The organism is Quatrionicoccus australiensis, from assembly GCF_020510425.1.
GTDB lineage: Bacteria > Pseudomonadota > Gammaproteobacteria > Burkholderiales > Rhodocyclaceae > Azonexus > Azonexus australiensis_A.
In genome coordinates this window covers 1408023-1521347 of sequence record NZ_JAHBAH010000001.1, presented here as the reverse complement: position 1 = coordinate 1521347, position 113325 = coordinate 1408023, and the positions used below count along the sequence as shown (strand labels likewise).

108 protein-coding genes and 1 pseudogene (2 of these 109 running past the window's edge) are annotated in these 113325 nt (G+C 60.2%); 55 read left to right on the top strand and 54 right to left on the bottom strand.

Features of this window, described 5'->3' with window-relative positions; translation table 11 throughout:
• Positions 1–836, top strand: the 3' portion of a protein-coding gene (gene tssA, locus KIG99_RS07375; RefSeq protein ID WP_226459567.1) for a type VI secretion system protein TssA. It extends 250 nt beyond the left edge of the window; the window shows 836 of its 1086 coding nt (coding positions 251–1086); its start codon lies beyond the left edge, outside the window; its stop codon occupies positions 834–836.
• 30 nt (positions 837–866) lie between these two features.
• Here the strand turns inward: tssA and KIG99_RS07370 are convergent, their stop codons facing one another.
• The 6 genes from KIG99_RS07370 to KIG99_RS07345 all read right to left on the bottom strand — a co-directional run bounded on the left by KIG99_RS07370 (position 867) and on the right by KIG99_RS07345 (position 9017).
• Positions 867–1655: an OmpA family protein gene (locus tag KIG99_RS07370; RefSeq protein ID WP_226459566.1), complete on the bottom strand. Its 789-nt coding sequence runs from the start codon at positions 1653–1655 to the stop codon at positions 867–869.
• 1 nt (position 1656) lies between these two features.
• Positions 1657–2643, bottom strand: coding sequence for a type VI secretion system-associated protein TagF (tagF, locus tag KIG99_RS07365; RefSeq protein WP_226459565.1), 987 nt, complete (start codon positions 2641–2643; stop codon positions 1657–1659).
• Complete coding sequence (gene tssM, locus KIG99_RS07360; RefSeq protein WP_226459564.1) at positions 2640–6410, bottom strand: type VI secretion system membrane subunit TssM; 3771 nt, start codon at positions 6408–6410, stop codon at positions 2640–2642. The genes tagF and tssM overlap by 4 nt, the downstream gene beginning before the upstream one ends.
• A gap of 14 nt (positions 6411–6424) precedes the next feature.
• On the bottom strand, positions 6425–7729 hold the full coding sequence (locus tag KIG99_RS07355; RefSeq protein ID WP_226459563.1) for a hypothetical protein: 1305 nt from the start codon (positions 7727–7729) through the stop codon (positions 6425–6427).
• Positions 7730–7864: 135 nt separating this feature from the next.
• The gene (locus tag KIG99_RS07350; protein ID WP_226459562.1) at positions 7865–8131 is read right to left on the bottom strand and encodes a PAAR domain-containing protein; all 267 of its coding nucleotides are present in this window, start codon (positions 8129–8131) and stop codon (positions 7865–7867) included.
• Positions 8132–8150: 19 nt separating this feature from the next.
• The gene (locus tag KIG99_RS07345) at positions 8151–9017 is read right to left on the bottom strand and encodes a M15 family metallopeptidase (protein WP_226459561.1); all 867 of its coding nucleotides are present in this window, start codon (positions 9015–9017) and stop codon (positions 8151–8153) included.
• A gap of 11 nt (positions 9018–9028) precedes the next feature.
• On the opposite strand from KIG99_RS07345, the gene KIG99_RS07340 reads away from it, so the two are divergent.
• Positions 9029–9844: a hypothetical protein gene (locus KIG99_RS07340; protein ID WP_226459560.1), complete on the top strand. Its 816-nt coding sequence runs from the start codon at positions 9029–9031 to the stop codon at positions 9842–9844.
• 58 nt (positions 9845–9902) lie between these two features.
• Here the strand turns inward: KIG99_RS07340 and KIG99_RS07335 are convergent, their stop codons facing one another.
• The 8 genes from KIG99_RS07335 to tssJ all read right to left on the bottom strand — a co-directional run bounded on the left by KIG99_RS07335 (position 9903) and on the right by tssJ (position 14654).
• Positions 9903–10190, bottom strand: coding sequence for a hypothetical protein (locus tag KIG99_RS07335; protein WP_226459559.1), 288 nt, complete (start codon positions 10188–10190; stop codon positions 9903–9905).
• 24 nt (positions 10191–10214) lie between these two features.
• Positions 10215–10508, bottom strand: a complete 294-nt coding sequence (locus tag KIG99_RS07330) for a hypothetical protein (RefSeq protein WP_226459558.1) — start codon at positions 10506–10508, stop codon at positions 10215–10217.
• A gap of 263 nt (positions 10509–10771) precedes the next feature.
• Entirely contained in the window at positions 10772–11005 is a 234-nt protein-coding gene (locus KIG99_RS07325) for a hypothetical protein (RefSeq protein ID WP_226459557.1), read from the bottom strand.
• A gap of 29 nt (positions 11006–11034) precedes the next feature.
• On the bottom strand, positions 11035–11394 hold the full coding sequence (locus KIG99_RS07320; RefSeq protein ID WP_226459556.1) for a hypothetical protein: 360 nt from the start codon (positions 11392–11394) through the stop codon (positions 11035–11037).
• A gap of 87 nt (positions 11395–11481) precedes the next feature.
• On the bottom strand, positions 11482–11823 hold the full coding sequence (locus tag KIG99_RS07315; RefSeq protein ID WP_226459555.1) for a contractile injection system protein, VgrG/Pvc8 family: 342 nt from the start codon (positions 11821–11823) through the stop codon (positions 11482–11484).
• Between the two features lie 117 nt (positions 11824–11940).
• Complete coding sequence (gene icmH, locus KIG99_RS07310) at positions 11941–12717, bottom strand: type IVB secretion system protein IcmH/DotU (RefSeq protein WP_226459554.1); 777 nt, start codon at positions 12715–12717, stop codon at positions 11941–11943.
• A complete protein-coding gene (tssK, locus tag KIG99_RS07305; protein WP_226459553.1) occupies positions 12714–14057 on the bottom strand; it encodes a type VI secretion system baseplate subunit TssK in 1344 nt (447 codons plus the stop codon). Before tssK ends, icmH begins: the two co-directional genes overlap by 4 nt.
• 15 nt (positions 14058–14072) lie before the next feature.
• Positions 14073–14654, bottom strand: a complete 582-nt coding sequence (gene tssJ / locus KIG99_RS07300) for a type VI secretion system lipoprotein TssJ (RefSeq protein WP_226461800.1) — start codon at positions 14652–14654, stop codon at positions 14073–14075.
• A 209-nt stretch (positions 14655–14863) separates the two neighbouring features.
• Between tssJ and KIG99_RS07295 the strand changes: the two genes are divergently transcribed.
• The 16 genes from KIG99_RS07295 (at position 14864) to KIG99_RS07220 (ending at position 34216) form a co-directional block, all read left to right on the top strand.
• Positions 14864–15490 carry a tetratricopeptide repeat protein gene (locus KIG99_RS07295; RefSeq protein ID WP_226459552.1) on the top strand — a complete coding sequence of 209 codons (627 nt, stop codon included), beginning with the start codon at positions 14864–14866 and terminating at the stop codon, positions 15488–15490.
• Between the two features lie 76 nt (positions 15491–15566).
• Positions 15567–16082 (top strand): type VI secretion system contractile sheath small subunit, encoded by a 516-nt coding sequence (gene tssB, locus KIG99_RS07290; RefSeq protein ID WP_226459551.1) that lies wholly within the window; start codon positions 15567–15569, stop codon positions 16080–16082.
• Entirely contained in the window at positions 16079–17563 is a 1485-nt protein-coding gene (gene tssC / locus KIG99_RS07285) for a type VI secretion system contractile sheath large subunit (RefSeq protein WP_226459550.1), read from the top strand. The genes tssB and tssC overlap by 4 nt, the downstream gene beginning before the upstream one ends.
• Positions 17564–17594: 31 nt before the next feature.
• The gene (locus KIG99_RS07280) at positions 17595–18131 is read left to right on the top strand and encodes an Hcp family type VI secretion system effector (protein WP_226459549.1); all 537 of its coding nucleotides are present in this window, start codon (positions 17595–17597) and stop codon (positions 18129–18131) included.
• A 48-nt stretch (positions 18132–18179) separates the two neighbouring features.
• The gene (gene tssE / locus KIG99_RS07275; protein ID WP_226459548.1) at positions 18180–18659 is read left to right on the top strand and encodes a type VI secretion system baseplate subunit TssE; all 480 of its coding nucleotides are present in this window, start codon (positions 18180–18182) and stop codon (positions 18657–18659) included.
• The gene (gene tssF, locus KIG99_RS07270) at positions 18660–20492 is read left to right on the top strand and encodes a type VI secretion system baseplate subunit TssF (protein ID WP_226459547.1); all 1833 of its coding nucleotides are present in this window, start codon (positions 18660–18662) and stop codon (positions 20490–20492) included.
• Entirely contained in the window at positions 20456–21520 is a 1065-nt protein-coding gene (tssG, locus tag KIG99_RS07265) for a type VI secretion system baseplate subunit TssG (protein WP_226459546.1), read from the top strand. The genes tssF and tssG overlap by 37 nt, the downstream gene beginning before the upstream one ends.
• A 27-nt stretch (positions 21521–21547) precedes the next feature.
• Complete coding sequence (gene tssH / locus KIG99_RS07260; protein WP_226459545.1) at positions 21548–24268, top strand: type VI secretion system ATPase TssH; 2721 nt, start codon at positions 21548–21550, stop codon at positions 24266–24268.
• 30 nt (positions 24269–24298) lie between these two features.
• Positions 24299–24772: a hypothetical protein gene (locus KIG99_RS07255; RefSeq protein ID WP_226459544.1), complete on the top strand. Its 474-nt coding sequence runs from the start codon at positions 24299–24301 to the stop codon at positions 24770–24772.
• Positions 24773–24921: 149 nt separating this feature from the next.
• On the top strand, positions 24922–27813 hold the full coding sequence (locus KIG99_RS07250) for a type VI secretion system Vgr family protein (protein WP_226459543.1): 2892 nt from the start codon (positions 24922–24924) through the stop codon (positions 27811–27813).
• A gap of 13 nt (positions 27814–27826) precedes the next feature.
• A complete protein-coding gene (locus KIG99_RS07245; protein ID WP_226459542.1) occupies positions 27827–28777 on the top strand; it encodes a DUF4123 domain-containing protein in 951 nt (316 codons plus the stop codon).
• 11 nt (positions 28778–28788) lie between these two features.
• A complete protein-coding gene (locus KIG99_RS07240) occupies positions 28789–31482 on the top strand; it encodes a T6SS effector BTH_I2691 family protein (protein ID WP_226459541.1) in 2694 nt (897 codons plus the stop codon).
• The gene (locus KIG99_RS07235) at positions 31479–32210 is read left to right on the top strand and encodes a putative type VI secretion system effector (protein WP_226459540.1); all 732 of its coding nucleotides are present in this window, start codon (positions 31479–31481) and stop codon (positions 32208–32210) included. The genes KIG99_RS07240 and KIG99_RS07235 overlap by 4 nt, the downstream gene beginning before the upstream one ends.
• 66 nt (positions 32211–32276) lie before the next feature.
• Positions 32277–33008 (top strand): putative type VI secretion system effector, encoded by a 732-nt coding sequence (locus tag KIG99_RS07230; protein ID WP_226459539.1) that lies wholly within the window; start codon positions 32277–32279, stop codon positions 33006–33008.
• 66 nt (positions 33009–33074) lie between these two features.
• A complete protein-coding gene (locus tag KIG99_RS07225) occupies positions 33075–33830 on the top strand; it encodes a putative type VI secretion system effector (protein ID WP_226459538.1) in 756 nt (251 codons plus the stop codon).
• A gap of 110 nt (positions 33831–33940) precedes the next feature.
• Complete coding sequence (locus tag KIG99_RS07220) at positions 33941–34216, top strand: hypothetical protein (protein ID WP_226459537.1); 276 nt, start codon at positions 33941–33943, stop codon at positions 34214–34216.
• A 118-nt stretch (positions 34217–34334) separates the two neighbouring features.
• Here the strand turns inward: KIG99_RS07220 and KIG99_RS07215 are convergent, their stop codons facing one another.
• Positions 34335–34676, bottom strand: a complete 342-nt coding sequence (locus KIG99_RS07215; RefSeq protein ID WP_226441312.1) for a hypothetical protein — start codon at positions 34674–34676, stop codon at positions 34335–34337.
• A gap of 249 nt (positions 34677–34925) precedes the next feature.
• Between KIG99_RS07215 and KIG99_RS07210 the strand changes: the two genes are divergently transcribed.
• Positions 34926–37067: a UvrD-helicase domain-containing protein gene (locus tag KIG99_RS07210; RefSeq protein WP_226459536.1), complete on the top strand. Its 2142-nt coding sequence runs from the start codon at positions 34926–34928 to the stop codon at positions 37065–37067.
• 24 nt (positions 37068–37091) lie between these two features.
• Here the strand turns inward: KIG99_RS07210 and KIG99_RS07205 are convergent, their stop codons facing one another.
• The 3 genes from KIG99_RS07205 to KIG99_RS07195 are packed head-to-tail and all read right to left on the bottom strand — an operon-like array spanning position 37092 to position 39205.
• Complete coding sequence (locus KIG99_RS07205) at positions 37092–37526, bottom strand: DUF6691 family protein (protein WP_226459535.1); 435 nt, start codon at positions 37524–37526, stop codon at positions 37092–37094.
• The gene (locus KIG99_RS07200; protein ID WP_226459534.1) at positions 37526–37954 is read right to left on the bottom strand and encodes a YeeE/YedE family protein; all 429 of its coding nucleotides are present in this window, start codon (positions 37952–37954) and stop codon (positions 37526–37528) included. The genes KIG99_RS07205 and KIG99_RS07200 overlap by 1 nt, the downstream gene beginning before the upstream one ends.
• A gap of 9 nt (positions 37955–37963) precedes the next feature.
• Positions 37964–39205 (bottom strand): OmpP1/FadL family transporter, encoded by a 1242-nt coding sequence (locus KIG99_RS07195; RefSeq protein WP_226459533.1) that lies wholly within the window; start codon positions 39203–39205, stop codon positions 37964–37966.
• 204 nt (positions 39206–39409) lie between these two features.
• Here KIG99_RS07195 and KIG99_RS07190 point away from each other — a divergent pair, with 204 nt between their 5' ends.
• The 4 genes from KIG99_RS07190 to arfB all read left to right on the top strand — a co-directional run bounded on the left by KIG99_RS07190 (position 39410) and on the right by arfB (position 42793).
• Positions 39410–40384 carry a quinone oxidoreductase family protein gene (locus tag KIG99_RS07190; protein WP_226459532.1) on the top strand — a complete coding sequence of 325 codons (975 nt, stop codon included), beginning with the start codon at positions 39410–39412 and terminating at the stop codon, positions 40382–40384.
• Positions 40381–41706 (top strand): TAXI family TRAP transporter solute-binding subunit, encoded by a 1326-nt coding sequence (locus tag KIG99_RS07185; protein ID WP_226459531.1) that lies wholly within the window; start codon positions 40381–40383, stop codon positions 41704–41706. Before KIG99_RS07190 ends, KIG99_RS07185 begins: the two co-directional genes overlap by 4 nt.
• The gene (locus tag KIG99_RS07180; protein WP_226459530.1) at positions 41703–42329 is read left to right on the top strand and encodes a ParA family protein; all 627 of its coding nucleotides are present in this window, start codon (positions 41703–41705) and stop codon (positions 42327–42329) included. Before KIG99_RS07185 ends, KIG99_RS07180 begins: the two co-directional genes overlap by 4 nt.
• Before the next feature lie 68 nt (positions 42330–42397).
• Positions 42398–42793 carry an alternative ribosome rescue aminoacyl-tRNA hydrolase ArfB gene (gene arfB / locus KIG99_RS07175; RefSeq protein WP_226459529.1) on the top strand — a complete coding sequence of 132 codons (396 nt, stop codon included), beginning with the start codon at positions 42398–42400 and terminating at the stop codon, positions 42791–42793.
• A gap of 21 nt (positions 42794–42814) precedes the next feature.
• Here the strand turns inward: arfB and KIG99_RS07170 are convergent, their stop codons facing one another.
• From KIG99_RS07170 to KIG99_RS07135, 8 genes and pseudogenes are all read right to left on the bottom strand, one after another.
• Positions 42815–43186, bottom strand: a complete 372-nt coding sequence (locus KIG99_RS07170; protein ID WP_226459528.1) for a cyclic nucleotide-binding domain-containing protein — start codon at positions 43184–43186, stop codon at positions 42815–42817.
• Between the two features lie 146 nt (positions 43187–43332).
• Entirely contained in the window at positions 43333–43893 is a 561-nt protein-coding gene (locus KIG99_RS07165; protein WP_226459527.1) for a contractile injection system protein, VgrG/Pvc8 family, read from the bottom strand.
• A 167-nt stretch (positions 43894–44060) separates the two neighbouring features.
• Positions 44061–45181 (bottom strand): IS3 family transposase gene (locus KIG99_RS07160; RefSeq protein ID WP_226458416.1). Its coding sequence is split into 2 segments (ribosomal slippage): positions 44061–44929 and positions 44929–45181, totalling 1122 coding nucleotides; the frame shifts between segments, so codons are not numbered across the junction.
• A gap of 155 nt (positions 45182–45336) precedes the next feature.
• Positions 45337–45834, bottom strand: a complete 498-nt coding sequence (locus KIG99_RS07155) for a hypothetical protein (RefSeq protein ID WP_226459526.1) — start codon at positions 45832–45834, stop codon at positions 45337–45339.
• 1 nt (position 45835) lies between these two features.
• Complete coding sequence (locus KIG99_RS07150; RefSeq protein WP_226459525.1) at positions 45836–46792, bottom strand: 3D domain-containing protein; 957 nt, start codon at positions 46790–46792, stop codon at positions 45836–45838.
• Between the two features lie 2 nt (positions 46793–46794).
• A complete protein-coding gene (locus KIG99_RS07145) occupies positions 46795–49518 on the bottom strand; it encodes a type VI secretion system Vgr family protein (RefSeq protein ID WP_226459524.1) in 2724 nt (907 codons plus the stop codon).
• Positions 49519–49685: 167 nt separating this feature from the next.
• Positions 49686–49913 (bottom strand): annotated as a pseudogene (locus tag KIG99_RS20855) (transposase); the annotation flags it as partial.
• The gene (locus tag KIG99_RS07135; RefSeq protein ID WP_226459523.1) at positions 49910–50821 is read right to left on the bottom strand and encodes a LysR family transcriptional regulator; all 912 of its coding nucleotides are present in this window, start codon (positions 50819–50821) and stop codon (positions 49910–49912) included. The pseudogene KIG99_RS20855 and the gene KIG99_RS07135, both read right to left, overlap by 4 nt.
• A 104-nt stretch (positions 50822–50925) precedes the next feature.
• Between KIG99_RS07135 and KIG99_RS07130 the strand changes: the two genes are divergently transcribed.
• The 3 genes from KIG99_RS07130 (at position 50926) to KIG99_RS07120 (ending at position 53133) form a co-directional block, all read left to right on the top strand.
• Positions 50926–51633 (top strand): pirin family protein, encoded by a 708-nt coding sequence (locus KIG99_RS07130; protein WP_226459522.1) that lies wholly within the window; start codon positions 50926–50928, stop codon positions 51631–51633.
• A gap of 37 nt (positions 51634–51670) precedes the next feature.
• Complete coding sequence (locus KIG99_RS07125) at positions 51671–52225, top strand: flavodoxin family protein (RefSeq protein ID WP_226459521.1); 555 nt, start codon at positions 51671–51673, stop codon at positions 52223–52225.
• Between the two features lie 104 nt (positions 52226–52329).
• Positions 52330–53133: a response regulator gene (locus KIG99_RS07120; protein WP_226459520.1), complete on the top strand. Its 804-nt coding sequence runs from the start codon at positions 52330–52332 to the stop codon at positions 53131–53133.
• Here KIG99_RS07120 and KIG99_RS07115 read toward each other — a convergent pair.
• Positions 53111–53653 carry a hypothetical protein gene (locus KIG99_RS07115; protein ID WP_226459519.1) on the bottom strand — a complete coding sequence of 181 codons (543 nt, stop codon included), beginning with the start codon at positions 53651–53653 and terminating at the stop codon, positions 53111–53113. The genes KIG99_RS07120 and KIG99_RS07115 overlap by 23 nt on opposite strands.
• On the bottom strand, positions 53650–54735 hold the full coding sequence (locus KIG99_RS07110) for an exo-alpha-sialidase (protein ID WP_226459518.1): 1086 nt from the start codon (positions 54733–54735) through the stop codon (positions 53650–53652). The genes KIG99_RS07115 and KIG99_RS07110 overlap by 4 nt, the downstream gene beginning before the upstream one ends.
• A gap of 174 nt (positions 54736–54909) precedes the next feature.
• On the opposite strand from KIG99_RS07110, the gene KIG99_RS07105 reads away from it, so the two are divergent.
• A complete protein-coding gene (locus KIG99_RS07105) occupies positions 54910–57468 on the top strand; it encodes a GGDEF domain-containing phosphodiesterase (RefSeq protein ID WP_226459517.1) in 2559 nt (852 codons plus the stop codon).
• Here KIG99_RS07105 and KIG99_RS07100 read toward each other — a convergent pair.
• A complete protein-coding gene (locus KIG99_RS07100) occupies positions 57465–58253 on the bottom strand; it encodes an enoyl-CoA hydratase (protein ID WP_226459516.1) in 789 nt (262 codons plus the stop codon). The genes KIG99_RS07105 and KIG99_RS07100 overlap by 4 nt on opposite strands.
• Before the next feature lie 105 nt (positions 58254–58358).
• Here KIG99_RS07100 and dnaE point away from each other — a divergent pair, with 105 nt between their 5' ends.
• Positions 58359–61808, top strand: coding sequence for a DNA polymerase III subunit alpha (gene dnaE / locus KIG99_RS07095; protein ID WP_226459515.1), 3450 nt, complete (start codon positions 58359–58361; stop codon positions 61806–61808).
• Between the two features lie 77 nt (positions 61809–61885).
• On the opposite strand, the gene KIG99_RS07090 is transcribed toward dnaE, so the two are convergent.
• The 3 genes from KIG99_RS07090 to KIG99_RS07080 all read right to left on the bottom strand — a co-directional run bounded on the left by KIG99_RS07090 (position 61886) and on the right by KIG99_RS07080 (position 64837).
• Complete coding sequence (locus KIG99_RS07090; protein WP_226459514.1) at positions 61886–63403, bottom strand: methyl-accepting chemotaxis protein; 1518 nt, start codon at positions 63401–63403, stop codon at positions 61886–61888.
• 103 nt (positions 63404–63506) lie between these two features.
• The gene (locus KIG99_RS07085) at positions 63507–64094 is read right to left on the bottom strand and encodes a response regulator (RefSeq protein WP_226459513.1); all 588 of its coding nucleotides are present in this window, start codon (positions 64092–64094) and stop codon (positions 63507–63509) included.
• Positions 64095–64237: 143 nt separating this feature from the next.
• Positions 64238–64837, bottom strand: a complete 600-nt coding sequence (locus KIG99_RS07080) for a peroxiredoxin (protein ID WP_226459512.1) — start codon at positions 64835–64837, stop codon at positions 64238–64240.
• Positions 64838–65006: 169 nt separating this feature from the next.
• Between KIG99_RS07080 and KIG99_RS07075 the strand changes: the two genes are divergently transcribed.
• From KIG99_RS07075 to KIG99_RS07055, 5 genes are read left to right on the top strand one after another with little or no spacing between them, the layout of a single operon-like run.
• Positions 65007–66452 (top strand): complex I subunit 4 family protein, encoded by a 1446-nt coding sequence (locus KIG99_RS07075; protein ID WP_226459511.1) that lies wholly within the window; start codon positions 65007–65009, stop codon positions 66450–66452.
• Position 66453: 1 nt separating this feature from the next.
• Complete coding sequence (locus KIG99_RS07070) at positions 66454–69480, top strand: DUF2309 domain-containing protein (RefSeq protein WP_226459510.1); 3027 nt, start codon at positions 66454–66456, stop codon at positions 69478–69480.
• On the top strand, positions 69480–71006 hold the full coding sequence (locus KIG99_RS07065) for a proton-conducting transporter transmembrane domain-containing protein (protein ID WP_226459509.1): 1527 nt from the start codon (positions 69480–69482) through the stop codon (positions 71004–71006). The genes KIG99_RS07070 and KIG99_RS07065 overlap by 1 nt, the downstream gene beginning before the upstream one ends.
• A complete protein-coding gene (locus KIG99_RS07060) occupies positions 71003–72505 on the top strand; it encodes a complex I subunit 4 family protein (RefSeq protein ID WP_226459508.1) in 1503 nt (500 codons plus the stop codon). Before KIG99_RS07065 ends, KIG99_RS07060 begins: the two co-directional genes overlap by 4 nt.
• Complete coding sequence (locus KIG99_RS07055) at positions 72502–73959, top strand: complex I subunit 4 family protein (protein WP_226459507.1); 1458 nt, start codon at positions 72502–72504, stop codon at positions 73957–73959. Before KIG99_RS07060 ends, KIG99_RS07055 begins: the two co-directional genes overlap by 4 nt.
• A 4-nt stretch (positions 73960–73963) precedes the next feature.
• Here KIG99_RS07055 and KIG99_RS07050 read toward each other — a convergent pair whose 3' ends face one another.
• Genes KIG99_RS07050 through KIG99_RS07040 form a run of 3 tightly spaced genes read right to left on the bottom strand, consistent with a single transcriptional unit; the run spans position 73964 to position 76270 of the window.
• A complete protein-coding gene (locus KIG99_RS07050; RefSeq protein ID WP_226459506.1) occupies positions 73964–74194 on the bottom strand; it encodes a hypothetical protein in 231 nt (76 codons plus the stop codon).
• Positions 74195–74227: 33 nt separating this feature from the next.
• The gene (locus KIG99_RS07045) at positions 74228–74566 is read right to left on the bottom strand and encodes a zinc ribbon domain-containing protein YjdM (protein WP_226459505.1); all 339 of its coding nucleotides are present in this window, start codon (positions 74564–74566) and stop codon (positions 74228–74230) included.
• Positions 74567–74578: 12 nt separating this feature from the next.
• Positions 74579–76270 (bottom strand): SulP family inorganic anion transporter, encoded by a 1692-nt coding sequence (locus KIG99_RS07040; RefSeq protein WP_226459504.1) that lies wholly within the window; start codon positions 76268–76270, stop codon positions 74579–74581.
• A gap of 104 nt (positions 76271–76374) precedes the next feature.
• Here KIG99_RS07040 and KIG99_RS07035 point away from each other — a divergent pair, with 104 nt between their 5' ends.
• Entirely contained in the window at positions 76375–76569 is a 195-nt protein-coding gene (locus KIG99_RS07035) for a CopG family transcriptional regulator (RefSeq protein ID WP_226459503.1), read from the top strand.
• On the opposite strand, the gene KIG99_RS07030 is transcribed toward KIG99_RS07035, so the two are convergent.
• Positions 76570–76905 carry a hypothetical protein gene (locus KIG99_RS07030; RefSeq protein WP_226459502.1) on the bottom strand — a complete coding sequence of 112 codons (336 nt, stop codon included), beginning with the start codon at positions 76903–76905 and terminating at the stop codon, positions 76570–76572.
• A gap of 51 nt (positions 76906–76956) precedes the next feature.
• Here KIG99_RS07030 and KIG99_RS07025 point away from each other — a divergent pair, with 51 nt between their 5' ends.
• The gene (locus tag KIG99_RS07025; RefSeq protein WP_226459501.1) at positions 76957–78102 is read left to right on the top strand and encodes an ABC transporter substrate-binding protein; all 1146 of its coding nucleotides are present in this window, start codon (positions 76957–76959) and stop codon (positions 78100–78102) included.
• A gap of 473 nt (positions 78103–78575) precedes the next feature.
• Here KIG99_RS07025 and metG read toward each other — a convergent pair whose 3' ends face one another.
• A complete protein-coding gene (gene metG, locus KIG99_RS07020) occupies positions 78576–80678 on the bottom strand; it encodes a methionine--tRNA ligase (RefSeq protein ID WP_226459500.1) in 2103 nt (700 codons plus the stop codon).
• A gap of 195 nt (positions 80679–80873) precedes the next feature.
• On the opposite strand from metG, the gene KIG99_RS07015 reads away from it, so the two are divergent.
• From KIG99_RS07015 to KIG99_RS07000, 4 genes are all read left to right on the top strand, one after another.
• On the top strand, positions 80874–81560 hold the full coding sequence (locus KIG99_RS07015) for a response regulator transcription factor (RefSeq protein ID WP_226459499.1): 687 nt from the start codon (positions 80874–80876) through the stop codon (positions 81558–81560).
• Between the two features lie 77 nt (positions 81561–81637).
• Positions 81638–82729 carry an iron-sulfur cluster carrier protein ApbC gene (gene apbC / locus KIG99_RS07010; protein WP_226459498.1) on the top strand — a complete coding sequence of 364 codons (1092 nt, stop codon included), beginning with the start codon at positions 81638–81640 and terminating at the stop codon, positions 82727–82729.
• A 71-nt stretch (positions 82730–82800) separates the two neighbouring features.
• A complete protein-coding gene (gene dcd / locus KIG99_RS07005) occupies positions 82801–83367 on the top strand; it encodes a dCTP deaminase (protein ID WP_226407771.1) in 567 nt (188 codons plus the stop codon).
• Positions 83368–83577: 210 nt separating this feature from the next.
• Positions 83578–85806 (top strand): arginine/lysine/ornithine decarboxylase, encoded by a 2229-nt coding sequence (locus KIG99_RS07000; protein WP_226459497.1) that lies wholly within the window; start codon positions 83578–83580, stop codon positions 85804–85806.
• Between the two features lie 172 nt (positions 85807–85978).
• Here KIG99_RS07000 and KIG99_RS06995 read toward each other — a convergent pair whose 3' ends face one another.
• The 3 genes from KIG99_RS06995 to KIG99_RS06985 are packed head-to-tail and all read right to left on the bottom strand — an operon-like array spanning position 85979 to position 88893.
• Positions 85979–86497, bottom strand: a complete 519-nt coding sequence (locus KIG99_RS06995; protein ID WP_226459496.1) for a dihydrofolate reductase — start codon at positions 86495–86497, stop codon at positions 85979–85981.
• 2 nt (positions 86498–86499) lie between these two features.
• The gene (pgi, locus tag KIG99_RS06990) at positions 86500–88089 is read right to left on the bottom strand and encodes a glucose-6-phosphate isomerase (RefSeq protein WP_226459495.1); all 1590 of its coding nucleotides are present in this window, start codon (positions 88087–88089) and stop codon (positions 86500–86502) included.
• Positions 88090–88098: 9 nt separating this feature from the next.
• The gene (locus tag KIG99_RS06985) at positions 88099–88893 is read right to left on the bottom strand and encodes a thymidylate synthase (protein ID WP_226459494.1); all 795 of its coding nucleotides are present in this window, start codon (positions 88891–88893) and stop codon (positions 88099–88101) included.
• Between the two features lie 178 nt (positions 88894–89071).
• On the opposite strand from KIG99_RS06985, the gene KIG99_RS06980 reads away from it, so the two are divergent.
• Entirely contained in the window at positions 89072–90619 is a 1548-nt protein-coding gene (locus KIG99_RS06980; protein ID WP_226459493.1) for a hypothetical protein, read from the top strand.
• Here KIG99_RS06980 and mog read toward each other — a convergent pair.
• The gene (gene mog, locus KIG99_RS06975) at positions 90616–91200 is read right to left on the bottom strand and encodes a molybdopterin adenylyltransferase (protein ID WP_226459492.1); all 585 of its coding nucleotides are present in this window, start codon (positions 91198–91200) and stop codon (positions 90616–90618) included. The two genes, KIG99_RS06980 and mog, sit on opposite strands and share 4 nt — an antisense overlap.
• Positions 91193–91729: a ribosome biogenesis factor YjgA gene (gene yjgA / locus KIG99_RS06970; protein WP_226441273.1), complete on the bottom strand. Its 537-nt coding sequence runs from the start codon at positions 91727–91729 to the stop codon at positions 91193–91195. The genes mog and yjgA overlap by 8 nt, the downstream gene beginning before the upstream one ends.
• A gap of 69 nt (positions 91730–91798) precedes the next feature.
• Here yjgA and pmbA point away from each other — a divergent pair, with 69 nt between their 5' ends.
• Both pmbA and KIG99_RS06960 read left to right on the top strand, forming a co-directional pair.
• Positions 91799–93142, top strand: a complete 1344-nt coding sequence (gene pmbA / locus KIG99_RS06965; RefSeq protein ID WP_226459491.1) for a metalloprotease PmbA — start codon at positions 91799–91801, stop codon at positions 93140–93142.
• 97 nt (positions 93143–93239) lie between these two features.
• A complete protein-coding gene (locus KIG99_RS06960) occupies positions 93240–94328 on the top strand; it encodes a TRAP transporter substrate-binding protein (protein ID WP_226459490.1) in 1089 nt (362 codons plus the stop codon).
• A gap of 66 nt (positions 94329–94394) precedes the next feature.
• Here KIG99_RS06960 and KIG99_RS06955 read toward each other — a convergent pair whose 3' ends face one another.
• The 3 genes from KIG99_RS06955 to KIG99_RS06945 form a co-directional block, all read right to left on the bottom strand.
• Positions 94395–94859: a Dps family protein gene (locus KIG99_RS06955; protein WP_226459489.1), complete on the bottom strand. Its 465-nt coding sequence runs from the start codon at positions 94857–94859 to the stop codon at positions 94395–94397.
• Positions 94860–95051: 192 nt separating this feature from the next.
• The gene (locus KIG99_RS06950; RefSeq protein ID WP_226461799.1) at positions 95052–96530 is read right to left on the bottom strand and encodes a TRAP transporter large permease; all 1479 of its coding nucleotides are present in this window, start codon (positions 96528–96530) and stop codon (positions 95052–95054) included.
• Complete coding sequence (locus KIG99_RS06945; protein WP_226459488.1) at positions 96527–97120, bottom strand: TRAP transporter small permease subunit; 594 nt, start codon at positions 97118–97120, stop codon at positions 96527–96529. The genes KIG99_RS06950 and KIG99_RS06945 overlap by 4 nt, the downstream gene beginning before the upstream one ends.
• A gap of 101 nt (positions 97121–97221) precedes the next feature.
• On the opposite strand from KIG99_RS06945, the gene KIG99_RS06940 reads away from it, so the two are divergent.
• The 4 genes from KIG99_RS06940 to ribD all read left to right on the top strand — a co-directional run bounded on the left by KIG99_RS06940 (position 97222) and on the right by ribD (position 100791).
• Positions 97222–97878 carry a histidine phosphatase family protein gene (locus tag KIG99_RS06940; RefSeq protein WP_226459487.1) on the top strand — a complete coding sequence of 219 codons (657 nt, stop codon included), beginning with the start codon at positions 97222–97224 and terminating at the stop codon, positions 97876–97878.
• A 39-nt stretch (positions 97879–97917) separates the two neighbouring features.
• Positions 97918–99168 carry a serine hydroxymethyltransferase gene (glyA, locus tag KIG99_RS06935; protein WP_226459486.1) on the top strand — a complete coding sequence of 417 codons (1251 nt, stop codon included), beginning with the start codon at positions 97918–97920 and terminating at the stop codon, positions 99166–99168.
• A 73-nt stretch (positions 99169–99241) separates the two neighbouring features.
• The gene (gene nrdR, locus KIG99_RS06930; RefSeq protein ID WP_226459485.1) at positions 99242–99706 is read left to right on the top strand and encodes a transcriptional regulator NrdR; all 465 of its coding nucleotides are present in this window, start codon (positions 99242–99244) and stop codon (positions 99704–99706) included.
• The gene (ribD, locus tag KIG99_RS06925) at positions 99703–100791 is read left to right on the top strand and encodes a bifunctional diaminohydroxyphosphoribosylaminopyrimidine deaminase/5-amino-6-(5-phosphoribosylamino)uracil reductase RibD (RefSeq protein WP_226459484.1); all 1089 of its coding nucleotides are present in this window, start codon (positions 99703–99705) and stop codon (positions 100789–100791) included. Before nrdR ends, ribD begins: the two co-directional genes overlap by 4 nt.
• On the opposite strand, the gene KIG99_RS06920 is transcribed toward ribD, so the two are convergent.
• The 4 genes from KIG99_RS06920 to KIG99_RS06905 form a co-directional block, all read right to left on the bottom strand.
• A complete protein-coding gene (locus KIG99_RS06920; RefSeq protein ID WP_226459483.1) occupies positions 100706–101533 on the bottom strand; it encodes a HesA/MoeB/ThiF family protein in 828 nt (275 codons plus the stop codon). The two genes, ribD and KIG99_RS06920, sit on opposite strands and share 86 nt — an antisense overlap.
• A 62-nt stretch (positions 101534–101595) precedes the next feature.
• The gene (locus KIG99_RS06915) at positions 101596–101997 is read right to left on the bottom strand and encodes a hypothetical protein (RefSeq protein WP_226459482.1); all 402 of its coding nucleotides are present in this window, start codon (positions 101995–101997) and stop codon (positions 101596–101598) included.
• Between the two features lie 17 nt (positions 101998–102014).
• On the bottom strand, positions 102015–103433 hold the full coding sequence (locus tag KIG99_RS06910; RefSeq protein ID WP_226459481.1) for a S41 family peptidase: 1419 nt from the start codon (positions 103431–103433) through the stop codon (positions 102015–102017).
• The gene (locus tag KIG99_RS06905; RefSeq protein WP_226459480.1) at positions 103430–104776 is read right to left on the bottom strand and encodes a murein hydrolase activator EnvC family protein; all 1347 of its coding nucleotides are present in this window, start codon (positions 104774–104776) and stop codon (positions 103430–103432) included. The genes KIG99_RS06910 and KIG99_RS06905 overlap by 4 nt, the downstream gene beginning before the upstream one ends.
• A gap of 222 nt (positions 104777–104998) precedes the next feature.
• Between KIG99_RS06905 and KIG99_RS06900 the strand changes: the two genes are divergently transcribed.
• From KIG99_RS06900 to KIG99_RS06875, 6 genes are read left to right on the top strand one after another with little or no spacing between them, the layout of a single operon-like run.
• Positions 104999–105268, top strand: a complete 270-nt coding sequence (locus tag KIG99_RS06900; protein ID WP_404817902.1) for an ArsR/SmtB family transcription factor — start codon at positions 104999–105001, stop codon at positions 105266–105268.
• 3 nt (positions 105269–105271) lie between these two features.
• Positions 105272–105703: a rhodanese-like domain-containing protein gene (locus KIG99_RS06895; RefSeq protein ID WP_226459479.1), complete on the top strand. Its 432-nt coding sequence runs from the start codon at positions 105272–105274 to the stop codon at positions 105701–105703.
• Entirely contained in the window at positions 105700–105966 is a 267-nt protein-coding gene (grxC, locus tag KIG99_RS06890; protein WP_226459478.1) for a glutaredoxin 3, read from the top strand. Before KIG99_RS06895 ends, grxC begins: the two co-directional genes overlap by 4 nt.
• 27 nt (positions 105967–105993) lie before the next feature.
• On the top strand, positions 105994–106455 hold the full coding sequence (secB, locus tag KIG99_RS06885) for a protein-export chaperone SecB (RefSeq protein ID WP_226459477.1): 462 nt from the start codon (positions 105994–105996) through the stop codon (positions 106453–106455).
• A 3-nt stretch (positions 106456–106458) separates the two neighbouring features.
• Positions 106459–106902, top strand: coding sequence for an SH3 domain-containing protein (locus KIG99_RS06880; protein WP_226459476.1), 444 nt, complete (start codon positions 106459–106461; stop codon positions 106900–106902).
• Positions 106899–107888: an NAD(P)H-dependent glycerol-3-phosphate dehydrogenase gene (locus KIG99_RS06875; protein ID WP_226459475.1), complete on the top strand. Its 990-nt coding sequence runs from the start codon at positions 106899–106901 to the stop codon at positions 107886–107888. Before KIG99_RS06880 ends, KIG99_RS06875 begins: the two co-directional genes overlap by 4 nt.
• On the opposite strand, the gene KIG99_RS06870 is transcribed toward KIG99_RS06875, so the two are convergent.
• Both KIG99_RS06870 and KIG99_RS06865 read right to left on the bottom strand, forming a co-directional pair.
• Positions 107885–108349 carry a tRNA (cytidine(34)-2'-O)-methyltransferase gene (locus tag KIG99_RS06870; RefSeq protein ID WP_226459474.1) on the bottom strand — a complete coding sequence of 155 codons (465 nt, stop codon included), beginning with the start codon at positions 108347–108349 and terminating at the stop codon, positions 107885–107887. The two genes, KIG99_RS06875 and KIG99_RS06870, sit on opposite strands and share 4 nt — an antisense overlap.
• Positions 108350–108388: 39 nt before the next feature.
• Positions 108389–109120 (bottom strand): ComF family protein, encoded by a 732-nt coding sequence (locus tag KIG99_RS06865; protein ID WP_226459473.1) that lies wholly within the window; start codon positions 109118–109120, stop codon positions 108389–108391.
• 83 nt (positions 109121–109203) lie between these two features.
• Between KIG99_RS06865 and bioB the strand changes: the two genes are divergently transcribed.
• Together bioB and KIG99_RS06855 are read left to right on the top strand one after the other, a co-directional pair.
• Positions 109204–110190: a biotin synthase BioB gene (bioB, locus tag KIG99_RS06860; RefSeq protein WP_226459472.1), complete on the top strand. Its 987-nt coding sequence runs from the start codon at positions 109204–109206 to the stop codon at positions 110188–110190.
• On the top strand, positions 110187–111062 hold the full coding sequence (locus KIG99_RS06855) for a methyltransferase domain-containing protein (RefSeq protein ID WP_226459471.1): 876 nt from the start codon (positions 110187–110189) through the stop codon (positions 111060–111062). The genes bioB and KIG99_RS06855 overlap by 4 nt, the downstream gene beginning before the upstream one ends.
• Before the next feature lie 31 nt (positions 111063–111093).
• Here KIG99_RS06855 and KIG99_RS06850 read toward each other — a convergent pair whose 3' ends face one another.
• The 3 genes from KIG99_RS06850 to KIG99_RS06840 all read right to left on the bottom strand — a co-directional run bounded on the left by KIG99_RS06850 (position 111094) and on the right by KIG99_RS06840 (position 113065).
• A complete protein-coding gene (locus KIG99_RS06850) occupies positions 111094–111762 on the bottom strand; it encodes a protein-methionine-sulfoxide reductase heme-binding subunit MsrQ (protein ID WP_226459470.1) in 669 nt (222 codons plus the stop codon).
• A 109-nt stretch (positions 111763–111871) separates the two neighbouring features.
• Entirely contained in the window at positions 111872–112303 is a 432-nt protein-coding gene (locus KIG99_RS06845; protein WP_226459469.1) for a CBS domain-containing protein, read from the bottom strand.
• 126 nt (positions 112304–112429) lie between these two features.
• A complete protein-coding gene (locus KIG99_RS06840; RefSeq protein ID WP_226459468.1) occupies positions 112430–113065 on the bottom strand; it encodes a c-type cytochrome in 636 nt (211 codons plus the stop codon).
• Between the two features lie 108 nt (positions 113066–113173).
• On the opposite strand from KIG99_RS06840, the gene yihA reads away from it, so the two are divergent.
• On the top strand, positions 113174–113325 hold the 5' end (the start) of the coding sequence (gene yihA, locus KIG99_RS06835) for a ribosome biogenesis GTP-binding protein YihA/YsxC (protein ID WP_226459467.1). It continues 541 nt past the right edge of the window; 152 of the gene's 693 nt are visible here — the first part of the coding sequence; the start codon lies at positions 113174–113176; its stop codon lies off the right edge, out of view.

Here is a 113325-nt window from a genome sequence, read left to right as displayed (position 1 = left end):
GCCAGACCCAGGGGCTGGCCGGGTTGGCTGAGGGCTATTCCCTGTTGAACCAGTTGTGCGAGAGGTTCTGGAGTGAAATTCATCCGTTGCCGGAAGATGGCGAGATGGAGCAGCGGATAGGTAATTTTGACTGGCTGGTTGGTCAGACTTCGCGCCTGATTCGGGAGATTCCGCTGACCAGTTCGCCCAAAGGTTGCTTTTCGTCGCTGGTGCTTGAGTCGGCGCGTTCGATGGCCCGGAGTGTAGAGCTCAACCCGGGCCGGGCGGAGGAGTTTGCCCTGGCTTCCAAGGTTTCTTTGGATATGTTCGAGGCCGCACGCAAGGATACGCCTGCCGCGTATTTCCTGAGTTGCATGCGGGATGCGGAGCTTCTGAAGGTCTCAATGACTTCGCTGCAAGCACTGCTTGATCGCCTGATGGAAAATAGTTCTCCGGCATTTGGCAGTACTTTTGAACTGCTGGATGATATTTTCCGAAATTTTCGTCGCTATGCCGTTGAAGCGGGGGGGCTGAAAATTGAGTCTTCCGCGACAGTTTTCGCTGGTGGTGAAGAGAGCAACGAAGCTACAGGGGAAACGCAGGAAGCGGGAATGTCTGTTTCGGTGGGGCCGGTGCGTTCGCGTGAGCAGGCGATTCAGCAGTTGCAGGATATTGCTGCGTTTTTCAAGCAGACCGAGCCGCATAGCCCGGTTGCCTATCTTGCGGAAAAGGCGGCCAAGTGGGGAAACATGTCACTTCACGAGTGGCTGCGTGCCGTCGTCAAGGATGATGCGGCCTTGTCGCGGATGGAAGAGCTTCTTGGTGTGGAGATGCCACCACCAAATGGTGGTGGCTGATATTCAGGAACGGAGGTAACTGCGCTGTGCTTAATTGACCAGATGAAACTCGATGCGGCGGTTCTTTGATCGTCCTTCAGGCGTGTCGTTGGAAGAGAGCGGGCGGTCCGGACCTGCGCCAACCGTGCTCAGGATGTTAGCGGGAATGTTCTTGCCGATCAGGTAGGAGCGAACACTGTTGGCTCTTGCCAGACTGAGCTCGATATTAGACATACGATTCCCGCTGCTGTCAGTGTGGCCGATGATCTGAACCTTCGCATTGCTGATCTGTTTGATGGCTACGGCCATTTCATCAAGGATGGCGCTGCCGGCAGGGGTCAGTGTTGTCGAACTGCTCTGGAATTCAACGACACGATTGGACAGCGTGCTGTCAAGGAGTGTCTGGGCAGGGGCTGCGCTGGCGACGGCCAGGCCGTTGTCAATGGTATAGGTCGGATTGAGGGCCGTTGCCATGTCGCTGACAACTTGCTGGCGCTGGGCTTCATTGGCGACATTCCCCTTGAGCGAGATCTGCGTGCCATTGACCTGCAATTGTCCCTTTCGTACCTGCTTGAGATTTGCATTGAGAATTTTTGCCATATGCTCGCTCCAGTTGGGCGGCGGTACGACACCACCAACTTCCAGTCGGTCGTCGACAGCCGAAGCGCCATAAATGTCGCGCAGCTTACCTAGTATGGCTGCTCTGGATGCTTCGTCGGGCACGACACCAGAGGCGATGACTTTGGTGGATTCTTCGTTTGCAGGCGTCTGGGCAGTTTGTGCAATAACGTAGGAACTGAGGAGAAGAAAAAATATGGCGATGATTGAGCGGATGGTCATGCTATTCCCCGAGAAAAACTTCTCTGAATGTATTAATGGCGGATTCGAGCGTCATGGTCGGTTGTGCCAGGTAGGCAGAAAGCTTGGCAAGACCATAGTCATTGGTCAGGTCGGGGTGGTCGTCGATCCATTCAGGGTTGTCGAGGGAAATGGTGTATTCAGCAGTCGTTTCGGGTAGAAGCACTGAGAGCAGGGTGCGCGGCGAAGCGCCGTTAAAGCCCAGGACCAGGCGGTTGGCTTCCGGTTGTCGAGAAATCACGAGCTGCAATTCGACCGACGTTTTGCGGAGGAATGCGGAAACGAGGTAAAGCCACAGACCTGCGACAAGATTCCGGTAACGTTCGTCGGCCGGCAGAGGAAAGGAGATTTCCTTATTGATGGAAACCGATCCCTGACCTAATGCCGGCCGCATCAATAAGCCGAGGGCAAGGATGATGCGCCGGATGCGATCGGAGGATTGCGGGGGGGCGAGAATTTCGGCAAGCGCTTCGACCGATGTCCGACGAACGAAATTGCCAAGGGGGTCAGCTTGAAGGGCAAGTTCGAAATCAGCGGCGCAGTTGAGCTGTTCCAGATCTGCAAAAATTTGCCCCACTTCGGCTCCCGTTACTCCGGCCTCGGCTATCCTGGCTAACGTGCCGAATGAATGGGGCAGGCCTGCAGGCGCACAGCGGAACATCAAGGAATCATCACGCTCAACGGTCGTTGCCGTAATAAATGGAAAGCGGCGCCCGGAGGAGTCTTGGCTGGGTTTGAGGTGGCCAACAACAGAGATTCGACTGCGTGAACCGACAAATGCAAAGTCTAGGGAGGGGGCGTTGTCGTAGGCGGATTTCCAGCGAGGGTCTTCAGACAGTTGTTCCATGCTGAGTGATACCCAACGGTCCAGTGTGCCAATCAGCTGGTGTTGTCCATTGCCTTTGACAAAGTCGCCGCGTGTGGGAACTTTGCCAAAACAGGTGGCTGGTGTGGAGACAATGCCGTTCATTGTGCTACTCCCCTCGGCGCAATTGCCGTGGTTCCCGGGGACTGCACCGGAGCCGCATTCGCTTCGTTTGTTGTGGATTCCTCGGCTACTGTCCGTGGCAGCATTAACCCGCTGAGCCCACGCGAACCGCTGCCTTCCGTGGTGGTGGCCTGTGCCTGGGGACTGCTGACGAGCCGCAGGTCGATGCTGATCTCTATCCCTTCCTTGGCCCAGGTCAGACGGAATGTACCGTCAGCTTGCCGGCTTCGTTGGGCTGAATTGATCAGCTTTTCGAGACCGAAGCGGCCGGGGAAGTTGATGATCTCAATGGCTTTTCCATCAAATGTCGTCGTGGAAATGCGGACGCCCGGTGTGCCGACTGTGCTTGGCCAGACAAAATTGGCCCATTGTGCCGGACCGTTCCGGTAATTTAGTTTTTGACCGTCAATCTCGATCACGTAACCTGTCGTCCCTGGCGAGGCCTGAGGACGGAGCATGAATACCGTCTGGGCAAGGCCGGTATTGCCAACTCCGGAACTGGCGGCAGCTCCGCCTTCAAGCGGCGATACCCAGCGGGCAAATTCACTCTTGAATTCCGGTTGAAGAATGATTCCGAGGTCACCCCAGGTTCTTGGTTCGACGGTATTGCCTCGCCTGACGACGAGCGATCCCATCGTACTTTCGACGTACTTGGCAATCGCGCCGTCCGGGCCAAAGATTTGCGCAATTTCGGCTGGCGAGGCTTCTATGTTTGATTTTGTAAATGGGTACTTGATTGCCAGTTTGCGGTTGAACGGCTCATAAACCTGGGCTTCCCAAGTTTTGTTCAGGTCCATGGCAGATGGTTTGATGATCGCGGCAAACGATTGCAGTAACGGACGCAATAACAGCGGGCGAAGGACCATACGCTGATTGTCCGGCATGCCGGTCAGCATCTGCTCATCAACAAAGTGCAGCGTTTCGGCGAGCTCGGACGTTCCTCCGTCAATCGTTTCGCGCATCAGCTTGATTGAGCCCGGGCCTGGGTCTCCCTGATTTTTCAATTGATTGAGGCGAGTCCGGATCTTGGAAAGTTGCTTGAGGTAAACCTCGAACAAGGATTCCGAGTTGTCGCGGGGAGTCATCAGTCTTCCGAATCCGGCAAACTCCTTGCCGACGGGGCCCATCGGTACTTCGGCCTGTTTGCTTGAAATATTGACATCCAGTTGTACCGAACCGGGTGACATTTGAAGAATGGAGCGCTTGAACCACTCGACAAATCCTTGCTGGGCTTTTTCCAGTCTGACGTTGGCGAGGGCGGGGTTGTCCCAGGATGTTTGTTCGAAAATGACCTTGACGAGCGTGCCGATCGGGGATGTATGGGGATCGCCAAGACGGTTCATGGCGTTGATTGCTTCCGTGAATGATTCGAAGGAGGTGACGCTGACACCCTGGACAAACTGCTTCCATTCTTCCGCATAATCGCGCTTGTACATGGCGACCAGGGATTTCTGAATTTGCTCGGGGCTGCCTTCCAGCGTCAGGTCATCCTTGGTGGAGGCCTGGAGCACCCAGTCCGCGTTCTTTTGTTCGCTGGTGGCGGCGTCCTTGATTGCTGACTGGATATATTCATGCCAAGCTTGGACGGTAAATGCGCCAGAGACGACATGGCTGCCGGCAACCAGACTGGCATTGTCCGGGCCGACTAGATTGGCGACAGTGATGGGTGGGAAACGAGTGGAGGCGCGTGCCTTGATTTCCGAGTAAACGCGCTCTGCAGCGGGCATTCCGCGAACAACATTGCGTAGTTTTTCGCGTGCCTCATCGACAATGGCAAGATTGTTGTTGATGGTCGGCCACGCCGGATCGTTGGTATGTTCCAGATGGAAGGAAAGAATGCGACCTGCAGAGCGGATCATCTGCTCTCGACTCATGGTGCCACGATTTGCCTCCAGCCAGCCTCGCCAGAAACGGGTCATTTGGTCGGATAGGTGGCCAACATCGATATGCTCATGGCTTGACAGCATTACGTAGGTCTTGAGGGCGTTGTAGGCATCTTCGGCATCGTTTGCTGTCGCACCTTTGTAGGGGGTCCTGGCCGGCGTGGTGGTTGTTCTTGGCTTCAGGTTTTCAGAGTGGGTAATGACGTCGCCGAGGAAGGTTTCAAGATTGGCTTTCACAGGCAGCAACATGAGATTTGTTACGCCATCGTAATATTCCTTGCGCAATTTGTCGGCGAGCAGTTCGCCTTGGTAAAGACCCAGGCCAATCGAAAGCGGGTGATCTTCATTAAAATGTTCAAGCTGGATCAGACGATCCTGAAGTATTTCCAGTGCTTCCAAGCGTGACTGGAGGTCGATTTTCCCTTCCTGCAAGCGAACGACCTTGACCAGATCCTGTTCGACATTTTCCAGGAGGCTGCGGTTGTTGATATATGACCAACTCCAGCCTCCCAGTGCCAGACCCAATAGGCCGAGCGCACCGAGCACCGCGATCTGGCGCATGCGGATTTTCATCCTGCTGGTGTGCTGCCGTACCAGATTTCGGTCGGGAAAGATGACCTTGGAAAAGAGTTCCTTGAGGAAATAGCCGTGATTTAGTGCTGTTCGTACTGGCGTCGCGTTGCCGCTGGAAAGCGCAAATTTCTTGATGATCCTGTCGTTTGATAGTGGCTGTACATCGCTGCTCTGGATGGCGGAAGAAATATAGAATCCACGGAAGACGGGCTTGAACTGGAAGGGGTTGTCTTCAAAGAGCGTTGCAATGAAGGCGCGAAGCGCTGGCTTGATCGCGATGAATTCCGACGGGAAGGTGAGTACTCCGGGAGGCGCACCTTCATTCTGAATTCTCGACATTTGTGCGACGCTCATCGAGCGAAGGCCTTTGTAGAGTTCTTCGTAGTGGTGATCAAAGAGCGAGATCAGGTCATTGCCATTGGCCTGCTCGTAGGGAAGGGTGGCACCCCAGACGTGATCTCTTTCATTCCAGTCGAGATCAAGGAAAAAATCACGGAAGCCAGGGATCAGGTCGGCTTTGGTAAACAGCACGTAGACTGGCGCGAAAACTTCAAGTTTTTCGGTGAGTTCCTGAACTCGTTGGCGCAGGTTTTTCGCCAAGTTGATGGCAAAACTTGGTGCATTACCAATCAACTCGCCAATATTGACAGTAACAATGATGCCGTTGATCGGCGCACGCGGGCGGTGTTTCTTCAGTAACCCGAGAAATCCCATCCATTCTTCTCTGTCTTCTTGGTGGATGGAGTAACGCCCAGCCGTATCAAGCAAAATACCTTCGCTTGTAAAAAACCAATCGCAGTTTCTTGTTCCTCCGATGCCCTTGATGACGGTGTCGCCACCGTCATCAAACGGAAATTTCAGGCCGGAGTTGACGATTGCCGTACTCTTGCCCGCAGCTGGGTTACCAATGGTTATGTACCACGGCAGTTCGTACAACGCGTTGGCGCCGGAAACCTGCCCGAGCTTCGAGGTTTTGATCGTTTTGACGGCGCTCAACAGGCGTTTTTTGACCACGTCGATTTCTGCGTTGGTTGCTTCTCCCGAGCGCCGATTGCCTTGCTCGCTTTGCTGCTCTAACATCGATTCGAGCGCGTCGCTTCCCTTTTTTGCCCTGTAGCGGCGTACCTGCCAGATGCCGATCCAGACAATCAGGAGCAGTATGCTCGCCAGCACAGCCCACATGATGGCCACTTTAAGGGTCTTAGCGCCGAGGAAGAAAAGGGCAGTAATTGCTGCGACGCCAACGAATGAAAGGAAGCGGGAGTCGGTCAGCAATGATTGGATTCTGGACATGGGTTTAGGCTTTTTTAGGTGCTCGTGGTTTCGGTACTGAGTTTTGCAATAAACGGCATGGTGAGGAGGGCTGCTCTCTCTGTGTCATGCTGGTTGCTGATACACAGAACCGGGCCTTCCGTCATCAGGACTTTTTCTCGCGCGCAGACAAGTGCTAACAGACTTCCGGTGGATAGGTTGGAGCCGGTAACAGTGCCGGTCGCAAGACAGTCTTTCATTGGGTCAAGGTGCTCAAAATTTGACTCGATTCCTGCCAGTACTTCGCAAATATGGTTGGCGCGATGATCCGAATCCGAGACCAGTGCTTGTATGCCGGATGCCTCAAGTGAGTGGACATTCAATAACCCGTCTACTAGGTGTCCAATCAGCGTGCCGTTAGTTTTGCCCGCCGCGTTCACGCTTTTGTCCCGGCTGGCGTGGCTGACGCGGCTCATTACAACGACGTCGTCGATGGCGTGGCTTGTTGCGGTCTTGTGGCTGGAGAAGAGGAGGCACACCGCGCTTTCGCCGGGTATTTGACCGTTCTGGTTGCTAGCGGAGAAGAGACGCTTGCGAATGGAAAGGGAGTTAATGCTAGCTTCGTCTACTGCTGAGGTCGCTGCGATGAGCAGAATCAGATTGTCGTCCAACTTTTCCCGGTTGGTTTTCAGAACTAATTCGTCAACCTGCCTTAAGGCACCTGCTTCACTGGTTATGGGGGTCATCATGATTTCGACGCGGCTCTTGTCAATCTCCGACAAGTGTTTGTCGTTCAGCCAACTACGCATGGCTGGAAAATGATTGCTTTCGATATTGCTTGGCACCAGCCAGTGAATATTCAGTCGGGCGTTGGCCGGTGCTTTTTTAAGCTGGGCACGTGTTTGCATTTCGGCATCCGGCAAGATGCTATTGAGTAGTGCCAGCAGTCGGGTGACTTGAGTGTTCGCTGAGAGCGCGCTAAGGCCTTCATTCTCGGAGGTAAGTGTTTCAGTAAATTTATCTATATCCAAATCCTTGACGTCGGCGAGGAAAACCGGGAATCCGTCGTCGTCCTTTTGCTTCTCACTGGGTTCGGGACGAACGCCTGCATCTATGTTTTCCAGGATTTCTGCGGCAGTCTTGCCGGAGGCGGTATTAAGCCATGCACCAATCAGGCAGATTGAAAATGTTCTTTCTGCTGCCGAAGTCTTTGCTTTGGCACTGACCAGAGGGTCATCATCCGTTATTTCCTTGATTGGCGCCTCGTCCGGGAAAGGAGCCTTCAGATGCTCGATAAAACCACGGAGAAGCAAGAAGCCGCCGATCAGGGCGAACGGCAGGAAAAACAGATAGAGCAACAAGTCCGAACTGCTCGGCTGGAAATTGTTTGTCTGCCACCATCCTAGGATGAGGGCCCAGACGAGTGAAGTTGTGAGTACGGTGCCGCCCAGGACCTTGAGTGTTGTTGAACGCATAGTTGACGCGGTTGGTCTTGGTTAGTCAGTGGTTAGCGATTGGCTTGCGATCAAGGTGGCTCCACAGGAGGTTTGGTCACCATGGCGCGCTGCTGCCCGCCCATCAATAATGGCGGTGGGGTCTCCTGTCACAATGGTGGTGACGTTGCCGTGGCCATTTTTCGGACATTTGACTTTGTCGCCAACACGGGCAATGCCTTTTCCATTGCAGTCGCTGGTTTCAGAGGCTGTTATGACAACGCCCCCGTGGTTAGTCTTGTCGCCTAAAAGAATAAATGGTCTTGACATTTAATGGCTCCGGATTGTCTCAATGGCTTTCGTTGATGGCTGACGGCGGCGGGTGCCCCAAGATACCCTTGCGATGGAGCTCCACATGGCCCAGGTCGCGCATCTTCCAGCGCCCCCCCCAAGTTAATTCGACTTGCTCGGCAATCTCGCCAAATAGCTCGTAGCCGCGCATTGCCCATGGGTCTTGTTCTGAAATAACAATTTTTCCATCGCGGAAAAATGCGCAATCCGCTGCCAGACCAAACTGGTGATAACTCATATAGGGACCGGCCTGTGTTACCTGGCTTCCCAGGGCTGCGAGCTTGGCTTGGCGTTCGGGGCTTCGGTATCCTTCAATTAGCGCCATTTCATACCCATAACGCTCTCGCATCAACTTGAAGGCAACCAGCAGCCGCTGGGTGAATATTGGATCCAATTGTTTCCAGTTCCGGCTGGCAAACGCAGCTTCCGGAACAATCAGCTCAACTTCCCGGGTGGTAAATACGTCGGGGGGGAGCGATGGCGGAGGGGCTAATTGCTCGCCTTCTAGCAAAATCGCAATGCGTCGGTCAGGGATGTGACTATCGTCATTAAAGTCAAACAAAGTAGGGCCACGAATGACTAGTGCAAATAAAGCTGGTGCAGTAATCATTAACAATGCTATGCCGCTTAATAATGGCTGATTTTTTAGGAATCTTAAGCTGCCCTTGCTTGCATTTATTATGCTATTGGCGTACCCGTGTGTGCTTGCTGCCTGTTTCTGAATATGCCTTGATAGAGGGGCGTATCCGTTGCTGATGACGACACCGATTGCAGCCAAAAGGCGCGTGCGGTAGTCAGGGAAAACCACGATTAACAAGCAAATTGCTATTAGCAAGAAGTATGAAATTAGAGTAAATTCTACCATGCGAGCCCCTTTTGGAAATGACAAACGGGTTGCTTGTTGGTGGGGTTACTAAGGCGCATGATGAAAGTTGTGAATTTGTTTTTTTCTGGCAGGCAATACCCAAATTAGATATTGAACGTCCAATTATAATGAAATTAAATTCTTACTGCATTTTTTCTGAACCCTCTACGTCTCGGCAGGCGGCGAAAAATTCTGATGGTGACCATATGAGTGTTCTTAGTGACCTTGATCCCAGTTCCGCGAGATTTTCTGATGGCTTTAGATCCAATAGAGGCCGGAGTTTCCTCTGGGGGGGCGCTTTTTTGCTTTTGGGTGGAGGCCTGGCCTGGTTGCTAATTTCTGTCCAAAAAAGCTCAGATTCACTTATTGGTGGAATTGAGGCAAAAAATGAGGTCATGGGCATTCGTTCTGAGGGCGGTGGCGCACAGTTGCAGGAGAAAAGGGATGGAGCAAGTAATCCCGTCAATCCTGTCTTTTCTGCTGCATCAGTCGTTTTGCCTACACCTGCCGTTATTCTGGGGGGGGCGCCAAGTTCGCCAGTTCAGGAGAGCTTGGCTAAAGACAACTTGGCCTCGATTCCCGCTGACAAAAAATCAAATCGTACTGAAAAAAGTGATCAGCTAGCTCCCCCTGTTTCGGGCATATTGCCAGTTGCCAGCGATGGGCATCATGAAAAGAAAAGCGCTTCAGATTCGCGAGATTCCAAGCAGATCACACTGAAATCTACGAAAAGCAAGACCTCTGTGACAGTAGGAAACCATTCTTTGTCGAGCGAGAAACAGGCTACCGAGCGTGACGTTGACATAATTACGGCCTTGGTAAAGTAGGTAATTATTGCTCGGCCCGATGGGGTCTCAGCCCGCTTACTCGCGAGTGCTGTTTAAATCAAGCTGCCACTTCTGTCGGCTTAACGTCACTTTTGGTTTCAATCTCGCCTCGATATCCACATAAAAAAGTCCAGCAGCGCGGTAATGCCGTTCGGTTAAGGATCTTTCGGATATTTGATGACATAGCGTTTTGGCAGGGCTTTAACGACACGGGGGCATTGACGCCCCCGTCGTTTTTCCACGATGGCGAACTGACGCTGTAGGCGTAAGCGAGGCAGATGGGCTGGTAGCTTTCCTGGTTGGCCTTGTCTCGCGCTTCAGTGGCTGTTTGAATCTCTTTTTCCAACTCCGCCTCCCGAATCGGATCGGCCTAGTTCGGGTTGGGTTTTTTTGGGGCGAGTAGCTGGAGGCGCAGGGTCACTTCTTCGCCAAGCAGCGATCCAAGATCGAAAATAGCATTGGTCGAGACACAATCGATTTCAAAGCGAAAGGGCTCGGAGATGGCTTCGCGGCCGTTGAAGCGTTCGACGATTAGCGCAGCATCGTGCAATGCAGTCTTGAGTTCGAGCAGGCGGGCGTGCTGGCTGAACAGGGGAAAAAGTGAAATGCTGCGGTCAACTGCAAATTTCGGCGAAATTTGCAGTTGACCGTAAGAAGATAGCATCAGAAATTAATCGATGAACTCACCGCGCTTGAAGTCGCGATCCGGAAACATTGGTTGTTTCTTGGGTGGCTTTGGAACCAGCCAGCCATTTGCCGTGGCCTAGGCCATGATGCCCGGTGCTTCGCCGTTGGGGTATTCGTGGAGGCAGACCCAGACCTTGCCGTGTTTGCCGATGGCAGGTTTGGGAGACACGTCGAAGCGGCCCCAACCGATGACCGGGCGGATGTAGGAGAATGGACCGTATTTGTCCTTGCCGTAGGAAGTCACGTTAATGTAGGGGTGCTTGTCGCTTTGCAGGTAATAGCCCCATTCGCGGCAGCCGAAGTTGCCGTTTGTTGAGTGGCTTTTTGCGGAGAACTTTTTTTGTGGCGTTCGTCATCCCCTTGGATCATGCTGCAGATTGCCGGAATGTAGGCAATCTCGGAATCGCTGCTGCCGGTATACCACTCGCCCAGCAAAAACTGCATATCCTGCGGATGGTTGCCGGGCGCCAGCACCAGATTGCGAATGCGGTTGAGATGGCCGCTCAGTTTGTGAGGCCAGGAATAATGCGAGGTAACTTCCGCTTTTGGTTGAAGGTGACGAGTACCGTGCCGATGGCATGATTGTCTTGGAGAGCGCCTTCTTCCGCATCGGTGAGGATGGAGGTAGTAAGCGGAAAGATCGGTTCCTGGTCTTGAGTTACATTAACGTCGCCTTTATCGAATTCGTTCTGGCCGAATTTGCGCCATCTTTTGTAGTCGTAAGGGCTTTCAATCTTGATCACATAACGGAATTCCCACTGGCGTTCGATCCATGTATGTGACCCCGGTGTCTCGTTCGCTGAATACGCGACAGATGATGCGGTGCAGAACAACACGGCGAATAGCAATTGCAGGTGCTTCATCCAGCAAGATTCTGCGCGGGAATAACAGAAACTGAGTGACATAGAGTTTGTTCCTTAACGGATCTTCGGTTCATGCTTCTGCGTGACCTAGCTGGTCCAATTCGCCTCCGGATAGTCGGCGAAGATCTGGCCGATGATGTCGATCACGGTTTTATCCTGAAACAGATAGCAATCCCGACGCTGTGCCAGGAAAGCGAGGAAGGGTTCCATGATCAGACGATAACGGGCGAGACCGCCATCGGCGCCGAGTTGCATGGTCTCAGTGACGTAGCCGTGCCAGGCGCGCCTGCTGCCATCGGCCAGCAGGAGGCGCAGGGTGATTTCTGCGCCAAACAGCGATTTGAGGTCGAAGAAGGCATCGGTGGAGATGCAGTCGATTTCGAAGCGGAAGGGCTCGGAGATGGCTTCCCGTCCGGAGAGTCGTTCCACAATCAACGCCTGCTCGGGCAGTGCGGTCTTTAGCGTCAGAAGACGGTTTTGCTGGGAGAGAAAGGTCTCAAGGTGAGAGTTCGTTTAGGGGCGGTTGTGTCGAAAAGTCGACGAAAATTAGGGGAGAGTTATGCTCAGCGTTGGAGCTCGTGGTGCCAACTGAACGATAGCGTGATAAGGAGAGAGTGCCTGCTCGATTTTGCGCTGTGCATGCCAGTTCAGGCCAACGTAGGCGATCAGCCCGAACAGCGCTAGTACGGAGCCGATTACCCACATTGGTATTTCTCGCTTGAGTGCATTCGAAATGGAATCCGGTGCTTCCCAGTGCGCGGCAAAGGGTGTCGGTTTTCCTTTGATATGAGCGATTTGTTCGCCCAGTTGGGAGGTCAGGTACTTGAGTTTCTCTGGTCCTTCCAGTAGAAACTTTCCCTTGAATCCGGCCAGCAGGCACATGTGGAATACTTCGAGCGAATTAATACGATTGGCTCCACCATTTCGGGCCACTTCTAGCTTGCTGAAGAAATGCTCCCCTGCCAACTGATCGCCGAACAAAACGAGTTGCAGCGGTCGACGTTCCCAGGTATCCCGAATGTTCATGTTCGATGACAGGATGGTTTCGTCTATTGATGCGCAAAGGGCATATTTTGCGTCGAAGATGTCTTCGCTGTTGAAATTACCCTTCTTGGCCACTTTCTCGAAATTGTCGAGAAAGTTCTGGATGCGGGAGGAAAATTCGGCTGCATCGCTTGGCCTACTTCGATTGTGCAGCAGGATCAGCAAATAAAAGCCGTCATACAACAAATCGACGAGGCTGTTGGAGGGGCCGGGGAGTTGATAGTCTCCACGGGCAGGAGAGGGCGCATTCGCGAACAGGCTGGGGGCAATGGAAGTCATGAGGTCACGGCGATCATTTCAATGTTCAGGTCTTGGTAGCTTTCCGGTATGTAAATCATGACCGATTGCGCTTTTTGCATGCGTTCGTAAAGTGCGCCATGCGCATCAAGGGAGAAATAACAAGCTCCGGGGCGGACAGGGATTGCAGCAGGCATTTGCGCGGCATGGCTTAGACGAACCCCTGACATGGCTGATAGAACGAGTTTTTCGACATCGTCCGGTGCGCCAACCTTTATGCGCAGCGGGACAGATTCGATAATTTCCGATTGAGGGTGTGAGGCCGAAATGGACAGGTAAAATGCGGTATCGTCGGTGATTTTTTCGGAATCAAAATGCCCTGAGTAGAAGGATCGCTTTGCCTGAGTCAGAGCGATAGCGAAATATTTCGTTGAAATGACCGTGTCAAGGAGTTCCCTCAGTATCGTGTCGATACGCGCAAAGCCAGGGGCGGGGTGTAAATGGTCATAGGCGGGAAGATCATTCAGAGAGTGGCTCTTTGAGAAGGTCATCAGGCCGCCGGCCAATCGCAACAATTCCTGGAATAGGCGTTCGGGGGGGCTTTCGGGAGTACGAAACAGATGCGTCAAGCTTGCGCAGGCGCTGCTGGCCGTGTGCAATAGCCAGAAAGAAGCAATGTCACCCGAACGAAACTCGATGATGTTTTTTGAGGGTTCCCGATGGAATCCGTACAGGGCATCCACCTTGGCCAGAAGGGCGTCAATTTGGCGGCGCAACATCATGTACAGGGGTGGGGCACTGCGTAAGCTGATTGAGGGAGGGAGAAAATTCGGGTCGCTTTCAAAACCATTGCTTGGCGTCCGACGAATTCTGACGATAGGTATCGTCTGGAATTGATCGCGCGATTCGTTGGCTGATTTCAGATGGGAGATTTTGCGCAGCGTTGCAATCTCAGCTTCTGCTGCATCAGTAAAGAGGTCGTAGGACTCCTTGCCTACTATCAGATAGCGGGCCTGGCCCGTATTCGTTGCGGTTTCAGTGCAATTGCCACCATGAATGTTGATATGGTGAAGCGCCAAGAAGAAATCAACGGTCCCATCATTTTCCACAGCCAAGTCCAGTGCGACAGGCGGGGGCAACTGGTCAACGTCGGGGGCAATCAGGAAGTCCCCGTTCGGAAATACAACGTCGATGCGATTGAAATGAAGAACGCCATTCTTTAACGAATCTACGTCCAATTCAAGATCACGAACCCCCCAGGCGAAAGGCTGAGCCGTCAAGAGTGTGCGTTGGTTCAGTGCTTCACTGTATGCATCCTGCTGCTGGAAATGTTGCGGACGGAGAAAAAGTCCTTCTCCCCAAAGTGTCTTTGCATATCGCATATGTGTGTAAGGTAGCTATTTGTTGCACTGCACCCCGTTCAACGACTGCGCTGATTCGGAGCTGATGGTTGTTATCAATACGCCCTTGCTGGCAGTTAGAGAGCAGCTATGGGCGCCTATGGTGATTCCTTGGTCAACGGATTGTTTTGCATCAAATGCCAGTTTCCAGCGATTGGCATATGGTTCCCGAAATACGCCGACAACACCAATTGTTGTCCCTTCTTCTGGAACTTTTAGTATGAATTCATACGATTTTTCAGGGATCAAAGTGATTTCTCGGACGGAAATCAAGTCCTCTCCCAAGGCTTCTTTCTCGCTTTCTGGCGAAGAAATCTGCGAATACGACAAGGTTTTAAGACGTTCAGAAGCACGAAAAATATAGATTTTTAATACCAAGGACAGCGATTTTCGGTTGCTTGTGGTGTTGAGCTGCTCCCCAGCGAAAATTCGGATGGGGATGTCATATTGTTTGTTCTTGTTGCCGGAGTCTTTTTTGAGGACGCCGCTTGCTTCCAGAGCAATGCTGACGGCAGATCCGACTAGTTGAGCGCCTACCGAAGCACAGCCGCCAAGTGCCAGTAATGCGAGTAATGCAATTGCAGATGTGGTAGTGCGGATGGCTGCGCCCTCAATGGTGTTGTCATTTTAGCAAATCGGGTTGGGGATTTTGTCGATAGTGCAAAATGCATTTGTACTATATGCTATAGTGCTGAATTATGCATTTGGTAATTTACTATTTTGCCATTGTTAATGCAATCTGTATTGTATGCAATTGCAATTATGTTGAGTGTTTCGAGGGAGTCGCAATGTTGGGTCTCGGCAGATTTACCACTGTTTTTCTAGTGTTTCTGTGCATCATTTTGTCGGGCTGTACTACGACAGGTTCAAACAACAAGTTGGATTTTCCGACCTTGATGGAGCAATCTGACCTGAAGGTGGATTCCTTGCTAGCAAAGGGCAATCAGGAAGAAGCCATCGGGGTGTTGGCCGATGTCGCCAAAAAGAACCCGACCAGAAAGGAGCCTTGGCTTCGCATGGCGAAGGCCTATTTTGATGCGGAAAATTATGGTCAGGCGATTGTTGCCTCGGATGAGGTTTTGCAGCGCGATTCCACGGACCGGACAGCTAAGAGCATCCTAGCCGTCAGCGGATTGCGCGTGGCTACACGCTCCTTGACTGAACTTAGGGCTGATGCAGAACTGAGAGGAAATGCGCGCAGCGATGCTGTCAGTCTTGCTAAGGCGTTGCGGGAGACCTTGCAAGAGGATGTTCTGGTCCCTTCCGCCGATCTTGAGGCCAAGAGGAAACGGGATGCAGCGGCTAAAGCTCGCATGCTAGCAAACCCCAGACAAAAAGCGGTTGCTCCGGTTGCAAACCCAACCCCTGCCAGCGGGGGGGCAAGTGGCAGCGATCCGTTCAGCGTCCTTAAGTAAGGTTATCGATTGGGTTTCTGCAATGTAGGGCCAGAAAATCTGATCATGGTTTCGAATATTCATTTGGGAGAATTTTGTGGCGAAGAAGGAAAGTGTTCAGAAGAAGTTGCAAAAAATTCGTCCGCCTCGTGTTCAGTTAACGTATGACGTTGAGCGTGGCGATGCGATCGAACTCAAGGAGTTGCCTTTTGTGGTTGGCGTCCTTGGCGATTTTGCCGCTCAGTCCGAAGTGCCCCAGGGCAAGGTTCGAGATCGAAAGTTCGTCAATATCGATATGGATAACTTTGATGATGTGATCGACGGCCTGTCTCCGCGTATTGCCTTCCGGGCGAAAAATCGCTTGACCGTCGACGGCGGCGAACTGGCGGTAAACCTGACATTCAAGAAATTTGAAGATTTTCGTCCAGAGGCAGTTGTGGAACAGGTTGAGCCATTACGCAAGTTGTTGGAGGCGCGCTCTAAGCTGGCCGATCTTCGCAACAAACTGGCGGGCAATGAAAAGCTTGAAGATTTACTAAATGATGTTCTGAATAATACGGAGCAGTTGCAAAGCCTCGGTAGCAACTCCGATAACGGGGGGGGCGCTAAATGAGTGCCCAACAATCAGCATTGAGTGCGACTGCAGATGTGATTGAAACCGGCCTCCTTGATCAGATTATCGAAGAGAGTCGGGTTGCTCAGTCTGAGCAGGAAAAGGTGCGCGCCAAAGATATTATTAGCGAATTAGCCAATCAGGTTCTGGTCGGTGAAGTTGTCGTTTCCGAAAATCTTGCTGCCTCGCTCGACGCGCGCGTCGCTGAACTCGATAGCCTGATTTCCGAGCAGCTAAGTGAAATCATGCACGCGCCTGCATTTCAGGAGCTCGAAAGCGCTTGGACTGGCTTGCACTACCTGTGCAAGCAGACCTCGACTGGCGTGCAGCAAAAAATAAAGCTGATGAGCGCCTCGAAGCGCGAACTGGTAAAGGATTTCAAGTCAGCGATCGATTTTGATCAAAGTGCACTGTTCAAAAAAGTCTATGAAGAAGAATTCGGTACTTTTGGTGGCGCGCCGTTCGGTTCGCTGATCGGTCAGTACGAACTGACGCGGCAACCAGAAGATATGTACTTCATCGAACAGATGTCGCATATAGCAGCGGCTTCCCATGCGCCGTTTATCACTGCAGCGGCACCGCAGTTATTTGGTCTTGAAACCTATACCGAGCTAGGTAAGCCGCGTGATTTGGCTAAGGTATTTGATACCGTCGAATACGCAAAATGGAAATCCTTCCGCGAATCGGAGGATTCGCGCTATGTCGGTTTGGCTTTGCCGCGCTTCCTGGGGCGCCTGCCGTACAACCCGATTGACGGTGAGGTTACAGAAGGGTTCAACTTTGTTGAAGAAGTGGATGGGACCGACCACGACAAATATCTGTGGTGTAACGCTTCCTTCGCTTTTGCGGCACGCCTAACCGATGCTTTTGAAAACTATGGCTGGTGTGCAGCGATTCGTGGGGTTGAGGGCGGAGGGCTGGTTGAAGACTTGCCGACGCATACCTTCCGTACTGACGATGGTGAAGTGGCGCTCAAATGCCCGACTGAAATTTCGATTACCGATCGCCGTGAAAAGGAATTGAGTGACCTCGGCTTCATTCCTCTAGTGCATTGCAAGAATACGGATTACGCAGCCTTCTTTGCGGCCCAGTCGGCGCAAAAGCCGAAAAAATACGATACCGATTCGGCCAATGCCAATGCATCCCTGTCAGCACAGTTGCAATACATGTTCGCCGTTTCGCGGATTGCGCACTACATGAAGGCAATGATGCGCGACAAGATCGGCAGCTTTGCTTCTGCTGCGAATGTTCAAACCTACCTGCAACGGTGGATCGATCATTACGTCACTGCGGATGATTCAGCATCTCAAGAAACCAAGGCTCAATTCCCCCTGCGGGAAGCGTCCATCGAAGTCAGCGAAGTGCCCGGTCGTCCCGGTGTCTATCGGGCTGTGTCGTTTATCCGGCCGCACTTCCAGCTTGACGAACTCTCGGTGTCCCTGCGTCTCGTCGCCGAGTTGCCGCAATCTGGCAGAAACTGATGTTTCCTAACTTCCAAGGAGAAAGCACGACATGAAAGATATTTACGTTGAATTCAAGGGTAGCGACATCAAGGGCGACTCCCGCGATGCAAAGCATAAAGACCAAGTTGAGGTTTCGAGCTGGAGCCACTCGATGCGCCAGCCCAAGTCGGCAACGGCCTCAGGCTCCGGTGGTCATACCGCCGAACGCGTTGAACACGGTGAAATGATCTTCACCAAGGACATTGATGGTTCCAGCCCGAAGCTGTATCAGGCTTGCTCGTCAGGCTTGGTGGTCAATGACGTAATTGTCTATTTTTATCGTGCATTCGGTGGCAAAAATACGACTGGCAACCCGTCTGGTACGCAGAATCGTCATCAGTACCTGAAGATCGAACTGAAAAACGTCATCATCGCCTCCGTTTCGCCGTCGGTTGATGGTGAAGGCGTGCCGCAAGAAGTGTTCTCGCTGAAGTACTCCGCTGTTAAGTGGACCTACGACGAGCTCAATATCGATGGCACGAAGACGGGCAAGGTCAACATCCAGGGTGCCTGGAACCTTGCCAAGAACACGCCGAACCTGACCTGATCCAAATATTTGTGGAAAGTACGGCGGAAACGAGTTTCCGCCTTTTTTATGATCAAAGGTTTCGAACCTTCCCTGTTTGACAAGCTGTTTGACGATCTTCCCCTAGGAGCTGTCCGGCGTCGTTTGTCTCTGGAGCAACTCAAGGATTCGGTCGCCAGAGATCTTGAAGCTTTATTGAATACCCGAGTGGTGTTCGAGGAGTCTTTTGGCGATGATTTTCCGCTTGCTGTGCGCTCAGTAGCCGGGTTCGGCATGTCTGATTTTGCCGGATTCAGTTTGGCCAATATCTATGACCGTGGGCGCATCTGTGCTTCCATAAGCTCGGCAATTGCTGCTCATGAACCGCGCCTGCGCGATGTGCAAGTTGATCTTGAGTTGCATCGCAAGGCCGTGAACGCCCTGTATTTCTCAATCAATGCTGTGCTGTTTGTCAGGCCAGCGCAGGAGCCGGTCGCCTTCGATGCATTGTTGCAGCCGACCAGCCTGCAATATTCCGTAAGCCGGCATCGACCGCGCGTAGGGGCTTAATTGGAAGATCTACTTCCCTATTACGAGCGAGAGCTCACCTTCCTTCGCCAGCATTCCCGCGAATTTTCCGAACGTTATCCCAAACTGGCCGCGCAGCTTTTGTTATCCGGCGAGGGGTGTGATGACCCCCACGTTGAACGGATGATCCAGTCTTTTGCGCTGCTAACCGCGCGCGTCTCAAAGAAGCTGGAAGACAGCTATCCGCAATTCACCGAAGCGCTGCTGAATGTTCTTTATCCGCATTATCTGAGGCCTTTTCCAAGTTGCTCCATTGCCTATTTCGACCATGGTGGCAGCGAACTCTCGTCGGTGACGACGATCGTGCGCGGAACAGAATTGCAGTCGCGGCCGATCAAAGGTGCCGTCTGTAAGTTCCGTACGGCCTGGGATGTAAAACTGGCCCCCGTTACCCTCGGCGATCTCGATTTCGATCCGATTGCGACAGCCCCCAGCGATGTGCGTTTGCCTGTGGGTTGCAATGCCATTCTCTCCTTTTCACTATCTGTGCGAGGGGCGAACACCAAGGCCGGATTCAGCAAGCTCGACAAGCTGCGGGTGTACATTGATGCAGAACCTTCCGTTGCTTCGGCGCTGCGTGACGCACTTTTCCTGCGCAAGCTGAAAAGTTATGCGGTCGGTGCGGACAAGCGGTGGCGTGTGGTACGTGATGGCTTGATCGGCGAAGTCGGTTTCGCCGAGCAGGAAGCGCTCATCGAAATGCCGGACACGGCACACGGAGCCTACCGTTACCTGACCGAGTATTTTTGTTTTCCGGAAAAATTCAATTTCTTTGATCTCAATATTGGGGAGTTGCCGTCGAGCCTGCTTGGCGAAGGGAAGATCACTCTGAATCTTGCGCTGGGTGACCTGCGTGCCGACAGCGACGCATCGCGCCTGCTGCAAACCCTGACCGCGCAAAATCTCCGCCTTGGTTGCGTGCCTGTCGTCAACCTGTTTGACCAGCGTGGAGATCCGATCCGGGTCAGTAATCGCCAGTCAGCCTATCCAGTTGTGGCCGACGGTCGGCGTGCCTACGCCTTCGATGTATATTCCATCGATTCGGTGAGGAGGGTCAGGCAGACGCCGCAAGGCGAATCCATCACCGAGTTCCGGCCGTTCTTCTCGTTGCGCCATGGCGAAACGCCGGATCAGAATGGCTATTACTGGTATGCCCTGCGCGATCATTTCGTCGCCGAGAGCAGCCCGGGCTACGAAACATCGCTCTCCATCGTCGACGCTGATTTCGACCCCGTGCAACCGAAAACCGATGTCATCAGCCTGCAACTCACGTGTACCAATCGTGAACTACCAACCCTGATGTCGGTTGGCATGCCATCAGGCGACCTATTTCTCGAAGGCGGTTCCAGCGTGCGCGCCATCAAGCTGCTGCGGAAGCCGAGCCAGCCCTGTCGTTTTGATCATCGACGCGATGGGCAGTGGCGAATCATCTCCCACCTTTCACTCAATCATCTGTCATTGACCGGAAATGGCCTCCCGGCTTTCCGCGAAATGCTGGCTTTGTACGACCTGCCAAGAACGGCGGCAACCCGTCGGCAGATTGAAGGCGTGCTCAACATCGAACAACAGGACAAGACGGTCTGGATGCCCGGCAAGCCTTTTGCCTGTTTTGTACGCGGCCTTGAGGTTCGTCTCTCCATTGATGAATCGAGCTTTGTCGGTAGCGGTCTGGACGTCTTTACCCGCTGTATCGACCATTTTCTTGGGCTTTACGTCAGTCTCAACAGCTTTATCCAGCTAGTCGTGGTTTCGAATCGAACCGGAGAGGAGTTGATCCGATGCGCACCCCGCAACGGCGAATCGATCCTGGCGTAGTCGAGCAAAGTCTGCAGACTCCTGAACGCTACGAGTTCTTCCAGCTTGTGCGCCTGTTCGAGATGGTTTTCAACAAGGAGGCACGAGGCCTCGGTAGCGATGTCGTCAGTGAGCGGATTCGTTTCCGCAATTCGCTGCGCCTCGGCTTCGCGCCCAGCCAGGTTGACGCCATGGTGGGGCGCTATCGTCAAGATGAAGACGGGCTCGAAACCGGCAAACTAGATCAGGTCGAGATCACTCCTAGTTTCATGGGCATGCTTGGTATCAACGGTGCCTTGCCAATTCACTACACCGAACAAGTCATTCACCACGAGCGTTTCAAGCGCGACCCGTCGGGACGGGCTTTTCTCGATCTGTTTACCAACCGGGCGGTCGGCCATTTCTATCGTGCTTGGAAGAAATACAAGCTCCCCATTCTCTACGAGACGGATCGCCGCAACCGGTTTTTGCCGCTGATTCTCTCTTTGGCCGGCCTTGGCTATGATGCCTTACGTGAACGGATGAGTGAGGCGCCGGGTGCCATCGACGACGAATCGATTGCCTTCTTCGCTGGCCTGCTTCGTCAACAGCCGGTTTCTTCCGAAACACTGGAAAGGGTGCTGGGCGGTTATTTTCGCGAGAAAGTGGTGATTGAGCAATTCGTCGGGCGCTGGTACATCGTTCCTACTGACCAGCGCTTAACGCTTGGCGGCAAAAGTTCCTCTCTGGGCGGCAACATGCTGGTTGGCGAGCGCATCTGGCAGCGCAACCTGCGCATCCGCATCCACATCGGACCGCTGACCCACGAGCGCTACATGGCCTTTCTGCCAAAAGGCGAGATCGCATACGCCCTTGAAAAAATACTCACATTGGCGACTGGCGGCCAGTTCGAATACGAAATTCGGCCAATCCTGCGCGCCGCTGACGTCAAGCCGGTCAGCCTCGGCGTGCCCAACAGCGCCCGTCTCGGATACGACACTTTCATGCTGACAAAGCCGGCAACGAGCGACCGCAGCGATACACGCTATCTCACCCATTTTATTCACTAGATATCTTTCGGGCACCAGACCAACGCAATGAGCACATCACTCAAAACCCTGATCAGCAAACTGAACAGCACTTGTCGCCAGGCAACCGAACGCGCCGCCAGTCTGTGCATGGCACGCGGCAACTATGAGGTCGATCTCGAACACCTGCTGATGGCATTTCTTGACGATCCCAGCAGCGACCTGATGAAGGTGCTCCGGCGTTGCAGTATCAGTTCGACAGGTCTGGAACGGGAACTAAGTCAGGAAATCGATCGATTCAAGAATGGCAATACCCGGACGCCAGTGTTTTCGACGCATATTCCAAAACTATTCGAACAGGCTTGGCTGATTGCCTCGCTCGATGCCCGTTTGCCGCGTATCCGCTCCGGCCACCTGCTGTTGGCGTTGCTGACCGAACCTGAACTTTCCCAACTGGCATTCCGTGGGTCGAAACTGTTGGCCAAGGTGCGGCTGGATGAACTCAAGCACAATTTCGACAAGATGACTGAAGGTTCGGCAGAAGCGGCCGAAGTCGCCGGCATGGGGGAAGCTGGCAGCGTAGCCGAGAGCGCAGGCGAGGGCGACGATCCCCTGCTCGGTGCCAGGTCGCATGCAGGCAAGAGTCCGGCTCTTGAGCAGTTCACCACCAATCTCACGCAGCGAGCGCGTGATGGCAAGGTGGACCCGGTGATCGGGCGTGACAGCGAAATCCGTCAGCTCATTGATATCCTGATGCGTCGCCGCCAGAACAATCCCATCCTTACCGGCGAAGCCGGGGTAGGCAAGACGGCAGTTGTAGAAGGGCTGGCCCTGCGCATTGCGGCTGAAGATGTCCCTTTGCCGCTGGTCGGTGTCGAGCTGCACATGCTCGATATGGGACTGTTGCAGGCAGGTGCCAGCGTCAAGGGCGAATTCGAGAATCGCCTCAAGAATGTTATCGATGAAGTCAAAAAAAGCCCCAAGCCGATCATCCTGTTCATTGACGAAGCGCACACCATGATCGGTGCTGGTGGCCAGTCCGGCCAGAACGATGCTGCCAACCTGCTCAAGCCGGCATTGGCGCGCGGAGAGCTGCGTACCGTCGCCGCTACCACCTGGGCGGAATACAAAAAATATTTCGAGAAGGATGCCGCATTGGCCCGTCGCTTCCAGGTCGTCAAAGTCGAAGAGCCGAGCGAGGCGCTGGCTGCGGCCATGCTGCGCGGCATGGTTCCGCTGATGGAAAAGCATTTTGGCATCCGTGTCCTTGACGAAGCGGTGACCGAAGCCGTCCGCCTCTCGCACCGCTACATCAGCGGCCGGCAACTGCCGGACAAGGCGATCAGCGTGCTTGATACCGCCTGTGCCAAGGTTGCCCTCGCGCAGAGTTCGACCCCTGCCCTGATCGACGAAGCCGACAAGCGCCTGCTCCGCGAACGCGCCGAACTCGCCGCCCTGCAACGCGAAGCCGCCAGCGGCGCCTGGCACGATGCGCGGATCAATGAACTCAATGAACACATCGCCGCCATCGAATCCGACCTGAGCATTTTCAAGACGCGCTTCGACCAAGAAAAAGCGCTGGTCAGCAGCATCTTGCACCAGCGCACCCAACTGGAGGAGGGGCTCCAGATCAATCCTACGGTCAACCCGGAAAAAGCCTCCAAAATCAAAAGCCGCAAGAAGGGCGCCGAAGCCACAAGCGTCGATGGCGAACTCGACCAAGCCTTGCTTCGCCTGCGCGAACTGCAAGGAGAAAACCCCATGGTGCCCTTGCAGGTCGACGGCCACGTCGTCGCCGAAATCATTGCCGCCTGGACCGGCATCCCGCTCGGCAAGATGGTCAAGGACGAAATTAAGACAGTACTTAACCTCAAACCCGCGCTACAGGAACGGGTGATCGGCCAGGATCACGCGCTGGAAGCGGTTGCCCAGCGTGTGCGCACGGCGCGGGCCAATCTTGAAGACCCCAACAAGCCGAAGGGCGTCTTCATGTTCGTCGGGCCTTCCGGCGTCGGCAAAACCGAAACGGCGCTGGCCCTGGCCGATACCCTCTATGGCGGCGAACGCAAGCTGGTCACCATCAACATGAGCGAATACCAGGAAGCGCACAGCGTTTCCGGCCTCAAGGGCTCGCCGCCGGGATATGTCGGTTACGGTGAAGGCGGCGTGCTGACCGAAGCCGTCCGGCGCAATCCCTACAGCGTGGTCTTGCTCGACGAAGTAGAAAAGGCCCACCCTGACGTCCTAGAACTCTTCTTCCAGGTCTTCGACAAAGGCGTGCTCGATGATGCCGAAGGCCGCGAAATCGATTTCCGCAATACGCTGATCATCCTGACCAGCAATGTCGGCTCGACCCAGATCATGCAGGCCTGCCTCAACAAGCGGGCAGCAGAACTGCCGGTGGCCGACGACTTGGCCGACGCCTTGCGGCCGGTGCTGTTCAAGAGCTTCAAGCCAGCCTTCCTCGGCCGCATGAAAGTCGTACCCTACTACCCGATTTCCGATGATGTCCTGAGCAAAATCATCTTGCTCAAGCTGGGCCGGATTCGCGACCGAATTGCCGCCAACCACAAAGCCGAATTCCTCTGGGACGACAAGCTGATCGATGCCGTGCTGGCGCGCTGCACCGAAGTCGATTCCGGTGCCCGCAATGTCGATCACATATTGAACGGCAGCCTGCTGCCCAAAGTCGCCGAAGTCGTGCTGGCCCGCATGGCAGAAGGCGCCTCGGTCGAGCGTATCCGGGTTACGGCGAGCAAGAACGGTGAATTCAAATACACCATCAAGTGAAAGCACAATCTCTGCAATGGAGGTCTCACCATGCTTAACCTGCACTACCTCCCAATCTCCTCCGTCTATCGTCGCAGCGCCGCCCTGAGCGAGTCGGCGCTATTTGCCGAACTGGGCTGGGCGGATCGCTCAGGTTTGCCTGGCTATGTGCGTAACGACGCGCTCCTGTTGAGCCTGGCGCTCATCGCCTCGGGCGTCTCCGTGCCGGGACGATTCCCGATCGGCAGCGGCCGGCTTGTCGGCAGCAAAGCAGAAACCTCGGCCCACCGCCTCATCGAATATCTAAAGAGTCGGCATCAGTTCCCAGAAGCCATCACCTTTGAAGGCGACCTGGAAACGGTCGCCGATCAACTCTTCGCTCGGCGGGGTATCGTCGCCTTCATCCGCGATGCTGGCCACAACGGCGCCCGCCTTGACCTGTTGAACGGCCACAACGCGCATCTCGTCTGCCGTGAAGTGCAAGTGCTGCCGCCGCTTGAAATCCTTTTTTGGCCGCTTGATTGATACCGGATATCAGGTGTTTTTTTCATCCACCTTTGAATTATTTGGCATAGGCATTCATCATGTCGGTCTGGCAACTCGGGCCTCAATTTCTTGTCGCTCCGTGTCTCACAAAATAACCCGATTGCACCCCGTCCTTTAATGGCGCAAAGATGAACAGTACGCTTGAAACACTCGCCGGCGGTGCCGGTTGGAGCCAAAATGCCCGCCTGCTGAAGCTGACCACGCCAGCCGGTGCCGATGCATTGCTCGCAGAATCCGCCCGCATCGTCGAAGCCCTCGGCCCCATTCCGGAGTACGTCGGCTTTCGTATCGACCTCACCGTGCTCAGCAGTAACGCGCACCAGTCCTTGACCGCCCTGCTCGGCCAACCGGCCCGTCTGGATCTGCAAACCGCCGGCCTGCGCCAGTTCCCGCGCCCCTTCCACGGCCACATCACTGAAATCGTCCGCCTTGGGGCCAACGGCGGTTTTGCCCGCTACCGGCTGGTCATCGAACCCTGGCTCGCCTTCCTTGGCCACCGGCGCGACAGCTACCTCTTCCAGGAACGCAGCGTCATCGACATCGTCGACGAACTGCTCGGCGACTGGAAATCCCAAGGCAAGCTGGCGCCCGCGTGGCGCTGGGACCTCGCCGACGTCACGGCGTACCCCAAGCGTGGCCTGACTGTGCAATACCAGGAAACCGACCTCGACTTCCTCAAACGCCTGCTCGCCGAAGAAGGCCTCTTCTGCTGGTTCGAACACCAAGCTGACGACGGCGAAACCCTAGGTAGCCACACCCTCGTCATCGCCGACCACAACGGTGTCTTCGCCGACAACGCCCAGACCACCTTCCGCTTCACCCAACCCGGCGCCACGCTTCCCGAGGACAGCGTCGACCGCTGGCATGGCCTGCGCCAACTCGACACCACCGAACTCAATGCCGTCAGTTGGGATTACCGCAGCCTCTCGGCCCGCCCGCAAAGCGCCGTCAGCCGCATCGAGAATGCCCCGAAAGATGGCAAGCCCCACCGCCTCATCGCCTACGATGACCCCGGCCAATACGCCTGGCAAAACGCCGCCCACGGCGAGCGCATGCTTGGCAACCAGCGCCAGGCCCTGGACGCCCGCGCCAAGCAATACCACGCCGGCAGCACCGTCCGCACGGCCGCCCCGGGCACCTGCTTCAGCCTCGCCGAGCACGCCGAGCATGACCGGGATGGCGCCGACGCCCGCCGCTTCCTGATCACCCGCATTACCCACCGCGCCCGCAACGCCCTGCAAGAAGCCCGCTTGGGGGGCAATCTCGCCGAATCCGTACCGCAAGCCCTGACCCGCGGATTCGACAGCACTGCTACGGTCAACCCGAAAAACAACCCAAAATCCAAACAGGCCGAATCCGATCCCTTCAGCCCGGACGAAGACACCAGCGTCGACCTCTACCGCAACGAATTCCAGGCCATCCGCGCCAGCATTCCCTGGCGCCCGCTGATGGCAGACGCCAACGGCCGCTGGCTCAACCCGCGCCCGACGGCCGGCGGCATGCTCACCGCCGTCGTCGTCGGCCCTGGCGACCCCACCCACACCGACCGCGACGGCCGCATCCGCGTCCAGTTCCCCTGGCAACGCGGCAGCCAGTCAGCGAGCCGCAACGCCCACCCGACGGGTTCAGACAACGCCCCGGCCAGCAACAATCTCGGCGTCTGGCTGCGCGTCATGACCCCGGTGGCCGGCGCCAACTGGGGCGGTCACATGACCCCGCGCCCCGGTCAGGAAGTCCTCGTCGCCTTCCAGAACGGCAACATCGACCGTCCCGTCATCATCGGCACCGTCTACAACGGCCAGGGCTGCACCGATGCCCAAAGCAACCAACTGGGCAGCGGCACCATGCAGGCCAGCCCCAATGCCCCCGCCTTCTTCGCCGGCAAGGAAGCCGAACCCCACACCCACAGCGCCAGTCTCTCCGGCCTCAAAACCCAGCAACTCAACGCCAGCCAAAGCGGGCAGGGGGGCTACAACCAACTCGTCTTCGACGACACCCCCGGCCAGCCGCGCATCGAACTCGGCACCACCGAACAACACAGCCGGCTGCAACTCGGCCACCTCAAACAACAAGACGACAACGCCCGCCTGGCCGATCGCGGCCACGGTGCCGAACTCAACACCCAGGGCGCCCTGGCACTGCGCGCCGGCAGCGGCCTGCTGCTCAGCGCCGACGCCCGGCCTGGCGCCAGCAGCCACCACCTTGACAGCCGCGAGCCCATCGCCCAGACAGAGAATGCCCAAAGCCTCACCCACAGCCTGGCCGACGTCGCCCAGAAACAAAACGCCCACCTCAAAGGCGACCCCCAAGCCGACAAACTCCCGGTCAGCGAAGGTCTGACTCACGCCCTTGAAGTCCTCAACGGCACGCAAAGCCACAATGCCAGCCAAAGTAGCGAAAGCAGCCAAAACGACATCAAAGCCACCGGCGGCGGCAGCGGCACCGTCCCCGCCTGGACGCAACCGCGCCTGCACTACGCCGCCCCCGGCGGCATCGTCCAACTCACCCCGGCCAACCTCATCCTGGCCAGCGGCAAGTGCCTGAGCCTGGGCGGGCAGGACATCAACCTGATCGCCCAGGGCAATCACAGCCTCGCCGTCAAAGACGGCATAGCCCTCTTCACCGTCGGCAAAGCCAACAACAAAAACAAACCCAACCAGGAAACCGGCATCCACCTCCACGCCGCCAGCGGCAGCATCAGCCTGCAAAGCCAAAGCGGCAAGACGACGGCGGCGGCAGACAAGAAAGTGACCATCACCAGCACCACCGGCAGCCTCAACGCCAGCGCCAAGAGCCACATCCTGGCCACGGCGCAGGGGGCTTATTTGAAGATCGAAGGCGGCAACATCCAGCTGCATGCACCGGGGAAGGTGGAGTTGAAGGCGAGTCAGAAAAACCTTACCGGGCCGAAGAGTTCGTCGAGCAGTGCGAGTCTGCCGAAGGCGGGGGAGTTGAAGGGGTGCGCCTCGTCCATGAAACAGGCAGCCGGGGAGCAGTCCGCTTCGGTCGATCTCGGATAAGGCTGTTAAGTCGATGAACATTGCCGCAATCGAAGTACGCGTTGCTGAGCTGAATGATCTATTGCATAGGGAACTCGTTTCAGCCCAAGGCCGTTGCTGGTTACTACTTGATCCCGTTCTGCGTCCAGTTATTGACGAATCGCCGCTTGGGCGCCTGCTGGTAGACTCTCCTCTCATTCGTGTGCCAAGCGCTGGCGATCCCGATCCATCGTTGATGCCGCTTCTAGTTGAGTTTGAGCCAGCCAAGGCAAGCGACCACGACCTGATCTGGCAAAGCCTGCGCGAAGCGCTCGAAGAACTCGTCCCCGCAACGCTGGCACAAGGTGGTGGACGCCGGATATGCGGCTGGCTGGAAAGCGATGTCGACGGCAAGACATTGGCCCGGCACATCGCAGCACAGATGATCCAGCCACATGGCGAAGCCCGGCGCCGCCTTCTGCGCTGGCATGACCCTGCCGTGCTATGGGCAATCTGGCCGCTCCTGAAGGCAGGACAACAGACGACCTTGCTCGGTCCGATCACCTCCTTTCGGTTGCTCAATCCCGTCGGGCAATGGGTACGGTTAAGCCCACCGCAACCTGCTACCCACCAAATACTTGATCTTGAGAATGAGCAATGGCGGCGCATCGAATCCATCGCTGCGCTCAACGGTGTTCTACGCGAATTCGACTTAATGTCGCTATCTACCGCAGAGATCGACAATATGCGCGACAACGCCATGGCAGCTTTGGGTAGGGCTTTGTACCTTGGCTTCATTGATAGCCGGGATCAGCGTGCCTTTGCCCGCCTCGCCCTGACTGTTCATGCGGATTTCGATGCCCATCCGTTGGTGGCAGAGCGCCTTGCCAAGCGGGTAAAAGATGACTATTTCACCGCGCTCGTCGATGACCTGAGCGCCGAACACTGGGCGCGCATCCGGCAAGACAAAACCACGTCCGCTCCCCGACAAGCTCCGAAACAATAGGAAAATCACCTATGGCAGTCTCCAAAACCCCCGGCACCTGCGACCAATGCAAATCCACCGGCCTGCCGCTCCTGCCAGTGCGCTACGCCGTCGTTCCTAAGGACGTCAAGCCCGGCCTGCCCGCATGGGCGAGCGGTGAGCGGGTCAAGGACGTAGCTCTCGGCGAAGACTTTGCCTATGCTTTGCGTACCGTGCGGGAAGGCTATCTCTACCTCTATTACAGCAAGAATGCCCGGGGCTCCAACCAATGGGAGTGCTACACCGTTTGGGCTGATGGTTGTCTGCACAAGCAGGCCGATACTGAATTGACCGTTCCATCCTTCGCACCAACCTTCCAGTGCTCTCGCGAGGGGCACAATCCGCTCAGCGTGCACTATCTGGTGATCGAGAAACCGGAAAAGTGCGGCACCACCTGGATTGCCTTCAGCGATCACAAATGGAGCAAGGAAACCGTCACTGAATACCAGCAGAATGCCAAGCTGCGCGATGCCCGCATGCAACAGATCGAGCCGGCGGCCATGGCGAAAGGGACGAAGCAAGCGCATGGCGCCATTGTGGAGGCAGCAGCCTTGAACGGCGTGCTGGAATACGCGCCTGATTTCGATGCCTCGAAACTGCCGCATGAAGCCGTTGCCAACCCTTTCAGCGAGGAAAACGGCAGCTACAAGGCCGAAAGACTGAACAAACTCAGCACTCGCTACCCGCTTAACCTGCGCAAGGGAGAAGCCGAAAGCACTGTCAAACACATGAAGCAGCGGGGCAAAGAAGCGACACCCCATGTTCTTGCCCTGTGGGACGCCATCGGCATCGTGCACGAACTCAACGGCTTCCGTAATGACGCCGCCGGCTGGCTCAACAAGTACGGTGAAGAACGGGAATTGCAGATTACTGCGGTCAACGCCATTGAAGGCACCCAAAAGGCGTTGGAAAAAAAGCAGCAGGAAAGCATGAGCCAGCATCAAAAACGCGTCATGGGACGCGGCGCTTTTCAGGACACCATGCGGGTCAAGCCCAACCCGCGTGGCTGGCCGGAAACGGCGCGCTGGGAGCCGTTTACCGCCAGGGAAGATATCCTCAAGCATGGTCTCGGCATGGGCTATGTCGTCCTACCGCAGGCGCATATCGACCAGAGCATCGCCCAGACATGGGGCAAGTACGAAGCCAAACTCGACAAAACCGCGCTCGCCACCTTCAAGAAGCACTGGAGCGGACTACTGGAAAAGGCCGACACCATCATCGACCGACGTACGGTAGCGCTGGTGAATTGGTTGGAAGCGCCGCTTCTGATCGACAGTCTGGAAGATTGCAATCCGAAAAATATTGAAGATGGCCTCATCTTTGAGCAAGCCGTTGGCGACGCGATCTTCGGTATGGGAAGCAGCAAGACCGGGCAGAAGAAAATCGACGCCTGGATTGCGCAAGCCAAAGCAAGTATCAAGAGCAACCTGTTGTGGCGTGCAATTGCACTCAATCAGGAAATCGGGATCAAGGATGTCGACGCGGCACTGGTGCTGGCCGAGCAGCACAAAGACCAGCGTACGATAGCTAGCGCACTGAATACCGAAGGCATCGTTGCCAAAACACTCAAAGCGTTTGCCGACACACACAAGAAAGCCTCCAGCGTACTCACTGGCAACACCAGCGCCAAGGGCGAGGCCGGTAACGTGGCTTTCGGCGCACGCATCAAACCGATCAAGACCCGCGACCTCGATAAATTGGCCACTACGGTTGGTGATCGGGTGCTCGCCCACTTCAAGGTGGATGGCTTGGCAGACCATATCAGCGAAAAGATCATGCAACACATGTTCAGCATCCGCGCCATGGTCGACCCCAAAGATTCGCTGGCGTTGGTTGTTGCCCAAGCGGCGGCAGAGCCGGCCTCTCGCGGCCATTTGTTGCAACGGATGAGCGTAACGGAAACCTTTCTTGGCGCCAGTACAGCGGAAATCAAGACGGCTCAGGCCGACAATCTCAGAAGTGCCTGGCAGAACTTCAAGGGAACAGCCAAAGGTGCTGACGCCATCCGCGATGCCAGGTTAGCCGTGCTGGTCATGCTGATCGAGGGCTTGAACTTTCAGAAACTACTGGCCGAATGCAAGACGAAGGGGGACGGGAAAACATACTGGAGCCTGGCGGCATCCAGTATGACCATCTCCAGCGGCCTGTTCGACATTGCCAGCGTACCGGCCAAGAACGTCTTTGGAGCGGAAAGCTGGAGCTATCAAAAGATCAAGTTGTATGGCGGGGTGTTGAGTGTGGCGGCGACGGGGGTTGGGGTGGGGTTGGATGTGTATGACGCAAGCAAATCTGTTTCCTCTGGGAAGGTGGGTATTGCGTTCCTTTATGGAGTTAAAGCTGGTTTGGGTGGTGCAAACTTAGCCTTAACGGCAGCCACAACCTTCACCTACGCAGCCCCCCTCATCGGTCGTCTAACCGGAAACCCCGTTTACGCTGGTGCCGCCCGCTCCGTCAGTGTGCGTGCTGCAGCGATCATTGGTCGCCGCATCCTCTTTATGTCAGCCGGTGCCTGGCTTACCGTCGGCATCTTCGGCATTCAGGTATTTATCTGGATATTTACTGACGATGACCTACAGTCGTGGTGCGAACGATCCGCTTTTGGCCTGAAACGTGATTCTGGCTGGACGCCCAAGCGCCAGATGGAGGAGTACACGGAAGCGCTGAAATCGGTAGGGGTTGGCTCATGACGGATTTCTTGCCCCACCCCAATGCAGATGGGTTAGTCAAGCTGAGTGGCACGATTCGTAATCTCAAGGTTGCGCGTGATACGGCCAGTTTTGTGTTCACCGAAAGCGACCAGAGCAAAATGGGTGTGATCGCGATTGCCGCAGCCCTGGCTGATATGGGTGGACAGGCGATGTCTACCGCCAGCAATGCCGGCGCGATGGAAGAGGAGGCTGACTATCTGGAATTCGACCTGGATGGGAAGCCCGTTAAAGGATGGGTCTGGCGTAATCCGTTTCGGGAAGGCGATGTTGTGGAGGTTGCAGCGAAGAATGCTGACGACCATTGGGAGGCTTATGGTGTGGCAAGGCCAAATGACAGAACTGTGGCGCTTTACCCGCATTGTTCAAGGGGAGCAAGAAGCCACATGGCAAATTCAATTAAATGGTGGATGAAAGGGGGAGCGGGATTCTTATTATTCATTCAGATCCCAATTTTTTTATTCATATTTGGCCCTAAGTTATTCCAATATAAAGAATTGTATTTTTCGATAACTGGCCTGATGCTCTTCTTCGCCCTAATGGCCTGGTCACTCACCCGCAAATGGATGCCCTTCGTCCGTCTGGCGGAGAAAGTTTTTCGCGCCCTTGATCTTCCCGATCCATCGAATATCGATCTCGTAAAAAGCTCGAAAGCGCAGCGTACTGAGCAAGACCCCGGTGAATTCGGCACCTTCTATTTCCGCTACTAACCGGTGGCTGCTGAAATGCTGCCGGCCACAATATACCGAAGCCCTGAAGTCGGTTGGGGTGCGGGCATGACGGATTTTTTACCGCACCCCAATGCTGACGGACTGGTCAAGTTGAGCGGGACGATTCGTAACCTGAAAGTAACCCGCGATACGGCCAGCTTTGTATTTACCGAAAGCGACCAGACCAAGATGGGGGTGATCGCCATTGCAGCAACCATGGCTGGCATGGGTGGGCAAGCGATGTCTGCGGCCAGCAACGCCAGTGCGATGGAAGAAGAGGCGGACTATCTAGAGTTCGAGCTGAACGGTTTGCCCGTGAAAGGTTGGGTTTGGCGGAATCCTTTTCGGGAGGGTGATGTCGTCGAGGTCGCGGCAGAGAACACAGGCAAGATTTGGGAGACCTACGGAGTAGCGAGGCCGCTAAATAGGACAATTGCACTTTATCCTCATTGTTCACGGGGTATAACTCGTCACTTTACGAATGCCGGGAAATGGTGGTTCATTGGCGGTAGCGGTGCCATTTTGTGCGTAACACTGCCTCTTGCGTTGATCACGGTGGGATTAGCCGCGCTTAAGGAGCCTGAGTTTTATTTCTTAACGCTCGGGCTAATGGCCTTCTTCGCCCTAATGACCTGGTCCTTAACCCGCAAATGGATGCCCTTCGTCCGTCTGGCGGAGAAAGTTTTTCGCGCCCTTGATCTTCCCGATCCATCGAATATCGATCTCGTAAAAAGCTCGAAAGCGCAGCGTACCGAGCAAGACCCCGGTGAATTCGGCACCTTCTATTTCCGCTACTAACCGGTGGCTGCTGAAATGCTGCCGGCCACAATACACCGAAGCCCTGAAGTCGGTTGGGGTGCGGGCATGACGGATTTTTTACCGCACCCCAATGCAGAAGGTCTGGTCAAGTTGAGCGGGACGATTCGTAACCTGAAAGTAACCCGTAATAGGGCCTGCTTTGTCTTTACCGAGAGCGACCAGACCAAGATGGGGGTGATCGCTATTGCTTCCGCGATGGTGGACATGGGTGGGCAAGCCATGTCGACCGCAGCCAACGCCAGTGCGATGGAGGAAGAAGCGGATTTCCTTGAATTCGAGCTGGACGGAAAGCCGGTCAAGGGTTGGGTCTGGTGGAATCCCTTCAAGGAAGGCGACGAGGTTGAAGTGGCAGTGGAATGGCGAGGCGAGCATTACGAGTTTTGCGCCGTTGCGCGACCAGAGGACAAGATCGTGGCCCTGTATCCCCATTGCTCGCGGGGAAGCGCTAGCCATTGGCGGAATGCGTGGAAGTGGTGGATTTCGGGCACATCGCTAGCTTTGTTCTTTTGCGGGGGGCTCATGGAAATTTGGGGCCGCTTCATTTACGACTGGTCCCCATTCTTTAACGAAAAAATGGGGAGCATCATGGTATTGGGCTTTGTCGGCTTCTTCTACCCCGTCTTCGCCCTAATGACCTGCTCCCTTGCCCGCAAGTGGATGCCCTTCGTTCGCCTGTCAGAAAAGGTATTTCGCGCTTTCGGCTGGGAGAAGCCGGCGAGCGTTGATCTGGTCAAGCGTTCGAAGGAAGGCAGGAAGGGCGATGAGAAACCCGAATACGGCGTCTTCTATTTCCGCTATTGATGACTGAACATGCACACCCTCATCATCGAGAAACCGGAAAAGTGCGGCACTCCTCGGCGACTGGAAGACCCAAGACCGGATCGTCCCCGTTTGGCGCAGGGGCGACGAGCATGGCGACGACAGCGACGACAGCGACGACAGCGACGACAGCGACGACAGCGACGACAGCGACGACAGCGACGCCGACGGTCGACCCCGAAAAAAGCCAAAAAACCAAAACCCGCACGCAGCCGGCTGGCGAAACCCATGGCGCTAGCGCACGCGACCAGGCATTGGCGCGCCTGCGCGAACTGCAAGGCGAATCGCCGATGGTACCGTTGCAGGTCGACCGCCCAAAAATCAGTCAGCCAACCCATGAACTCCCAGCCCCCGGGGGCGGTCATTAAGACTCTTCCCCCGGACGCCAGCGTCCATCACCGACCGAACAACTACTACCGAAACCGTCGCAGTCAGCCGGAGCCTGCACGCTCCCGCCAACCGGCGACCGGTTTCAGCGGCGTCCGGTCAGGCCGCTTTTTTTTGCGGGTACACCGTTTCCCAGGACGTCTGCCAGAAGCGGTAGGCGTTCTCGGCCGCGGCCAGCGAGAGAAGCGACATGCGGGTCTGGTGATGCCACATCCAGGACAGTTGCGGCGCCGGGGTCAGGGCGTATTGCGGTGTGCCGCCGACTTCGTTCTCGACGATGGAGAGGAAGCGTTCGACGGTCAGGCCCCAGTATTCCGAGCCTTCGGTCTTGCCGGTGATGTGTTCTGCTTCCGAGACGGCGCGACGCCACAGCTTGAGCGCGAGCTCGTCGCTGATGCCGGCCTTGCGGGCGATCCAGGGCAGTATTTTTGGTGCTTTCATGCTGTTACTCCTTTTATTACATTCTTCGTGGGGGTGACCACTAGCTGTTTCGATTGCCTTGTGGGCAAAAAGTTTTGTGCACTGCAATATATTTTTTGCCAAGTATACTTGCGCGGTTTTCATCGTGCGTAAAAAAACGTTCGACGGAAATTGCTGCGTTGCACAATTGCAACAAATTGGTAATACCAATTATCCGCGTGGTATTTTCCGGCGCTTTAAGCGCCTGTAGTTCCGACTGAAAATCGAGTCATGTCCGACCTTCTCGCCAACCTGAATTCCCCGCAGCTGCAGGCCGTTACGCTGCCGCCCGTGCATGCCCTGATCCTGGCCGGCGCCGGCAGCGGCAAGACGCGCGTGCTGACCACGCGCATTGCCTGGCTGATGTCCACCAACCAGGTCGGACCACACGGCCTGCTTGCCGTGACTTTTACCAACAAGGCGGCCAAGGAAATGACGGCGCGCCTGGCGGCGCTGGTGCCGATCAACACGCGCGGCATGTGGATCGGTACCTTCCATGGCCTGTGCAACCGCTTGCTGCGCGCGCACTACCGCGAAGCCGGGCTGCCGCAGACCTTCCAGATTCTCGATACGGCCGATCAGCTGGCCATGGTCAAGCGCCTGTTGAAGAACCTGAACATCGACGACGAGAAATATCCGCCGCGCGAACTGGTGCATTTCATCAATGCGCACAAGGAGCAGGGTATCCGCGCTGCGCAGGCCGAGGCTTACGACAATTTCACGCAGAAGCGCGTCGAGCTGTACACCGAGTATGAGAACCAGTGCAACCGCGAAGGCGTCGTCGATTTCGCCGAACTGCTGCTGCGCTGCTACGAGCTGCTGCAGCGCAACGAGCCGCTGCGCCGGCATTACCAGGAGCGTTTCCGCTACATCCTGGTCGACGAGTTCCAGGATACCAACAAGCTGCAGTACGCCTGGCTGCAACTGCTTGCCGGTGGTGGCGCCAAGGTCTTCGCGGTCGGCGACGACGACCAGAGCATCTACGCCTTCCGCGGTGCCGAGGTCGGCAACATGCGCGATTTCGAGCGCGAATATGCGGGTGAAAACATCATCCGTCTCGAGCAGAACTACCGCTCGCACGGCAACATCCTGGCTGCCGCCAATGCGCTGATCAAGAACAACCGCGAGCGTCTCGGCAAGAACCTGTGGACCGATGCCGGCGAGGGCGAACCGATCCGCTGTTTCGAGGGCTATTCCGACCTCGACGAGGCGCGTTTTGTCGTCGAGGAAATCCGCGAACTGGTGCGCGACGGCATTTCGCCGACCCAGATCGCGCTGCTCTACCGCTCCAACGCGCAGTCACGCGTGCTGGAAAACGAACTGTTCACGAAGAACGTGCCGTACAAGGTCTATGGCGGCCTGCGCTTCTTCGAGCGCCAGGAAATCAAGCACGCGCTGGCCTACCTGCGCCTGCTCGGCAACCCGGACGACGACACCGCCTTCCTGCGCGTCGTCAATTTCCCGACACGCGGCATCGGCGCCCGCTCGCTGGAAAACCTGCAGGCTACGGCGCACCAGATGAATTCGAGCCTGTACAACGCCGCCGCTTCGCTGACCGGAAAGGCCGGCCAGACGGTCGGTGCCTTCATCCGCCTGGTCGAGCAATTGCGCGTCGAGACGGAAGGCCTGCCGCTGCCGGAAGTGGTCGAGCATGTCATCGAAAAATCCGGCCTGGCGCAGCATTACCGTACCGAGAAGGAAGGCCAGGACCGGCTGGAGAATCTGGACGAACTGATCAATGCCGCCGCCACCTTCGTCGATGACGAAGGCGCCATCGGCGAGGGCGGGGCGCTGGTTTCCTTCCTGACCCTCGCTTCGCTCGAAGCCGGCGAGCATCAGGCCGGCGAAGGCCAGGAAGCGGTCCAGCTGATGTCGGTGCACGCCGCCAAGGGTCTGGAATTCGACGTCGTCTTCATTACCGGTCTCGAGCAGGGCCTGTTCCCGCACGAGAATTCGGTAAACCAGGGGCGCGACGGGCTGGAGGAAGAGCGCCGCCTGATGTACGTCGCGGTCACCCGCGCCCGCCAGCGCCTTTACCTGACCTGCGCCCAGACCCGCATGCTGCACGGCCAGACGCGTTATTGCGTGCCGTCCAGCTTTCTCGACGAAATCCCGGAAAACCTGCTCAAGAAGCTCAACAAGAAGGCCGAGCCAGCGTCATCGGTGCCCGCCTTCGGCCAGTTCGGCGGCGGCTATGCCGAACCGGTCAGCGGTGGCCTGCGCATCGGCATGAGCGTCGAGCACGCCAAGTTCGGGCTCGGCGTCATCGTATCGACCGAAGGGCGCGGCGCCGATGCGCGCGTCCAGGTTAATTTTGGCGGCGCCGGCATGAAATGGCTGGCCCTGGAGTACGCCAAGCTGACGCCGGTTTGAGCGCCCGACTGCCGGCCCGCCTTGTCAGGTTCTGCCTGTCTTTGCCTGCTGGTCCGGCCAGGCAAAGGCCAGCCCACTGCCGAGCAGCAGGCCGCTTACGAAAACCGCCGTTTCCGGATTGCCCGGCGCGCCGAGCAGCGCAATACCCGGGCCCGGACAGTAGCCGCTGATGCCCCAGCCGATGCCGAACAGGATCGAGCCGGCGACCAGCTTTCGGTCGATTTTTCCCGGTGGACCGATATGGAAGCAACTGTCGAACACCGGCCGGGGGCGTTGCAGTATCCAGTGAAAGGCGAGGCCGGTGACGCCGACCGCACTGCCCAGCACGAAGAGCAGCGCCGGATTCCAGGTGCCAGTCACGTCAAGAAAGGCGAGTACCTTCTGCGGCGAGGTCATGCCGGCCAGCGCCAGGCCCAGGCCAAAAACCAGGCCGCACACAAACTGGCTGAACTGGCGCATCAGTAAATCCCCCACCAGTGGCGGACCAGGTAGGTCGTAAGCACGGCCGTGCCCAGGAAGATGCCGACCGCGCCGAACGAGCGCCGGGAAAGGCGTGCCAGGCCGCAGACACCATGGCCGCTGGTGCAGCCCTTGGCGAGCCCGGTGCCGAGCCCGACGAGGAGGCCGGACAGGGCGAGCAGCCAAGCCGGAAAAGCACTGCGCGGGACTGGATACTGGCCGCTGAACAGAGCATAGAGGGCGCTGCCGGCGATCAGTCCGAGCAGGAACAGGACGCGCTCGCGAAATGCTGTGCCATGCTCGGCGAGAAAGCCGCGCAGGATGCCACTGACGCCGGCGATCCTGCCGTTGAGCAGGAGCAGGCCGGAGGCAGCGGCGCCGATCAGCAGGCCGCCGCCGGCTGCAGGAAGAAAATCGGCGAGCGCCATCATTGCCGCCTAGAACTTCAGGCCGTAAGCCAGACCGAGGATGTTTTCCTCGAGATGGATGTCGGCTTCGCCGCCGCCAAAGCCGGCTGGAATCGAGCCGGAACCCTTGACCGTCTTCTTGAAGCCATGGGTGTAGGCAACGCTGAATTCGCCGTCCTGGCCGACCTTGTAGGTGGCGCCGAGACTGAGGTGATCCTGGATAGTGCCCGGGGCGAGGATGTTGAACAGCGTCTGGCTGCTTGGGATCGGCTGGCTTGAGTGGTTGTAGCCGATGCGCAAGCTGAGATCCTTACTGTAGTCGTAACTGATGCCGACCTTGTAGACGGTGGTGTCTTTCCAGCCAAAGCCGGCGCCGTTCCTCGCGCCCAGGCCGTTCGAGATGTTGGCGAGCGGCAGGCCGACCGACTTGACGTCGCTGTAGAGGATTTCTTCGAGGTCGGCCGCCAGCGTCAGTTGCGGAGTCGGCTTGTAAGCGAGGCCGATGCCGTAGTTTTCAGGAATGTCGAAGCTGCCGCTGTCGGCAAACAGCCCTTTGTACTTGTCGAATTTCGATGCCTTGATCTTCGACGACCAGGTTGCGCCCAGGGTCAGTTCGGGCGTGATCTGCCCGGTCCAGCCGAGGCGTATACCCCAGCCGGTTGAACTGTCGGCGCCGCGATTGGTGACATTGCCCGGACTGGTGGTGAATGCCGGGTCAAAGTTTTGCAGGCCCTTGGCTTCGAAACGCTGGTAGGCGAAATTGAGGGCGGCGCCGAGCGCGTGTCGCTCGTTGATCTTCCACGCCACGTTCGGCGAAATGAACAACTGTTCCAGGTTGACCCCGGCCTGGCCGTTGCCGAATAGGGGAATCCCGCTGTTGTACCGGGTGTTCATGCCGCCGTTGCCATAGATCGCCAGGCCGATGCTCAGGTCCGGATTCAGGTGACGGATGTAACCCAGTTCGGGAAGAACGAAGTTCTCCTTGCCGTTGCCGTCATAGCCGCCATCGGCACCGAAGCTGCCGCTGATCTCGGCGCCGCGCTTGGGGGCGAACCAGGTGACGCCAAGGTCGACCCGGTCGGCGACGAAGGCGGTGCCGGCCGGATTGGTGGCGGCAGCAAGGCCGTCCTGCGGCAGGGCGATGCCGACGCCACCGATACCCTGGGCCTTGACGCCGTAGCCATGCTGGAAATAGCCGTTGGTGGCAAGCGCGGCACCGGAAGACAGGGCGAGGGCGAGAAGCAGGCTGATACGACGAATTCGGAATTGCATGGAAGACTCCTGAAGCATTAGGTCTTCCTAATCTAGGGCTTGCTGCTGCGTAAGCGAACTAAGCAATGTTGATAAGCTAATTTGCGCGCCACTTATACCGGTCGACCGGCAAAAACAGCTCATTTTGCCGGTCGACCGCGCTAGATCGCAGATCGGCAGGGTGATAATCTCGCTGTCTTGAAAAAAGATAACGCGGAGATCCCCATGCCCCACGCCATACGCATCCATCAGGCCGGAGGTCCGGAAGTCCTGCGCTGGGAGGAGGTCGTCGTCCCGGCGCCCGCCGCGGGCGAAGCGACCGTCCGCCATGCCGCGGTCGGCCTCAATTTCATCGACGTCTATCATCGCACCGGCCTCTATCCGCAGATCATGCCGGCCGGGCTTGGTCTCGAAGGCGCGGGTGTGGTCGAGGCGGTCGGTGAGGGTGTGATGGATCTCCAGGTTGGCGAGCGCGTCGCCTATGCCGGCGGTCCGGTCGGTGCCTATGCCGAAGTCCGCAACATTCCGGCGCATCGCCTGCTCAAGCTGCCGGACACGATTTCCTTCGAAACCGCTGCCGCGATGATGCTGCAGGGGCTGACTGCCGCCTACCTGTTGCGCAAGACCTGGCGCGTTCAGCCCGGCGATGCCGTGCTGATCCATGCCGCCGCCGGCGGGGTCGGCCTGATCGCCTGCCAATGGGCCAAGGCGCTTGGTGCGACGGTGCTCGGCACGGTGGGCTCCGCCGCCAAGGGCGAACTGGCGAAGGCGCACGGTTGCGACCACGTCATCGACTACAGCAGCGAGAATTTCAGCCAGCGCGTGCGCGAGATTACCGGCGGCGAAGGTGTGGCGGTCGTCTATGACGGCGTCGGCAAGGACACCTTTATCGGCTCGCTCGACAGCCTGCGGCCGATGGGCATGATGGTCGCCTACGGCAACGCATCCGGCCCGGTGCCGCCGCTTGATCTGTTGCTGTTGTCGCAGAAGGGCTCGCTGTTCGTGACCCGCCCGACGCTGATGAACTACACCGCCAAACGCGCCGATCTCGAAGCGCTGGGCGCCGAGCTGTTCGAAATGGTCGGCTCCGGCCGCGTGCGGATCGAGGTCAATCAGCGCTATGCGCTGAAGGACGCCGAACTCGCGCATCGCGACCTGGAAGCCCGCCGTACCACCGGCTCCACCATACTGCTTCCATGATGGCCAAGATCAAAGCCAGTCTGCTGTCGCTGCGCGACCTGTTTGCCACCGCCTGGTGGATCTTCCTGATCGTCGGCATCGGTTTCGTCGTCGCCTACCAGTTTGTCGAGCCGGCGCCGCCCAAACACATCGTGATCTCCACCGGCAGCGAATCCGGTGCCTATTACCAGTTCGCCAATCGCTACGCGGCGATTCTCGCCAAGAACGGTATCACGCTCGAGGTGAAGGCCTCGGCCGGCTCGCTGGAGAATCTTGAACGCCTCAAGAATGACGAGGCGCAGATCGGCTTCGTCCAGGGCGGCGTCGTACCACCGAAAGACGATCCCGACGCCGAGGATGATTCCGGCCTGCTCTCGCTGGGCAGCCTGTTCTACGAGCCGGTCTGGGTCTTCTATCGCGGCGAGAAGAAGCTCGATCGCCTGACCGACCTGCGCGGCAAGCGCATCGCGATCGGCCAGGAAGGCTCGGGCGTGCGCCAGCTGGCGCAGCAGTTGCTGGTCGCCAACGAGATTCCGCTTGGCAAAAACCTGGTGCCGGTCGCCGGTTTGAAGGCCGCCGAGGAGTTGCAGCAGGGCCGCATCGACGCCGCCTTCATCATCGCTGCCGAAAGTGCGCCGGTGGTGCAGGTGCTGCTGCGTTCGCCCGGCGTGCGCGTCATGAGCTTTGCCCAGGCCAACGCCTACCAGCGCCGCTTTCCCTTCCTGACCCGCCTGACGCTGCCGCAAGGCGTCGCCGACCTGGTGCGCGACTATCCGCCGGAAGACATCAAGGTGCTGGCGCCGACCGCCAACCTGATCATCCGCGACGACCTGCATCCGGCGCTGCAAACCCTGCTCCTGCAGGCGCTCAGCGACGTGCATGGCAAGTCCGGCTTCTTCCAGGATGCCGGCGAGTTCCCATCCTACATGGACCAGATGTTGCCGCTGTCGCCCGACGCGGCGCGCTATTTCAAGTCCGGTTCGCCCTTCCTGCAGCGCTACCTGCCGTTCTGGCTGGCGGTGCTGATCGATCGCCTGATCGTGCTGCTGGTGCCGATCATCGCCCTGCTCATCCCGCTGCTCAAGATCGCGCCGGCGATCTACACCTGGCGCGTGCGCTCGAAGATCTTCCGCATCTATGGCGAGTTGAAATTTCTCGAGGACGATATCAAGCAGCATTCCGATATCGAGCGCGCCGGCGAATACCGCCTGCGCCTCGATACGCTGGAAGACGAAGCCAGCCAGCTGCACGTGCCGCTCGGCTTCACCGACCTCGTCTATACCCTGCGCGAACACGTCAACCTGGTGCGCCAGGCCCTGCACAAACTGGAAAAGACCGCATGAAAGCCTTCCTCGTCGCCAATCCCAAAGGCGGCTCCGGCAAAAGCACGCTGGCTACCAACCTCGCCGGCTATTTCGCCTCGAAACGCCACGATGTGATGCTCGGCGACATCGATCGCCAGCAATCCTCGCGCGAATGGCTGGCGATCCGTCCCTTCGAGTTGCCCAGCATCGATACCTGGGACATCGGCCACGACAACATCGCGCGCCCGCCCAAGGGTACCAGCCATGTCGTGCTCGACACGCCGGCCGGCCTGCACGGCAAGCTGCTGGAAAAGGTGCTCAAGCTGTCGACGCGCGTCATCGTGCCGGTGCAGCCGTCGATGTTCGACATGCTGGCGACGCGCCATTTCCTCACCGAACTGCTCTCGGAAAAGGCGGTACGCAAGGGCAAGGCCGACGTCGCCGTGATCGGCATGCGGGTCGATGCCCGCACCCGCGCCGCCGGCGAACTGGAAAAATTCTTTGCCACCTTCGACCTGCCGGTGCTCGCCTACCTGCGTGACACGCAGACTTACGTCCAGGCCACGGCCGCCGGCATGACCCTCTTCGACCTGCCGCCGTCGCGCGCCGAGCGCGATCTCGAGCAGTGGCGGGCGATCATCGACTGGGTCGAGGCCGAGTAGGGCGCCCGGCGGTCAACGCCGCAAAAAGGCCATTTTTCACCGGTCGACCGGTGGCGGAAAGCAAAAACATGATCGACATCCCGCTCGGTGAAATCGAATTCAGCGCCATGCGCGCCCAGGGCGCTGGTGGCCAAAACGTCAACAAGGTGTCGAGCGCCGTGCATCTGCGCTTCGACATTGCCGCCTCGTCGTTGCCCGACGCCGTCAAGACCCGCCTGCTCGCCCTCGGCGACCAGCGCCTGACCAAGGATGGTGTGCTGGTCATCAAGGCGCAGGAGTTTCGTACCCAGGAAAAGAATCGCGCTGCCGCCCTGGCCCGCCTGCAGGAACTGGTCGAAGCCGCTGCCACCGTGCAACGCCCGCGCCGTGCCACCAAGCCGACCTACGGCTCGCAGAAACGGCGTCTGGAAAGCAAGGTGAAGCGCGGTGCGATCAAGCAGGGGCGGGGCAAGATCGAGTTTTGATGCGCCGCCGGTATTCGCCGTTCAGGCGTTTGCCGCGCTGAGCAACTTGTCGGTGGCGCGCAGGCGTTCGGCCATGATGCGCATGACCCGGGTTGCGAAGAAGGGCGTCTGCTGGACGAGGAACTGGAAGCGCTTTTCATCGACGGCGACAAACTCGCAGTCGGTCTTGGCGATGACGCTGGCCGAATGCGGCCCCGGTGACACCAGCCCGACCTCGCCGACGATGCTGCCATGTTCGAGTGTCTCGACCAGCCGGTTCTTGATGAAGACCTCGGCGTTTCCGGTATTCAGAACGTACATCAGGCTGCCTTCCTCGCCTTCGCGAAAAAGCGCTTCGCCGGCGGCAACGTGTACGGTTTCGGATTTGTGCGCAAAAAGTTCGATCGGGATCATGCTTGTCTCTTTGTTATGAAAAGCGGGTTGGGGGCGGGCAGCATTGCCGGGAAATCGTTCTCTTGTCTGCAGGATGCAAGGTGTTGCAGCCGGGGGGGGATGGCAGTCTATTCTGCCCCGGAGCCGGCGCTTCTTCAACGTTTTTGCTAGAGCTGCGCGTTGCATCGGATTTTGATGAGGTCGCCGACATAGTCGTCGTGCTGGGTCAGGGTGAAGACCCGGCCCTCCGCCAACTGGCGGACACTGCCTTTACCGGCGAACTGACGATAACCGGCTTCAAAGGCTGCCATCGCCAAATCGGTGCGCAACTGGGCGGCGGTGCCGTCCTCGAAGCGGTAAGGCAGGCTGGCTTCGTAGATTTCCAGACTGGGGAGTTCGCCATTGTTCAGGGCGGACTTGGCCTCGGCCCCCGTGGCGACCAGTGACTTGTAGTCCCAGCCGTTCAAGGTCACGGCATTGGGCAAGACCTTGCGTGCTTCGTGCCAGACGTCGATGGTGTCCGAGGCTTCGGTGGCATGCGAGCGATGAAAGCGGATTTCCGCTTGGGTGCAGTGCGGGCGCTCAGTGCTACGGTCAAAGACGACGAGTTGGTGGCGTGCATGCGTCGCCTTGTCGCCAGCCTCGGCGGACTGGTCATGGTCGAAACGGAAGGAGAGGCCTTCTTCGGCCAGGAGGCGGCGGCTTGGAATGTTTGAGCAGAATCCCACGGTCAACCGGAAAAAATAGCTAAAATTGAAACGTCGGCTGAGCGTGAAAGCGGGCAATAACCTTGGTGCAGAACGATCTTCTGATGTTTGATGAAATCTATGGTAGTGGGTTAGGCGCGGGGTAGTAAGTATGAAACGGTGGCAGGGGGCCCGACGTCCCCCCGTTTTCAGTAGCAGAGGGCTTTAGAGTCCGGGGGTAATTTACCTGATTTCTGGGTGAGTGATTTTGCATAGGCTGCGGGCGTCAAACCGCCCAGGGATTTTTTCGGTCGCTCCTCGTTGTACTCGCGGCGCCAGCCTTCGATGACGACCTGGGCATGGCGCAGGCTGGTGAACCAGTGCTCATTCAGGCATTCATCCCGGAAACGCCCATTGAACGATTCGATATAGGCGTTCTGATTCGGCTTGCCTGGCTCAATGAGAAAGAGTTGGACGCCACGGGCATGCGCCCAGGTCAGCATGGCCCGACTACAGAACTCCTTGCCGTTATCCGTCCGAATGGCCTTGGGCAAGCCTCGCGTCTTGGCCAACTGATCGAGCGTTCGGGTGAGTTGCATGCCGCCGATTGCGCGTTCCGGAACAATCGCAACTGCTTCGTGCGTAGCGTCATCCACAATGGTCAGGCTTTTGATGACTCGTCCTTCCGCCGTCCGGTCGAACACGAAATCCATTGACCAGACCTGATTGGCGGCCGAAGGGCGCTCTAGCGGGTGACGATCCGACACCGGAATCTTCTTCCGCTTTCGCCTTCTCACTTGCAGACCGGCCTCGGCGTAGAGCCGATCCACCCGCTTGTGATTCACCACCAGGCCGGCCTGCCGCAGCTTCAAGTAGATCATCCCGGCACCGTAGCGCCGATGACGTTGGGCGAGCGTGACGATCTTCTCCTTCAAAGCAGCATTGCGATCCGCCGCCGGCTGGTAACGGAATGAACTCGGACTCATGCCAACGAACCGCAATGACTTTCGCTCGCTGAGCCCCTCGTCGATCAGGTAGCGCACCAGATCACGTCGTGACGGTGCGCTCACCACTTTTTTCGCAGAGCTTCCTTAGCGATCTCGTTTTCCAGCATCGTTTCGGCCAACAGCTTCTTCAAGCGCGTGTTTTCCGTTTCGAGCTCCTTGAGCCGCTTAGCGTCCGACACGCTCATTCCGCCAAACTTGCTGCGCCAGAGGTAGTAGCTTGCCTCTGAGAAGGCGTGCTTGCGGCACAACTCCGCTATCGGCATTCCTGCTTCTGCTTCCCGCAGGAAGCCAATGATCTGTTCTTCGGTGAATCGCTTCTTCATGTCCAATCTCCTTGTCGTGGTGAATTGGACTCTAAAGTCAGGCGCTACTCAATTCCGGGGGGACGTCGCGCAACATTTTTTATGTAATGCGGTCAGAGAATGGCGGGGTTTTTAGAGGGGCTTTGAGTTTTCCAGCTGTGACTCGATCGGGCGAATTATTCATTTGGTGCGTACTTGTCACTGGATATTGACCATCGCGGGCGCTCTTCTGGAATAATCTCCGCTTGATTAAAGCGGTCAATTTCTTTAATCGTTGCAACGCTATACAAGATTTCTGTTCCGGCAAAATGCAAACTCCCGCAATCAATAGCTATGCTTTTTCCTTTTTGCCAGAACCAATAGTCGCGAATAAAAGGTTCGCACCTTATCGAACGCACTTTGCCGTTATAGTAAATTCTTAGTTCGCTCGCGTTAGGTAAAATATTTTCTGGCGTGGTCCATGTGTTATTTACTAGCCATGCAGCCGTTTTTCCATCGGGCGATAAAGTGGCATTTCCACCGCGCCCATGTTGAGTTAATTTTATGTTTTTGCCACGAAGTGTGATGGCATGCACGTTTTTGTTGTTGTCGAGGTATATTTTCGAGAAACTTGGTGGCTCCGCGAAACATTTTGTTGAGATCGCGAGCAAGTAATATATAAATATTTTTTTCATTTTATCCGCAGTATTTTACTATTCTTTGAGTGCCATTTATTTTTCCATTCTTCCAAGTCGTTACTACAGTTTGGCCTGATCCCAAGAAATTATCAATGTGGTAGTTCTGAATTGCGCTGCCGCGATCATCTGCAAAACGGTTACCTACACCTTCGATGTATACACACGCGTGCTTTGGAATAACGCGCGGGTCTACCGCGATAGAGTGATTTTCGGATACCGTTCCAAAAGCTCCGTGTACACCATCTGCATAGCTAAAAGTAAGGCTGTCCGGTGTATTGACGTAATCGGGACTTCCTTTTGAATTGCGATGCCAACCTCCTGACATGCTTTGTAGACGAATGTAACGACCGTCCGTTGATTGTCCTGTGCCTTGCATCGGAATCCCTCTTGCTCCAAACAGGAAATCTTGCTTATGCATTTCGGCAAGGCCATAGCCTGGTACAAGGTTCCCAGAAAAATCAGATTCCAAACAAACATTATATCCCGTTATAAGAAATGAGGACTCATACCAAGCTTCTTTAAGCTTGATTTTGAAAGCTGGTAAAGTGACATTTTTGGTTTCTGTTGTTAATTCAAACTCGCCATCTAATCTGGTTTCAATAACGAGAGACATTTGCCCTTTTGCATCAGTAGTGCCACTTGTGATTATTTGGTCGTTAGGTCTATTCGATTTTATTTTTAGGGTGTGCTCTGCTGCAGGGCTGCCATCTATTCGCTGTATGAGTTTTACGTTTAATGGTAATCTGTATAGAATTTTATTATTAACCGCGCGAGATGTGGTTGGGATAATTGGAAGCTGATCTCCAAACTGGTTGGTTTGGGTGCTAATTGAACAAACCAGATCTTCAACTTGCAACTTGATTACTGAGTTTTCTTCGGTAGTGGTCGAGGTTGTGCCAATAAGTATTTCGGTGTTTTTAGCAACGTGCTCAGTTGCGATGTCGCTGTCAGCCATAATTAACCTATGAGATAAATATCAAGTTTTTTCGATTCTGATGTTACAACTCGTTGAGTTTTTCCATTTTCATCGGTAATTCCGTTGATGATTTGACCATCCGAAGAAACGATTTTGTAGCGGACATTTGAGAGTGCGTTTCCATTGGTGTCATGCAATTGAAACTGTTCGTCGTAGCGGGTTTCGCTAACCAGCCCTGATGGCAACCCTTCCAACTGCACAGCACCATTCCCCGGCCCCAAAAACGCCGCGCCACTCCCCTTGACCGAGAACGTCCCCGGACACGCGAAGGTGATGTTGCTGCCTTCCAGCGTCACGGAACTCTGCCCGGCCTGGAGGACGATCTTCTCCTTGGCCTGGATATGAATCTCGTCGTTGCTGCTGGTGATGGTCATCGACTGATCGGCGAGGATTTCCATCGTGTCGGTATTCGCCTGGATGGTGTGGCTGCCGGCCGCCGCGATGCTCTTGATGCCGCCCGAATGACTGAACCAGCTCGCCCCTTCGCCGACGGTGGTAGCGAAGGTGTGGGCGGCGGCGATGTGCAGGTCCTGTTGCATCGTCGCGTGCAGGTGCTCACCGGCAAAGAGCAGCGTGCTGGCCGGGCTGGACAGGCCGATATCGCCGGGGGCTTCGGAGAGGATGATCGGTTCGGCAAAGCGCTCGGTGGCGTCGCCGAGTTCGCGACTCCCCGGCTTCGCCTTCTGTGCAGCCTGCCCGCCGACAGCCCCTGAGAACTTGCCGTCTTGCCTGGGGTCGATAGCCTTGATGAGTTTCGTTTGTTCGGCATTCCCCTTCAAGGGCAAAGCCCCCTGCGTCTGTGCCGCCTCTGACAGCGATTTGGCCGCTTCTTCAGCCGCCTTGAGCTGGCCGACCGCCTCGGCCACATCCATCTGCGTGCTCGCCCCTTGGGGCCGGGCCGAAGCAGAAATCAGCATCCCTTCACCGGCCCGCACGGCCAGCCAGCCATCGGTTCGCAACTCGAACCCCGAACCGCGCCAGGCGCCGCGGCTGGCCTCGGTGGCCGGTTGCTGAATCAGGTGGCCCAGGGCCAGTTGTGAGGCTTGTTCGCTGGAGGCCAGTCGGGTGCGCAATTGCCCTGGGGCATCATCGGTCACCCACTGGTTGTGTCCTTCGTCATGGTTGTGACTCATCCAGCCGGAAAGAACGCCCGGGTGATTGGCCCCGGCCTCATGCCCGGCCGAGAAGGGCGGCAGGTCCGCGCCGTTATAGACCTGACCGACGACAACCGGTCGATCGATATCACCCCCCTGAAAATCCACCATGACTTCCGTGCCGATGCGTGGCAAAAAGTGGCTGCCCCAGTTGGGGCCGGACATCCATTCGGCAACCCGGACCCAGGTGCCGGATTGATCGTTGCCGGGTGCGTTGCCGGTCTTGCCGGCAGCTCGCCCGGCCGGGCCGGTTTCGGCAAGGCCGCCAGCATTGGGCGAAGCCCCGCGCTGCCAGTGGAACTGGATGCGGACGCGATGATCACGGTCAGTCGTCAGCTTGGCGTCGGGCAGGCCGACGACCAGGGCGGATTGGGGGGCGGCCGTCGGGCGAGTGCGCGGCTGCGGCACATCAGGTACAGCCGCCGGCAGGGCCAGAAGTCGATTGCGGTAAGTGCCGGATTCGATCTCGGTGTTGTCCAACAGTTCAGCCGCCTGGGCTCCGAGATTGTTGGCGCCGTGATGTTCGATGCTCTGCACGGCAAAGCGGGCATCGTCGCCGACATAGTCGTCGTGCTGGGTCAGGGTGAAGACCCGGCCCTCCGCCAACTGGCGGACACTGCCTTTACCGGCGAACTGACGATAACCGGCTTCAAAGGCTGCCATCGCCAAATCGGTGCGCAACTGGGCGGCGGTGCCGTCCTCGAAGCGGTAAGGCAGGCTGGCTTCGTAGATTTCCAGGCTGGGGAGTTCGCCATTGTTCAGGGCGGACTTGGCCTCGGCCCCCGTGGCGACCAGCGACTTGTAGTCCCAGCCGTTCAAGGTCACGGCATTGGGCAAGACCTTGCGTGCTTCGTGCCAGACGTCGATGGTGTCCGAGGCTTCGGTGGCATGCGAGCGATGAAAGCGGATTTCCGCTTGGGTGCAGTGCGGGCGCTCAGTGCTACGGTCAAAGACGACGAGTTGGTGGCGTGCATGCGTCGCCTTGTCGCCAGCCTCGGCGGACTGGTCATGGTCGAAACGGAAGGAGAGGCCTTCTTCGGCCAGGAGGCGGCGGATGAAATCAAGGTCAGATTCGCGGTATTGCGTGGCCGTACTGTACTGTCGCAGCTTCTGCGTGACCTGGCTGGTCCAGTTCGCCTCCGGATAGTCGGCGAAGATCTGGCCGATGATGTCGATCACGGTTTTATCCTGAAACAGATAGCAATCCCGACGCTGCGCCAGGAAAGCGAGGAAGGGTTCCATGATCAGACGATAACGGGCGAGACCGCCATCGGCGCCGAGTTGCATGGCCTCGGTGACGTAGCCGTGCCAGGCGCGCTTGCTGCCATCGGCCAGCAGGAGGCGTAGGGTGATTTCTGCGCCAAGCAGCGATTTGAGGTCGAAGAAGGCATCGGTGGAGATGCAGTCGATTTCGAAGCGGAAAGGCTCGGAGACGGCTTCGCAGCCATTGAAGCGTTCGACGATTAGGGCGTGCTCCAGCAGGGCTGTTTTGATCTCCAGCAGGCGGGCGTGCTGCGAGAGGAATATTTCGCTGACTGAGAGGGCTGGCATCGGGTACGCAGAATATGCTTTTGGGATGGTGATTATATTATGACGAAGGCGATTTAAAAAAACCGATTGGCATTGGGTTGGGGTTTGCTCAACCCGATCCGGGGGCGAAGGGATGCTCGATGCTCTGGCGCCGGATGCGCATGCTCAGGGGGGGCTGGTCCAGGTGGGCTTTCCTTCGCTAGGCGCCGACTAGACTGGATGCGGTTGAGATAGCCGTAGATATAGAGCTTCAAGAGCACTGCTGGATGCTAGGCCGGCCGCCCTGTGGCTGCAGGGGCGATACCCGAAAAGCCCAATTTGTAAATATCCTGCTCACCATCAGTGCCGAATGTATTGATCACTCCAAGCAATTTTCGTTCACGTTTTACATAGTCCGGGCCGAGGTCGCCCTTCACAGCCCACCGGTCAACGCCTCGATTTCCGCCTTTTTCGCCAATTCCTCGAGAAACCAGGCGAGCGCCCTGCCGATCTGGCGTGAGCGCCAGGCGAGGTGCAGGGGCATGGCCGGGCGCGGGCTGGCGATCTGCTTTTCGATCAGGCGGCCGGCGGCGAGTTCGGGGGCGGCCAGCCAGTGCGGTAGGTGGCCGATGCCGAGACCGGCGACCTGGGCGCTGGCCTTGGCGCGGATATCGGGAACGCGCAGCGCGTCCTGGCCTTCGATGATGCCGATGCTGCGCGCGTCGAGTTCCTGCGAGGTGTCGGCGATGACGACGGCGCGGTGGCGTGCCAGTTCGCTGCTCGGGATGGTGCCGGGCCAGGTGGCGAGCGGATGTCCGGCGGCGACGGCGAAGACGAATTTCGTATCGGGGCAGAGCAGGCGGCTGGCCAGGCCGCTGCGTGCCGGCATGTCGCCGGGGGCGCCGATCACCAGGTCGGCGCGGTCGGTGGCGAGCGCATCCCAGGTGCCGCCGAGCACTTCGTAGGTGAGGCGGATCTGCGTCCCGTGGCCGGCAGCGTAGAAACGTTCGAGCAGCGGGTAGATGCGTTCGACCGGGATGATGGCGTCGACGACGATGCGCAGTTCGGCCTCCCAGCCGGTGGCGATGCGCTGCACGCGGCGTTCCAGTTCCGCGGCAGCGCGCAGCAGGTGGCGGCCGTCTTCGAGCAGGGTTTGCCCGGCGGCGCTGAGCGTCGCCTTGCGCCCGCTGCGGATGAAGAGCTGGACGGCGAGTTCGCTCTCCAGCTTGGCGACGGCGTGCGACAGCGCCGAGGGCACGCGGTGCAGGGCGACGGCCGCCGCCGAGAAGCTGCCTTGGCGATCGATGGCATCGAGAATGCGCAGCAGGTCGAGGGTGATTTTCATGTGAATTTTATTGAACGATAAGTCCGAAATAATTCGCTGTTATGACGCGAACTCTACGCCTAGTATGGAGACCAAGCCATATCGATCATTCACAAGGAGTTGCCATGATTGTCCTGCGTCCGTCCGAACAGCGCGGTTATGCCGATCACGGCTGGCTGCAGGCGCGGCACAGCTTCTCCTTTGCCGATTACCACGATCCGGCCGAAATGGGCTGGGGCGCGCTGCGCGTCATCAACGAGGATCGCGTCGCGCCGGGCACCGGCTTCGGCCGGCACGGCCATCGCGACATGGAAATCGTCACCTACATTTTGTCGGGTGCGCTGGAGCACCAGGACAGCCTCGGTCACGGTGGCATCATCCAGCGCGGCGAAGTGCAGCGCATGAGCGCCGGCAAGGGAATTTTGCACAGCGAGTTCAATCCCTCGTCCGACGAGACGACACATCTGCTGCAGATCTGGATTGAGCCGGCCGCGCCCGGCAGTGCGGCCAGTTACGAACAGCAGGCGCTGCCGCTCGGCGAAATGCGCGCCGACTGGCGCCTGGTCGCTTCGCCGGACGGCGCCGCCGGCAGCACGACGATCGGCCAGGACGCCCGTCTCTGGGCGCGCCTGCTCGGCGCCGGCGAGGCGGCGCAATATCGTCCGGCACCGGGCCGTCTGGCCTATGTGCATGTCGTACACGGTCGACTGTCGCTGAACGGGCAAAACCTGGCGAGCGGCGACGGCGCCAAGATCGCCGACGAAGAATTACTCGAGTTTCTGGCCGACGAGGAAGCGGAATTCCTGCTCTTCGACCTGCCGCCCCTGGCTTGACCAACCCCACCCCAACAAACCTGAAAAGGAAAACAGCATGAGCAAAACCATCGTCGTTTATCACTCCGGCTACGGCCACACCCAACGCGTTGCCGAAGTCGTCGCTGCCGGCGCCGGCGGCGAGCTGCTCGCCATCGATGCCGAAGGCAACCTGCCGGAAGGCGGCTGGGACAAGCTGGCTGCCGCCGATGCCATCATCTTCGGCACGCCGACCTATATGGGCGGCCCGAGCTGGCAGTTCAAGAAATTCGCCGACGCGTCGTCCAAGCCCTGGTACGGCCGCGCCTGGCAGGACAAGGTGTTCGGCGGCTTCACCAACAGCGCCAGCCCGGTCGGCGACAAGGGCGCAACGCTGATCTCCCTGCAGACGCTGGCTTCGCAGCACGGCGGCATCTGGGTCAGCCTCGGCCTGCTGCCGAGCAACAAGAAGGAATCGACCCGCCTCGACGTCAATAGCCTGGGCGGCTCGGTCGGCCTGCTCGTGCAGTCGCCGTCGGATGCCAGCGTCGAGGAAATCCCGCAGGGCGATCTCGATACCGCCAAGCTGTACGGCCAGCGCGTTGCCGCCATCGCCGCCAAGCTGCGCGGCTGATCGCTTTTCCGGGACGATGGCCGGCTGGCCGTCGTCCCGGCTTGTCCATGGCCGCCCGCCGGCTGCTATAGTGCGTGCATTACCCCGCTTTCCGGAGTGTACGCATGGCAATGACTACCTCGCTGGCTGACCTGTCCGTCCTGCTCGTCGAGCCTTCCCACATGCAGGCCAATCTGGTCAAGCGCATGCTCGAACATCAGGGCGTCATCGAGGTCAAGGTCGTCGACTGCGCTGCCGCGGCGCTTGCTGCGCTGACCGAAAATGCCGCCGTCGGCCGGGTCGTGATCAGCAGCCTCTACCTGCCGGACATGGCGGGTACCGATCTGGTCGCTGCGATGCGCGGCGATCCCGATCTGGAAACCATTCCCTTCATCCTCGTCTCCAGCGAGACGCGGCCGCAGGTGCTCGAGCCGGTGCGCCAGTCGGGCGCCTGCAGCATCGTCGCCAAGCCCTTCAACGAGCAGCAGCTGTCGCGTGCGCTGTATGCCGCCGCCGACTACCTGAATCCGCCGGAAGACATGGATATCGCCGAAGTCGAGAGCCTGCGCGTGCTGCTCGTCGACGACAGCGTGGCCTCACGCAATCACTTGCGCCGACTGCTTGAGGAACTCGGCATCGAGCGCATCACCGAGGCGGTCGACGGCAAGCAGGCGGTCAATTTGCTGCAGGAAACCATGGTCGATCTGGTGATCACCGACTACAACATGCCTGAGATGGACGGCCGCGAGCTGACCGAATACATCCGCACGCAAAGCTGGCAGAACAACGTGCCCATCCTGATGGTGACCAGCGAGCAGAACATGGGGCGTCTCGCCGCGGTCGAGCGGGCCGGTGTTTCGGCGATCTGCGACAAGCCCTTCGAGGCGGGCAGCATCCGCAAGCTGATCAGCGAGTCGCTGACCCGCTAGCGCGCCAGCGGCGCCCGACGACGGCCAGCGCGAGCAGGAGCAGCAGCGGGTCGAGCAGCGCGTCCCACAGGTTGGCAAAGAGGCCGCCGGCATAGCCGGCGAGATCGACGCCGAGAATGAGCAGCCAGAGGTTCTGGCGACGCCAGAAGAGCAGGCCGCCCAGCGGCAGCAGTGCGGCCAGAACGGCGAGCGGCTGGTAGCCGAGAGCATAGGGATCGAACGGTCCCCAGCCCAGCGCCAGCGGATAAAAACACAGGGCAAAAACCAGTAGACCGAGTGCCGCTCGATACGAGAGCGGCGATGGTGTGCGCCCGGCAATCTGCAGGATGGCCAGTTGCAGCAGGGTCAGCGAGGGCGGCCCGAAGACGCCATGCAGGAAGGGCGCAATGCCGGCGAGCAGCGCGGTGACGCTGGCGGTCAGCACGGCGCGGGTGCGGAATTCGCCAAACGGGATGAGCGCGAACAGCGCGGCAAAAATGACGGCGTGGGCGAGTAGACCGTAAGCGGCCGGCAGGTTCATGACTCACCCCCGTTCAGCCAGGCTTCGCTGAAGACGGCATGGCGCAGCTGCCGTGCCGGCCCGCGATAAAGCAGATGAATGCGCGCGTCGCGCCCCTGCAGCAGGGCCGGTTCGGCAAGATCGGCGGTAGCGTCGGTCGACTGTTCCAGCGTGCGGCTCACCCGCCAGGTCAGCCCGGTGTCGTCCGACAGCCAGAGGGTCAGCGCACCCGACGGCGTCTGGCCGGCGAGCAGCAGCTTGCCGCTGTGCAGGCGGCGCAGTGCGAGCGGCGCCGCGCCGGCGAGTGCGGGCAGCGTGGCGATGTTCTGCCAGGTCCGACCGCCATCCTGGCTGCTGGCGAGTTGATCCGGCCCGGCGTCGCGCAATACGGCGAGCGCCTGCTGCGCATCGAGGGCGATGCTGGCCGGTGCTGCCGCCGGCAGTCGCTGTGTGCCGATGAGCTTGCCGGTGGCCGAGAGGCGCAGCCATTCGCCGCGGGCAGTGATGAATTCACGCGCCAGCGGCAGGAGCAGTCCGCCATCGGCGAGCAATAGCGGCGCTCCGTTCGGCTCGCCGCCGCTGCCGGCGAGCGGCGAGGTCGGCAGGCGGCTCGGCTTGTACCAGCTGGCACCGCCATCGGTCGACTGGCTGTGATTGAGCAAAATGCCGCCGAGCGGGTTGTGGCTGGCGTACCAGAGGTGCAGCCAGCTGCCCTCGGCGTGGAGCAGCGGCCGAGCGGTCCGGCTGCTCCAGGCGAAAGTGCCGCCCGCCGTGCTTTCGCGGCTGGCGATGCGTCGCGCGGCTCGCCAGCCGTCGCGGCCAAAGGTGCTGAACCAGATGCCGGCATTGTCATCATCGCCGGCCAGCCAGGCGGCGGCGAGGCGGCCGTCGGGGAGTTCGGTCAGGCTGGCGTGGCGCGGCGTTTCATCGGTCGACGGCAGGTTTTGTGCCAAAAACAGGGTGGGCAGTTGTTGCAGGCGGGCCTCGGGCGGCGGTGCAAAAGTCGTCGCCGCGGGTTGCGGCGTGCGCCAGGCGGCAGCGCCCAGCGCGCCGAGAAAGAAGGCACCGGCCAGCCAGCGGAGCATGGCTTGCGACAAACTCACGGGCAAAACGCTACGGGGCGGGTGGGCTGCATCATCAGGATTGGCCGGACAGGATTGCCCGATTTTAGCGGCTAGCGTGAATTACCGGTTATTACCAGCAAAATTACGGGTTGTTGCGAATTCGTTGCCATGGTGTTTCGGTGATAATCACGCAATCAACACAAGGCATGGATCATGCGGATCAAACACTTTCTGTTCGGGGCCTCGGCCATTGTGGCAGCCCTGTTTTTCGGTGGCGCCTACTGGTCGCTGGAGCGGGTTTTCGACAGTCTGGTACGGGCCAATGCCGCACGCACCTCGGAAGCGACCAGCCGGATCGCCTTCGCCTCGATGTACCAGTTGATGAGCCAGGGCTGGCAGCGCAGTCAGGCGACGGCCTTCCTCAAGGCGATGGCGGAATCGGGCAAGGACAGCGGCCTGACCGTGCAGATCTATCGCGGCCCGGTGGTCGAAGCCCTCTATCACGAGATCGAGCAACCGCCGCTCGACGACGAATTGCGCAGTGTTTTCGCCAGCGGCCAGCCCTTGCGCCGCGACACTCTTGATTATGCCCGCCACGTTTACCCGCTGGTCGCCGAAACACGTTGCCTGGGCTGCCATACCAACGCCCAGGTCGGCAGCGTGCTCGGCGCCGTCGAAGTGCGCCAGGAATACGCCGGCCTGCTCGCCGATGCGCGGCATCAGTTGATGCTCGCCTTTGCCGTGCTGCTGCCCATCGTCGGTCTGCTGGCGCTGGCTGCCGTATGGTGGGTGGGGCGCCGTATCGAAGGCTCGGTCGGCCGGCTGCTGGCCGGTTTCGATCAGGTCAATGCGGTCGGCGACCTGCGCCATATCGCGCTCGACAAGACCGATCTCGGCTTCGTCGAACTGAACCGTGTCGTCACCGCGCTCGGCCGGCTGCTCGAGAAGCTGCGCGCGATTGCCGTGGACAAGGACATCCTGACCTTCGAGATCGGCCTGCTCGAGAAATTCGTCATCACCTCCGAGGTCGTGCGCGACTGGCGCGACTACGTCGGCCGCCTGCTCACCGAGATCAACAGCGTGATTACGGCGCATACGCTGTTCTCGGTGTTCAAGATCGATGACGAACTGTTCGACCTGGAAATCTTCTGGCGCGGCCCGACCTCGCCCGAGACGCGGGCGATGATGGAGCGCCATATCCGGCACGAACTGAAGAACGTGCCGACCTTTGCCGATATCGGCGCCTGCAATATTCACCACCATGTCGCCGATCCGACGGCGCCAGTGGTCGAGTTGAGCGAGGCGGAGGTGGCCGTGCGCGTCAAATCCTTCTTCGTCGACCGGCCGAAGATCGGCGGCATCGTCGGGATCGGCGTGCATGCCGGCATGCTCGAGGACGAGACGCGCTACCTGGTCATGGAAAGCATCCTGTCCACGCTGCTCAACGTCGTCGGCTCGGTCAAGGCGATCTACAAATACACGCGCGATCTCGAGTATTACGCGACGCGCGACCCGCTGACCGATCTCTTCAATCAACGCGTCTTCTGGGAACTGAGCACCTACGAAATCGGTCGCGCCCAGCGCCACGGCTACAGCTTCGGCCTGCTCCTGATCGACCTCGATAACTTCAAGCTGGTCAATGACAACTACGGCCACGCGGTCGGCGATACCTATCTGCAGCACTTTGCCCGTCAGGTGCAGGTGGCGCTGCGCGATGGCGACATCCTGGCGCGTTATGGCGGCGACGAATTCGTCGCCCTGCTGCCGGAAGCGGCGGCCGATTCGGTGGCGATGGTGGCCGAGCGCGTGCGCATGGCGATCGAGGCGATCGAGGTGATGACGCCGGATGGCATTCGCTTGCGTGGCACGGCCTCGATCGGCCTCGCCGTCTATCCGGACCACGCCGAGAGCGCCAAGGACCTGCTGCTTTTCGCCGACAACATGATGTATCGCGCCAAGGCGGCGGGCAAGGATCAGGTCGCGATTCCGACCCAGGAAGACGTGGTCGATATCTTCCGCGACATTTCGCTGAAGAGCGTCATGGTCCTCGAAGCGATCGAGGCGCGCCGCGTCGTGCCCTTCTTCCAGCCGATTCTTTCGGTTGCCGACAACCGCATCGTCGCCTACGAGGTGCTGTCGCGCATCGAGCTCAACGGCGAGATCATCCGTGCCGACGAGTTCGTCGAGATTGCCGAAAAGATGGGCGTCATCCATCGCCTCGACATGCTGGTCATCGAGCAGGCGCTGAGCACGCTGGCGGCGCGCGGCCATGCCGGCGAGATTTTCATCAACCTGTCGCCGCGTGCGCTGGTACTCAAGGAATTCGCCCGCGATCTGCGGCGTCTCGTCGAGGCGAGCGGCATTGCGCCGCACAACATCGTTTTCGAGATTACCGAACGCGATACGGTAAAGAGCCTGGCTGTGCTCGAGCGCTTCCTGAACGACCTGAAGGCCGACGGCTTCAAGCTGGCGATCGACGATTTCGGTTCAGGCTTCTCGTCCTTTCACTACCTGCGCCGCTTCCCGATCGACTACCTGAAGATCGAGGGCGATTTCATCGCCAACATGCTGAACAGCGAGAAGGATCGCACCTTCGTCACCAGCATCCGCTCACTGGCGCGCGAGATGGATATCACGGTGGTCGCCGAATATGTTGAGTCGGCCGATATCCTGGACGAACTGGTCAAACTTGATATCCAGTGCGCCCAGGGTTACTACATCGGCCGTCCGGCCCGCGAGTTGTTGCCGGTGGACTGGCAGCGCCCGGCTTAAGCGCCGGTATAGAGCGGCTGGCGTTTCTGCATGAATGCGTCGATGCCTTCGCCGGCATCGGCGCTCATCATGTTGCAGGCCATCACTTCGCCGGCATAGGCATAGGCCTCGTCCAGGCCCATTTCCAGCTGTTGGTAGAACATCCCCTTGCCCATGCGCACGGCGACCGCGCTCTTGGCAATGATGCTGCCGGCCAGGCGCTCGATTTCCGTATCCAGCGCGTCGGCCGGGACGACGCGATTCACCAGGCCCTTGGCCTTGGCTTCCAGCGCATCGATGAACTCACCGGTCAACAGCATTTCGAGGGCATTTTTGCGCCCGAGATTGCGCGCCAGGCCGACCGCCGGTGTCGAGCAGAACAGTCCGACATTGATCCCGGAGACGGCAAAGCGGGCGACATCGGCGGCAACGGCGAGATCGCACATCGACACCAGCTGGCAGCCGGCGGCGGTGGCGATGCCGTGAATGCGCGCGATCACCGGTTGCGGCAGGCGCGTGATGCTGAGCATCAGGTCGCCGCACTGCTTGAACAGCGCCTGCATGAATTCCTTGCTGTGATTGGCGCGCATTTCCTTGAGATCGTGACCGGCGCAAAAGGCCTTGCCGGCACCGGCGAGCACGACGACACGCACGGCCGGGTTGGCGGCGATGCCGTCGAGCTCGGCCTGCAGGGCGGTTAACATCTCTTTGGACAGCGAATTGAACTGGCCCGGGCGGTTCAGGGTCAGCGTGGTCAGGCCGTCGGCGCGGTCATGCCGGAGGACGAGGGGTTCGGTTGCGGTCATCTGGGTCTCCTATGTTTTTATTTGAATCCGCTAATCTAGCCGATGCCCCGAGAAAATGTAATCGGCCGGCCGGAGCAGGCGGTCCGGCGCGGTAAAATTGCGCCCATGAATTCGCCGCGCTACGTCCACCTCCGCCTCCATTCCGAATACTCCGTGACCGACGGCATCGTCCGCATCGGCGACGCCGTCAAGCGCGCCGCCGGCGACGGCATGCCGGCCATGGCGCTGACCGATCTCGGCAACCTGTTCGGTCTCGTCAAGTTCTACAGCGGCGCGCGCGGCAAGGGCGTCAAGCCGGTGGCCGGGGCCGACGTCTGGATCGCCAACCCGGAGTCGCCGGAGGATGCCTGTCGCCTGTTGCTGCTGGTGCGGTCCCGCGCCGGCTACCAGCAGTTGTGCGAACTACTGAGCAAGGCCTATCTCGTCGAAGGCCGGCGCGACCGCGCCGAAATCCGCCGCGAATGGTTTACGGAAATCGGCTGCGACGGCCTGATCGCGCTGTCCGGCGCGCATCTCGGCGATGTCGGCGAAGCGCTGATCAACGGCAATTTCGATCTGGCCGGCGAACGCGCCAAGGCCTGGGAAGCGATTTTCCCCGGCGCCTTCTACCTCGAAGTCCAGCGCTACGGCCAGCCGCAGCAGGAAGCCATCGTCCAGCAGACGGCCGATCTGGCCGGCGAGACGGGGATTCCGCTGGTCGCGACGCACCCCATCCAGTTCATGAACCGCGACGACTTCCAGGCGCACGAGGCGCGCGTCTGCATCGCCGAAGGCTACGTGCTGGGCGATCACCGGCGCCCGAAGATCTACACGCAAGAGCAGTATTTCAAGACCCAGGCCGAGATGGTCGAGCTGTTCGCCGATCTGCCGGAGGCGCTGGAAAATACGCTGGAAATTGCTCGGCGCTGCAATATCGAGCTGACTCTGGGCAAGAACTTCCTGCCCAACTTCCCGATCCCGGAAGGCATGACCATCGACGAGTTTCTCGTCGCTGAAGCCAAGAGGGGGCTGGAGTTCCGTCTCGAACAGCTTTACCCGGACCCGGAGGAGCGCCTGAAGCGCCGCCCGGAGTACGACGAGCGCCTGGTCTTCGAATGCAACACCATCCTGCAGATGGGCTTCCCCGGCTACTTCCTGATCGTGGCGGACTTCATCAAGTGGGCCAAGGAAAACGGCGTGCCGGTCGGGCCGGGCCGGGGTTCCGGTGCTGGTTCGCTGGTCGCCTACAGCCTGCTGATTACCGACCTTGATCCGCTCGCTTACGCACTGCTCTTCGAGCGTTTCCTGAACCCGGAACGGGTCTCGATGCCCGACTTCGACGTCGACTTCTGCCAGGACAACCGCTGGCGCGTCATCGAGTACGTGCGGCAGCACTACGGCGAGGATGCGGTCAGCCAGATCGCCACCTTCGGTACGATGTCCTCGAAGGCGGTGATCCGCGACGTCGGCCGCGTCTTCGGCCTGCCGTACTCGATGTGCGACCGCATTTCCAAGCTCATCCCGATCGTCCAGAACAAGCCGGTATCGCTGGCCGAGGCGCTGGAGCAGGAGCCGCAGCTCAAGGAAATGATGCAGGGCGACGGCGACGGCGAAACCATCCGCGAACTGTTCGATCTCGCCGGTCGACTCGAGGATTTGACGCGAAATGTCGGCATGCACGCCGGCGGCGTGCTGATCGCGCCGGGCAAGATCACTGAGTTCTGCCCGATCTACCAGGCGACCGGCAGCGATGCGTCCACGGTGTCGCAGTTCGACAAGGACGACGTCGAGAAGGTCGGCCTGGTCAAGTTCGACTTTTTGGGTCTGCGAAATCTGACCATTATCGAACTGGCCGTCGAGTACATCCGTCGCATGACCGGCGAGAAACTCGACCTGATGAGCCTCGGCTTCACCGACCCTGCCGCCTACCAGATCCTCAAGGACGCCAATACGACGGCGATCTTCCAGGTTGAATCGGAAGGCATGAAAAAGCTGCTGAAAAAGCTGGCGCCCGACCGTTTCGAAGACATCATCGCTGTGCTGGCGCTCTATCGCCCCGGCCCGCTCGGCTCCGGGATGGTCGACGACTTCATCTTGCGCAAAAAGGGCCAGCAGAAGATCGATTATTTCCACCCCGACCTGACCGCCTGCCTGTCGCCGACCTACGGCGTCATCGTGTACCAGGAACAGGTGATGCAGATCTCGCAGATCATCGGCGGCTACACGCTGGGTGGCGCCGACATGCTGCGCCGGGCAATGGGCAAGAAGAAGCCCGAGGAAATGGCCAAGCACCGCGAGACGATTGCCGCCGGTGCCAAGGAAAAGGGCTACGATCCGGCGCTCGCCGAACAACTGTTCGACCTGATGACCAAGTTCGCGGAATACGGCTTTAACAAGTCGCACACCGCCGCCTACGCCGTCGTCACCTATCACACCGCCTGGCTCAAGGCGCACCACTGTTCGGCCTTCATGGCGGCGACCATGTCCTCCGATATGGACAACACCGACTCGGTGAAGATCTTCTACGAAGATGCCGTGGGGCCTGCCAACAAGCTCAAGATGCTCGGGCCGGACGTCAATGCGTCAAATTACCGCTTTGAGCCGGTCGACCGCCAGACCATCCGCTACGGTCTGGGGGCGGTCAAGGGCACCGGCGAGCAGGCGGTCAATGACATCCTGCGCGCCCGCGATGCCGGCGGGCCGTTCAAGGACCTGTTCGATTTCTGCAAGCGCTGCGACAAGCGCATGGTCAATCGTCGCACCACCGAGGCGCTGATCAAGGCCGGCGCTTTCGATTGCATCGATACGGATCGCCACAAGTTGCTGGCTTCGGTCGGCATCGCCATGGAGTTTGCCGAGCAGTCCGAGCGCAATGCGATGCAGACCAGCCTGTTCGACATCGGTTCGGTCGCCGAGGAACATGCGCCGCAGTACCTGACGGTCAAACCCTGGGACGAAAAAGAACTGCTGATGCAGGAAAAGACGGCGCTCGGCTTCTTCTTCTCGGGCCACCCGTACAACACCTGCAAGAAGGAATTGTCGCGTTTCATCCGTCGACCGCTGAACCGCCTCGAACCGTCCAAGGAAACGACGGCGCTGGCCGGGGTCGTGGTGGGCGTGCGCACGCAGATGACGCGGCGCGGCAAGATGCTGTTCGTGCAGCTCGACGACGGTACCGGCATGATCGAAGTCACGGTGTTCAACGAGCTGTTCGAGGCCGAACGCAGCAAGATCGTTACCGACGAGGTGCTGATCATCGAAGGGCGGGTCCGCTACGACGAGTTTTCCGGCGGCAACAGCGTGACGGCCGACAAGCTGATGACCATCGGCGAAGCGCGCGCCCGTTTCTCGAAGTGTCTGCAGCTGCGCATGAATGGCACGGCCGACGCGCGCAAGCTGAAGTCACTGCTGCAGCCCTTTGCGCCAGGGCCGGCGCCGGTGCGCATCCACTACAACAACGGCCAGGCCGAGTGCGACATCATGCTCGGCGAAAACTACCGGGTGCGTCTCGACGACATGCTGCTCGAAGCGCTCAAGGGCTGGCTGCAGCCGGAAAACGTCGAGATCGTTTATTAGTTGCCTAGGATCGAGGATCGAGCTGTTAGCTTCCCCCTCGATCCTTGATCCTTGATCCTCGATCCTCGATCCTGCCTCTAAACTACCAGATCCGTCTTGAAGCCGATGCGCACGGCGCCCCAGTGGCGGCCGTTGATGATGATGGGCATCGACAGGTCGTTGAGGATTTCGCCGGTGTCGCGGACGTAGGTCTGGAACAGTGACGATTTCTGGTTCTTGGCGAGTTTCAGGCCGACCGGGTCGCTGAAGATGCGCTTGTGGCGGCACTTGGTCAGGTCGATCGCCGGATCGCCGCAGGGCGGGTTCGAGAACAAGCCGTTGTGGGCCGGGGCATAGCCGTTGGTATCAACCGCCAGCGAATAGGTCAGGCCTTGCACGTTGCGCAGCAGATCGTCGTACATCCGGGTCAGTTCGCTGTCGCACTGGCCGTCGTAGGCGGTCGTGAAGCGTTTCGGGTTGGAGCCGGGGATGTCCTTGTAGGCTTGGTCGAAGACATTGACGCCACGGTCGCTGAGGCGCTGCAGAACGGCTGCAACCTGGTCGCGGAAGCTGGCGCACTTGTCGTGCAGGGTATCGAACATGCTGTTGCCGGTGCGGAAGTCGGCCAGCGTGCATTGCAGGTCTTCGGTCGATTCGCGCAAGGTCTTGGCCGAACCCAGGCACTGTTTCATGCGGCCGGAAATGTCCAGCGAGTGATTGCGGATTTCCTCGACTTCGCCGTGGATGCTCTGGTTGCTTTCACGCAGGTTGTAGATGGCGCCGGCAATTGTCGTCAGTTGTTCGGTGGTGCGCTTGAAGTCGCCGACCATGGTGGTCAGGTCGGCCGCCGAGGTTTCGATGTATTCGTTGGCGCGCGTGACCTCGCCAACGATGGTTTGGGTCTTGCTCGAAGTGTCGGCGACCAGGTTGATCATCGACTGGGTGTTCTGGCCGATGACCTGGGTCGCCGTCTTGACCTTCTCGGCCAGTTTGCGCACTTCGTCGGCAACCACCGCGAAGCCGCGCCCGGCTTCGCCGGCCCGTGCGGCTTCGATGGCGGCGTTGAGGGCAAGCAGGTTGGTCTGGTCGGAAATGTCGTTGATCAGCGAGACGATCTCGTTGATCTTCATCGAACTGGTATGCAGTTCGCTGACCGTCGAGGAAAAGTGCTCGATGTGTTCGTTGGTCGAGCGCATCGTGCTCGCCACGGTTTCCATCTGTTCCAGCGAACGTTGGGCGAGATCGAGATTGTTCTGGGTCGAGGCCTGGATGGCGTCGGAATTGGTGGCAACTTCGCTGACTGCCCGGTTGACCCGATTGCTCGACTCGAACACGGCGCTTGCCAATGACTCCTGGCGGCGTACGGCATCGTCGGTCTGTTGCACGAGGTGATTCATCCGGGCGGCGTCGGCGGCAATGCTGACGCTGCGCACGCGGGCGTGGGAAATCAGGTCACGGACGCGGCTGAAGAAACGGTTGATGTTGCCGGAGATGCGTCCGGTGGCATCGTTGCCGGAGTTGCCGACGGCCAGCGAGAGATCGGCACTGCCATCGGCAATCGCCGAAATATCGCGATCGATCTTGTCGAGCGCGCCATTGTTGCCAAAAAATCCCATGGTTTTGTCTCCTGCTTATTATGTGTTGCAGCCACCGGGTGGGGCGGCTGCGTTGCGCCGGATATTACGCCGCCGTTTTGCGGTCTGTCACTGTGCTGCGGGATCAGCGCACCGGGCGCTGGCGCGAGGCCAGGCGGCCAAGCATGAAGCCCTTGATTTCGTGGAAGGGGATCGGTTTGGCAAATATCGTGACGTCTTCCGGCAGGCCCTGCCGGGCGATCTCGGCACTGTCGATGGCGCTGATCACGACGATATCCATGGCAGCGAGATCCGGGTTGGCGCGCAGGCGACGAATCATCTCGAAACCGTCCATGCCGGGCATCATCAGGTCGGCGATCAGGACATCGGGCATGCGCTGGCCAACTTGGAGCAGGCCTTCAAAACCGTTGTCGACGATGCGCAACTGGAGCGGCAGGTTCCAGCGCTCGAAGGTTGCCTGGTAAAGCTTTTGCAGGATGGGGTCGTCTTCGGCAATCAGGATGTCGAGGCTGGCAACCGTTTCCGTTGTGCTGCTCTGGCTCTTGCGCCTGGCCAGCATGGCCTCGACCGAGGTGGCCGGGATGCGGCGATGGCCGCCGGCCGTCTTCCATGCGTCAAGGGCGCCGCTTTCCACCATGTTTTGTACGGTGCCGAGGGATACGCCAAGGCGTAACGCTGCTTGGCGGGTGCTGAGAAATTCCGTGTCTGCCATGATTGCTTTGGATCCAGAACTTGCAAAAGTGTCAAATTTTAGTCTCTTCCGGGATTTTTTGTCAGGATAAAAAAAAGCCCCGTGTGCCGTTGGTATGGCATACGGGGCTTTTTGTTCCGTCCCGTCAGGGCGACGGCAGCAAATTACAGCTTCTTGGCGTTCTTCGCGAGGTAGGCGGCGACGCCTTCGGTCGAGGCGGTCATGCCCGGTTTGCCCTTGGCCCAGCCGGCCGGGCAGACTTCGCCGTGTTCTTCGAAGAACTGCAGGGCATCGACCATGCGCAGCATTTCGTCGATGTTGCGGCCGAGCGGCAGCATGTTGACGACCTGGTGCATGACGACACCGGTCTTGTCGATCAGGAAGGAGCCGCGCAGTGCAACACCGGCACCTTCGAGTTCGACGTCGTAGGCGCGGCAGATGTCGTGCTTGATGTCGGCAACCAGCGGGTAGCCGACCTGGCCGATACCGCCGTCCTTGATCGCGGTGTTTTTCCAGGCCAGGTGGGTGAACTGGGAGTCGATCGAGACGCCGATCACTTCAACGCCGCGCTGCTTGAACTCTTCCAGGCGGTGATCGAAGGCGATCAGCTCGGACGGGCAGACGAAGGTGAAGTCGAGCGGGTAGAAGAACAGGACAACCGGCTTGCCCTTGAAATCGGAGAGTTTCAGGTCCTTGATTTCGTTGTTGCCAAAGACGGCGGTGGCGGTGAAATCCGGGGCTTGCTTGCCGACGAGAACGGCCATGGTGATCTCCTTATTAAGATTTGATCTGTGGGTTGGGGGAAACAATCAATTTAGCGAAGCGGGCTGGGGCTGTCAAACCGCTTTCTGTTTGCCTTTTGCCGCGGGGGCGCTGGCATAATCACGGAATGCAAAAAATGACGGTTTCACAAACCGCCGGAGGATTCTGGGAGTGCTGAAAGTACTGGTCTTCATGCCAGTGCTCGGGGCGGCAGCCGTTGCCTTGCTGCCGGCCCGGCGCGCCCTGCCGCTTTGGCAGACGGCCATGCTTTTCGCGCTGGCCGCGCTAGCCTATTCCGGCTGGCTGGCGGTGCAATTCGAGCCGGCCGGTGCTGCCATCCAGATGTTCGAAAGCCAGGCCTGGAACAAGCGCCTGGGTTCCTATTTCGCGCTCGGCGTCGATGGCATTTCGCTCGCCATGGTGCTGTTGACCGCCCTGCTGACGCTGATCGCCGTGCTTGTCTCGCGGCGCATGGAAGAGGGGGCCCGCCTTTATTTCATGCTCGTCCTGCTGCTCGAATCGGCGATGTTCGGCGTGTTCACCGCGCGCGACTGGTCGCTGTTCTATGTGTTCTGGGAAGCGACGCTGCTGCCGCTGTTCTTCCTGATCGACCGCCTGGGCGGGCCGAACCGGCAAAAGGCGGCGCTCAATTTCTTCCTCTATACGCTGGGCGGCTCGGTGTTCATGCTGGTCGCACTGCTCTTTTTGTACGACGCGGCGCCCGGCCACAGTTTTGCGATGGCCGACATGGCGGCCGGCGGGCGCGGTCTGCCGCTCAACATGCAGCTGTTGATTTTCGCCGGCCTGTTCATCGGTTTCGGCGTCAAGATGCCGGTCTTTCCGCTGCACGGCTGGCTGCCGCTGGCCCATGTCGAGGCGCCTAGTCCGGTCTCCATCCTGCTCTCCGGCGTGCTGCTCAAGATGGGTGCCTACGGCCTGATTCGCGCTGCCGAAACCCTGCCTGCCGCCTTGCTCGCAACGCAGGACTGGCTGGCCCTGCTTGCCTGCGTCAGCCTGCTCTACGGCGGCATCCTCGCCTGGCGGCAGCAGGATCTGAAGGCGATGGTCGCCTATTCGTCGATCTCGCACATGGGCGTCGTGCTGCTCGGCATCGCGACGCTGAACGTCACCGGCCTGACCGGCGCGGTGATGCAGATGGTGGCGCACGGCCTGACCGCCGGCCTGCTCTTCCTGCTCGTCGGTCTCCTTTACCAGCGCACGCATAGCCGGGATTTGGCCGATTACGGCACGTTGACCGGGCAGGCGCCGCGTTTTGCCTTTTTCATCGCCTTCGCGCTGCTTGCCGCACTAGGTCTGCCGGGCAGCGCCGGCTTCATCGCCGAACTGCATGCATTGATCGGCGGTTTCGCCCGCTGGCAGGGCTGGGTGTTGCTGCTTGGCGTCGCGATGCTGATCGGCGCCGCCTACAGCCTGCGCGTGATTGGCCGCCTCTGCCTCAAGGGCGAGCCGATGCAATTGGCCGACATGACGCGTACCGAAATGAGCGCGGCCGGCATCCTCGCCTTTGCTATCGTCGGGCTCGGCCTGTGGCCGGCGCCGCTGCTCGATCTGGTCGCCGGCAGCATCGGCCAGGTCGCCCGTCTGTTCGGAGCCTGAGATGCACGACGCCACCGAACTGCCCGTCCGCGAACGCCTGCAGCACTGGCTCGAGCACCTGACGCACATTCTGCCGGCGCAGGCGCCGATCCGCGATTTCGTCCATCACAACACGCTGCACGGCTTTCAGCATCTGCCTTTTGCCGAAGCGCTGGCCAGCGTTCATGCCCTGACCGGCGCCCGCATGTACTGGCCGGAGGACCTATTCCGGGCGGCGTATGCGGCCGGGCGGATCGACGCCGGCGACCTGCAGGCCGCGTTTGCTGAGCTTGGCCTGAGCGGGCTGGATGAAGAGATCGCTGCCAGCTGTACGCGGCGCGACGTGCTGCTCGCCAGTTTGCTGACGCCGGGTGAGGTGCCGACGGCCAGTCGCCAGGGCTGGCTGGCGCGGGAAGGCATGTGCGATGAGCCGCTTTTCGCCTGCGCCACGGCGTTGACCGCTGGCGCAGCCGGCACGGCGTCTGGCGAGGACTGGCCAGCCGTCGCCCGGCAGCGCTGGCTGGCGCTGTGCGCGCGGGTCGGCAAGGAATGGACGCTGCGCAGTCTGCTGCAATACCTGAGCGGCGAGGATGTGCTGGAAACGGTGCGCAGCATGCTGCAGCGCCAACTCGCGGCGCATCTCGATCTCGGCGTCGCGGCCTGGCACAACCCGGCGCGCGCGCAAGGCTTCTTCGCGGCCTGGCGCGCTTCGGTTGCTTGCGACGCCTTCTGGGAAATCAGCGACCTGCACAGTATCTGCGACGAGATCGCGCATCTGCCGGACGATCCGGTCGAGGTCCTGCTCGCCGAACTGGCCAACCTGCTCCCGGACGAGGCGCACTGGCCGGATTATCTCGAGCGTCTGGCGCTGGAGCAGCCGGGCTGGGCGGGCATGTTCCTGTGGCGCGACCGGCATCCCGGCTTCGGTGATGCCTGCCGCATCGCGATGGCCGATTACCTGGCCGTGCGCGTGCTGCTCGAGCGCGTGCTCTGCGAAGACCAGTTGCGCCGGCTGACCGGTTCGGCGATGGCCTTCGACGAACTGCAGGGCTATTACCTGGCCGAGGCCGCCGAGTTCTACGTGCGCGACGCGCTACGCCGCGGCGGTCTGGACGAGGCCTTGCAGCATGCCGCCGGGCGCTTGTTGCTGGCCAACGAGCAGGCAGCGGTCGACGAGAAAAAATGGGCAGAAATGGCGACGCAAATCGCGGCTGCCCGTCCTGCCGAAGTTTCGCCGGCCTGGCGCCTGGCCGGCCTGTTGCGTCAGCTGGCCTTGCCGTCTGCGGCGCTGGATTCGCTGACCCCGGCCGCGGCGCAGCACCTGCTTGCCGTCGCCGCCGAACTCGACAGTGCGCAGCGCGGCCAGCTCTGGCTGCTTGCCTACGAGCGGCACTACCGCGAACAGATTTTTGCCGGCCTGCGCGCCAACCAGTATCGCCACTTCCCGATTGCGGCGCCGGCCGCCCAGGTCGTGATGTGCATGGATGACCGCGAGGAAGGCACGCGCCGTCATCTCGAGGAAATCGCGCCGGACATCATGACCTACGGCGCCGCCGGCTTCTTCGGCGTGCCGATGTGGTGGCAGGGCCTTGACGATCCGGAGAAGAGCGCGCTCTGCCCGGTCGTCGTGCAGCCGACCCACCTCGTGCGCGAGACCGTCCGGCCCGCTGCGGCTGCCGGTCTGGCCCGGCATGTCGCGCAGCGCGAAAGCCGCTTGCGCTGGCGCGAACGGCTCTACCAGGCAACCCGCCGGCGGGCACTGGGCGGGCCGTTGCTCACCGCGCTGGCCGGCGTGCCGGCGCTTGCCGCACTGACCGCGACGACGCTGGCGCCGGGCTGGCTCGGCGCTGCCGTCAAGCGCTGGCGGACCTGGTTCGAAGGGCGCCTGCCGACGCAACTGGCGCTGACCGCCGAAGAGGTGAGTGCTGGCACGCCCGCACAACCGCAGGCCGGTTTTACCGATGCCGAGCAGGTCGACCGCGTGGCCGCCTTCCTGCGCATGATCGGGCTGACCGACAACTTTGCGCCGCTGGTCCTGATCTTCGGCCACGGTTCGGGCAGCCGCAACAATCCGCATTATTCGGCCTACGCCTGCGGCGCCTGCTCCGGCAAGCATGGCGGCGCCAATGCCCGCGTCTTCGCGAGCATGGCCAACCGGCCGGCGGTGCGTGCCGGACTGGCGGCGCGCGGCCTGGTCATCCCCGATACTTGCTGCTTCGTCGCCGCCGAGCACAACACCTGCGACGACGGCATCGAATGGTACGACCTCGATACCGTGCCGACCGCCTTCCAGCCGGCGCTCGAAACCCTGGTCCGGCAAGTCGGCGAAGCCTGCCGGGCGCATGCCGCCGAGCGTTGCCGCCGGCTCGCCTCGGCACCGGAGCGGCCGAATCCCTGGCTGGCGCTGCGCCACATGCGCGGGCGCGCCAACGACATCTCGCAGGCGCGGCCGGAGCTCGGTCACGCGACCAATGCCGCCGCCTTCATCGGCCGCCGCACGCTGAGCCGCGGCCTGTTCCTTGACCGCCGCGTCTTCCTGATTTCCTACGATCCGGTCGGCGACGATGCGGGCGAGATCGTCGAAGGCATCCTGCTCGCGGCCGGTCCGGTCGGGGCCGGGATTTCGCTCGAATATTACTTCTCGACGGTGAATAACGATGTCTTCGGCTGCGGCTCGAAGATCACCCACAACATCACCGGTCTGTTCGGCGTCATGGAAGGCGCCGATTCCGACCTGCGTACCGGTCTACCGCTGCAAATGGTCGAAATCCACGAGCCGATGCGTCTGCTCGTCGTCGTCGAGCAGACGCCGGCCGTGCTGACGGCCATCCTGCACCGCCAGCCGGCGCTGCAGGAGCTGATCGGCAATGCCTGGGTCGTTTTGGCCGCCTGCGACCCGTTGACCGGTGCGCTCGAACAATATTGTCCGCGCCGCGGCTGGCTGCCCTGGTCGGGCGGCGGCGCGCTGCCGCAGGTGGCGCGCTCGGCCGACTGGTTTGCCGGCGAGTCAGAGCCGCTGGCGCCAGCCATCATTCTCGGAGCTGCCTGATGCTGGAAATGCTTGCCGCGCTGCACGACTGGATCTGGCTGGTGCCCGCCCTGCCGCTGCTCGCCGTCGTCGTCAACGCGGCGCGCCTGCTGCTCGGTCTCGCCAAGGGCGATGCCAGCGAGCCGCTGACCGTCAACCTGGCGTCGCTGGCCGCTTTCGCCGGCCTGCTGCTGCTCCTCGCCATCGACCTGCATGCGCTGCTGCACGGCGCGCCCGGTCATCACAAGCTCGGCCACTGGTTCGGCAACGGCAACTGGGAGGCGACCTTCTCCTTCATGCTCGACCGGCTGTCGCTGACGCTCGGTACGCTGACCGCACTGATCGGCTGGCTGGTGACGCGCTTCTCGGCCAATTACCTGCATCGCGAGGCCGGCTTCCATCGCTTCTTCATCGCGCTTTCCTTCTTCCTGGCCGGCATCCAGCTCGTGCTGCTCGCCGGCAACGGCCTGCTCGCCTTCGTCGGCTGGGAAATGTGCGGCGTCTCGTCCTTCCTGCTCATCGGTTACGCCTGGCACCGCCCTGTGGCGACCGGCAATGCGCTGTTCGCCTTCGTCACCAACCGCGGCGGCGACGCCGGCTTCCTGCTCGCGCTGGCGCTTGCCGCGGCCTGGCTCGGCGGCTTCGAGTGGACGGCGCTGTCGCAGGCGCACCAGATCAGCGTCGTCAATGCCCGCCTGCTGATCATCGGCTTCGTTATCGCGGCCCTCGCCAAGTCGGCGCAATTGCCCTTTACGCCGTGGATCACGCGTGCGCTGGAGGGCCCGACGCCGTCCTCGGCGATCTTCTACGGCGCGGTCATGGTGCATGCCGGCGTCTATCTGATGCTGCGCCTCGAGCCGCTTCTCGTCGAAGTGCCCGACGTCATGCTTGGCCTGATCGTGGCCGGCGCCGCGACGGCCATCTACGCCTGGCTGTGCGGCCTGGTGCAAAGCGACGTCAAGTCGGCGCTGATTTTCGCCACCGTCTTCCAGGTCGGCCTGATGTTCGTCGAGATCGGCCTCGGCTGGACGACGCTGGCGCTGGTTCATCTCTGCCTGCACGCCGGCTGGCGTGTCTGGCACTTCCTGCTCGCGCCGTCCTGGCTGGACCTGACGCGCGCCCGCCCGGCGCCGCCGCCGGCCTGGCTGCAGCGCCGGCAATGGCTGTACACCGCCGTGCTGCAGCGTTTCTGGCTGGATACGCTGGCCGACAAGCTGTTCGTGCAGCCGACCGAATCCTTCGCGCGCGACGTGCGCGGCCTCGAGGAGCACTTCATCGATCGCGCCATCGGCCAGCCCGGTGCCGGCCATGCCTTGCAGCCGGAGCGTCCGCTGGTACGTGTCGATGGCCTGCCCGGCCGGGCACTGGCGAGCGTTTCCGACTTCCTGCAACGCATCGAGAATCGCTTGCTGCTGCGTGGTCGCGGCGGCACGGCCGAACGCTTGTTGCAGCGTCTGGGCAGCTACCTGCGGACGCTGGAAAACCTGCTCGAACAACCGCGCTACCTGATGCTGGCGGTGATGGCGACTTTCGTGGTGATCCTGTGAATACGGCGCTGACTGAAATTCTCTGGACGCAGCAGGCCGGCTTGCCGCTGCTGCTTGTCGTGCAACTGCTGCCGCTGTTTGGCGCGGCGCTGGTTTTTGCCCTGCGCCAGCGGTCGACCGCTGCGCTGGCGGCAAAATGCCTGGCGCTGGCCGAACTGCTGCTGCTCATCTTCGTCGTCGGGCGCATCGATCCGACTTTGCCGGCGCTGCAACTGGCCGAACGTTTCGCGCCGCTTGCCTGGCACGTGGCGGTCGACGGCATCAGCCTGGTCTTTTTGCTGCTTGCCGCCTTGCTCACCCTGCTGATGACGCTGTACGGCATGAGCCGCAGCCGCATCTCGCCGGGCCTGCTGTTCAGTGTGCTGCTGCTCGCCGAAGGCGGCCTGGTCGGCATGCTGCTGACCCTGAACCTGGCCTGGTTTGCCGCTTTCTCGGCGCTCGAGTTGTGGGCGGTCGTCTTCCTGCTCCGGCACTGGGCAGCCTCGCGCGTCGAGGCGCAGGCGCTGGCGCGCTTCGTCCAGTATCAGGCCTTCGGCTGGGCGCTCTTTGCCGCCGGTTGCGTCGTGCTCGGCTGGGGCCATGCCGAGGCGCATGCCGGGCGCTGGAGCTTCGACCTGTTCGATCTGCAGCAGACGCTGCCGGTCGGCAAGTTCCAGACCGCTGCCTTCTACCTGCTGTTCTACGGCCTTGCCGTGCGCACGCCGCTCTTCCCGCTGCACGGCTGGCTGCCCAACATGGCGCAGCACGGCCTGATCGCCGTCGCGCCGGCGCTGATGGTCGGCGTCAAGGTCGGCATCTACGGCATGCTGCGCTTCGTGCTGCCGCTGACGCCGACGGCGGTCGCCTACTGGCAGCCCTACGTCGTCGGCTTCGCGATGGCCGGGATTTTCTTCACCGCAGCGCTTGCCTTTCAGCAGTCCGACCTGCGCCGCTTGCTCGCTTTCGCCGTGGTCAGCCATACCAGCCTGCTGGTGATCGGCGTGTTCAGCCTGCACGAATCCGGCATCCAGGGCGCCGTGCTGCTCGCCGCCAATTTCGGGCTGGCGGTGACCGGCATGTGGTTCATCGTCGGCTTCGTTTTCCGGCGCACCGGCACTACCGAACTGCATGAGCTGTCCGGCCTGTTCGAGCGCATTCCTTTCCTTGCCATCGCCTTTCTCGGTTGCGGTCTGGCCATCGTCGGCATGCCCGGCACGCCGGGTTTCGACGCCGCCCACCTGGTGCTCGAAGCGGCGATCGACAATTTCGGCGCCCTGCCCACGGTCGCCGCCGCGCTCGGCAACGTCGCCGCCGCCGGCTTCCTGCTCTGGGCCTTCCAGCGCGCCTTCCTGAGCCAGCGCCAGGCGGGGGCGGTCGAGGTCGAACACACGCAGCCGATGGAGTACGTCGTCTGTGGCATTGCGCTGCTTGCCCTGCTGCTCATCGGTTTCTTCGCCGAACCCTGGCTGTATCTGACAGAAGCGGCCAGTAAGGCAATTGCTGCGAGTTTCGTGCGATGAATCTGCCGCTGCTTTCCCTGCTCATTTTCCTGCCGCTCGCCACGGCAGCTCTGCTCTGGCTGTTGCCGGCGCGCCTGACCCGGCACCTGGTGGCGGCCGGCATGACGCTGAGCCTGCTGCTCGCGACCTGGATCCTGTTTTCCTTCGTGCCGGCCGGCGAGCGCTTCCAGTTGGTTGAGCGGGCGCTATGGATCGCCGGGCTGAATGTGCAGTATTTCGTCGCGGTCGACGGCCTGTCGGTGCTCTTTTTGCCGGCCACGGCGCTACTGTTCCTCGGCTCGCTGGTGGCCTGCTGGAACAGCATCGAAGTCAACCGGCGTCTGCATTACAGCTTGCTGCTGCTGTTGCAGAGCGCGACGCTGGGCATTTTTTGCGCCCTCGACACGGTGCTGTTCTTCGTCTTCTGGGAAGCGACGCTGCTGCCGATCTACTTCCTGCTCGGCCGTTGGGGCGCGACGGCGGAGGCCGGGCGCGTTGCGGCGCGCTATTTCCTGATCATGCTGGCCGGCGGCATTCCGCTGCTGCTCGCCTTCATCCTGCTCGCCGCCAGCCAGCCGGTGCCGACCTTCGATCTGAGCCTGCTGCTCGCCGCCGAGCTGCCGCGCTCGACCCAGTACGCCGTCTTCCTGCTCCTGCTGCTTGGTTTTGGCCTCAAGGTGCCCTTCGTGCCGCTGCATACCTGGCTGCCGCAGTTCGCGCTTGCCGCACCGGGCTCGCTGACCGCATTGCTGGTCGGCCTGAAGCTCGGCGCCTTCGGCCTGGTGCGTTTCGCCATTCCGCTGGCACCGCTGGCGGCGCAGGATCTGCACTGGCTGCTTGCCGGTCTCGGCACGCTGGCGCTGCTTTACGGCGCGGTCGGCATGCTGGCGCAGAGCAACCTGCGGGTCGGCCTGGCCTATGCCAGCATCTGCCACGTCGGTCTGGCCGTGCTCGGTCTGTCGGCGTTCACCGCGCAGGCGGCGCAGGGCGCGATTTCGCTGCTGCTCAGTTTCGCGGTGGCGACCGGCGGTGCTTTCATCCTGCTCGAGTTTTTGCGCCAGCGCACCGGGTCGACCGATATCAATAGCCTGGGCGGCGCGGCGAAGACGATGCCGCTGTTGGCCAGCGGTTTCCTGATCTGCGGCCTGGCCGGGGTCGGCATGCCGGGGACAAGCAGCTTCCCGGGCGAATTCATGCTGATCATCGCGACGCTGCACAGCCATACCGGCGCCGGGCTGGCTGCCTTGTTCGCGCTGTCGATCGCGGCCGGCGGCTTTTTGTCGCTGTATCGCAAGGCCTTCTTCGGTCCGGTGACATGGCCGGAAGTGGCGCAGGCCGAAGACCTGCGGCCGCGCGAATGGCTGGTGCTGGTTGCGTTGATCGTGATGGTGGCCGGGATCGGCATCTATCCCGGGCCGTGGATCGAGATCGTCCGCCCGGCGGCGGAAGCCTGGGCGGCCGGGCTCGGGCGCTGAGCGCCTACTTCTTGCGGGCCGGTTCGGTGTCGGTGATCGAGTGGCCTTCTTCGGCCGCGGCCTGGAGCAGCCAGCAGAGGTCGCTGCCCTGGACGGGCATCGGGATCATCTGGTTGCGGCTCCAGCGAAAGACCGGGCCGTACGGCACGTAGCGCGCCAGCACGTCGCCGTGCGGGCTGACGCCGAAGAACGGCCAGGGCGAAGTGAAAGCTTCCTTCAGTTGGTCTGCAGTCATGGCCGTTCTCCTTGTTTGCTCCGATCTTCGATATTAGACCTTCTTGACGAACTCCGACTTCAATTGCATGGCGCCGATGCCGTCGATCTTGCAGTCGATGTCGTGATCGCCCTCGATCAGGCGGATATTCTTGACCTTGGTGCCGACCTTGACCACCGACGACGAGCCCTTGATCTTGAGATCCTTGATCACGGTGACCGTGTCGCCGTCCTGCAGGACGTTGCCGTTGGCGTCCTTCCAGACCTTGGCCTGTTCGCCGGCGTCGGCTGCGGCATCCTTGCTCCATTCATGGGCGCATTCCGGGCAGACGTACATGGCGCCGTCTTCGTAGGTGAATTCGGACTTGCATTGCGGGCAGTTGGGCAGGGACATGGTTTTCCTTTTTCAGTAATTATCTTCGTTGCCGCCCATCAGGTCGGGCAGCAGGATGTAGGCGCGCTTGAGGGCGGCGGAGAGGTCGGCGCAGACGTTGGCGGCGCCGAGTTGATCGATGAAGCCGGAGCGCTGGAGCAGCGAGGCGGGTTGCGAATTCATGCCGCAGACGAGCAGTGTGCAGCCGCGCTTCTTCAGCTTGTCGAGCAGGCTTTCCAGGCCTTCGAGGCCGGTGGTGTCGAGCTGGATCAACTGCGTCATGTCGAGGATGACGACTTCAGGGTGGCCGGCCGCGGGATCGAGCAGGACTTCGAGCTTGTTCACCGCGCCGAAGAACAGCGAGCCGAACATCTGCCAGGTGGCGACGCGCATCGTGCCGTCCGGGTAGAGCAAATGCGGATCGTCGGCTTCCTCGCGCAGCGGTCGACGCTCGATGCGGGTCAATTCCGACATGCGGTAGATGAAGAACAGGCAGGCCAGCACCATGCCGAGTTCGACGGCGATGGTCAGATCGAAGATCACGGTGACGAGGAAGGTGGCGAGCAGGATTACCCGGTAGTTGTTGGTGTAGCGGCGCAACTCGGTGAATTCGTGCCATTCGCCCATGTTGACCGCGACGACCATGACGATCGCCGACAGCGTGGCGAGCGGCACGTAGGAGGCGAGCGGTGCTGCGATCAGCACGATGCCGAGCAGGACGAGGGCGTGGATGATGCCGGCGATCGGCGTGCGGCCACCGGTCTTGACGTTGGTCGAGGTGCGCGCGATGGCGCCGGTCGCCGCAAAACCGCCGAAGAAGGGGGCGGCGATGTTGGAAAGCCCCTGCGCGACGAGTTCCTGGTTGGGATCGTGGCGGTCGTCGATCAGGCCGTCGGCAACGCGCGCCGAGAGCAGCGACTCGATGGCGCCAAGCAGCGCGATGGTGATCGCCGGCGAGATCAGCTTGCCGAAATCGTGGATCGACAGGTCGGGGAAGCCGAGCGCCGGCAACTCCTGCGGGATGCCATGGAAGCGGCTGCCGATGGTTTCCACCGGCAGGTCGAAGAGGAAGGAAACCAGCGTGCCGACGATGAGCACGGCGAGCGGCCCGGGCGCCCGGCGCAGCAGTGCGACATGCTGCGCCAGCCGGTTGTAGGAAATCAGGAAAATGAAACAGGCGCTGGCCAGGGCCAGGGTCGGCAGGTCGACGCTGTGGGCATTGGCGGCCAGGGCCTTGATGCGGTGGAAGAATTCGGCCGGCAGGTTGTCGATCTTGAGGCCGAAGAAATCCTTGATCTGGGCAAGAAAGATCACCACCGCGATGCCGTTGGTGAAGCCGATGACGACGCTGACCGGAATGAAGCGGATCAACTGGCCCATGCGCGCCAGGCCCATGGCGAGCAGGAAGATGCCGGCGAGGATGGTGGCGCCCATCAAGTTGGCGTAGCCATGCAGGGCGACGATGCCATAAACGATGGGAATGAAGGCGCCGGTCGGGCCGCCGATCTGGACACGCGAACCACCAAAGGCGGCGGTGATGAAACCGGCGATGATCGCCGTCCAGATGCCGGCCGCCGGCGAGCAGCCCGAGGCGATCGCGAAGGCCATGGCGAGCGGCAGGGCAAGGACGCCGACGGTGATTCCGGAAGCCAGGTCCTTGGCAAACTGGGCGCGGTTGTAGCCGGGCAGGCAGTCCAGCAGCTTGGGGCGGAAGGCGATTTTCATGGCGCGCGCTCGGGGAGTGAGCCGGTGATTATATGAGCAGCCGGTTATTCGTCAATGTTAATCATATGTTAACATGATGCAAATCTGATTCCCTGGAGGCTGCGATGGAAAAGCGCACCGCCCGCCTGACCCTGTTGATCGACCCGCAAAAGAAGCAGATTTTCGAAGAAATATGTGCGAGCCAGGATCTGACGCCGTCGCAGGTCGTGCGCCGGCTGATCCGGCAGTACATCCTCGATAACGCCGGTGAGCGCGAACTGCCGGCCTGGCTGAAGCCGGCCGGCAAGGCCTGCGAATAGTCAGTTTTCGCTTGATTCGGGCGCCTTCGGGCGCACCTTGTCCGGATGGTGCGCGGCGATATAGGCGTCGTAGCGGGCCTGCATCGCCGGTGTCTGCTTGGCGATCTCGCGCAGGATCTTGCCCATCGCCCAGAACATCACCGCCGCGCCGCCCAGCGTGCAGGCCACGGCCTCAGCGGTCGACGTCGGAAAACCGGTAAAAATCGCGCCCTTGCCGCCGGCAAACCAGCTGCCACCGATGGCAACGCAGGAAAGCCCGAACACATCGGCGAGGGCGTAGAGAAAAATCGGCCCGGTCAGGGTCGGGCGGGGCGGGCGAATTGGCGAATTGAACATTTCTGGTCGCTATAATGCGGAATCGCTCATTCTGCCTCAAGAGGTGTTTTCATGCTTTCAAGGTTTTCCCTGCTTGCCGCGCTGCTCGTTCTGGCCGGTGTCGCCCAGGCCGATATCAAAATCGGCGTTGTCGCCTCGTCGACCGGTCCGACTGCCGTGGTCGGCATTCCCCAGAAAAACACCGTCGCCCTGCTGCCGAATGAGATCGCCGGCCAGAAGATCGAATACATCGTGCTCGACGATGCCTCCGATCCGACCAATGCGGTGACCGGTGTCAAGAAACTGCTCGCCGAGCACAAGGTCGATGCGCTGATCGGCCCGACGACGACGCCGGCCGCCCTGGCCATCCTCGATTTTGTCGCCGAGTCGAAGACGCCGCTGCTGACCACGGTCGGTTCGTCATCGGTAGTGCTGCCGATAGACGACAAGAAGAAATGGGTGTTCAAGACGACGCAGAACGACGATCTGATCGCCGAGGCGGTGATCGCCCACATGACGGCCAATGGCGTCAAGACGCTGGGCTTCATCGGTTTCAATGATCCCTACGGCGAAAACTGGTTCAAGGTCTTCGGCGGTCTGGCGGAAAAGGCCGGGCTTTCCATCATTGCCAACGAGCGCTTCAGCCGTACCGACCAGTCAGTGACCGGCCAGGTCCTGAAAGTGATTGCGGCCCGTCCGGACGCCGTATTCATCGCCGCGACCGGCGGCCCGGCCGTGCTGCCGCAGGCCGGCCTGCAGGAAAAGGGCTACAAGGGCCGCATCTACCAGACGCACGGCGTGGCAACCAACGATTTCATCCGCCTCGGCGGCAAGGTGGTCGAAGGCACGCTGATGGCCGGCGGGCCCTTGCTCGCCGCCGACGACCTGCCGAACAGCAACCCGATCAAGGCGGTGGCGCTCGGCTACATCAAGGCTTACGAAGGTCGCTACGGGGTCGGGACGATGTCCACCTTCGGCGCCAATACCTGGGATGCCGGTTTGCTGCTGCAGAAAGCGATTCCCCTGGCGCTCAAGAAGGCCAAGCCGGGCATGCCGGAGTTTCGGGTGGCGCTGCGCGACGTGCTTGAGCAGTCGAAGGAAGTGGTTGGCGCGCAGGGCGTGTTCAACATGACGGCCCAGAATCACAACGGCATGGATCAGCGTTCGCGCGTGATGATGACCGTCAAGGGCGGCAAGTGGGTGCTGCTCAAGGACTGATCTGACGCAGCGCAGCGCGCTTGCTGCCGCCCGCAGTGCCCGATGATGTCGGTGCGCTGCGGGCTTTTTTTTGCCTGATGCCGCTAAAAAAATGTTGTGAAATCGCTTGACAACCTTGAAGTCAAGCCTCGACTTATACACAGTGAGCACTATATTTTTTTGCGCCAACCCCTTGACGATGACGGATTTGTTAAATTACATATCGATTTAATATATCAATTTAAATCAATGACTTAGCGTTTAGCTCAAGTTTGAGGCAGGGTAAGGAAAAGCCTTGTGGGACGGTGACTTAGCGCATTCACCCACGATTCATTCACAGACTTATCCACAGTTTTTGTGGATAGTTTGAAAAGGACAAAACTGGGGGCTGGATTGGCTTGCTAACTTAAAGTGTTACTTGAGGTTTTGGCCGGCTTTTGCTGCGCTGCAATAAAAAAAGGGCCTGAAATTCAGGCCCTTTTTTGGGTTCCGGATTATTTGACTCGCATGCCCGGTTGCGCCCCTGTGTCCGGAGACAGCAGGTAGATGCCCGGCGTTTTGCCGTCCGGGTCGGAGGCGGCCATGACCATGCCTTCCGACATGCCGAACTTCATCTTGCGCGGTGCCAGGTTGGCGACCATCACCGTCAGGCGGCCGATCAGCGTCGCCGGGTCGTAGGCGGCCTTGATGCCAGCGAAGACCTGGCGCGGCTTCTCTTCGCCGATATCGAGGGTCAGACGGATCAGCTTGTCGGCGCCTTCGACGTGCTCGGCATTGGCGATCAGGGCGATGCGCAGGTCGATCTTCATGAAGTCGTCGATGCTGCACAGGCCGTCGGCGACCGGTGCGGCTTCTTTCTTGGCGGCAGGCGCTTCGGTTTTTGCCGTTTTCTTGACGTCGACCGCTGCGACTTCGGCGGCCGGGGCCAGCGACTCCTTGTTGGCCTCGACCAGCTTCTCGATCAGCTTGGGATCGACGCGCGTCATCAGGTGCTCGTAGGTGTTGATGCCGTGCCCCGCGGCGAGCAGGCCCTGCGTGTCGGTCCAGGTCAGCGGCGCGATGTTGAGGAAGGCTTCGACCTTGCCGGCGATGATCGGCAGGATGGGCTTGAGCAACACGGTGAGCAGGCGGAACAGGTTGAGCGCGTTCGAGCAGGCGGCGTGCAACTCGGCTTCCTTGCCTTCCTGCTTGGCGAGTTCCCACGGCTTGACGCTGTCGACGTACTGGTTGGCGCCGTCGGTCAGGGCCATGACTTCGCGCATCGCCTTGCCGAATTCACGGGCTTCGTAAAGATCGGCGATGCGTCCGGCGGCTTCCTGGATGGCCTTGATGGCGGGCAGGTTTTCATCGGCTGGCGCCAGTTGACCGTTGAAGCGCTTGCTGATGAAGCCGGCCGAGCGGCTGGCGATATTGACGTACTTGCCGACCAGGTCGGAATTGACGCGGGCGCAGAAGTCGTCGAAGTTGAGGTCGATGTCTTCCATGGTGTTCGACAGCTTGGCGGCGAAGTAATAACGCAGCCATTCCGGATTGAGGCCGGTCGCCAGGAAGCTCTCGGCGGTAATGAAAGTGCCGCGCGATTTCGACATCTTGGCGCCGTCGACCGTCAGGAAACCGTGCGCGAAGATCTTGCTCGGCGTGCGGTAGCCAGCGTGGGCCAGTTCGGCCGGCCAGAACAGCGCGTGGAAGTAGAGGATGTCCTTGCCGATGAAATGGTAGAGCTCGGTCGTCGAATCCGGCTTGAACCACTCGTTGAAGTCGAGGCCCTTTTGTGCGCACAGGTTCTTGAACGAACCCATGTAGCCGATCGGCGCATCAAGCCAGACGTAGAAGTATTTGCCCGGCGCATCGGGAATCTCGAAGCCGAAGTAGGGCGCGTCGCGCGAGATGTCCCAGTCGGTGAGCTTGTTTTCGCCCGGCGCGCCCAGCCATTCCTGCATCTTGTTGGCGGCTTCGGCCTGCAGCGTGCCATTGGCCTTGCTGGTGTACTGGCGCAGGAAGGCTTCGCAGCGCGGGTCGGAAAGCTTGAAGAAATAGTGTTCCGAGTTGCGCAGTTCCGGCTTGGCGCCGGAAATCGCCGAGAACGGCTCGATCAGGTCGGTCGGCGCATAGGCGGCGCCGCAGACTTCGCAGTTGTCGCCGTACTGATCCTTGGCGTGGCACTTCGGGCATTCGCCCTTGATGAAACGGTCGGGCAGGAAGAGTTGTTTCTGCGGGTCGTAATACTGCTCGATGGTGCGCGTCTCGATCAGGCCGTTGGCTTTCAGCTTGCCGTAGATGTCGTTGGCGCATTCGCGGGTTTCCGGCGAGTGCGTGCTGTAGAAGTTGTCGAAGCCGACATGGAAGCCGGCGAAGTCGCGCGAGTGCTCGCCATGCACGCGGGCGATCAGTTGTTCCGGCGTGATGCCTTCCTTTTCGGCGCGCAGCATGATCGGCGTGCCGTGCGTGTCGTCAGCGCAGACGTACCAGCATTCGTTGCCGGCCATCTTCTGATAGCGGACCCAGATATCGGTTTGGATGTACTCGACCAGGTGGCCAAGGTGAATGGCGCCGTTGGCGTAGGGCAGGGCGGAGGTGACGAGGATTTTGCGCGACATGGGAGGCGGAATGCGAATAAATAAAACGCGATTTTACCGCGATGCATCACTTCCCCGGCCGATTAACGCATCAGCCAGCAATTTCCGGACTTGTGTCCGAAAGGTAAACGATTGTGTTGGCTTGGTAAAATTAGTCAGTCCGCGTATTGCCGATGCGCATGCAAGGCGGCAAAATCCACCTTTAAAGGGGAATCCATGAATTTTGCCGTCATTGAAGACAGCCGCAGTCAGGCTGAAGTGCTGAAAGCCCTGCTCAAGAGCGAAGGACATCAGGTCGAGGTGTTCAGCGAGGGGCTTGCCTGCATCGAGGCCATGAAGACCCGCAGCTTCGACTTTTTCGTCGTCGACTGGACCTTGCCGGATATCGGCGGCGATGAGGTCCTGAAACATATCCGCGAGAAGTGTGGCTGGGATGTGCCGGTTGTCTTCTGTACGGCGCGCACCGAAGAGGAAAGCGCGGCCGATATTCTGCGTCTCGGCGCCGATGACTTCATTCCCAAGCCGATCCGTTACATGGAGTTCATGGCCCGCGTCCAGAGCTTGCTGCGCCGGCGCAAGTCGGCCCGGCCGGGGCCACTGCGCATTGCCGGCATCGAAATCGACCTGGAAGGACGCCGCGTCACCCTGGCCGGTGTCGAAGTTGACCTGACCCAGCGCGAATTTGATCTGGCCGTCGTCCTGTTGCGCAACATCGGCCGTGTCCTGCCGCGCGAAGAACTGCTTTCCAGCGTCTGGGTGCGCGACAACGAAGTCGATACGCGTACCGTCGATACGCATGCCAGCCGCCTGCGCAAGAAGCTCGGCCTGGCCGGCGAAAGCGGCCTGATGCTCACTTCCGTCTATGGTCAGGGCTATCGCCTGGATACCGTCCAGCAAGGCTGAACAGCACTCCGGATTGCGGTATACTGGACAAAATCGCTCGGGTATTGCCCGGTCGCCCACCCCAACCCGGAGTTTCCATGAGTCTTACAGAACAGCAAATCAAGACCGCGCTTGCTGCAGCGGTCGACCCCAATACGGGCAAGGATTTCGTCGCCGGCAAGGCGGTGAAGAACATCCGGATTGATGGCGCCGATGTTTTCTTCGATATCGAGCTCGGTTATCCGGCCAAAACCCAGATCGAAACCGTGCGCCAGCAGGTGCAGGCGGCGGTGAGCGGCGTGCCGGGTGTCGGCAAGGTTGTGGCCAACGTGTACAGCAAGATCATCGCCCATAGCGTGCAGGTTGGCGTCAAGTTGCTACCGGGTGTCAAGAACATCATTGCCGTTGCCTCCGGCAAGGGCGGCGTCGGCAAGAGCACGACGGCGGTCAACCTGGCTCTGGCGCTGGTTCAGGAAGGCGCCCGCGTCGGCATTCTCGACGCCGACATCTATGGCCCGTCGCAACCGCAGATGCTCGGCCTGGCTGGCGAGCAGCCCGAGTCGAAGGACGGTCAGAGCATGGAGCCGCTCGAAGCCTATGGTCTGCAGGCGATGTCGATCGGCTTCATGGTCGATGTCGAGACGCCGATGGTCTGGCGTGGTCCGATGGTTGCCCAGGCGCTCGACCAGATGCTCGGCCAGACCAACTGGCACGACCTCGATTACCTGATCGTCGACATGCCGCCGGGGACTGGCGATGTCCAGTTGTCGATGGCGCAGAAGGTGCCGGTGACCGGTGCCGTGATCGTCACCACACCGCAGGACATCGCGCTGATCGATGCGCGCAAGGGTTTGAAGATGTTCGAGAAAGTGAATATTCCTATTCTCGGTATCGTCGAAAACATGAGCATCCACATCTGCTCGAATTGCGGTCACGCCGAGCACATCTTCGGCGAGGGCGGCGGCCAGCGTATGGGCGATGATTACGACGTTGAGTTTTTGGGCAGCCTGCCGCTGGAAATGGCGATTCGCCAGATGGCCGACGGCGGCAAACCGACCGTGGTCGGCGCACCGGATTCGCGCACGGCCGAGATCTATCGCGGCATCGCCCGCCGGGTGGCGGTCAAGATTGCCGAGAAGGCCAAGGACATGACCTCCAAGTTCCCGAACATCGTGGTGCAGAACACCTAAGTTTTTGCCAAAACCCCACACAAAGGCGGGTAAAATCCCGCCTTTATTTTTGTCGACCGTAGCAGGGAAAAATGGCCATCAAATCAGATAAATGGATCCGCCGCATGGCGGCAGAGCACGGCATGATCGAGCCGTTTGAACCGGAGCTGGTGCGCGAGGCCAATGGCGAGAAGATCGTTTCCTACGGCACCTCCAGCTACGGTTACGACATCCGCTGTGCCCGCGAATTCAAGGTATTCACCAACATCAACTCGACCGTGGTCGATCCGAAGAACTTCGACCCGAAGTCTTTCGTCGAGATCGAATCCGACGTCTGCATCATCCCGCCGAACTCCTTTGCGCTGGCCCGCACCATGGAATATTTCCGCATTCCGCGCTCGGTGCTGACCGTCTGCCTTGGCAAGTCGACCTACGCGCGTTGCGGCATCATCGTCAACGTGACGCCTTTCGAACCGGAGTGGGAAGGCTACGTGACGCTGGAGTTTTCCAACACGACGCCGCTGCCCGCCAAGATCTACGCCGGCGAAGGTTGTGCCCAGGTCCTGTTCTTCGAGTCCGACGAAGTCTGCGAGACCTCGTACAAGGACCGCGGCGGCAAGTACCAGGGGCAGGTCGGCGTCACCCTGCCCAAGATCTGATTCCATTCTCAGACCAACCGTGACTTTGTCGACTTCGCCTCGCCGTGCTAATCGCACTGTCCCACTGGGACTTCCGCTGGTCGTCTTCGGCTTGTCTTCGCGTCACAATTGATCTGAAAATGGAATGCCCGCGGATTTTCGCTAGGCCGTAACAAAACCGTCTTATTCTGTGACCCGCTGCGGCGGGTCGCCGCTTTTCAAGGATACACAATGCGCTTCCACTTTCCCGTCATCATCATCGACGAAGACTTTCGCTCGGAGAACACCTCCGGTCTTGGCATCCGGGCGCTCGCCGAAGCCATCGAAAAGGAAGGCCTGGAAGTGCTGGGGGTGACCAGCTACGGCGACCTGACCTCGTTTGCCCAGCAGCAGAGCCGGGCCTCGGCCTTCATCCTGTCGATCGACGACGAGGAACTGGCGCTGGAGCCGGAAGAAACCCTCGCCGAATTGCGTGCCTTCGTCAGCGAAATCCGCAACCGCAATGCCGAGATTCCCATCTTCCTGCACGGCGAAACGCGTACCTCGCGCCATATTCCCAACGACGTGCTGCGCGAACTGCATGGTTTCATCCACATGTTCGAGGACACGCCGGAATTCATCGCCCGCAACGTCAAGCGCGAAGCCCGTGCCTATCTCGATTCGCTGCCGCCGCCGTTTTTCCGCGCGCTGGTGCATTACGCGGCCGACGGTTCGTATTCGTGGCATTGCCCCGGCCACTCGGGCGGCGTCGCCTTCCTGAAGTCGCCGGTCGGCCAGATGTTCCACCAGTTCTTCGGCGAGAACATGCTGCGCGCGGACGTCTGCAACGCCGTCGAGGAACTCGGCCAGTTGCTCGATCACACCGGTCCGGTCGCTGCTTCCGAGCGCAACGCCGCGCGCATCTTCAATGCCGACCACCTGTATTTCGTCACCAACGGCACGTCGACCTCGAACAAGATCGTCTGGCACTCGACCGTGGCGCCGAACGACATCGTCGTTGTTGACCGCAACTGCCACAAGTCCATCCTCCACGCGATCATGATGACCGGCGCGATCCCGGTTTTCCTGATGCCGACGCGCAATAACTTCGGCATCATCGGCCCGATCCCGAAGAGCGAATTCGCCTGGGAAAGCATCCAGAAGAAAATTGCCGCCAATCCGTTCATCTCCGACAAGACGGCCAAGCCGCGCGTGCTGACGATTACGCAATCGACCTACGACGGCATTCTCTATAACGTCGAGGACATCAAGGAAGAACTCGACGGCAAGATCGATACCCTGCATTTCGACGAAGCCTGGCTGCCGCACGCCGCCTTCCACGACTTCTATGGCGATTACCACGCGATTGGTGCGGATCGCCCGCGCTGCAAGGAGTCCATGGTTTTCTCGACGCAATCGACGCACAAGCTGCTGGCCGGCCTCAGTCAGGCTTCGCAGATCCTGGTTCAGGATGCCGAGAACCAGAAGCTCGATCGCGACATCTTCAACGAAGCCTACCTGATGCACACTTCAACCTCGCCGCAGTACTCGATCATCGCGTCCTGCGATGTGGCGGCGGCGATGATGGAAGAGCCGGCCGGTACCGCGCTGGTCGAGGAGTCGATTGCCGAGGCCCTTGATTTCCGCCGTGCCATGCGCAAGGTCGATGAAGAGTGGGGCGCCGACTGGTGGTTCAAGGTCTGGGGTCCGGACGACCTGTCCGAAGAAGGCATCGAGGAACGCGATGCCTGGATGCTGAAGCCAGGCGAGCGCTGGCACGGCTTCAACAATCTGGCCGACGGCTTCAACATGCTCGACCCGATCAAGGCAACGATCATCACCCCGGGTCTCGATGTCGACGGTGACTTTGCCGACGAATTCGGCATCCCGGCTGCCATCGTCACCAAATACCTCGCCGAGCACGGCGTGATCGTCGAGAAGTGCGGCCTGTACAGCTTCTTCATCATGTTCACCATCGGCATCACCAAGGGCCGCTGGAATACGCTGGTCACCGCGCTGCAGCAATTCAAGGACGATTACGACAAGAATCATCCGCTGTGGAAGGTGCTGCCCGAGTTCGTGCAGAAGAACCCGCGCTACGAGCGCGTCGGCCTGCGCGACCTGTGTACGCAGATCCACAGCGTGTACAAGCAGAACGACGTCGCCCGCCTGACCACCGAGATGTACCTGTCGGACATGGTGCCGGCGATGCGTCCGGCCGATGCCTTTGCCAAGATGGCACACCGCGATATCGAGCGCGTACCGGTCGACGAGCTGGAAGGGCGCGTTACTGCCGTGCTGCTGACGCCTTACCCACCGGGCATTCCGCTGCTGATTCCGGGCGAGCGCTTCAACAAGACTATTTGCAGTTATCTGAAATTCGCCCGGGAATTCAATGCCGCCTTCCCCGGTTTCGAGACCGATGTGCATGGTCTGGTCAAGGGGGGCGACGGGCGCTACTACGTTGATTGTGTGAGGTAAGTCACGAAGCCGGCAATGACGGAGCAATGGCGCTGGTGTTTGGCCCTGATTGTGATGTTGCTGCCGGCTTTTGCTTTTGCCGAGATGGCGGCCAGGGTGGTGTTTGCCACCGGGGGGCGCCACTGTCTCGGGGGTGGTCGCCTTCAAGCGCTAAGGCGCAAGCCTGATCGTTTCAGGTGCGCCGGCGGTAGCTGACGAAATGTCCCTGCAGGCCGCTGCTGCTGTTTAGCGGGCTGCGTCGTTCTTCCTGCCAGGCGGAGGAAGAAATTTCCGGGAAGCGGGTGTCGCCTTCCGGTGCGTCATCGACTTCGGTCAGTTCGAGGCGGGTCGCGAGTGCCATCGCCTGTTGATAGATTTCCCCGCCGCCGATCACGAAAATGTTGTGGCTTGCCGGCTGATTGCCGGCGCCAGCGGTCGACGCCAGTTGCAGGGCCATTTCCAGCGAGCCGGCGATTTCGGCACCGGGGGCGACATAGTCGCCCTGGCGGGTGATCACGATGTTGCGCCGGCCGGGCAGCGGGCGAAAACGCGGCGGTAAGGACTCCCAGGTCTTGCGCCCCATGACCACGGTCTGGCCGGCAGTCAGGGTTTTGAAATGCGCCATGTCTTCCGGGATGTTCCAGAGCAGCTGATTGTCGCGACCGATGACCCGGTTGCTGGCAACGGCGGCGATGATGATGATGTCAGGCATGTTCAGGTCCGAAACTGGCGCAGGTGGTCGATCAGGCCGCGCGTCGAGCTGTCCAGCGTGTCACTGGCTGCTTCGCCGCGCAAGCAGGGGGCGAGACGGCTGGCCAGCTGCTTGCCGAGTTCGACACCCCACTGGTCGAAAGAATTGAGATTCCACAGCACGCCGAGGCAGAACACCTTGTGCTCGTAAAGCGCGACCAGTTGGCCGAGCGTGAAGGGGCTCTGTTCGGGCAGCACGATGGTGGTCGATGGCTGGTTTCCTGGGAAGGTCCGATACGGCAGCAGGCTTTCCGGGATGCCCGCCTGGCGGGCTTCCTTCTGGGTCTGACCGAAAGCCAGGGCCGAGGATTGTGCAAGACAGTTGGCCAGCAGGTTGCTGTGATGGCCGGGGAGCGGGAAGTCAGAGCGAGCCAGTGCAATGAAGTCACTGGCAACCAGTTCGCTGCCTTGATGCAGCAACTGGAAAAAAGAGTGCTGCCCGTTGGTGCCGGCGGTGCCCCAGAGAATCGGTGCGGTTGCGATGTCGACCGGCAGGCCCTGACGATCGACATGCTTGCCGTTGCTTTCCATCTCCAGCTGTTGCAGATGCGCGGGCAGCAGGCCGAGCGAATGGCTGTACGGGAAGACGCCGTGGCTGTGCGCCTTGAGGAAATTGGTATTCCACAGGGCAAGGAGAGCGAGTGTCAGCGGCAGGTTGGATTCGGCGGGCGCACAGAAGAAATGCTCGTCCATGTCGCGGGCGCCGGCCAGTAATTCCTTGAAATTGGCAAATCCGACGGCCAGCGCGATCGGCAGGCCGATCGCCGACCACAAGGAGAAGCGGCCGCCAACCCAGTCCTGGAACTCGAAGACGTTTTCCGGGGCAATGCCGAATTCGCTGGTGGCCTTGAGATTGGTCGAGGCGGCGACGAAGTGCCTGGCGACCATGCTCGGGTCGCCGCAGGCAGCGAGTAGCCAGTCACGGGCGGTGCGCGCGTTGGTGATGGTTTCCAGGGTGGTGAAGGTCTTGCTGGCGATCACGAACAGCGTGCTGCGCGGACTGAGGTGCTGCAGCATGTTGGCCAGATCGGCGCCATCGAGGTTCGAGACGAAGTGGACGCGGATGTCCGGGTGCTGGCGTGCTGCCAGTGCCTGCACCGCCATGTGCGGGCCGAGGTCAGAGCCGCCGATGCCGATGTTCAGGACGTCGGTAATGCGTTCGCCGCTATAGCCGCGCCACTGCCCGCTGTGTACGCGCTCGCAGAAGGCCTGCATGCGCGTCAGCACGTTCCGTACTTCGGGTGGTGCTGCGTCGCCGGCGCGCAGATCGACATGGCGTACCGCGCGTTGTTCCGTGTGGTTGATCGCTTCGCCGCTACGCATGCGCCTGGCCCAGCCGGCAATATCCGCGGTCTGGGCAAGTTGGCGCAACAGCTGCATGGTTTCGCCGGTCAGGCGCTGTTTTGAGTAGTCGACCAGCAGGTCGCCGTGGCGGCAGGAAAGATGCTCGAAACGGCTTGGGTCGTCAGCAAACAGGCTGCGCAGATGCGTCTGGCGTAGTTGTTTGACATGGTCGGCGAGCGCACGCCAGCCCGAGGTTTCAGTAAGACGCATGGGCATGGCCTAAACAGCGACCGGCGCAGCGATGTGCGGATGCGGGTCGTAGCCGTCGAGACGGAAGTCCTCGAAGCGGAAGGCCAATAGATCCGTGACGTCCGGATTGATCCACATCTGCGGCAACGGGCGGGGCTCGCGTGCCAGTTGCAACTGTGCCTGGGTGAAATGATTGGAGTAGATGTGCGCATCACCGAAGGTGTGCACGAAATCGCCCGGCTGGTAGCCGCAGACTTGCGCCAGCATCAGCGTCAGCAAGGCATAGGAGGCGATGTTGAAGGGCACGCCGAGGAAGATGTCGGCGCTGCGCTGGTAGAGCTGGCAGGACAGCTTGCCGTCGGCGACGTAGAACTGGAACAGGCAGTGGCAGGGCGGCAGGGCCATGTTGTCCACGTCGCCCGGATTCCAGGCCGAGACGATGTGACGCCGTGAGTCCGGGTTGTTTTTCAGGCTGTGCACGAGTTGACCGATCTGGTCGATGACGCGCCCGTCCGGCGTTTCCCAGCGGCGCCACTGCTTGCCGTAGACCGGCCCGAGGTCGCCGTTTTCGTCCGCCCATTCGTCCCAGATGCGGACGCCGTTGTCCTGCAGATACTTGATATTGGTGTCGCCCTGCAAGAACCACAGCAGTTCGTGGATGATCGATTTGAGGTGCAGCTTCTTGGTGGTGACCGCCGGGAATCCTTCCGCCAGGTCGAAGCGCATTTGCCAGCCAAAGACCGAGCGGGTACCGGTGCCGGTACGGTCGGATTTGGCGTGGCCCTTGTCGAGAACATGGCGCATCAGGTCGAGGTATTGCTGCATGAGTATCGGCTGGCCGGATGAATGATCCTTGGATTTTACCAGTCCCGGCGATGCTGCGGATGACACTGTGACAAGAGTGTTTTGCCGGCGCCCGAGCGAATGACGGAATAAAATTATTTATGCCGCTCGCCTTGTCGAGCGACTAGAATCGGTGGCTGAACAGCAGGAGAGGGAGAGAATGGTGCTTGACAAGATGCCAGGGCTGGGAAGGCTGCTCAGTCAGAAGGCGGAACATCCGCTGGCCGACGCACGCGAGTTGCGTCGGGTGATCGGCGAGCTGCCCGGTGATAACGCCTTCAAGGCACTCGATGAAATCGCCGGCTGGCTGGAGTCTTTGCTGGCGGCAGACGAGTTTCCGCTGGATCGCGTTTTCGATGCGGCGAGTCAGCTCGAAGATGCCGCCCTGCCACACCTCAAGCGCCTTTCCCGCGAGTATCTGCACACCCTGCGTCTGACGCGCAACGACGAAAAGCGTCTGTGGTCGATCAATTACGGTTTCTGGACCTTGCTCGCGGCGGCCTATGAGCGCTGCCTGTACACCCCGTCCGACAAGCCGCGCGCCGCCGAAACCCTCAAGTTGCTGTTGCCGGCACTGGCCACGCGTCTGATTGCCGCGCTGGGGGCGATCATCAAGTGGGAACAGTTTCACTATGGTCCGACGCTCGGCGCCATCTGGTTGCGTCTGGGCCGAGCCCTGGAAATGGCCGAGACGGCAGGTGTCGCCGGCAAGCGGGTACTGCTCTCGCTGCAGGGCGGCATGTCCAGCGCGCAGCAGGAATATGTCAAGGCTGTGGCCTTTCAGGCCGCGTCGATGGACAGCCTGATGCCGCTCGAAATCGAGTTGGCCGAGCGCCTGATCATGCATTTCCTGCCCTCCTTCATCTTTGGCAATGTGGCGCATGAAGACAGTGTCTACTGGGTCGATTTGCATCTCGCCCAACCGCCGCTGCGCCTGGCCAGGATGCCGGCACGGGCCGAGCCCAGCCAGCGCTTTTTCAAGCCGGGTGAAGCCAATGCGGCGATGCGTGCCGTGCTGCACGACCTCGAGCAGGGTGGCGACATTCCGCCCGACATCAATCTCGGCGGGCAATACCAGGTGCGTGCCGTGTTGCCGGTGCTGCGCCATCTCGCGGCTTATCTCGCGCCCATCCCGCCGCAGCGCCGGCATGACCGGCATCGCGTCAAGCACCGGATGTCGGTGATGAACGGACTGGTCAATGCCTTCGTGGTGTTTTCGGGTGAATTTGGCGGTCGACCGGCGGGCTTGCCGATCGAGAGCTGGGTTGTCGAAAATGTCAGTCGCGGCGGTTTCGGGGCCGTGCTCAGCAATATTTCCGCCGAATGGCTGCGCGTCGGTGCCTTGCTCGCCTTGCAGCCAGATGGCGGCGACAACTGGTTGCTCGGCATTGTCCGGCGTTATCACCGCGAAACCGAGAGCGAGGCCCGGGTCGGTATCCAGGCCCTGGCCCGGCAGGTGGTGTCGGTCGAGGTGACGCCGCGCACGGCCTCCAAGTATGGTGCCGCCGCCAGCCTGCCCTGTTTGCTGATCGAGGATGGTTGCGAGGCAGGCGAAGTCCGCCTGGTGCTGCCGCCCAACTCCTTCGATTTGCGCGAAAGTCTTGATTTCAGCCGCAACGGCCAGCGTTTTCTGCTGGCGCCGGTCGCCTTGCTGGAACAGAACGGCGAGTACGAACTGGCGCGCTACCGCCGCGGGCTGATCGGTTAAGCCGGGCGGATCGCCGACTTCGGGCGGAAGACCTTGATCACCGCCGGGTCGGTTTCGGCGTAGGGGCCGCCGATCAGGTCGATGCAGTAGGGCACGGCGGCGAAGATGCCGACGTGCGTGACTTCGCCGGCGGCATTGCGCACGCCTTCGAGCGTTTCCCTGATCGACTTGGGCTGGCCGGGCAGGTTGATGATCAGGGCCTGCTTGCGGATCACCGCCACCTGGCGCGACAGGATCGCGGTCGGCACGAAATTGAGGCTGATCCGGCGCATTTCCTCGCCGAAGCCGGGCATTTCCTTGTCGGCGACGGCCAGTGTCGCTTCCGGCGTCACGTCGCGCAGGGCCGGGCCGGTGCCGCCGGTGGTCAGCACCAGATGGCAGCCGCAGCGGTCGACCAGTTCAATCAGGGTATTTTCAATCGTCGGCTGATCGTCGGCGATCAAGCGCGTTTCGGCGCGCCAGGGCGTGCTCAGCGCGCCGCCCAGCCATTCCTGCAGGGCCGGGATGCCCTTGTCTTCGTAGATGCCGGTCGAGGCGCGGTCGCTGATCGAGACCAGACCAATGATCAGTTGTTCACTCATCGTCCGTTTCCGCGGCTTCCGGTGCCGGCTTGCCGTCCTGTTCCTGCAGGAGCTGGAAAATGGCGCGGAAACTCTTCGGCGGCTTGTTGCCTTCTTGTTCCTTGAGCGCGTTGCGGCGCAGCTGACGCAGCTGCTGCATGTCGAGGCCGGGCCACAGTGCGAGCAACTCGGGCAGGGCGCCTTCGTCGTCGATCAGGCGCTGGCGCATGCGTTCGAGGCGGTGGATACGCGCCACTTCGGCCGACGATTCGCCGCGCAGCAACGCCAGGCCGGCGCGGATCGGTTCGTCGTCGACATTGCGCATCAGCTTGCCGAGATAGGCGACCTGGCGGCGGTGAGCGCCGTGGGCGGTGATCTTCTGGCATTCGCGCACGGCATCGTAAATCTCTTCCGGCAGCTTGATCTTCTTCAACTGGCCGACGGAAAGCTCGACCAGTTCGGCGCCGAGGTCGCGCAGTTCATGCATGGCCTCCTTCTTCTTGGTCTTCGAAGGGCGGCTGGTACTCTCGGTGAAATCTTCTTCTTGCATGGGGCGCGGTCGCAGGCGGGCATTGATGGGCTGCTATGATAGCGACTTTCCCGTTCGGACGCCCCTTTCATGCCTGAAGTCGCCAGCTTTTCCTACGCTTTTTCGACCTTGCAGCAACTGGCCGAGGATGTGCTCAAACATGCCCGGGAAAAGGGGGCGACCGCCTGCGAGGTCGATGTTTCCGAAGGTTTCGGCCAGTCGGTCGGCGTGCGTTGCGACGAGGTCGAAACCATCGAATTCAACCGCGACAAGGGCATCGGAATTTCCGTCTATTCCGGTCAGCGCAAGGGTTACGCCAGTACCTCCGACTTCTCGCCGCAGGCTTTGCGCGAGACGGTCGAGGCGGCGCTCAACATCGCCCGCTTCACCGCCGAAGATGACTGTGCCGGCCTGGCCGATGCGGCCTTGATGGCCAAGGATTGCCCCGATCTGGATTTGTTCCATCCCTGGGCGTTGACCGTTGAGGACGCGATCGAGACGGCGCGCCGTTGCGAACAGGCCGCGTTTGCCGCCAGTCCGCTGGTCAGCAATTCCGAAGGCGCCTCGGTGTCGACGCAGCAGGCGCATTTTGTTTCGGCCAACAGCCTGGGTTTCATGGGAGGCTATCCGACCTCGCGCCACTACATTTCCTGCTCGGTGATTGCCGGTGAACAGGACGCCATGCAGCGCGACGACTGGTACACGACGCGACGCTGTGCTGCTGAACTTGATGATGCCGCCAGCGTCGGCCGCATTGCCGCCGAGCGCGCGGTGGCGCGTCTCGGTGGGCGCAAGGTCAAGACCGGCGAATTCCCGGTGTTGTTCGAGGCGCCGCTCGCCGGTGGCCTGCTCGGCAGCCTGGTGCACGCGGTCAGCGGCGGTGCGCTGTACCGCAAGTCGTCCTTCCTGCTTGATCATCTCGGCAAGCGGGTGATGCCGGACTTCGTCAATATCTGCGAACGGCCGCACATCCTGCGTGGCCTCGGTTCCGGCTCCTTCGACAGCGACGGCGTTGCAACGCGCGATCGCGACATCGTGACCGGTGGCATCCTGCAGGGCTATTTCCTCAGCACCTATACCGGTCGCAAACTCGGGATGCCGACCACGGCCAATGCCGGTGGCAGCCACAACCTGATCATCCAGCCCGGCGAGCTCGACCTGGATGGTCTGCTCGCCAGGATGGGGCGCGGCCTGCTGGTTACCGAACTGCTCGGGCACGGCATCAATTACGTCACCGGCGACTACTCGCGCGGTGCCGCCGGTTACTGGGTGGAAAACGGCAAGATCGCCTATCCGGTCGAGGAAATCACCATCGCCGGCAATCTCAAGACCATGCTGGCCGGCATCGTTGCCGTCGGGAACGACGTGGTGGTGCGCGGGTCAAAGCAGACCGGCTCCATCCTGATCGATCGCATGACGGTGGCGGGTGAATAAGTTATAAGGGTTTTCCGCAACTCGCCAAAGTTGCCGCTTTGATTAGAATTGAATCGCTAGACTGCTTGATGTACCCAACTAACACGAAGGAGACAATATGCAACGTCGTGACTTTCTGAAAAAAGCCTCTATCGGCGCCGCTGCCGGTGCCGCGGCGACCATCGCCGCGCCGGCCATCGCCCAGTCCTCGCCGACCATCAAATGGCGCCTGACTTCCAGCTTCCCGAAGAGCCTTGACACCATTTACGGTGGCGCCGAAGTGCTGGCCAACCGCGTGCGCGCCATTACCGGCGGCAAGTTCGACATCCGTGTCTTCGCCGGCGGCGAAATCGTTCCCGGCCTGCAGGCCCTGGATGCCGTGCAGCAAGGCACCGTCGAAGTCTGCCATACCTGTTCCTACTACTACGTCGGCAAGGACAAGACCTTCGGCTTCGGTACCTCGGTGCCGTTCGGCATGAATGCCCGCCAGATGAATGCCTGGATCTACTACGGTGGCGGCCAGAAGGTGCTCGACGATTTCTACTCGAACTACAACGTCCTGTCGTTTGCCGGCGGCAATACCGGTACCCAGATGGGCGGCTGGTTCCGCAAGGAAGTGAAGACCCTGAAAGACCTCGACGGCCTGAAGATGCGCATCGCCGGTCTCGGCGGCAACGTCTTCTCTGCGCTCGGCGTTGTGCCGCAACAGATCGCCGGTGGCGACATCTACCCGGCGCTGGAAAAGGGCACCATCGACGCCGCCGAATGGGTCGGCCCGTTCGATGACGAAAAGCTCGGCTTCTACAAGGTTGCCAAGAACTACTATTACCCGGGTTGGTGGGAACCGGGCCCGACCATCCATTTCTTCGTGAACAAGGCCGAATGGGCCAAGCTGCCGAAGGAATACCAGGAAGCCTTCCAGGCTGCCGCCTACGAAGCCAATGTCACGATGCTGGCCGAGTACGACCACAAGAACCCGATCGCCCTGTCCAAGCTGCTGCAAAGCGGTGTCAAGCTGCAGAAATACTCGGACGAGATCCTCGAAGCCGCCTACAAGGCTGCACAACAACTGTACTCCGACGAAGCCGCGAAGAATCCGGCCTTCAAGAAGGTGTACACCGAGTACGAAAAGTACCGCAAGACGCAGAACGCCTGGTTCAGCGTCGCCGAGCACCGCATGGATTCCTTCCTGCAGTCGCACAAGTAAGCCGTACCGGTCGACAACAAAAAACCCGCGAATTTCGCGGGTTTTTTGTTGGCCTGAATTTCTGGCTCAGTTTTCGAGCATGCTGCGCAACATCCAGGCATTCTTTTCGTGGATCTGCATGCGCTGGGTCAGCAGGTCGGCGGTCGGCTCGTCGCCAGCCTTGTCGACCAGCGGGAAGATGCTGCGTGCCGTCTTGGTCACGGCTTCCTGGCCGGCGAGTAACTGTTTGAGCATTTCCGTCGCATTCGGCACGCCTTCGCTTTCCTTGATCACGGTCAGCGCGACGAATTCCTTGTAGGTGCCCGGCGCCGGGAAGCCGAGGGCGCGGATGCGTTCGGCGATCAGGTCGAGCGCATTCCACAGTTCGGTGTATTGCCCCATGAACATCACGTGCAACGTGTTGAACATCGGACCGGTGACGTTCCAGTGGAAGTTGTGGGTCTTCAGGTACAGGGTGTATGAGTCGGCGAGCAGGTGAGACAGCCCGTCGGCGATTTTTTCACGATCTTTCTTGCTGATGCCGATATCCATGATGCACTCCCTTCTGGTTGTTGGAAAACGGCCAGCCATCCTGGCTTGCCGCTTGAGACGTTGAAGCTATTTTGCCGCCAGAGGCCCTGTGCAGCCAATCATTTGTGCTTATCCGGCGGATAGGTGGGCACTATAAATAAAAAAGGCGGGGTCGAAACCCCGCCTTTTTGCTGTCGATAAGGATGGTGCTGCTTATTTTTCGCCCTGCAGGTTCTTCAGCAGGTCGGCGCTCGGGTCCTGTTGCTTCGAGCCTTCGTTGGCATCGTCCTGCATCAGGGTGTTGAGGTCGATCGGGGCTGGACCTTCGCCGCTGCGTTCGAGGCGGGCTGCTTCGCGCTGCGCTTCATCGCCATAGCTGACCACGCCCGGGAAGATGATGATGATTGCGACCATCAGGATCTGGATGCAGACGAAGGGAATGGCGCCCCAGTAGATGTCCGTCGTCTTGATCGAGGCCGGTGCCACCGAGCGCAGGTAGAACAGTGCGAAGCCGAAGGGCGGATGCATGAAGGAAGTCTGCATGTTCACCCCGAGCAGCACGCCGAACCAGATCAGGTCGATGCCCAGCTTGTCCGCCACCGGTGCGAGCAGCGGCACGATGATGAAGGACAGCTCGAAGAAGTCGAGGAAGAAGGCGAGCAGGAAGACCAGGATGTTGACCACGATCAGGAAGCCGAGCTGGCCGCCGGGCAGCGAGAGCAGCAGGTGCTCGACCCAGAGGTCGCCATTGACGGCGCGGAAGACCAGGCCGAAAACCGTCGAGCCAACCAGAATGAAGACCACGAAGGAGGACAGCTTGCCGGTGGTTTCCATGGCCTGGCGCAGCAGCTTCCAGGACAGGCGCTTGCGGGCGACAGCCAGGATCAGTGCACCGGCCGCACCCATGGCGCCGCCTTCGGTCGGCGTCGCGATGCCGAGGAAGATGGTGCCGAGGACCAGGAAGATCAGGACCAGCGGCGGTACCAGCGTCGTCAATACGCGCAGCAGCAGCTTGGCGCCGCGCAGGCTGCGCGCTTCCGGTGGCAGGGCCGGGGCGGCATTCGGCTTGATGATGGTGAGGACGGCAACGTAACCGACATACAGACCAGTCAGGATCAGGCCGGGGATCATGGCGCCTTCGTACATGTCGCCAACCGACTTGCCGAGCTGGTCGGCCATGATGATCAGGACCAGCGACGGCGGGATGATCTGGGCCAGCGTGCCGGAGGCGGCAATGACGCCGGAAGCGAGACGCTTGTCGTAACCGTAGCGCAGCATGATGGGCAGCGAGATCAGTCCCATCGAGATCACCGAGGCGGCAACCACGCCGGTCGTCGCGGCGAGCAGGGCGCCGACGAAGATCACCGCGTAGGCCAGGCCGCCACGCATCGGGCCGAACAGCTGGCCGATTGTGTCGAGCAGGTCTTCCGCCATGCCGGATCGCTCAAGCACCAGTCCCATGAATGTGAAGAAGGGGATGGCGAGCAGCGTGTCATTGGCCATGATGCCGAAGATGCGTTCCGGCAGCGCCTGGAACAGCGCCGGCTGAAGCAGGCCGAGTTCGATGCCGAGCAGGCCGAAGACGATGCCGTTGGCGGCCAGCGCGAAAGCGACCGGGTAGCCGAAGAGCAGGAAGAGGACGAGGGCGCCGAACATCAGCGGCGCCATGTTGCCGATAATCCATTCCATTATTTGGCCTCCTTGGCGTTGGCGGCGGCAATGGCGGCGGCCAGTTCTTCTTCGGGGGTCGGACCCTTTGCCTTGTTGTTCGGGTCTTCGATCAGGCCGGCCAGGAAGGCGATGCGCTTGATCAGTTCAGAAATGCCCTGCAGGGCGAGCAGCGTGAAGCCGATCGGCAGCAGCGCCTTGACCGGCCAGCGGATCAGGCCGCCGGCATTGGAGGACATTTCGTTGATCTTGTAGGATTCAGCGACCAGGGGCAGCGACAGCCAGAGTACAACGATGACCATGGGCAGCAGGAAAAACAGGGTACCGATGATGTCGATCACGGCCTGGCCCTTGGGCGACAATTTGCCGGCCAGCACGTCGATGCGGACATGCTCGTTCTTTTGCAGGGTGTAGGGGGAACACAGGATGAAGACCGCGGCAAACAGGTACCACTGGATTTCCAGCAGGCCGTTCGAACTGTAGTTGAAAATGAAGCGTACGGTGGCATTGCCGGCGCTGAAGATGGTCATCAGCAGCACCAGCCAGAACGCTGCTTTGCCGACCCGCTCATTGAGCAAGTCGATCAGCTGCGAGAGCTTGAGCAGAAGGGTCACGAAAAGTCCTCCTCGGTTGATAAAATTCCCGGCTTCTGAAGTGTCCGGGGTTGATGGAAATCCCATTGGGCCAAATTTACAGCGAAGGGTACGCAGCAACCATGGTGGAAATCCCTACAAGCCAGCCGACCCGCATTTGCCTGGTGCGGCACGGCGAGACCGAATGGAATGCCGAGCGCCGTATCCAGGGGCAGATCGATATCGGCCTCAATGAAAATGGCGTGCGCCAGGCCGAGGCGGCCGGTCGCTGGCTGCAAGGGGCCGGCATTGTCGCCCTTTACAGCAGCGATCTCAAGCGCGCCTGGACGACGGCGCTGGCGATTGGTGCGGCGCTCGGCCTGAAGCCGCAAGCGGCGCCGGAAATGCGCGAACGCCGTTACGGTATTTTCGAAGGGCTGACCTACGTCGAGGCGCAGCAGAAGTTTCCCGACGGCTACGCCGCTTTCGAGGGGCGCAACGCCGACTACAGTTTCGAGAATGGCGAGAGTCTGCAGGTGATGTTCGCGCGGGTGACCGGCAAGCTGCAGGCAATCGCCGCGGCGCATGCCGGCCAGACCGTGGCCGTCGTGCTGCACGGCGGCGTGCTCGATATCATCAATCGCTTCGTGCGCGGCAACAGTCTCGAGATGCAGCGCGACTTCCTGATTCCCAACGCCGGCCTGAACTGGGTGGCAACGGTCGACGGCCGCTGGCACATCGAAAGCTGGGCCGAAACCGATCATCTGGCGCCGGGCGCCCTTGATGAGCTTCCGGCGTGATAAAATTCACGCCCTTTTCAATGGCTTGAGGCATTCCCCATGTTTTCCGCGAAAGACACCCTGGCAAAAGTTGACCCTGAACTCTGGCAGGCCATGCAGGCCGAAGTGCAGCGTCAGGAAGACCACATCGAACTGATCGCGTCCGAAAACTACGTGAGCAACGCAGTCATGGAAGCCCAGGGCTCCCAGCTCACCAACAAGTATGCCGAAGGTTACCCGGGCAAGCGCTACTACGGTGGCTGCGAGCACGTTGACGTGACCGAGCAGATCGCCATCGATCGCCTGAAGGCGCTGTTCGGTGCCGATGCCGCCAATGTCCAGCCGAACTCCGGCTCGCAGGCCAACCAGGCCGTGCTGATGGCTTTCTGCAAGCCCGGCGACACCATCATGGGCATGAGCCTGGCCGAAGGCGGTCACCTGACCCACGGCATGCCGCTCAACATGTCCGGCAAGTGGTTCAATGTCGTCTCCTACGGCCTCGATGCCAACGAAGCCATCGACTACGACAAGATGGAAGCCCTTGCCCGCGAACACAAGCCGCGCCTGATCGTGGCCGGTGCCTCGGCCTACGCCCTGCGTATCGACTGGGAGCGCTTCGCCAAGGTGGCCAAGGAAGTCGGCGCCATTTTCTGGGTCGACATGGCTCACTACGCTGGCCTGATCGCCGCCGGTTTCTACCCGAACCCGGTGCCTTTCGCCGATGTCGTGACCTCGACCACGCACAAGACCCTGCGCGGTCCGCGCGGCGGCGTTGTGCTGATGAAGGCTGAGCACGAAAAGGCCATCAACTCGGCAATTTTCCCGGGTTTGCAAGGTGGACCGCTGGAACACGTCATCGCTGCCAAGGCCGTGGCCTTCAAGGAAGCCGCAACGCCGGAGTTCCGCAACTACCAGGAACAGGTCATCAACAACGCCCGCGTCATGGCGCGCGTGCTGGGTGAAGAGCGCGGCCTGCGCGTCGTTTCCGGTCGTACCGAAAGCCACGTCTTCCTGCTCGACCTGCGTGCCAAGAACATCACCGGCAAGGAAGCCGAAGCTGCGCTTGGCCGTGCCCACATCACGGTCAACAAGAACGGCATCCCGAACGACCCGCAGAAGCCTTTCGTCACTTCCGGCATCCGCATCGGTTCGCCGGCGATGACGACGCGCGGTTTCCGTGAAATCGAAGCCGAAACCATCGCCCATCTGATCGCCGACGTCCTTGACGCACCGAACGACGAAGCCGTTGCCGCCACCGTGCGCGCCAAGGTTTCCGAGCTGTGCGGCAAGTTCCCGGTGTACGGCGCCTGATCGGGTTGAGGATTCGGGATCGAGCGGCTGGTAACACCACTCGATCCTCTGTCCTCGCTCCTGGATCCCGACCATGAAATGTCCTTTCTGCGGTGCTGAAGATACGGCGGTGGCCGATACCCGGCTGAATGACGACGCCGATGTCGTGCGGCGCCGCAGAAAGTGCAATGCTTGCGACAAGCGCTTCACGACCTATGAGCGGGCTGAAATCCAGTTGCCGCAAGTGGTCAAGAAGAATGGTCTGCGCACCGAGTTCAGTCGTGCCAAGCTGCGCGCCAGTCTCGAACTGGCGCTGCGCAAGCGGCCGGTATCGATCGAGTCGGTCGATACCGCGGTCGCCGATATCGAGGAAATGCTGCTTTCCGCCGGCGAGCGGGAAGTGTCGACGCAACAGTTGGGCGAGTTCGTCATGCGTGAGCTGAAGAAGCTCGACAAGGTGGCTTACATCCGCTTTGCCTCGGTCTATCGCAATTTTGAAGATGTGGATGCGTTTTCCCGCGCCATCCGCGAAGTCTCGCCTTCCCAGAAGAAAAAATGAGTTTTACTGCCGTCGACCACGGCATGATGGCGCGCGCCCTGCAACTGGCCGAGCGCGGCCTGTGGACGACTTCGCCCAATCCACGCGTCGGCTGTGTACTGGTCCGCGATGGCGAAATCGTCGGCGAAGGCTGGCACGAAAAAGCCGGCGAGCCGCATGCCGAAGTGCATGCCCTGCGCCAGGCGGGTGAAAAAGCCAAGGGCGCGACGGCCTATGTCACACTCGAGCCGTGCAGTCATTACGGACGCACGCCGCCCTGCGCCGAAGCCTTGATCAAGGCCGGCGTGGCGCGTGTTATCGCGGCGATGACCGATCCGAATCCACTGGTTGCCGGCAAAGGGCTGGCGTTGTTGGAAGCGGCCGGTATTAAGACGGCAAGTGGACTGCTGGAAAACGAGGCGTGCGAACTCAATATCGGTTTCGTCTCGCGCATGACGCGCGGCCGGCCGTGGTTGCGCCTCAAGGCGGCAGCCAGCCTGGACGGCAAGACGGCACTCAACAACGGCGTCAGCCAGTGGATCACCGGGCCGCAGGCGCGTCTGGACGGTCAGCGCTGGCGGGCGCGTGCCTGCGCCGTGCTGACTGGCATCGGCACGGTGCGCGACGACGATCCGCAACTCAACGTGCGCGACCTGCCGACGTCACGCCAGCCGCTGCGCGTGATCGTCGACAGCCGGCTGGAAACGCCGCTCACGGCGAGGATTCTGCAAGGCGGGCCGGTCCTGGTCGCGGCAGCGGTCGACGACCTGAAAAAGGCCGATTTGCTGCGGTCGACCGGTGCGGAAGTCGTGATTCTGCCCAATGCCGCCGGCAAGGTTGAACTCAAGGATTTGCTCGAAGAACTGGGCCGGCGCGGCATCAACGAAGTTCATGCCGAGGCCGGCTTCAAGCTCAATGGCTCATTGCTGCGCGAAGGTCTGGTCGATGAACTGCTGCTCTACCTGGCGCCCTGCCTGATCGGCCATGACGCGAGCGGCCTGTTCAACCTGCCGGCGCTGACTACGCTAGCCGGCAAGCAGCAGTTGCAGATTCGCGATCTGCGTCAGCTCGGCGAAGATATTCGCCTGCTCGCGCGTCCCCGTTAGGGCCGCACACCGCGCAGTCCGGATCTTTCCGGAATTTGACGCTGCGCCATTCCATATCGAGCGCGTCGAGCAGTAGCAGGCGTCCGCTCAGCGACTGACCGATGCCGGCTGCCAGCTTCAAGGCCTCGGTCGCCTGCATGCTGCCGATGATGCCGGTCAGTGGCGCCAGCACGCCCATCACCGCGCAACGCACTTCCTCGATATCCTCGGCTTCGGGAAACAGGCAGTGGTAACACGGTGCATCGTCGTGGCGCTGGTCGTAGACGCTGATCTGGCCGTCGAAGCGGATCGCGGCACCGGAAACCAGCGGCTTTCGGTGATGCACGCAGGCGCGGTTGATGGCGTGCCGGGTGGAGAAGTTGTCGGTGCAGTCGAGCACGATGTCGGCGGTCGCGACCAGTGCATCGAGCTCGGCACCGGCCAGCCTTTTTTGCACCGGAACGACGTCGACCGTCGGGTTGATCGCGGCGAGCGCCTGCTTGCCGGATTCCGCCTTGGCCATGCCGACGCGGGACTGGACGTGCAAAATCTGGCGTTGCAGGTTGGTGAAATCGACCGTGTCGTCGTCAACCAGCGTGATTTTTCCGATTCCGGCAGATGCCAGGTAGAGCGCCACCGGCGAACCGAGGCCTCCGGCGCCAATGATCAGCGCGTGCGTGGCAAGGATGCGCTCCTGCCCTTCGATGCCGATCGCATCGAGCAGGATGTGGCGGCTGTAACGGAGGAGTTGGTCGTCGGTCATTTCAGGATCGAGTCGTCAGGATCGAGAGGTTTTGCTGACAGCTCGATCCTCGATCCTGACCGCTACTTGTATTCCCGCCACTCCGGCGGGGTGTCGTCATGATCGCCGTGCGGACGGTGTTCCCAGGCCTTGACGTAGGCTTCATCGGCCGAGCGCTTGAGGCGCTTTTCCGGGGCGCCGAGGTTGTGCAGCTGGGTGTCCTCGACGTAATGGATCAGGGCGCGCGTCAGCTTGCTCATCAGCGTGTTGTCGAGGTGGTAGCCCTTGTCCTCGAGGTGGCCCTCGAGTTCTTCGAGGGTGTGCTGCTGCAGCTCGTAAGTGACTCCGACCGCGCGTTTCTCGGTGCGCGCGGCCACTTCCACCTCTTCCAGTCGTTTCAGGTCGTCGGCGGCCTCCGGCACCTGGCCGGGCGGAAATTTCGAGAAAAGGATTTCGCGATGTTTCTTCAGATCGGTAGAAGTCATCTTGCCTCCCGGACGGGCTATTCCTTCGTCTTGTTCTGCATGATCTGCAGGCCCTTGAGAAGATTGACCGCCTGCTGGAACTGGTAGTCGCTCTTGCTGGCGTACTCCATGCGGACCGGCGGCTCTTCGTCGTTTTCGTCCTTCTTGTCCTTGCCGGATTTGCTCGATGTCTTGGCCGGCTGGGCCTTGCTTTCCTGCTTGGCAGCCTCCTTGGCGGCTTCCTTTTCCTTGTCGTTGATCAGGTGGCGGTCGAGGTCAGCTTCGCGGATTTGCATGCCGCTGCTGCCATTCGCCGTTTCTTCGACAACGATGTCAGGAACAATGCCCTTGGCCTGGATCGAGCGGCCGTCCGGCGTGTAGTAACGGGCCGTCGTCAGCTTGATCGCCGTGTTGCCGGGCAGCGGCAGTACGGACTGCACCGAGCCCTTGCCGAAAGTCTGGGTGCCGAGAATGATCGCCCGCTTGTGATCCTGCAGGGCGCCGGCAACGATTTCGGAAGCCGAGGCGGAGCCGCCATTGACCAGCACGACCATGGCGACCTTCTTGATGTCGACCGGCAGGCCCTTGAGCGGATCTTCCTTGCTGCCGCGCAGGTAATCCTGGGCGCGGGCACGGAACTCCTGTTTGGCATCCGCGGTGCGGCCATCGGTCGAGACGACCTTGGCATCCGGCGGCAGGAAGGCGGCGGAGACGCCGATGGCGCTGTTGAGCAGGCCGCCCGGATCGTTGCGCAGGTCGAGCACGAGGCCATGGACCTTGTTGCCGTCCTTGTACAGATTGGCGGCCGCCTTGGCGACTTCGGCGACGGTGTTTTCCTGGAACTGGGTGATGCGGATCCAGCCGTAGCCATCGACCAGCTTGGACTTGACGCTCTGCACCTTGATCACTTCGCGGATCAGGGTGACTTCGATCGGCTTGGTTTCGCCCTTGCGGATGATCGACAGTTTGATCGGCGTCTTCGGCTTGCCGCGCATTTTCTTGACGGCGTCGGAGAGGGTCAGGCCCTTGACCGGGGTGTCGTCGAGCTTGAAGATCAGGTCGCCCGCCTTCAGTCCGGCACGGTAGGCCGGCGTATCCTCGATCGGCGAAACGACCTTGACCAGGCCTTCTTCCATGCCGACTTCAATGCCCAGACCGCCGAACTCGCCCTGGGTACCGACCTGCAGATCCTTGAAGGCATCGGCGTCGAGGTAGGACGAATGCGGGTCGAGATTGGAGAGCATGCCGGAGATGGCATTGGCGATCATTTTCTTGTCTTCGACCGGCTCGACATAGCCCTGCTTGATGGCGCTATAGACCTCGGCAAAAGTGCGCAACTCCTCGATCGGCAGCCCGGGTTTGACATCCTTCTCGGCCAGGGCCGGGATGTGCAGGCTGATGAGTGCGCCGGCGACGAAGCCGCCTAATGCCAAGCTGATAGTTTTTGTTTTGCTCATTTCAAACTGGACCATTTCATCGGGTCGATCGGTTGCCCCTGGTGGCGGAGCTCAAAGTATAAACCGGATTCCGGATTGCCCCCGCTATTGCCCACGGTGGCCAAAGTTTCCCCGCCCTTGACGGCCTGGCCGACCTGTTTGAGCAGGGAATCGTTGTTGCCGTAGATCGACAGATAGGCGTCGCCGTGGTCGACGATCAGGAGATTGCCAAAACCGCGCATCCAGTCGGCAAAGACGACTTTGCCGCCGGCTACCGCCTTGACTTCGCTGCCATTGCCGGCCTTGATGAAGAGGCCGCGCCAGGTGCCGCCGCCTTCGCGTGGTGAGCCGAAGCGGCCGAGCACCGAGCCGCGCACCGGCAAACGCAGGTTGCCGCGCTGGCGGGCGAAGCTGCCGTCGCTGGCGACCGGTTCGTAACGGTTTTCGGCTTCGGCGGTGCGCGGGCGGGTCGGTTCGCTTGCGGGCGGCGGGCGTGAGTTTTCGCGCGATTCGGTGGTCGCTGATTTGTTGTTTTTCTGTTTGGCAGCTTCCGCCTGGCGGGCGCTTTCCGCTGCACGTGCGGCCGCTGCTGCCTTGGCCGCTGCCGCGGCCTGCTTGGCAAGGATGGTCGACAGGCGGTCGATCAGCTGGGTCAGGCGCTTTTCGTTCTGCTGCAGGTTGCCGATTTCCTTGCGTTGCGCCTTCACCTTGTCGGAAATCTGGGCGTACAGCTTCTGGTGTTCTTCGCGCTGCTTCTGCAATTCGGCGTGGCGTTGCTGCTGCTGCGCGGCGACTTCCTGCAGTTCGTCGGCGCGTTCCTTGGCATCGGCGGCCAGCGCCTTCTTGCGATCCAGCGTGGCGTTGATCTCGCCCATCAGTTCGGCGCGGGACAGGGCGATTGCGGACAGATAGTGCAGGTCGCGCGCCATCTGGTTCGGGTCATTGCCGTTGAGCAACAGTTGCAGCGAGTCGGGCGTGCCGCGCAGATATTGCTTGTAAAGGAGTTTTTCCAATTGCGACTGCTGCTGCCCGAGCGTGCTGCCCAGTTCCTGCGACTGCTGTTCGAGGTTTTTGAGCTTTTTCTCGAGTTGACCGCGTTGCTCCGACAATTCGAGCAGTTCGCGCTGCAGGCGGGAAATCTTGCGTTCCGATTCGTGCAGGCGGTCGGCTGCATCGGCCTTGCTTTCCTCGCTGCTGTTGAGGTCCTTGCGCAGGCCTTCGATGCGGCTGCGCAATTCACCGAGGTCAGCCTGCTTTTCGGCGATTTCCGGTGGAGATGAGCTGGCCACCGCTTTCGTTTTTGTGTTTTCCCGGGCGTCGACCGGTGTGGCAACCTGGCAGAGCGAAATCAGCAAGCTTGCCATCAGCGCACCGTACTTCCGGCGCTGTGCCGGCCTGGTGGATGGCCCGGGTTGGGAACCCTGACGGAAAGCATGGGGCGAAATGACGGGCACGGATTCTCGGGGCTGATTAAGGTCGGCGAAACGCAGACCATTATTTTATAATGGCCCATTAGCCGACAACGAGGTTTTATTATTTTGGACAAGCCAAGCTTCAACCTGATCGAAAAGCAGGAGCATATCGAGATGGCGGCACGTGCCCTCAAGGCCATTGCCCATCCGCTCCGCCTGAAGATCCTTTGCGTGGTTGGCGACCAGGAAGCCTGCGTTCAGGAAATCGTCGATGCGGTCGGCACCTCGCAAAGCAACATTTCGCAGCATCTGGCCATTTTGCGCGAGAAGGGCGTTTTGCTGACGCGCAAGGATGCCAATCGTGTTTTTTATCGGGTGGGCGATCAGCGCACCCTGCAGCTCGTCGGAATGATGCGCGAAGTTTTTTGTGGTGTGGAGAATTAACAGATGCCGATTCCGATGGACTTTATCAACCAGAACATCCTGCTCATTTCGATCATCGTGATCAGCGGCCTCGGTCTTATTTGGCCGATGTTCATGGGCTCTTCCGCCAACGAGGTCAATCCGGCTGCAGCGACCCTGCTGATCAATCGCGAGGATGCGATCGTGATCGACGTGCGCGAAGCCGACGAATTTGCCGCCGGCCATCTGCCGGATGCGCGCAATCTTCCCCTCAGCAAGCTGGCCGATCGGGTGAGCGAAATCGAGAAGTACAAGGACAAGCCGCTGATCGTTTGCTGCACGGCCGGCATGCGCTCGGCCAAGGGCTGCGGCCAACTGGCCAAGCTCGGGTTCACCCGTACGCACAGCCTGGCCGGTGGTGTCGATGCCTGGGTCGGGGCCGGTTATCCGATCAAGAAAGGCAGCCGCAACAAATGAGTGCCCATGTCCTGATGTACACCACCGCGGTCTGCCCTTACTGCACGCGTGCCAAGCAGTTGCTGGCAGCGCGTGGCGTGACCGCAATCGAGGAAGTTCGCATCGATATCGATCCAGAGCGGCGTGACGAGATGATGCAGCGCACCAAGCGGCGTACCGTGCCGCAAATCTATATCGGTGAAACGCATGTCGGCGGTTGCGACGATCTTTACGCGCTGGACGCGGCGGGCGAATTGACGCCCCTGCTTGCTGCCGGCGCCTGAAACCCATCAACTTACAGAAAGAGAATCATGGAACAAAACGAACAGCCCATCTTCGGTATCGAAAAACTCTACGTCAAGGACCTTTCCATCGAAGTGCCGAATGCACCGGAAATCTTCCTTGAACACGATGCGCCGCAAGTCGAGATCAAGCTCAATTCGAATGGCCGTGGCGTCGGTGAAGGTGTTTTCGAAGTCATGCTGACGGTGACTGTGACGGCGACCTTGGGCGAAAAGACGGTATTCCTGGTCGAAGTCGGTCAGGCCGGCATCTTCCGCATCGTCAATGTGCCGGATGAGCAGGTCGAGCCGCTGGTTGCCGTGGCCTGCCCGAACATCCTCTTCCCGTATGCCCGCGAAGCGATTTCCGACGCGGTGACGCGTGCCGGCTTCCAGCCCATCGTGCTGCAGCCGGTCAATTTCGAAGCCATGTACATGCAGCGCCTGCAGGAAGCCCAGGCACCGGCTTCGACCGAAAACACCCTGCAGTAAATCATGAACATCCGGCGGACTCTGGCCAGCCTTTTTCTGCTCGGCATCGCAGGCACGGCGGCGGCACTCGACTATCGTTCGGTCGATGTGCCGGCGGCGGTTCTGTACGATGCGCCGTCGCAAAAGGGCAAGAAGCTCTATCTGATCAAGGCGCAGACGCCGGTTGAGGTGGTGGTGCGTCTTGATGGCTGGCTCAAGGTTCGCGATGCCGAAGGCACGCTGGCCTGGATCGAGTCGCGTCAGGTCAGCGAACGCCGGATGCTGGTGGTGACCGCGCCGAAGGCGGAAATCCGTCAATCCGACAAGCCGGAGTCGGCCGTCGTGACCGAACTCGACAAATGGGTGGCGGTCGAGTTTATCGAAACTGCTTCGCCCGGCTGGGCCAAGGTACGCCATCGCGATGGCGCCACCGGTTATATCCGTTCGGCGCAGGTCTGGGGTCTATGAAAATAACGTTGTTGGGCGCCGGCGCCTGGGGTACCGCGCTGGCCATTGCCTTTGCCGGCAAGCACGATGTGACGCTCTGGTCGCGCGAGGAAGACGTAGCGGTCGACCTGTTGAAAAACCGGGAAAACCGGCGTTTCTTCCCCGGCCACAAATTGCCGCCGTCAGTGGCGGTCTCGATCGACTTTGCCGATGCTGTCAGCCGTGCCGATCTGCTGGTCATCGCGACGCCGATTGCCGGCTTGCGGCCAACCGTCGAATTGTTACGTGCGATGGTTTCGACGCAGCCCATTCTCTGGGTGTGCAAGGGCTTTGAAGCGGGTAGCGGCAAGCTGCCGCATCAGGTGGTGATGGAAGTGCTCGGCGAGAACGTGGTCTGCGGCGCCTTGTCCGGGCCGAGTTTCGCCGAGGAAGTCGCGAGCGGTCAGCCGACCGCCGTGGCGCTGGCGGCCAATAATCCGGCCTTTGCCCGCGAAGCGGCGCGCCAGTTGCACACCACGCGCCTGCGCATCTACGCCAACGACGATCTGGTTGGCGTCGAAGTCGGCGGTGCCGTCAAGAACGTCCTGGCGATTGCGACCGGCGCCTGCGATGGTCTTGGTCTGGGCTTGAATACCCGGGCGGCGCTGATCACCCGCGGCCTGGCCGAAATTGCCCGTCTGGGCCTGGCACTGGGTGCCCAGCGCGACACCTTCATGGGCCTGGCCGGCATGGGCGACCTGATCCTGACCTGTACCGGTGATCTTTCGCGCAATCGGCGGGTCGGTCTGGCGCTCGCCGAAAACAAGTCCTTGCCGCAGATTCTCGAAGAACTCGGGCACGTCGCCGAAGGCGTCTATACCGCCCGCGAAGTCGATCAGTTGGCGCGCAAGCTGGGTGTCGATATGCCGATCAGTGCTGCGGTTGCTGCCGTCCTGGATGGCCGTCTGACGGCGGCGCAGGCGGTCGAGCAGTTGATGGCGCGCGATCCGAAGGAAGAGCTCGCTTAAAACGAGGCTGCGAAGCCGGCCTGGCGCCAGGCTTCGAACACGGTCACCGCCGCCGCATTCGACAGATTGAGGCTGCGCTGGCCGGCCTGCATGGGCAGGCGCAGACGCGCTTCCGGCGCGAATTCGGCGAGCACTTCCGGCGGCAGGCCGCTGGTTTCACGACCAAATACAAACACATCATCCTTTTGCAGAGCCTGCGCAAACAGGTTGCTGCTGCCCTTGGTCGTCATCGCCAGCAGGCGGCGTCCGGCCAGTGCGGCCTTGCACGCCGCCCAGTCCGGGTGGCGGACGACGCGCGCGTATTCGTGATAATCGAGGCCAGCCCGGCGCAGATGCTTGTCGGTGATGTCGAAGCCGAGCGGCTCGACCAGGTGCAGTTCGGCGCCGGTATTGGCGCACAGGCGGATGATATTGCCCGTGTTGGGCGGGATTTCGGGCTGGTAGAGGACGACGGCGAACACGGTGCGGGTTTCGTTGGCTGGGCTGGGTTGCGGATTAGATCACGAATGGCGCGCCGAATGTTTCAGGGCGCGCGCCGCGACGGCCACGGTGACGCTCGCCGCGCCATGCAGCTTGAGGATGCGGGCACATTCGTTGGCGGTGGCGCCGCTGGTCATTACGTCGTCGAGCAGCAGGAGGTGCCTGCCGCTGAAATCGCTGCGGCATTCGAAGGCGCCGCGCACATTTTTGTGGCGTTCCTTGAGCGGCAATTCGGCCTGCGCCGGCGTGGCGCGCGTACGCTGCAGGCTGTAGCGGTCGACCGGTATTTTCAGGTGTTTTTCCAGGTGTGTGGCGATTTCCACCGCCTGGTTGAAGCCGCGTTCGGCCAGGCGCTGTGGATGCAAGGGCAGGGGAACGATCAGTTCGAGTGTTAGCCCGGCCAGGCGCGCCGCCAGCGTGTCGCCCAGCCACTCGGCGACGGCCAGCTGGTGTCCGTACTTGAGCGCGTGCACGATACGGTCGACCGGAAAATCATAGCGAAAAAAGGCGCATGTGGCATCGAAGTGCGGCGGCTCGTGCAGGCAGGCGCCGCAGCGCTCGCCAAATGTGGTCGGCAGGCTGCATTGCGGGCAGAGCGCCGCCGGCAGCAGCGGCAGATCGTCGGCGCAGGCCGGGCAGAGCAGGTGCTTGCCGCTGTCGGCGCCGCATAGCAGGCAGCTGGTCGGGAGCAGGTCAGCGAGGAACTGGCCGGCAAGCTGTCGCAGCGAATGGGGCTGGGTTAAAATTGACATCCTCTAGCAGCGTCTTCGATAATCCATAATTACCGATACGCTTCGTATCTGATTTTTATCGCATTCTTCAAGCAAGGCCTTCCATGCAACAAGCTAGCTCCCTCGCCGCCGTTCCTGCCGTTTCACCGACTGAAGCCGTTCGTCCCTGGGCGCTCGCCGAGGTGCTCGCATTGTATGACCTGCCGTTGATTGACCTGGTCTGGCGCGCCCAAGGCGTGCATCGCGAGAACTTCGACCCGAACGCCATTCAACGCTCGACGCTGCTTTCGGTCAAGACCGGCGGTTGCTCTGAGGATTGCAGCTACTGCTCGCAGTCGGCCCGCTACGATACCGACACCGAGCGCGAGCGCCTGATGCCGCTCGACCAGGTGATCGCTGCCGCACAGGCCGCCAAGGCCAAGGGCGCTTCGCGCTTCTGCATGGGTGCCGCCTGGAAGGGGCCGAAAGACAACGATCTCGATCGCGTGCTCGACATGGTGCGCGAAGTGAAGGCGCTCGGCATGCAGACCTGCGTGACGCTCGGCATGCTCAAGGAAGGCCAGGCCGAAAAGCTGAAGGATGCCGGCCTCGACTACTACAACCACAATCTCGATACCGACAAGGAATTCTACGGTCAGGTCATCAAGACGCACACCCAGGACGACCGTCTCGACACGCTCGACCAGGTGCGCGACGCCGGCATCAATGTCTGCTCGGGCGGCATCATCGGCATGGGCGAGTCGCGCAAGAACCGCGCCGCGCTGATCGTTCAGCTCGCCAACATGCCGCAGCCGCCGGAATCCGTGCCGATCAACAATCTCGTGCCGATTCCCGGTACGCCGATGGCCGACACCGCGCGTCTCGATCCCTTCGAGTTCGTGCGCACCATCGCCGCCGCCCGCATCACCATGCCGAAATCCTGGGTCCGTCTGTCGGCCGGTCGTCAGGAAATGAGTGACGAGCTGCAGGCCCTGTGCTTCCTGGCCGGTGCCAACTCGATGTTCTACGGTGACTTCCTGCTCACCACCGGCAACCCGGACGCCGACCGCGACGACGCCTTGTTCGCCCGTCTCGGCATCAAGGCGATTTGAGCGCTGCCTTCGTCGACCGGCAGCAGGTCGGTCGACGTTTCTCGCGTGCCGCCGCCAGCTATCCGCAGGGCGATTTTTTCGCCCGCGAGGTCGATCGGCGGATGCAGGAGCGGCTGGATTACGTCAAGCTGGAGCCGGGCCGCATTCTTGATCTCGGCTGCAGCCGCGGCGGCAGTTTCGCCGGCCTGACGGCACGCTACCCGCAGGCCGAACTGCTCGGCCTTGATCTGGCGCCGGCGATGCTGACGCAGGATCAGGCGCCGGCCGGCTGGTTGCGCCGGCTCGGTCTCGGCAAATCGGCCGGGCCGCAACGCCTGGCTGCCGATGCGGCGAAATTGCCCCTGAAAACACGGTCGACCGCCCTGATCTGGTCGAATCTGCTGCTGCACTGGCTGGATGATCCCTTGCCGGTCCTGGCCGAGGCGCATCGCATCCTCGAAGTCGGTGGCCTGCTGATGTTCTCGACGCTCGGTCCGGATTCGCTCAAGGAACTGCGTACGGCCTTTGCCGATGGCTATGCCCACACCCAGCGTTTCATCGACATGCACGACCTGGGCGACATGCTGGTCGGTTGTGGTTTCGCCGATCCGGTCATGGACATGGAAGTCATCACCCTGACTTACGCTGACCTTGATGCGATGTTTGCCGATCTGCGCGCTGCCGGTTCCGGTTGCGCCATGGTCGCACGTCGGCACGGGCTGAGCGGGCGCCGGGCCTGGGAAGCGGCGCGCGCCGCTTACGAAGAGCAGCGCCGCGACGGCAAGTTGCCGGCGACTTTTGAAGTGGTCTACGGTCATGCCTGGAAGGCCGAAGCAAAACAGACTGCCGACGGGCGCGCCATCGTCCGTTTCGATACGCCGCGCCAGAAATAGTCTGGCCTTGCCCGGCCTCGCCGCCGGGTAATTATTCCGGACGTTGCTTGAAGAAGCGCAGCGGTTTGGCTGTGTCCTGAGGCGTGACCGGAATCGCCTTGCGGCGCCGCTCGCGGATGCGCCAGGCAAGCAGGGCGGCAAGGGCCCCGGTATAGAGCAGCGGCCAGATCATTTCACTCTGCTTGCTCAGCCATAAATAATGTACACAGGCGAGAATCCCGACCAGATAGATGTTGCGGTGCAACTCCTGCCACTTTCGCCCGCCCAGTGCGCGAATCGCCCACTGGTTCGAGGTCGCGGCAAGCGGAATCAGCAGCAGGAAAGCGGCGAAGCCGACGCTGACGAAAGGATGCTTGAAAATGCCGCGCGCAATCTGGTCGACCGCAAAATCATGCTCGAAGCCAATGAAGGCGGGCAGGTGCAAGCTGGCGTAAAAGAAAGTGAATAGCCCGAACATGCGGCGCAGGCGCAGCAGCCAGTGCTGTTGCGTGATGGCGCGCAGTGGCGAGATGCACAGCGTTAGCAGCAGGAAGTTGAAAGTCCAGCTGCCGGTCGTTTGCTGTACCAGCTCAACGGGATCTTCCGCCATGCCGAAGCTGTGCTGGCTCAGCCATAGCAAGCGCACGAAAGGCAGCAGGCAGATCAGGAAAAGGCTGCTTTTGATCACAGCAAGCAGGCGGGTGTCGGGAGGCCGGTTCATGGTTGGTGCTTCTTTCGCAAATCAGTGCCGGCAAGCTGCGGGCTGCTGCTGAGACAGCCGGGGCGACGGATCGTTCATGAGCGCAGCGTCATCGCCCGGCTATTCAGGTTCAGCTGGAAATGTAATGTTCGAGCTGGGCAATGGTGAATTGCTGCGAGCTGATGGTTTCCTTGACCAGGTCGCCGATCGAGATGATGCCTGCGACGCTGCTGTCTTCATTGAGCACCGGCAGGTGGCGGAAGTGCTTTTCGGTCATCAGGGCCATGCATTCGTCGAGGCTGGTGCCGGGCGTGACATAGGCGACCTTGTCACTCATGATTTCGCGCACCTGGGTTTCCTTTGACGACTTGCCATGCAGGATGATCTTGCGGGCGTAATCGCGTTCGGAAAATATGCCGACCAGCTGCTCTCCCTCAAGGACGAGCAGGGCGCCGACATTGTTTGCGGCCATCACGGACAGGGCATGAAAGACCGTGTCGCCAGGGGCTACGACGGCCAGTGCGTGCTGCTTGTCGGCCAGCATCTGCTTGAGTGTTTTCATCGGATGTCTCCTCTCTGAGGTTGGGGGCTGCGGGGTGAGTCTATGCCCGAGCGAGGAGACTGCCAAGCTTTCATTACCCAAAATGAAAAAGGCAGCCGAAGCTGCCTTTTTGCGGAGTGGGCCGTTTTAGCGCAGGCCGGCGATGTACTCGGCAACTGCCTTCATTTCCGGGTCGGAAAGCTTGGCGGCAATGGTGCGCATCATCTTTTCCGGGTCGTTGGCGCGCTCTTCGGAGCGGAAGGCCTTCAACTGGGCTTCGGTATATTCCTGATACTGACCAGCCAGACGCGGGTACTGGGCGGGCAGGCCGGCACCAGACGGGCCGTGGCAGCCGGCACAGGCGGGAACGCCCTTCTTGAAGTCGCCCTGGCGCCAGATCTTCTGGCCGAGTGCGATCAGCTTTTCATCCTTGGCGGCAGCCGGCTTGATTTTCTGGCTGGCAAACCAGGCGGCAACGTTGGCGATTTCTTCATCCGGCACCGCGGCGGCCATGCCGGCCATGATGGCGTTGTTGCGGACAGCGGGCTTGCCGTCTACCGACTTGAAATTGTGCAGTTGCTTGGCAAGGTATTCCGGAACCTGACCAGCCAGAATCGGGTTGGCAGACACGGCGCTGTTGCCGTCGGCACCATGGCAGGCGACACAGACGGTTTCGGCGATGACTTTGCCCTTGGCGGGATCAGCCTTGACCTTGGCTTGTTCGGATGCATTGGCGATCAAACTGGTGGCAAAAAGGATTGCCAGTGCCGCGGTACGAATCATTTTCGAGCTCCTTGTACGCGTTTGTGGGCGCTTTGGCCGGAACGGAAGTTTCAAACCTGCTATTCTATATTAGTTCGTCGCCCTCTTGGCGCGTCTTCCGAGTTTTTTATGCCTCTGTTCCAACAGGCCGTTTTTCTTACTACCGTCGCCAATCTGCGTGATCTGCCGCAGGATTCCATCCGCGAAGTTGCTTTCGCGGGGCGTTCCAATGCCGGCAAATCTTCCGCCATCAACACGCTGGCCGGGCGGGTGCGTCTCGC

Bases quoted from the DNA above. Each gene is read 5' to 3' on its own strand.
- KIG99_RS07120 (WP_226459520.1), top strand. From the start codon at position 52,330: ATGGCAATGACTACCTCGCTGGCTGACCTGTCCGTCCTGCTCGTCGAG.
- yjgA (WP_226441273.1), bottom strand. From the start codon at position 91,729: ATGCAAGAAGAAGATTTCACCGAGAGTACCAGCCGCCCTTCGAAGACC.
- KIG99_RS07280 (WP_226459549.1), top strand. From the start codon at position 17,595: ATGAAAGATATTTACGTTGAATTCAAGGGTAGCGACATCAAGGGCGAC.
- KIG99_RS07130 (WP_226459522.1), top strand. From the start codon at position 50,926: ATGATTGTCCTGCGTCCGTCCGAACAGCGCGGTTATGCCGATCACGGC.
- KIG99_RS06880 (WP_226459476.1), top strand. From the start codon at position 106,459: ATGAACATCCGGCGGACTCTGGCCAGCCTTTTTCTGCTCGGCATCGCA.
- icmH (WP_226459554.1), bottom strand. From the start codon at position 12,717: ATGACTTCCATTGCCCCCAGCCTGTTCGCGAATGCGCCCTCTCCTGCC.
- KIG99_RS07245 (WP_226459542.1), top strand. From the start codon at position 27,827: ATGAACATTGCCGCAATCGAAGTACGCGTTGCTGAGCTGAATGATCTA.
- KIG99_RS06895 (WP_226459479.1), top strand. From the start codon at position 105,272: ATGCCGATTCCGATGGACTTTATCAACCAGAACATCCTGCTCATTTCG.
- KIG99_RS07240 (WP_226459541.1), top strand. From the start codon at position 28,789: ATGGCAGTCTCCAAAACCCCCGGCACCTGCGACCAATGCAAATCCACC.
- KIG99_RS07205 (WP_226459535.1), bottom strand. From the start codon at position 37,526: ATGCGCCAGTTCAGCCAGTTTGTGTGCGGCCTGGTTTTTGGCCTGGGC.
- KIG99_RS06900 (WP_404817902.1), top strand. From the start codon at position 104,999: ATGGCGGCACGTGCCCTCAAGGCCATTGCCCATCCGCTCCGCCTGAAG.
- KIG99_RS07070 (WP_226459510.1), top strand. From the start codon at position 66,454: ATGCACGACGCCACCGAACTGCCCGTCCGCGAACGCCTGCAGCACTGG.
- KIG99_RS06985 (WP_226459494.1), bottom strand. From the start codon at position 88,893: ATGCAGCAATACCTCGACCTGATGCGCCATGTTCTCGACAAGGGCCAC.
- KIG99_RS07065 (WP_226459509.1), top strand. From the start codon at position 69,480: ATGCTGGAAATGCTTGCCGCGCTGCACGACTGGATCTGGCTGGTGCCC.
- KIG99_RS06850 (WP_226459470.1), bottom strand. From the start codon at position 111,762: ATGAACCGGCCTCCCGACACCCGCCTGCTTGCTGTGATCAAAAGCAGC.
- dnaE (WP_226459515.1), top strand. From the start codon at position 58,359: ATGAATTCGCCGCGCTACGTCCACCTCCGCCTCCATTCCGAATACTCC.
- KIG99_RS07200 (WP_226459534.1), bottom strand. From the start codon at position 37,954: ATGGCGCTCGCCGATTTTCTTCCTGCAGCCGGCGGCGGCCTGCTGATC.
- KIG99_RS07150 (WP_226459525.1), bottom strand. From the start codon at position 46,792: ATGGCTGACAGCGACATCGCAACTGAGCACGTTGCTAAAAACACCGAA.
- KIG99_RS07100 (WP_226459516.1), bottom strand. From the start codon at position 58,253: ATGACCGCAACCGAACCCCTCGTCCTCCGGCATGACCGCGCCGACGGC.
- tssM (WP_226459564.1), bottom strand. From the start codon at position 6,410: ATGTCCAGAATCCAATCATTGCTGACCGACTCCCGCTTCCTTTCATTC.
- KIG99_RS07215 (WP_226441312.1), bottom strand. From the start codon at position 34,676: ATGAAAGCACCAAAAATACTGCCCTGGATCGCCCGCAAGGCCGGCATC.
- apbC (WP_226459498.1), top strand. From the start codon at position 81,638: ATGAGTCTTACAGAACAGCAAATCAAGACCGCGCTTGCTGCAGCGGTC.
- dcd (WP_226407771.1), top strand. From the start codon at position 82,801: ATGGCCATCAAATCAGATAAATGGATCCGCCGCATGGCGGCAGAGCAC.
- KIG99_RS07115 (WP_226459519.1), bottom strand. From the start codon at position 53,653: ATGAACCTGCCGGCCGCTTACGGTCTACTCGCCCACGCCGTCATTTTT.
- KIG99_RS06920 (WP_226459483.1), bottom strand. From the start codon at position 101,533: ATGACCGACGACCAACTCCTCCGTTACAGCCGCCACATCCTGCTCGAT.
- KIG99_RS07180 (WP_226459530.1), top strand. From the start codon at position 41,703: ATGAAAGCCTTCCTCGTCGCCAATCCCAAAGGCGGCTCCGGCAAAAGC.
- tssC (WP_226459550.1), top strand. From the start codon at position 16,079: ATGAGTGCCCAACAATCAGCATTGAGTGCGACTGCAGATGTGATTGAA.
- KIG99_RS06980 (WP_226459493.1), top strand. From the start codon at position 89,072: ATGGTGCTTGACAAGATGCCAGGGCTGGGAAGGCTGCTCAGTCAGAAG.
- KIG99_RS07090 (WP_226459514.1), bottom strand. From the start codon at position 63,403: ATGGGATTTTTTGGCAACAATGGCGCGCTCGACAAGATCGATCGCGAT.
- KIG99_RS07330 (WP_226459558.1), bottom strand. From the start codon at position 10,508: ATGCTATCTTCTTACGGTCAACTGCAAATTTCGCCGAAATTTGCAGTT.
- KIG99_RS07195 (WP_226459533.1), bottom strand. From the start codon at position 39,205: ATGCAATTCCGAATTCGTCGTATCAGCCTGCTTCTCGCCCTCGCCCTG.
- KIG99_RS06960 (WP_226459490.1), top strand. From the start codon at position 93,240: ATGCAACGTCGTGACTTTCTGAAAAAAGCCTCTATCGGCGCCGCTGCC.
- KIG99_RS07145 (WP_226459524.1), bottom strand. From the start codon at position 49,518: ATGCCAGCCCTCTCAGTCAGCGAAATATTCCTCTCGCAGCACGCCCGC.
- pgi (WP_226459495.1), bottom strand. From the start codon at position 88,089: ATGCGTCTTACTGAAACCTCGGGCTGGCGTGCGCTCGCCGACCATGTC.
- KIG99_RS07370 (WP_226459566.1), bottom strand. From the start codon at position 1,655: ATGACCATCCGCTCAATCATCGCCATATTTTTTCTTCTCCTCAGTTCC.
- KIG99_RS07255 (WP_226459544.1), top strand. From the start codon at position 24,299: ATGCTTAACCTGCACTACCTCCCAATCTCCTCCGTCTATCGTCGCAGC.
- KIG99_RS06875 (WP_226459475.1), top strand. From the start codon at position 106,899: ATGAAAATAACGTTGTTGGGCGCCGGCGCCTGGGGTACCGCGCTGGCC.
- tagF (WP_226459565.1), bottom strand. From the start codon at position 2,643: ATGAACGGCATTGTCTCCACACCAGCCACCTGTTTTGGCAAAGTTCCC.
- tssE (WP_226459548.1), top strand. From the start codon at position 18,180: ATGATCAAAGGTTTCGAACCTTCCCTGTTTGACAAGCTGTTTGACGAT.
- KIG99_RS07050 (WP_226459506.1), bottom strand. From the start codon at position 74,194: ATGACTGCAGACCAACTGAAGGAAGCTTTCACTTCGCCCTGGCCGTTC.
- KIG99_RS06905 (WP_226459480.1), bottom strand. From the start codon at position 104,776: ATGGCAAGCTTGCTGATTTCGCTCTGCCAGGTTGCCACACCGGTCGAC.
- KIG99_RS07155 (WP_226459526.1), bottom strand. From the start codon at position 45,834: ATGAAAAAAATATTTATATATTACTTGCTCGCGATCTCAACAAAATGT.
- KIG99_RS07085 (WP_226459513.1), bottom strand. From the start codon at position 64,094: ATGGCAGACACGGAATTTCTCAGCACCCGCCAAGCAGCGTTACGCCTT.
- KIG99_RS07025 (WP_226459501.1), top strand. From the start codon at position 76,957: ATGCTTTCAAGGTTTTCCCTGCTTGCCGCGCTGCTCGTTCTGGCCGGT.
- mog (WP_226459492.1), bottom strand. From the start codon at position 91,200: ATGAGTGAACAACTGATCATTGGTCTGGTCTCGATCAGCGACCGCGCC.
- KIG99_RS07170 (WP_226459528.1), bottom strand. From the start codon at position 43,186: ATGATCCCGATCGAACTTTTTGCGCACAAATCCGAAACCGTACACGTT.
- KIG99_RS07235 (WP_226459540.1), top strand. From the start codon at position 31,479: ATGACGGATTTCTTGCCCCACCCCAATGCAGATGGGTTAGTCAAGCTG.
- KIG99_RS07015 (WP_226459499.1), top strand. From the start codon at position 80,874: ATGAATTTTGCCGTCATTGAAGACAGCCGCAGTCAGGCTGAAGTGCTG.
- bioB (WP_226459472.1), top strand. From the start codon at position 109,204: ATGCAACAAGCTAGCTCCCTCGCCGCCGTTCCTGCCGTTTCACCGACT.
- KIG99_RS07220 (WP_226459537.1), top strand. From the start codon at position 33,941: ATGGCGACGACAGCGACGACAGCGACGACAGCGACGACAGCGACGACA.
- KIG99_RS07320 (WP_226459556.1), bottom strand. From the start codon at position 11,394: ATGAAGCACCTGCAATTGCTATTCGCCGTGTTGTTCTGCACCGCATCA.
- pmbA (WP_226459491.1), top strand. From the start codon at position 91,799: ATGCCTGAAGTCGCCAGCTTTTCCTACGCTTTTTCGACCTTGCAGCAA.
- KIG99_RS07055 (WP_226459507.1), top strand. From the start codon at position 72,502: ATGAATCTGCCGCTGCTTTCCCTGCTCATTTTCCTGCCGCTCGCCACG.
- KIG99_RS06910 (WP_226459481.1), bottom strand. From the start codon at position 103,433: ATGAGCAAAACAAAAACTATCAGCTTGGCATTAGGCGGCTTCGTCGCC.
- nrdR (WP_226459485.1), top strand. From the start codon at position 99,242: ATGAAATGTCCTTTCTGCGGTGCTGAAGATACGGCGGTGGCCGATACC.
- KIG99_RS07295 (WP_226459552.1), top strand. From the start codon at position 14,864: ATGTTGGGTCTCGGCAGATTTACCACTGTTTTTCTAGTGTTTCTGTGC.
- KIG99_RS06845 (WP_226459469.1), bottom strand. From the start codon at position 112,303: ATGAAAACACTCAAGCAGATGCTGGCCGACAAGCAGCACGCACTGGCC.
- KIG99_RS07040 (WP_226459504.1), bottom strand. From the start codon at position 76,270: ATGAAAATCGCCTTCCGCCCCAAGCTGCTGGACTGCCTGCCCGGCTAC.
- KIG99_RS07135 (WP_226459523.1), bottom strand. From the start codon at position 50,821: ATGAAAATCACCCTCGACCTGCTGCGCATTCTCGATGCCATCGATCGC.
- KIG99_RS07030 (WP_226459502.1), bottom strand. From the start codon at position 76,905: ATGTTCAATTCGCCAATTCGCCCGCCCCGCCCGACCCTGACCGGGCCG.
- tssK (WP_226459553.1), bottom strand. From the start codon at position 14,057: ATGCGATATGCAAAGACACTTTGGGGAGAAGGACTTTTTCTCCGTCCG.
- KIG99_RS07345 (WP_226459561.1), bottom strand. From the start codon at position 9,017: ATGGTAGAATTTACTCTAATTTCATACTTCTTGCTAATAGCAATTTGC.
- KIG99_RS07185 (WP_226459531.1), top strand. From the start codon at position 40,381: ATGATGGCCAAGATCAAAGCCAGTCTGCTGTCGCTGCGCGACCTGTTT.
- KIG99_RS06940 (WP_226459487.1), top strand. From the start codon at position 97,222: ATGGTGGAAATCCCTACAAGCCAGCCGACCCGCATTTGCCTGGTGCGG.
- KIG99_RS07230 (WP_226459539.1), top strand. From the start codon at position 32,277: ATGACGGATTTTTTACCGCACCCCAATGCTGACGGACTGGTCAAGTTG.
- KIG99_RS07350 (WP_226459562.1), bottom strand. From the start codon at position 8,131: ATGTCAAGACCATTTATTCTTTTAGGCGACAAGACTAACCACGGGGGC.
- KIG99_RS07225 (WP_226459538.1), top strand. From the start codon at position 33,075: ATGACGGATTTTTTACCGCACCCCAATGCAGAAGGTCTGGTCAAGTTG.
- KIG99_RS07210 (WP_226459536.1), top strand. From the start codon at position 34,926: ATGTCCGACCTTCTCGCCAACCTGAATTCCCCGCAGCTGCAGGCCGTT.
- metG (WP_226459500.1), bottom strand. From the start codon at position 80,678: ATGTCGCGCAAAATCCTCGTCACCTCCGCCCTGCCCTACGCCAACGGC.
- KIG99_RS06995 (WP_226459496.1), bottom strand. From the start codon at position 86,497: ATGCCTGACATCATCATCATCGCCGCCGTTGCCAGCAACCGGGTCATC.
- ribD (WP_226459484.1), top strand. From the start codon at position 99,703: ATGAGTTTTACTGCCGTCGACCACGGCATGATGGCGCGCGCCCTGCAA.
- KIG99_RS06840 (WP_226459468.1), bottom strand. From the start codon at position 113,065: ATGATTCGTACCGCGGCACTGGCAATCCTTTTTGCCACCAGTTTGATC.
- KIG99_RS06955 (WP_226459489.1), bottom strand. From the start codon at position 94,859: ATGGATATCGGCATCAGCAAGAAAGATCGTGAAAAAATCGCCGACGGG.
- KIG99_RS07035 (WP_226459503.1), top strand. From the start codon at position 76,375: ATGGAAAAGCGCACCGCCCGCCTGACCCTGTTGATCGACCCGCAAAAG.
- KIG99_RS06865 (WP_226459473.1), bottom strand. From the start codon at position 109,120: ATGTCAATTTTAACCCAGCCCCATTCGCTGCGACAGCTTGCCGGCCAG.
- KIG99_RS07190 (WP_226459532.1), top strand. From the start codon at position 39,410: ATGCCCCACGCCATACGCATCCATCAGGCCGGAGGTCCGGAAGTCCTG.
- KIG99_RS07105 (WP_226459517.1), top strand. From the start codon at position 54,910: ATGCGGATCAAACACTTTCTGTTCGGGGCCTCGGCCATTGTGGCAGCC.
- KIG99_RS07080 (WP_226459512.1), bottom strand. From the start codon at position 64,837: ATGGCCGTTCTCGTCGGCAAGCAAGCCCCGGATTTCACCGCCACCGCC.
- secB (WP_226459477.1), top strand. From the start codon at position 105,994: ATGGAACAAAACGAACAGCCCATCTTCGGTATCGAAAAACTCTACGTC.
- KIG99_RS07250 (WP_226459543.1), top strand. From the start codon at position 24,922: ATGAACAGTACGCTTGAAACACTCGCCGGCGGTGCCGGTTGGAGCCAA.
- KIG99_RS07000 (WP_226459497.1), top strand. From the start codon at position 83,578: ATGCGCTTCCACTTTCCCGTCATCATCATCGACGAAGACTTTCGCTCG.
- grxC (WP_226459478.1), top strand. From the start codon at position 105,700: ATGAGTGCCCATGTCCTGATGTACACCACCGCGGTCTGCCCTTACTGC.
- tssH (WP_226459545.1), top strand. From the start codon at position 21,548: ATGAGCACATCACTCAAAACCCTGATCAGCAAACTGAACAGCACTTGT.
- KIG99_RS07125 (WP_226459521.1), top strand. From the start codon at position 51,671: ATGAGCAAAACCATCGTCGTTTATCACTCCGGCTACGGCCACACCCAA.
- arfB (WP_226459529.1), top strand. From the start codon at position 42,398: ATGATCGACATCCCGCTCGGTGAAATCGAATTCAGCGCCATGCGCGCC.
- KIG99_RS07045 (WP_226459505.1), bottom strand. From the start codon at position 74,566: ATGTCCCTGCCCAACTGCCCGCAATGCAAGTCCGAATTCACCTACGAA.
- KIG99_RS06915 (WP_226459482.1), bottom strand. From the start codon at position 101,997: ATGACTTCTACCGATCTGAAGAAACATCGCGAAATCCTTTTCTCGAAA.
- glyA (WP_226459486.1), top strand. From the start codon at position 97,918: ATGTTTTCCGCGAAAGACACCCTGGCAAAAGTTGACCCTGAACTCTGG.
- tssG (WP_226459546.1), top strand. From the start codon at position 20,456: ATGCGCACCCCGCAACGGCGAATCGATCCTGGCGTAGTCGAGCAAAGT.